Origin of the sequence: Endozoicomonas sp. ALC013 (assembly GCF_049310205.1) — a bacterium.
GTDB lineage: Bacteria > Pseudomonadota > Gammaproteobacteria > Pseudomonadales > Endozoicomonadaceae > Endozoicomonas.
This window is the reverse complement of sequence record NZ_JBLYNS010000007.1, coordinates 1-91,342: the sequence shown is the minus strand read 5'-3', so window position 1 is coordinate 91,342 and position 91,342 is coordinate 1. Positions and strand designations below refer to the sequence as shown.

Genomic DNA, 91,342 nt, shown 5'->3' with positions numbered 1-91,342 from the left:
CAAGCTGGCGCAGAGCAAACTCTGTACTAACCTCAATGTATCTGAAGACCTGCAAAACGGATTTAGTGAATGTTTCATCTATTTTTACGGTTCGCAAGAGTATTGGGATAAGTAATATGCAGACGACAAATTTCACACAAACAGAATGCAGTAAACCCTGGTCGATAAGAAATACTGATTACAGCGACACGGGATGTTTACTGGGCTGTGCTGCGGGTTGTTTCCTGGGGCATTCTGTAGTCGTTTATAGCGGTGCTGGATTTCTTCTTGGCGCAGCCATTAATACGCTCTGCCAAAACGATTATAACGATAAACATTGTAAAGATCTTAAAATTATACTCTCTGGATCAGAAGAGCCTGTCAGCAAAAAATCCAACAGTATTCCTGTTACTGACCAACCGAAGCATTGAACAAAACCGGGGCGCAATTCCACTCACTTTGGGATAGGAGCAATTACCGCATAGGGCAGTCTATTCTCGACGCCTTAATGAATCAGGGCTTTTAATGGCTGCCAGATTTTTGTGGTTGCCATCCCTTGAATTCTGGTGAACAACCTTCTTTGCCCGGTGCAAAACGGGCAGGCTTGTGCCTGACTTAGGGATTTGAACAACAATCGTCTTATTCCAGGTTTTGTTTTATGGAATTTTCTCTGCTGATTTTTGTCCTACCCACAATTGAGTCATAAAGCAGGCAAAGCAATGAACGCGGCAGGTTTCGCATTTAATTGTCCTATTTGTTTCTACGACGGCTATATCGGAGGCCAAACTGGTGGGAATTCACTGGTCAAAACCTCTTGCCCGGCATCCCACGTTTTCCACCTGAAGTGCATCACCGAATGGCTTGAAAGTAATCAGCAGAAGATAAAAAGACTTGATCAACGCCAATGCAGTCAATGCATGCAACCGGCACTGCCACTGCTTCTTTTGGACAGGAGTAACGTCATTGACAACGAATCAGCTTATTGTGAGTCCGTAATGTTTAATGCCTGCCGTACCGGAGAGCTGGCAACACTGAAGATGTTGCTGCGCGAAGACGAGACCCTGGCAAACCGGACTTACCGTTCGGTGCTCACCGGTCATTCTGAACACCTGTTAGTTGTCGCCATCAATTACGGCCATTATCATTGTGCCCGGGCTCTGATCGACTGCGGTGCCGATGTCAATGCCGCTGGTCACGATGCTGAGACGCCCCTGTGTATCGCCATCCGGAAGAGCTGCTCCGAGGTTGTCGACATGTTGATCAGGGCCGGTGCCGATGTCAATGCCGCTGGTCACAATGGTGAGACGCCCCTGCGTATCGCCATCCGGAAGGGCCGCTCCGAGGTCGTCGACATGCTGATCAGGGCCGGTGCGAATATCAATAACGTACTTCGCACCGCTGTCCGGGAGGGCAATGTTCGACTCCTTCGATACCTGATCAGCACCCACCCCAGCCAACCAGCCCTTAATACCGCCCTGCGCGATGCTGCCGAACGGGGGCAGGCGCTGTGCCTTTTCATCCTGATCTTTGCGGGAGCGAACGACCTTAACGGTGCCCTTTACGCTGCCGCCGAGCGGGGGCATACACAGTGCATTGATATTCTGATCACAGAGGGAGCAAACGACCTTAACGGTGCACTGTACATTGCTGTTCTGACGGAAAACATCGCGGGCCAGGTTGTTCTGACCCAACAAGGAGCAAATATTGCTACCGTACTGCACACTGCTGCCAGACAAGGTTCCTGGGAATTTTTCAATCTCCTGAGCGACCCGACACACATCAATGACACCGATGCAGAAGGTCAAACGCCGTTGCATATCACCGTTGCCAACGGGCATTGCAAATGCGTGGAAAAGCTGCTTGAAACCAGGGGAGTGAATATCAATAGCACTGATAGCCTCGGCTATACGGCTCTTCACCTGGCTGCCCGCAATGGCAACACAGAGATCGTTAACATCTTGCTGGCCGCTTACGGCATCAATACCAATGCCAGGAATAAAGATGGCTGGACGGCTCTTCATTTAGCGGCCCGCCGAGGCCACACCGAGACTGTCAAGGCGTTACTGGCGGCTCGCGATATCAAGGTTAATCGGAAAGATCACGATGGCTGGACGGCTCTCCACATGGCGGCCTGGAATGGCCAAACAGAGACCGTCATGGCGTTACTGGCAGCTGACGTTATCCAGATTAATGAGAAAGATCACGATGGCTGGACGGCTCTCCACCTCGCGGCCAGATACAATCATCCAGAGTCCATCAAAGCGTTACTGCTGGCTCCGAGTATCCACGTCAATGCAACAAATACCAATGGCTGGACAGCTCTCCACCTCGCTGCCAGATACGGCTGTCCAAAGTCCATCGAAGCGTTAATGACCGCTTTCGGCATCCGGGTCAACGAGATGGATAAAAATGGCGATACGGCCCTGAGCCTGGCTACAAGGTTTGGTCACACCGCCAGTAAGGAACTTCTTGTTGAAAATGGGGCAATTAATCCACCGTTCTGCCATCTACTATGAGCCATAAAATTCGGGATCATTCATTAAACGGCTAAAACAGCTTAATCAAAAACGCCTCGTTCAAAATACTGTTTTAAGGAATTTTCTCTACCGATGTTTGTCCTAACCACAACCCTTATCACACAGTAAGCTTCAGCCATGCACAGCGTCAGCGGCAACACCACAGATTTTTCCTTTAATTGCTCGAACTGTATAGGCGACGACAGCAATATCGGAGGACAATATGGCGGACATTTACTGGTCAAAGCCTCTTGCCCGGAGTCTCACGTTTTCCACCTGGAATGCATCACCCAATGGCTGGACAGTGATCAGCAGAAAGTAAAAAGGCTTGATGAACGCCAATGCAGTCAATGCATGCAACCGGCGCTGCCATTGGTTCCTCTGGACGGTAGCCAAGTCCCTGGTGACGAATCGCCCTATTGTGAATCCCCGATGCTTAATGCCTGTCGTACCGGGAATCTGGAAACGCTGAAAATACTGCTGGCCGAAGATGAGACTTTGGCAAACCGGACTTACCGTTCAGCACTCACCGGTCATCCTGAACACCCGATAGCTGTCGCCATCAATTACGGCCATACAGATTGCGTCCGGGTCCTGGTCGACTGCCATGCTGATGTCAATGCCGTTGGTCACGATGGTGAGACACCTCTGCAAAATACCACTACCCGGCAGCGCCAGACCATTGACTTGCAAATGCTGCTGACCGGGGTCGGCGTGAATATCGATAACGTACTGCACACCGCTGTCCGGGAGGGCAATGCCGAACTCCTTGAATACCTGAACAGCACCCAACCCAGCCAGCGTGCCCTTGATAACGCCTTGAATGAAGCCGCTGGGCAGGGGCAAACGCAGTGCCTTGAGCCCCTGATCAACATGGGAGCAAACGACCTTAACGGTGCCCTGAGCGAAGCCGCCGAGCAAGGAAAAACCCAGTGCCTTACCACCTTGATCAACATGGGAGCAAACGACCTTGACGGCGCATTGCGCGAAGCCTCCAGATGGGGGAAAACGCAATGCCTTGAACTATTGATTAGCAAGGGCGCGAAAGATCTTTACGGAGCCTTGTATATTGCTGTCCTGACGAAAAATGTAGAGATACAGTGCATTCTGATGAGAAAAGGAACGGGTCTTAATACCTTATGGAGCACTGATAACAAAGAGAATCCTATGACAAGTTTCATTCGCAGGATCATCATCAGTTACCTCAATACCACCGATGAAGCAGACATAAAACCACTGCATTGCGCCGCTGCCAGGGGCTATACCAAAGGCCTTAAAACGCTGATTGAAACCAGGGGAGTGGATGTTAATGCCACTGATTACCATGACCATACGGCTCTTCGCATCGCTGCCTGCTGCGGCCACACAGAGACCGTCAAGGCATTACTGGACATTCCCGGGATCCAGGTCAATGTTGAGAATACTTCCGGCGAAACGGCTCTCCACTTTGCTGCCTGGAGTGGCCACACAAAAACCGTCAAGGCATTACTGGCCGCTGACGGCATCAAAGTCAATCTGCGGAATTGCATTGGCTGGACGGCTCTACATTTTGCCGCCAAATTCGCCAGTCCAGAAACCATCAAGGCGTTACTGGAAGCTGACGGCATCAATGTCAATGAGAAGGATGACGGAAACTGGACGGCTCTCCACGTAGCTGCCGCATACGGCAATGCAGAGAACGTCAAGATGTTACTGGCTGCTGGCGGCATCAGGATCAATGAGAAGGATGACGAAGGCTGGACGGCTCTCCATTTAGCGGTCTACGACGATGAAACAGAAGTCGTCAGGAGGTTACTGGAAGCTGACGGCATCAAGGTCAATGAGAAGACTAACGATGGCTGGACGCCTCTGCACCAGGCTATCAGATACGCCAGTGCAGAAACCGTCAAGGTGTTACTGGCTGCTAACGACAGCGGGATCAATGAGAAGAATAACAAAGGCTGGACGGCTCTCCACCTGGCTGTTGGATTCGCCAGTGTAGACATCATCAAAATGGTACTGGCAGCTGACGGCATCAAGGTCAATGAGAAGAAAAACGATGGCTGGACGGCTCTCCACTTAGCTGTCTATCGAGGTGACACAGAGATTGTCAGGTTGTTACTGGATGCTGACGGCATCGAGGTCAATGCGAAGACCAACAAAGGCTGGACTGCTCTGCATCAGGCTGCCAACAGTGGCAACACAGAGATCGTCAAGATGTTACTGGCTGCTCCAGGTATACAGATCAATGAGCAAAATAACACAGGCTCGACGGCTCTCACCCTGGCTACCAATTACGGCTACACCGCTTGTGCAAAACTCCTTGCTGAAAGCGGGGCAGTAGATAATCCATCGCCCTGCCCGCAACAGTGAGCAATGAAATGGTGGAACTCCGTTATTGAACATTTAGCGCCCTTTTTCAGTTCTATAAACACAGGCTTCACGGTAAGGAAGCAGTCATGAATATCCCGCAAAGTAATCATATTACCAATTACCTGTTTAGCACTGATCATAATGTTGTTTTTCAGGAAAGCACCGGAAACGCACTGCCGCCTAATTTAAAACATGAAATGCTGAAAATTTACCAGCAAAGCCCTACCCGCTTCAGTGAAGATAATCACAGCATTCCCATTAATCAGAGGAATATTGAACTGATCCATGTATTGCCAATTCTGGCTCAAACCGATTACTTTCTTGAGAAACTAAATAGCCATGCCCTGGAGTTCTGTAAAAACATTAACAAAATTCATTCAATAGATATACAAATGTCCCTCTGGGATACAGGCCCCTTCAAAACATTATCAGATATCGGGAAGTTCATGGAATCCATTATTGCCAGGCACAATGATAGACGTGATATAACTCATAATGAAAAAATAGCATTCAGATTTCTGTTAACCGGTTTATTAAAAATGGATCATGATTTGGATGTTTACAATTCAACCCACATATTGAATATATTATCGAAATATTTTCACCCCGACAAAAGTATCAGACATTGTGAACTCTTCTCATGTATCTTAAGCAAAGGACCACGACTTGCCATGGTGATATATGATGTGTGGAGCTTAAATAATACACCGAAACTCTCACTTCTAAAAAATGAGGTTTTTGGTATGTCTGTTTACCGGTTAATTACATTAATTTCCAGGCTAAATGAAAGCAAACATGAAATCCCAGGAGTTGCACAGCGATGCCAGCTTCGTAAAAAGATACAATTAAGGTTAGAAACACTTCAAAGCATTAGCCTGAAAGAAAACCTGTTAAAGACACTTATCAAATACAATGAACAAGCACTACTGGAAGCATTGACGAATCGTGCAGACTTCAATATCAATGAACTGCGTATTAGTGGAGAAACACCACTGATTTATTCCATTAAACAAAGAAGTCAATGGATTATCGACTTTTTAATAAAAAAGCAAGATGTCAATGCGCTTGGTCTGGAAAATAAAACACCCCTTCAAATAGCCATTGATTGCTACAGCAAATATCTTGATGAGAATGAATCCGGTGATTATTGCAACCCCTACAAACCAGTCATTGAATCTTTATTAAATTGTCCTCAACTCGACGTTAATGCTCAGGACTCACTGGGCATGACCGCTTTATGCCATATTGCCATGCTACCAAAAGCCGATTCAACATACTTTTCGTTTGTCGAGAAACTGATTTCCAGGGGTGCCAATATAGAAAAAGCTGTTTATGGCTATGGAACAGTGATTAGTTTATTAGGGCAAAATAGAACCTGACCAACGGTTAAAGATTACTAGTGATATCGCCAACCTGTCAGTATGGCAAACCAGAATAAAGAATCCAGATGAACCAGAGGGAGGGGCGCGCTGTTCGCACCAAGGTTTGGCGATTTCGCTCCTGATGAACGCCATATACCCTTACGGGTAAGGTTGTTGGGAGTCGGCGTCAGGTTCATCTTGATAAAGTCTTTATGCGTATAATCGGGGTAGACTGACCTGGGGAAGCGCTTTTTCCTGATGTCCTGCACATAGCGGACGTCAGGGTCACACCAGTAACCACACTCAAGTGCTGCCCTTCTCAGTGTTTCTGCCGGTAGTTTCTGGTGAATTATCTCCTTCATTGCTTCCGGTTGCATGCCAAAAGCGGTGCCGAGTAAGTCTGCGGCAATTGCAACCAACTCCCCGGCCAACTGATTCATCTGCTCTGAATTGGTGTAATCCAGTTGGCCAGTGTCGTGGCGAACTCTCAGCCAGTTGATCGCCAGCCCGTAAAAAGTTTTCCCGAGTTCAGAGATTCTGAGCAGTTGCTGACTCTCGGCACTGGTTACATCAACGTGACACCTGGTAACGAAGAGGTCGATGGTGTGTTCATTAAAGGAACGTATATCAGCCCAGTCTCTCATTCCTACGGGGGCTGGTGCGATATTTGGATAATCCTGATGCCACTCGCCCATGTTGCCGGGACAGCGCTGCTTGCTAAAAAAAGGGGTCGGTGACCAGGCTCTGCCTTCAACCGTGTCATGAAACATGGATAATGCATCCGGTGCCTGCAAGTTTTGCCGCCACAGGCGGCCGGCATCTCTGGCAAACAGTCCGAGCCCAGCGAGTGATGCCTCAACACCGAGGCCAGCAACACCTTCAGTCTCGTAGGGATAATGGTGATAGAGCGCGCTGTTTTCTTCGTCATCAAATACCTGGAGAAAAGCGGAGTTGTCGGGTTCAAACGCAATCATTGCCTGGGTTGACTCAGGAACACCGGCCCGCTGCAACTTACTCAGGGCATCGGTCAGGCGAAAGATTCCCATGGGTTTAAGCAGTGCACTTTCCAGTCCCAGCTCCGCTTTATGCCGGCGAAAAAACTCAAGGTGTGGTTGCTCTCGAATAAAATCTCCCCAGGGCTCTCTGCCACCGGGCAACTGTTTCAGGAACTTATAACGCCGATAACCGTTTGGCGTTGCTGCACAGGGAAAAGCCAGGCTGCGCCCGTAAACCGTTATGTGGCTATTGGCAAAGAACGGTTTTTCCCAGGGTTCAGGAAGCCTGGGAATGTTTTTTTCCGTATGCCTGGCAGCAAAATTTTCAACTACACGCAAAAAGCCGACGCTGCAAGCCACCCTGGGCGCTGGGATACTGTCAGCCCCGAGTGCAAGACCAATGAGATGCCAGGGATAGTAAGACTCCTCAGGTGTATCGGCACTGCCCCGTTTAATAAACATTGACTTCCTGTCGGCCCGTGTTCTGGTCAGATACTCAAGGAGACAGTACTGCATGTCCGGTATCATAACTCTGATCACTTGAGCAAGATATTCAATCGGTAGCTCTGAGTCCTGTACAAGCATTGTTAATTCCAGCTCAGCTTGCAAATTCCAAAAAATATCGGTGTTACTTGCCAAAAAGCTGATAACACGCTGAAAAAAATCGTTCGTTGATTCCAGAGTGTGGTGGAAATTTGCCTTCTCGCATCTCTCGGGCAAAGGCGAACCAATGGGAAAGGCTGTCGGAGTGAATGTCAGGGATGGTCGTTGGTAGTAGAGGTGCTTAAAAAGGTACAGATACTCACTGAACCAGGCGACACTCATTGGGTGACCAAATGCAATCAGGCTTTGTATGCAGTCAATAAGGCTCTCCCCGGAGGTTAGCTTTAGCAGGCTATTGCGCCGACTTCTGACAAGGTTCTGGTCCGGTGAGATCAGTGGTAAGTCAGATACCTGATACGGGTGGTGATGATACAATCGCATCAAGGGAGTAGCACCACTGTCGTCCTTCATATTCGCCAGATCTCTGGCGGGCAGCAACTGGAACAGGTCATCATAGGCGACCACATAACGGTTGAGAAAGGTAAAGTGTACTCCTTCACAATAGTCAGGCAGTGCTGTAGCCAGAACGTGCAGTATGTTTGCTCCCTGATTAAATCTCTGATTGAGAATGGCCTGCCAGGAGTCTGCCAACGTCTCCTTCAGCAGACCGAACATCTGCTTCTGACCCAGAATAAAGGTGCACAAAAATAATCGTTCTCGCTGTGCGGCGTCCATCATGTGGTGCAATTCTTCTTTGATCAGCGGTTGATATCGTGAAGCGTTAACCTCAAGCTGATAAAGATTTGCTATAAAACGTTCTGAGTTGAGATCCGTTATGATGGATTGACTGATATCCTGTTCAGTCCGGGAGTCGCTCAATGTGTTACCCAACACCGCAAAAATTCCGGTTATCAGATAGTGTGCAGCACATTGGGAAAATAGCAGATTGGGATTTTTGCTTAATGGAAAATAGCTATTATAGAATTCCGGGTTGTTGTTAAAACTGTGAACGGCCTCCTTGATCTCAGCGTGAGTTAAATATTTTTCCACCGTTTGCGTACTGGTAGAATCAGCCATGTACATCATTCTTACGGCATTTATGTCCAGAAACGCCATCACAGCCTCATCGTCACTGTTGTCCAGCACCTGCCTCAGTAACAATGGAGGAACCCTTGGGTCGAATTTATAGAACCCGAGCTCTTTCACCACACCCACACCCTCATCAGCCAGTACTTGCAACACCGATAGATTGCCAGGATAGACACAATCATGAATCAGACTTCTGACAACTTCTTGCAAGACCGGCCGCGAGGATTCAGAATTTTCAACGCGTGACAGCTCCTTTTGAAGCCGATCCATCTTTTTCTTAAAATTGGACCTTAAAGGCGTATCCAGCCTGGCCACGGCATTTTGAATGATCGCCAGGCGGTTTTGCTGGTCAGGATCAGCTGTGTGGATACGACGTTTTTTCAAAGGAGGCTCAAGCTGGTGATCAAGACCAGCTTGCTCGATTTTCTTTTTTTGCAATGGTTGTTGAGAGCGCAGCTTCCTATTAGATACGTCTCTAACCTGCCTTGTCTGGATTTGGTCCTGCCTGGCCGGACCTGGATTTACCTGAAGATCTACTCTCTCTGGCTTGACGTTACGACTGGAAACAGGCTTTTTGGATAATTTATTCCATGCTAATGAGCCCACATAAAACGTTGTCTTGACCGGGGTAGCAATGGCATAGAGAGTGTTCCAGAATGCCCAGGAAAAAAAACCACCATTTTTGACGTTTTCCAGATTAAAGCCGGGAGGAGGATAAAAAGGGGGCAATGGAGATTCAATTCCATTCATAGGGCGGATCCGTACTTTATCGTTTAAATAAAGTACTGACAAAAAAATTATGGTTTAGTTTCATTTCTTAACCCGGATATTAATTAATCCCCCCAAAACAGAGGCACTTGGTTTCCAGGTACTCTTCCAGACCTTCCTGTCCACCTTCCCGACCAAACCCAGACTGTTTAACTCCACCGAAAGGTGCCAGCTCTGTGGAAATAATGCCTTCATTGATGCCCACCGTGCCATATTCCAAAGCCTCAGCCATTGATTCAGCCAGGGGTTTGCCCTGCTCAAGGGTCATCAACCGGGCAAGGTCAGCCTGATTTCCCATCAGTTCTTGATCCCTTCAATAGTAAACCAAACGTGCCTTTGAAGCAGTGACAAATACCGTGTTTTAATTGTTTACCATCAATGAAGTTTGAATGTCTTCTAAAAAGCTCCTCAGCATATCGACAACATTTTGCTGCAACGGAAATTTCTCCATCTTGCCTATACGTTCAACCATCCTTTCAATGGTACCGGGCAAACCGGAATTATCGGTTTTGACAAAGCGTAAGGAAGTGATCAAATCATCAAGAAAAGAAGGATCGGTGTGTTTACACCTTTTTACAGCATCGACCTGATCCAAAATGTGATAGTGAAACATCTTAATGTCCAGATAAGCATTATATTTGCTGTTCAGCTCACTTGCCCAGGGAATATCTTTGTTCTCAATCGCTTTTTTCAGGAGTATATCGATGGCCTTTTGGCTCGTACAACCGCTGCTTGCCAGCCGTTGTTTACAGGCATTTTTGGCCATACGATAAATGTAGTAAAAACGCGGATCAAGCTTGCTTGCCAGCTTTTCCAGAAGCCTGCTATTCGCCGTGTCAGAGTCATCACTGGCAAACAAAGGGAAGATCAGTTCAAGCAGAAAAAACTGGCGTTCATCAAGTGCTCTGTCTATCACCACTTCGAGCTTCCCGGAATCTATCGTTGCCTGGTAATTGGTCTTCAACTGGCCTGCCCACTCTAAACCGTGAGAACCTAGGGTACTGACGGCTTTCGTCATTGCGGCATTGACGGCAGTTTGATCCCTGACACCGTGACTCAGCAGCGTGTTGATAAATCTCATATAATTGTCAAAAAAATTGCCATAGCTCCGATCAAAAAGCTTCGGAGAGTAATCCTGTGGCTGCATCGCAACGGTTTTTAAAACTTCACGCAGGATCTCTTTGCAAGACTTGTTATCTTTATCGTATAAACTCAAGATACGTTGCAACTGATAGTTTTTTTTGGCCTCATAAGTTTTAAACAGTTGTTCCTTTAATTGCACACCATTAAGAGAGATGCCATATTGCTCTTTCATGGCTTGTGCATAATCGAACCTGCCTATTGAAACAAAGAAGTCAAACGCCTCTTTCTGCACGTTTTCACTGAGTATTTTTGATTCAGCCAGTCGGTTGACCACATCCCCCGGACACCCTTTTTTCTTCAATACTTCCTGCAAAAAATCAGAAACCAGCCTTTCAGAGGCATCATCATGGGTCATTAAATCCAGCGCCATCCGAATTTTATTTTCAGCAGAGGGTATTACAAACGCATGGAAAGTTTGTGGCAGTATCTGCCATAAAACGTCCTTAAATTGAGCGGCACTGAGTGTGATTCCATATCGGCTTTTCAGTTGCCACATTGCGGGAAAGTTATTTCTTCTTACCGCCTCGTCCATAAGCACCCTCACGGCATCCAGGGTCAGGGGGGCAGTATTCACAGGTGTTTCCAGGAACGATGGTTTTGGGTCGTTGGTTTCGGCTTTTTCACTATCCAGAGGAAAACCACGATCCAGCCTGTTTTTCGCCTGATTACCCTCAGATATTACCGTTTTACAGGCAGGACAAGTAGGAACGGACGGCAGGCTCGGGTCTCGATCAGACAGATCCCGGCAATGACTATCCCAGTTGTCAGCACATTCCCCGTGCATCAGGTGCTTACATCCCGATAATATAAATACATATTTATTTCGCCAAGAGTGACTGGGTACTTCATCGGGATACAGGTAATCAGTAATGGAGTTCAGACAAACTGAACACTCGTGTTTTCTAGCATGGCATATCGAGAGATATGAAACTGACATAATCTACACCCTCAGTTTTTGAAGCCAGTTTTCTATGCTGTTGACAAGAATGCATTCAAAAGTCTAAAAGGTATTTTCCTCAAAATAAATATTAGTTTTCTATTACATGGGACTTAAGTATGGCAGGAACAGCTCATGATTCCTGCCATTTTAAACCATTACATATCAAAATTTAACCCGGGAGGTTGTCCGAGAATTTTATCAGCTCATTGACGACACGTTGCTGCAAGGGAAAACTCTCCATTGTACATATTTGGTCAACAGCCGCTTGAATGGCATTGGGCAAACCGGGATTATCATGCTCGATTAATTTTAAGGGGGCGAACAAATCGGCAAGATAATCAGGTTGGGTGTGTCCTCTTCTTTTTACATATTCGGCCTCTTTCAGAATATGATTTTTAAGTGTCTCAGGGTCCAGATAGGCATTATATTTTCTGTTCAGCTCCTCAGCCCAGTAAAAATCATTGTTCTCAACAGCTCTTTTAATGAGTGTGTTGACAGCTTTCAGACTCCAACAATCGAACTTTTCCAGTTGTTTTTTCAAGGTTTCTTTTGCATCACGATAATCACCAAAATACTGATCGGGTTTGCTTGCCAGCCTTTCCAGAGACCCGATAATCGCCTCCTCGGCATCTTTACCATTGGCAAAAAAAGGGGTTATCAGTTCAAGCAGGAAAAGTTTGTTCAGATCTACTGCCTTATCCATCGCCACTCTGAGCTTCGCAGGATCCATCTTTGCCTGGTAGCTGGTCTTCAATTCGTAAGCCCATTTCAAGCCTTTGTGAGCAAGAGTACTGACGGCTTTTGCCATTGCGGCATCAACAGCCATTTGTTCCTTGACACCATGGCTCAGCAGCGCGTTGATAAACTTCATATAATTGTCAAAAAAATTGCTACGATTCTGACCAAGAAGCTCCGGAGAGTAATCCTGCGGCTGCGTCGCAACGGTTTTTAAAATTTCACGCAGGGTCACTATGCAATACTCGTTATCTTTATCGTATAGGCTCAAGATACGTTCCAGATCGCAGGTACTTTTTCCTGATTCATAAGCTTTAACCAGTTCGTCCTCCAATTTCGAACTATTAATAGAGACACTATATTGTTCTTTAATGGCTTTTGCATCATGAAATCTGCCTCTTGAAATAAAGTAATTCAGAGTCTCTTTTAGTGCATTTTCACTAAGCATTTTTGAGCCTACCAGCAGGTTGACCGTCGTCTCCGACTGGCCTTTTTTCTGTAACACTTCCTTCAGAAAATCACAAACAACCCATTTAGAGGCATCATCATGGGTCATTAAATCCAGCGCCATTCGAATTTTATTATGGGCAGAGGGTGCTACATACCAATGGAAAGATGGTGGTAGTGATTGCCACAAAAGCTCTTTTAATTGAGCTGCACTGAGTGTGATCCCGTATCGGCTTTTCAGTTGCCACATTGCGGAAAAGTTGTTTGCACTTAACGCCTTGTCCATAGAAGGCCTCACGGCATCCAAACTCTGGGGGGTTATTTGCACAGGTGTTTCCAGAAACGAAGGTTTTGGATCCTGAGTTTCGGCTTTATCACAGTAGTGGTCCAAGCAAAGAAGACTATAGACCATCCTGTTCTCCGGCTCCTTCCTAACTTCCGTTTTACAGGTAGGACAACAAGTTACTAACGGAAGGCTCGGGTCACGTTTTGACAGATCCTTGCAGTGCTCTTGCCAATTCTGAAAACAATCCATGTGCATCAGGTGTTTGCATTTAGCTAAGATAAACACGTCTTTTTCTTGCCAGGAGTGAATGTTTTTTGGTTCAACAGGCAAACTGTAAGGTATAACAGTGCTCAGACAAACTGTACAATTGTGTTTATCGGCTTGACATATCGAGTGATATGAAACTGACATAATCTACATCCTCAATACAAGCAGTTAGATTTTAATGTTGTTGACAAGCTATTCCGGATTGATACTGTCGTCTACATTAAGAACAGTGAGGTAAGCAATAAAGTTCCATTTATATCCAGTCCATTCATCACCCGGAACTTAGCCTGATTAAAATACTTAGTCATTGTTCTTAATGATGCTTAAGAATAGTTGAAAATGAGATTATGTGTTTTTTTTGACCTGTCAGAAAGCTTGTACGACTTTGTCCCCCCAGTTTTAAAACCTTTCGCTCTTTATGTTTATCCAGTTCTGCGAAATTGTTATAGGAATGTAGGTACCAGTTGTGCAGCTGGCACATGCTTTCATTTGGTTAACTACTTAGCCACAGCGGATTTTTTCAGCGGTAAACATACAGAGAATACCGAGCTGATATAAGTCTTCCTGATTTTGTGGTGCGACGAATACCCTTTGATCATCCATAACAACTTTATCAATCACCGGTTGTTCATCATTCTCTGGTAATCGGTCCCTGCCATTTATCAAACACCGGTAGTGACGTGTTCTTACATCTCTGTCCTCAACATAAAACACTTTGGCCACAATCCTGTAGCTTTGGATAACGTCTTCTGGCGGAAGAGAGGCGTCAGGGCTGGCTTTTCTGCAGGTTAACTGAAAATCCTGAGTGACATCATGGGCTAATTTTTCAGCAAATTTTGCCCGGTCACATGGATCGGAGAGCATCTTTAGCTGAACAGTGATCACCTCCGGAACATCTTCCACCAATAGTACCTGCCGCTCTTGAAGAACATCCCACAGGAGGTCTCCTGTGCCCGTTTCTTTTGCCCTGGAAAGAGGATCCGGGAGGTTATTGATTGCATGCCTGAAATTATTACAATTTATGGTTATTTTCTGGTGCTCATTGTCAGGTATACCTTTCAGGGAAAGCGCATCATCCAGAAGCATTTGAATGGATAAATCATCTCTTTCAGCCTGCTCAGGAGAAACCGAGACGGAATAAATCAACGTGTCCGGTTGAACTATATCTTCTATCTGAGAGACTCCGGAGGTGTTCACGGGAGTTGTCCGTGGGTCATCAGTGATCATTAATATATCGGAGTCCCTCATAATCTGCCGTTCAGTTAAAACCCTGAATGCACATTTTTTCAGCTGCTCTGCGGGGATAACCAATTTTAACAGTGGTGCTAAAAACTCAGCTGAATCCTGGGGTGGTAATTTGTTCAGGGGTAAAACCGGTAGTTCATTATTCTGGTCAAGTTCTTGAGAGAACAAACTCTCTGTGTTTTTTTTGTTTTCTGCCTGCAGCAGGAGTCGGGTAGTTATATACTCTGCATAATTTTCATGGAAATTTTCAAAGCCCATGAAAATATTATCAGAAGCACAAGCAGAGCATAACGTTAACAACAGCTCATAGGTTTTTTGCATTTTCGAGTACTGTTTTTTTAAATGCTGGTTTTCCAAAGTGACCAGACACTTTCTGAGCGCATTAGTTAACAGCTGTTTTTTTACTTTTATGTCTGACGCCTTTTTGATCAATGTCAGGCATAATTCAGGAGTGAGTTTTTTCAGTGGAATTGCTTTTTTTCCCGGACCCGGGGATATATACCCTTCATTTTGATCTAGCGCAGTATCGCGGGCACCCTCAGCCGCCTGTGGATGTAAGGGAGCTGCAAGTAAATAAATATAGCGTGAAACCAGAATTTGCCAGATCGAAACGGCGGCAAAGCAGGTGTTACCAAAGTTTGAAAATCCTTCCATAGAGTTGACTGACGAGAGGAGTGCGCCCAGCGGACGATGAGTGAACAACTTAAGAAGCCGTTGTTGTTCTTTTCTCCCGGCCATTTCCTGTATGGCTTGTGCATCAAAGCCAAGGACTGTTTCTATCGCCTTTACTTCGTTTTTCAGTGACCATAAAACAGGAAGGTATGCTAACGTTGCTGAGGTTGGAGCGAGTAGCCTGGTCAGGGCTTTGGGAATAACATCATAGTGATACCAAGGTATGGCGCTGTATTGCGAAGGATGAGTCAAGGTTCTTTTCATGTATGTGCCAGGATCTAAAATCTGAAAGAACGATTCTTCACCAAACCTTTGGTAATATTTCTTTAACATCTGCTGTATCCCATTATTCAAACTTTCCAGATGCTCAGGATTTACGTCTGGCATTAATCCTTTATAGCGATGAAGTGTCTTTAACGTTGTGTAGATTATCTCCTGGATAATGGAGCGCAATGCTCTGGGGCAATAATTCCAGTATTTTTGGGGGTTTTCATCAATTGCCTGAATTTTCACACTCATATAATTAAGCCACTCTTCATCTTCTTCCCCTTGACCCAGGTCAGCGCAGCATCTGATCAATGAATGTGTAAATTTTTCCCATACGCCTTCTCCTTTTATGATTGCCTCAAGGCTATTTATTATTTTCAGGCTGCCGATTTCCAGTTCCTTTTCAGGCTGTGATTTTTTGTCTTTGGTTATTTGGGATTTCCCTGTTGTTCCGGGCTGATCATTAAGCGTTACTGGTTCAATAGATATATCTACAGGAAGGGGGGATATATCTTTCTGCTGAGGTCGTGATGACGGTATTCGTACCCCACATACCATTTGGTTACTGGTTGAGCGCTGGCAAAGTCTTGCATGAAGAGTATCTTTTATCTCTTTTAGATTGAGCAGGCTGCTTGTTTTTCTTACGCAACATTCTTCATTACTCCGCTTCAATGCCCGCTTCGGATAGAATGCAGTGGTCGTTTTATCGTCAGACTGTTGTTCAGGTAGCAGGGGTTCATGTGAACCGGAGGCAGCGTAAGTGCATTCAGGTGAAATTTGGGGATCCATATGACGGTTCTTTGTTCGAGTTAGACCCTCTTAGTGTAGTTCTGTAATTAAGCTCTATAGATATAACAGCTTGTTGTAAGTAATGTGAAATTTATTGGCAGGAAACAGCGGATGGGAAATGCGGCAGTGTGATTACTGCCTATCCTTTGGTTTTTAAAATAGCCGTCTGGATAACCGCTATTTCAGGGCCTGTTGACGTTTCGTTGCGTGCTCAGCGTATCAGGGCGCTCCTATGACGAGGCGCAGCATTGGAGGAAGGCTGGTTGCCTTTCAAAATGCTGCAACGAAGTCATAGGGGCACCCTGATACGCCCGAAGGGTGGCTCAGAAAGGCGCCATCTGCTTTGTCAGACTTGCTTGGCGTAGAATAACTACGCTCTGCACAAGTCTTTCGCGCAGATGACGCCTTTCTGAGCCAGACTGCGCGTCCCGCTGAGCACGCAACGAAACGTCAACAGGCCCTTACCATTAAGGACAGGCACTTTCAGACTCAATCGGATTTTTAACCGGACAAAATGACTATCAGACAATTATTTCTCAACGAAAGCCCTCTCAATCACATAATCAGCCACATCTCCGGTATGCGCCGATGCAGTAAAGCCGAGGTTATCGAGAATATCACAGGTATCATTGAGCATGGCCTGACTGCCACAGATCATGGCTTTATCGGTTTGTGGGTTCAGTGGTGGCAGGTCCAGGTCATTGCACAACCGACCACTGGTAATCAGATCTGTCAGTCGACCGGTATTTCTGAACAGCTCACGGGTAACGGTTGGGTAGTAGACCAGCTTCTGACGAATCTCTTCTCCCAGGTATTCATGGTGAGGCAATTCATCCAGCAGGTAGTCATGATAAGCCAGTTCACTGACGTAACGAACACCATGAACAAGTATGACCTTCTCAAACCGCTCATAGGTTTCAGGGTCTTTGATAATGCTCATAAACGGCGCAAGACCTGTACCGGTGGCAAACAGGAACAGATTCTGGGCCGGCTTCAAATCACCCACCACCAGGGTGCCCACCGGCTTGCGACTGACCAGCACGGAATCCCCCGGCTGTAAATGCTGAAGTCTGGAAGTCAGAGGCCCATCAGGCACCTTGATACTGAGGAACTCCAGGTGCTCCTCATAGTTGGCACTGGCGATACTGTATGCCCGCATCAACGGCTTCCCATCCACTTCAAGGCCCAGCATGACAAAATGACCATTATGAAATTTGAGCGATGAGTCACGGGTGGTGGTGAAGCTGAACAAAGTATCATTCCAATGCTTCACGGTTAACACGGTTTCTTGATAAAATGCTGACATACTTTGCTTCTTTTTCGTTGTTTGCGTCCTTACCAAAGATGACTTCGGAATCCATATCCGACGGTGGAGCAAGGTCCTTCTTATCAGCGACCTTAAAAACCAGAGGTAACTTTAGCAAAATTCGGGAAAAAATGCTGGCCTCATTCTCTGCCAACAGGAAATGAGTCTGAATGAATCACAAACAAAAAAAGGAGACCCACAAAAGCAGGTCTCCCTCATACAAACCGGTATAAAAACTTAAGCCAGAGCAGCTTTCGCCTTTTCCACCAGCTGGCCAAAAATCGCCTTGTCGTGAACGGCCAGATCAGCCAGAACCTTACGGTCGATTTCGATAGCCGCTTTCTTCATACCTGCGATGAAACGGCTGTAAGACAGGCCATTCATGCGAGCGCCGGCATTGATACGGGCAATCCACAGAGCGCGGAACTGACGCTTACGCTGACGACGGTCGCGGTAAGCATACTGACCAGCTTTGGTAACTGCCTGCTTGGCTACGCGGAATACACGTGAACGTGCACCGTAATAACCTTTAGCCTGCTTCAGAACTTTCTTGTGACGACGGCGCGCAATGACGCCACGCTTAACACGTGCCATGAATTATCTCTCCTGTAAAATGATCAAAAAAGCGATTAGTCGCGCAGCATACGCTTAACGAGACCCTGATCGGCCGGAGATACCAGTGAGGTACCACGCAGCTGACGCTTACGCTTGGTGGTCATCTTGGTCAGGATGTGACTCTTGAAGGCACCTTTACGCTTGTAACCGGAAGCGGTTTTCTTGAAACGCTTCGCGGCTCCACTGTTGGTTTTCATCTTTGGCATGAAAAACACTCCGCATTCGCGACCACTGATCTGCGAAACCAGCGTCGGGACAATTAAAAATACTGCCGCCAAAAGCCGAAGCCATCAACCGGCACGAAGCACTAAAAAAAACGGCCAGACCCGATACCCTCAACGGACACCAAACCCAAACGCCGTTTTTTTAATTACTTCTTCTTTTTAGGGGCAATCACCATGATCAGTTGACGGCCTTCCATTTTCGGATGCTGTTCAACGGTTCCGATTTCTTCCAGGTCTTTTTCAACCCGTTTCATCAGTTCCATGCCCAGCTCCTGGTGAGCCATCTCACGACCACGAAAACGAAGGGAGACCTTCGCCTTGTTGCCCTCAGTAAGGAAACGTATCAGGTTGCGCAGTTTTACCTGATAATCCCCTTCTTCGGTACCCGGGCGAAACTTGATTTCTTTCACCTGGATCAAAGTCTGCTTTTTCTTGGCCGCCGCCTTCTGCTTTTTCGATTCGTACTGGTGCTTACCATAATCCAGGATCTTACAGACCGGTGGCTCACTGGTCGCATTGATCTCAACCAGATCCAGCCCCGCTTCCACAGCCATGCTTAACGCATCTTGTATATCAACTACACCGACCTGTTCTCCGTCGGCCCCAATGAGGCGGACCTCTTTTGCACGGATATTTTCATTAATCGGAGCCTTTACTGGGCGACGATCACGGAAGCTGTTGCGTCTGATGGTTGTATCTCCTGTGTAAGCAACATAGTAAGTCCCGCAAAGCCTCTTGGACTAAAGAGTTGCCAGACCATCAGGCAACCCGGGACAGTTTTCTCGAAGTGCATCGGAAAGCGGCACAGCCTCAGGCAGTGCGACCACGCTTGAGGACATCTGCCTGCAGGCGTTCCTGGAACGCTTCGATGGACATTACGCCCAGATCCTCACCGGTGCGGGTACGGACCGCCACGGTATTGTCTTCCATTTCCTTATCACCGATCACCAGCAGATAAGGAACCTTCATTAAAGTATGCTCGCGGATTTTAAAGCCGATTTTCTCGTTTCTCAAGTCCGCTTTTGCCCTGATGCCCTGTTCCGAGAGGTTTTTTTCCAATTTTCTGGCGTAATCGGCCTGACGATCAGTGATATTGAGGATAGCAGCCTGCATGGGAGCCAACCAAACCGGCATGGCACCTTCATAATGCTCGATCAGAATACCGATAAAGCGCTCGAAGGATCCCAGGGTTGCGCGGTGCAGCATAACCGGCGTCTTGCGCTCTCCGTGTTCGTCCACATATTCCGCACCCAGTCGACCCGGCATGGAGAAATCCACCTGAATGGTGCCACATTGCCACACCCGGCCAATACAGTCTTTCAGGGAAAATTCGATCTTCGGTCCGTAGAAAGCACCTTCACCGGGCAGTTCATCCCATGGCAGCTGCTGGGCATCCAGGGCTTCAGCCAGGGCTTTTTCGGCTTTATCCCAGATTTCGTCGGAACCTACGCGCTTTTCAGGGCGGGTAGACAGCTTGTAAATCAGGTTTTCACGGGCAAAACCGAAGTCGTCGTAAACACTGTGCAGGAAGTCGATGAACTCACAGACTTCTGACTGAATCTGGTCTTCCGTGGCAAAAATATGGGCATCGTCCTGGACAAAGCCACGCACCCGCATCAGGCCGTGCAGGGAACCGGAAGGTTCGTTACGGTGGCAGGAACCAAATTCAGCCAGTCGCAGCGGCAGGTCACGGTAGCTCTTCAGGCCCTGGTTAAAGACCTGCACGTGGCAGGGACAGTTCATGGGCTTAATGGCCATGTCCTTGTTTTCAGAGCTGGTGGTAAACATGCCATCGGCGTATTTATCCCAGTGACCGGACTTCTCCCACAGGCTGCGGTCCACCAGCTGGGGGGTTTTGATCTCTTCATAACCGGCCAGGCGCTGTTTGTTGCGCATGTACTGTTCCAGTTCCTGGTAGATCACCCAGCCGTTAGGGTGCCAGAACACCATTCCCGGCGCTTCTTCCTGCATGTGGAACAGGTCGAGCTTCTTGGCCAGTTTGCGGTGGTCGCGTTTTTCCGCTTCTTCCAGACGGTGCAGGTAGGCCTTCAGGGCTTTCTTGTCTTCCCAGGCAGTACCGTAGACGCGGGTCAGCATTTCATTATTGGAATCACCGCGCCAGTAGGCACCGGCCACCCGCATCAGTTTGAACGCTTTCAACTTACCGGTGGAAGGCACGTGTGGGCCACGGCAGAGGTCCATCCACTCACCCTGGCGGTAGACAGAGATCTCTTCGCTGGTGGGCAGGTCGTTGATAATCTCAACCTTGTACTCTTCGCCCATGGCTTTAAAGGCGCTGATGGCTTCTTCACGGCTCATCACCACACGCTCGATAGAGAGATCCTGTTTGGCCAGCTCTTCCATGCGTTTTTCAATTTTGGACAAATCATCCATATTGAAAGCGCGCTCGTAGGAGAAGTCGTAGTAGAAGCCGTTTTCAATCACTGGCCCAATGGTCACCTGGGCACCAGGAAACAGGTCCTGCACGGCCATAGCCAGCAGGTGCGCGGTAGAGTGACGAATAACATCCACACCCTCTTGGTCACGGGTGGTAATGATGGATAAATCAGAATCTTCGGCAATTTTGGCGCTGGCATCCACCAGTTCACCATTGACGCGGCCGGCGAGGGTCGCCTTGGCCAGCCCCGGACCGATGTCCTGGGCGACTTCCATTACGGATACTGCTTCAGCAAACTCACGTTTGCTGCCATCGGGAAGCGTAATAACAGGCATGAAGGAGTCCTTACATTGTAATCACTATACAGTGGCAACCGGTACCGGAGGCTGCTTGTTCTATTGCTCGTACCAACCCATACGCAGGGCTGAGAGCCAAAAACCAGTGGCAATCCATACCAGGGATTGCATGAATTTTCTCAACGTTCATCAGGAACTGTTGGTTGATAAAACCGGGGGAGAAAATTGCAGGTCTAACGCTATATCATCGTAGTGAATACACGAATATGTCAATAAAAGATCTTCAAAACGCATTTACACTTCAGAAGACTTTATTCTCAACTGACCGATACGTTCTAATAAGTTGCCCCATTTCGTCAAATCCGTTTCATTAACATCAAATTGTGCTGCTTCCCTGCTCAGGCGCTCACGCAGCTGAGTATAAACGCTCTTCTGATAAGTGATGGCTGCTTCTGTGCTGGCACTGGACCCGGAGCGAGGACCATAAAAGCCGAGTTTCTTCATAAGTTCAGAGCGGGCAGTCATGACCCTGGCAACCACCCTTCTGATGGAGAGCAAGTCATCCTGCTGATCAAAAAGGCTATTCAGATCACTCTCCATAATATGCAAGATAAAATCCCCCGTATCCCGCAACTGCAAGACAGAGCAATCATTCATCAACTCTACCGCCTTTTCATACATCTCCACAGTCGACCTGAGTGCCTTAAGTAATGAATTCATCTCATCTTGTGATGGCAAGCTCATGGCTAATGATAAAAGTGACGCTTCTTTTGGTATTTTATATTCGTTTTCTGACAGCCAGTTTTTTGCATCGCCAGATTTTTTCACCACGTCATCGGGAATATGTTGTGCAATAAGATCCAGTAGATGTTTAACCGGAGTGACTTTTGCTGTGACCGTGACCACCCGGGCAAGCAACTCGTGATACGGTTCCAGCAAAGCATTGCCACAGTCTGCCCATACACAGGCCCGATCAATCTTATCTTTACAGGCTTTCAGTGCAGACGCCCTGCTGGCTTCAGCCTCAGCAAGCTGGCCATCTTTATACAGCGATACGGCAACGGCCAATGCCTGTTCCCATGGACTGAGTTCCAACTTGATAGCATCGACTGCCGTCTCCCTGATGGGCGCGGTCACCAGACAATAACGCTGTTTCTCATTTTGCTCCTCATTTTGTTCCTCTGCTTGCTCAATGTCCCGGCCAGGCTTTTCTGGCGGATGGCTCTCTTTTTGCTGCATTCTCATCCGCGCTTCAAGTTGCTTGCTGCGTATATCCTCCTGCGCCTTACGTTTAGCAAGGACTAACTCACGACATGCCTTCTTGAATGCCAGCTCATCGTCGCCCAATATTTTCTCAGCGGAACGAACAGCCATGGCGATGCGGTCTTGCTTCCCGGGTGCCGGTGAGAACCACGATAGGCTCCGGCTATCTTCACCTTTTTTCTGGAGTGCATGTAATCCATCCCTCAAATCCATCACTGCCCGGGCAACTGTGAGACGGTTTACCCGCAAAGCCCCCGGAAAATCCATCAATTGGTGCAAATAACCAAAGGTTTCCTGTATCTGTATTGCCAGGTTATTAACTTCCTGCCAATTCAAGCCTGGCAGGGGCAAATCAAGTGGTAGTCGGTGAAGCGAGCTAATAATTGATGCAGAAATATCGTAGCAGCCATGATGATTAGAGGCAGACATAATGGTGGCAAGAGTACTGACTAACCGCTGCTGAAGGGTTACCGGAAGGGCTATTTTTTCCAATTCAACTGAGGTCAATACCACCAGACAAGTCTGCGGCAACAACTTCAGGATCGGTGAACCGTTACCCGCCTCATAGTGCGCAATGATTCTGCTGTCATGCTCAATCATGTCTGTTAATTTGAACAGAAGTGCACTCATTTGATTTTTTTCTTTGGGCATATAGACCAGATATTTAAGCATTAATGCCGCAATAATCGCCCTGACTTCATTTTGGCTCGCCACAGAACACTCACTCTGTTTCAGGGAGTCACCTAATTCATGAACTATCTTTTCAATAATGCCAGCCAGCCCTTCATAGCTGTAGTTAAAGCCCTCTTCAGGTTGTTTGACGTAGTAGCATTGGGCTCTGCCAAGGAAAGGACTGCGCCTGAAAGGGTGGCGCACTAATTCAGCGCTTTTCTCAGTACTGATAAGGTTGTTTAACCCGCTAATCACCCCATCAGGTATAGACAACTTCTCCAACCGTGCCCTCTGTTCGTCAGCGACAACGTTAGTGACTTTGGTTAAAGCCTGAATCGCTGCGGCAAATCCATAACGATCACTTCCTCTGGCACGCAGCCCCTTTGCACTGCCTTTTTTCCGGGCATTTTTTGTTCGTTCAGGCGCATTAACTCCCCGTCGTTGCCTTCTTCCCCTGCTTTTGCTGTCACCGTTGCTTTCATTATTTGCTTCAGACTGTTCAACTTTCGAGCCCTGGTGTGCAATTCCGGTTCCCGCCGATTCAAAGGATGACAGTATGTCTGCAATCAGGGAAAAGCCAAGGTCCTGAATGGCATCGGTATCTTTTATTAGACTGCTACCGTTGTTCAACACCAAATGTGCAGGACCTGATCGAAGTGCGACAGGTGTTACGGTTTCACCTGTAGAAGACGGTGCCAGATTACCAGTCTGATCTTCAACGACTCCCTGTTCACCGGGCTGCATTACCGATGTTATAGTCGACGCCTCAAGATCAACTGGTACGTTTATCTCAAATGGTTGTGAAAAAGACTCTGTTGGAACATGCGGAGTACCAGGACAGTATTCGAGTTGCCAGGCAGTTGCTACTGGTGAATAAACAGGTTGAGCCATACTGGCTGTGCAATAGTCATAAAAAACCGCTGGATGCAGATAAACCGGCTGTTGTGAGTAGATCCATTGCTGAATTTCAGGACAAAGGCACCACGCTTCCTCATCGGTTATTGCCTGGGTTTGGAATTCGGTCTCAATAATATTGTACGCATAGGGATTATTAACCAAACCAGCAAACTGTTGATTCAGCCATACGCCCCAGGCTTCAGTGGATATTCTGAGTGTTACAGGCTTTCCCTCAGAGGGTTGATAGGTGTAATCTCCAATATTCAGGTTTACGGGGGCGTCAAGCGTTAATAACCTGATTGAAAAGAACTCTTCGCCATTGAACAGATAATGAAACTTCTCTTCCTGAAGCATCCCTGCGCCAGAAAAAGAAGAAACACGAGCGTCTTCGTTTTTCTCTTTATGCAAAAAGCGCCCCATTAACCTGGTTAAATCCTTGCATTGCCCGGGGCTTACTACGACATCCATCTGCCAGCTACTGAGAAAGTCTTCCCCCCTGAGAGCTGGCACCGGAGCTACTGAAGCCTGCATTTCTGAAACCATGGGCTGGCGAAACGCCCTGACAAATACGCCCGTTACTGCCGGCAAACCGGATATATCTTTACTGACAATGGATAAAAAACCGATAGCCTGATTAATCAGCGCTGCGCGTAAGTTGCCAATGTCATGATCAGGGGGAGTAATAACACTCTGAATTTTATCAGCAGGCGTTAAAGCCTTAACCTGCCTGTCATGCAGAGTTCCGGAATCATCCATTGCACCCGAATTACTGGCACCACCCACGATATTGACGCCCAATGTCTCATGAGTATCTTCCGGCAGGGTTTGTGGGCCAGCAGAGTAGCTGTCAACGGGGTGATTATTAGAGGGTTCCATCCGATTACACCTCCTGAATCATGAACTGATTACAGTTTGAGTCCCATAAGGCGGGTTTAGTTCCTTTTTGTATCTGAAGATAAAAAAATCAGTAAAACTAACGTTCTTGTTAGTGACTGAACTGATCTCTGTTCTATATTCCAAAACTTCTCAGCAAAGGCCTTATAAAATACTCAAGCACACTTTTGTTCCCCGTCACAATATCGGTTACCCCTGTCATGCCAGGAATCAACAGCAAGGAGCTATTATCACCCGACAGCACTATTCGAACCCGGTAATACGGCAGCCCTTTTTCATCCTCCAGCGTGTCAACACTGATCGTATCCACAGTTCCTTTCAAACTTCCGAATGTGGCAAATTCATAAGCCGTTAACTTAATCAGAGCCATTTGCCCTGACTGCAGGAAGGCAATATCCGCCGGTTGAATGCGGGCTTCAAAAATAAGAGGGTCTTCTGCCGGTACAATCTCAACGACAGTGCTTCCTGGTTGAATAACACTGCCTTCTGTATGTACCTTTACCGTTTTGACTAACCCATCCACTGGTGCATACAACGCCGCCTTGCGAACCCGATCTTCCAGGCCTGCCTGCCCCTCCAGTAGTTTGCCGGAACGATCCCGTGTATCCTGCAGCTCTTTTTGTAAGTCTGCCCGGTAACGAATCACCAGATCATTACGACGCCCGATGGCCTCCTCCAATGCAGACTCAAGACGAGCAACCGTCAACCGGGCATTGGTCAGATCCCCCTGAAGTTCATTTGCCCTTCGCTCAAGGTTAATAATCTCTACGCGGGTAATAACGCCATCATCCGTGAGCGGTTTCTTCAGTAATAACTCCTCATTGGCAAGCTGCAAGCTTCTGGTCAGCGTTTTTACTTTTTCCTTTAGCTCATTCAGTTCATGCTGTTTCTGAATCACTTGCTGGTCGAGAATAGTAACCTGACTGTTCAGTGCCGCCATTCGTTCATTCATCAGTGCTTTTTGTTGCAGTGCCTGTTCAGGAAAATGTTTTTGAAAGTGTTCCGGGAAGTTGATGTCACGTTGTTCATCAGACCATAAACCACTTAGCATCCCAGCCAGTGCCGCTAATTCTGATTCCAGCCTGGCCACAGAGCCCTGCAGGCTTTCCAGCTCAGATTCATTCACCCGAAAGGAAGATTGATAGCGCGTTTCATCAATCTGCAAGAGCAAATCCCCGGCATGAACAAACTCACCTTCCCTGACATGGACAGATTTCAGGGTGCCACCATCCAGACTCTGAACCTCCTGAACTCGACTGGAAGGAATAACTCGCCCATAGCCTGTGACGGTCTCATCCATCATAGCCAGACAACTCCAGGCAATTAATGAAGCAACAAAAAAAACCATCACCCAGATAAACCAGCGTGAAGTGACAGTAATGTCCATCAGCTGAGCCTGCTGCCGGTTACTGGCGGTTAACCGCAACCATTCCGACCATGATTTTGCTTTCATGCCTGAGGTTCTCTGATTTGAACAGGCTGATCAGATACCAGTTTGCCGCCGTCCAACATAATGACACGATCAACAACAGACAACAGGCTGCTTCTATGGGTGATGATAATCAGAGTTACATTTTTCGTTAAGCCCTTGAGTGTCTTCTGAACCCGGGCATCCATCAGGCTATCCATATGAGCAGAAGGCTCATCAAGAATCAGGATATCCGGTTTGGACAGCATGGCACGGGCCAATGCAACGGCTCGCCGTTGACCACCAGAGAGTTGTCGTCCACCTTCGCCCACGGGGTATTCCAGGGCAGCCAAAGAGTCGCCGGTGAAGAGTGTCACACCGCAGCCTCTCGCGGTGGTCAGCAGATCTTCCCCGGAGAAACTGGAAGCCCCCATTGTGATGTTATCCATCACTGAACCATGAAATATCCAGGGATCCTGGGCCAGAAAGCCTATTTTCGCCCTCAGGGTTGCCGGATGAATATCCCCCTGGGCAATACTGTCCAGAAATACCTGTCCATGGTCGGGTTGATAGAGTGCCGCCAGAATACGGGCAAGCGTTGATTTGCCCGAGCCAGAGCGCCCTACTACAGCCACTTTCTCACCACTGTTGATGGACACGGATACATTAGAAAGCGCAGGAATAACACTGTCAGGGTAAGAAAACGACAACTGTTTTAACTTGAGATTCCCATGAAATTTTTTAACCCGGCGATGGGCCATTTGCGTACTCTGCTCGTCAGGTGCTCGCATCAACTGGTTTATCACCATAAAAGCACTGCGAGCCTGGTAATATCGTGTACCCAACAGGGCCAGTTGCATAAAAGGCGTTATCGCCCTGCCAGAAAGCATCATAACGGCTATCAATGCGCCCATATTCATTGTGCCAGAGCTGATGAAGATCACGCCGAAATAAACAATTGCAACTGTTGCCAATTGCTGCAGCCAGGTTGCCAGCGCAGTAACATTGCCGGTCATTGCCCGGGTTTTAAGCCCCCAGGTTGCCATATGCCCGGTTGCCTGCTCCCAGCGTTGCTGAAAACGACTCTGTGCACCGGCAAGCCGCAAGCTTTCAAGGCCGTTAATACTTTCCACAAGATCCCCATGCTTTCGTGCCGAAAGTCGTTCACTCTCTTCGATACTCTGACGGAGCCGGGGTTGAACTGCTGCACTGACAAACGACATAACAACAATAACCAGCAGGGGAATCCACACCAGCTGACCACCCATAAGCCCGACAACCAACAGAAACAGGATGGCAAATGGTAAGTCGACCATGGCTGTTAGCGTAGTGGAGGTGATAAACTCCCGAATAGCCTCAAAGTCCTGAATTTGCCGTGCAAATGAGCCTGTGGCCGCAGGAATAAACGACATTCGGATTCCCATAATTTTGGCAAACAGCTGACTGGATATCAGCAGGTCGGATTTTTTCGCAGCTATATCAATAAACCGGGTGCGCAGCTGTCGGCAGATCAATTCGAAAGAGATAACAACCACCACACCGATGGTCAGTGTATTCAGCGTGGTCAGTGCCATACCGGGAATCACCCGGTCATAGATCAGACGAACAAAGAGTGGCACCGCAAGGGCAAAAACATTGATCAGCAGAGACGCTAACAACACTTCCCGATAAATACGACGACATTCCAGTAACGAACCCCAGAACCAGTGATCTCGCCAGTCCGGTGGATAGTCCGGATCACGATCATCCTCAAACCTGGCGCGACTGAAAAAAACAATGCGGTTGTCAATACTCTGGAGAAAGTCGTCAGGATGCAGACGCTCAGCGGTCATCCCAAGTTTCGGTTGACGGAACTCAACATACTCTTTGGTAATCTGCACCACAACGATGGGTGACTGTGCCAACCAGACAATACAGGGAAGGCACGAAGGTGGACAGTTTTCTTCCAGTGATCCATGGGATACCAGCGACCTGGTAAACAACGTAAGCCCTGCATTCACGGCAGCCCGCTCCAGATATTCTTCTGGAAACTTATCTGGTTGAACGGGCAACCCCGTCAGTACACTTTCTGCAATGACCCTGATCCCATGAAACCTGGCAATCCAGATCAAGCTGGTCAGTAAAGGGCTTTGCGCCATTGCAACTCCATCCAGAGACAGGTTCAGCATTATGCAAAACAGAGCCTAGGGTAGAAATGCCTCCCCCGCCATTCTCAGCCAGGCACAACAAAAAATCATCTATTCTTACTCAGAGTTTTTATCCTTGGTTCTTGTCAGTTGTTAATTGTCAGGTAGCTCACCTTGTTTGCCTGAACCTCACTGCCCCCGATACGGGAAAGATCATCCCCGGAACATTTTCAACATGGTTATGAGTATGAAGCGTCCTGCCGGTATTCATCATCTTCGCTTCTGGCTGCCTGTGCTGATGGTTGCTGCTAACATCCCGTCAGCAAGTGGGCAAAGTTTGGCAGAAGCCGTCTCTACTGCACTGATGACGAGCCCGGAGCTGCATCTGGCCATGCAAAAAGTGCAGACCCGCGTTCATGAGCAAAGCATTGCCAAATCAGGATTCCTGCCAACATTGCATGTACAGGGAGGCTCCGGCTATGAATGGACCTCCAACCCGGCAACCCGTGCCGGTGGGCCTGACAGTGATGACCGACTTCATAGGTATGAGTCTTCCATTGCGCTTCGCCAGGTGCTTTTTGCCGGTTTTTCCACAATACACGACAGTAATAGATCTGAAGCCAGCACACGCTCTGCACAGTACCGACTGATAACCACCGCTTCCGAGATGGCACTCAAAGTCACTCAGACCTATCTGACTGTGATCATGATGGAAAGGGCATTGGCCATGTCCGAGCAAAACCTGAAGATTCACCAGGATATCTACTACAACATTTTCAAACGTTCTGAGTCCGGTGTGCAGAGCACTGCAGACCTCAGTCTTGTCAGTGGCCGACTGGCGAGGGCTCAGTCCAATACCATTGCTGCTGACAACAATTTGCAGGATGCCCGTTGCCAGTTTGCCCGGCTGGTGGGAGTCCCAACCAGCACTCTTCACGAACCTGTGCCTGATTTTGAACGACTGCCAGATACTATGAAGCAGGCAGTACTACTGGCTGGCAAAAACTATCCATTACTCAAATCAGCGCTTCAGGACAATAACGCTGCAGAGAGTGAGTACATGGCCAGCAAGGGACGCTTCTACCCGGAAATCTCCTTTGAGGCAACCCGGTCATGGCACTACAACACGAATGGCGTGATCGGGCGTGATGATGATTACAGCCTGATGTTCCATGCCCGCTACAACCTGTTTAATGGTGGTGCTGATTCCGGGCGTATCAAGGCATCCCTCAGCCGCTGGAATGAAGCGAAAGATATATACCACCAGGCATTGCTGGATACCCAGCAAGAAGCCCGTCTCGCATGGGAAGCCCATACTCAGCTGAACAGACAAATTCCGCAATTACAGAAACACGTCGCCTACAGCCAGGATATGGTATCTGCCTACCGGAGACAATTTGCTTTTGGAGAACGGTCGTTACTGGATGTATTGAACGCAGAGAATGAAAGCCTTGAAGCAGAACTGGCATGGAACCGGGCATGGGCTGCACAGCTCGATGCCTTCTACCGGCTGCTTCATATTACCGGCCGACTGCTTGAGTCGCTGAAACTGACGCTTCCGCCGGACTGGGCTCCTGGTAATGGTGCCACACCATGAATAAACTCGTTTTGCTGCGTAATGATGGCAGGATCATTAGCGTTGTCGGCCATGCCTGGAAGCTGTTGTCAGGCCAACGTCGTCAGTTGCTGGCAGAAGGAGAACCGCTGACTGCTGGCGAGCTGATTGAGCTTGAAGGCAACGCAGATATCCTGATTCATCCTATAGCAGCCGGTGCTTTATCCGTCAGTGAGCTAAACAACGCCAATGATTATCTGTTGTCAGACACGCCATCAATCACGTTGGCTGGCGATAACAGAAGGGACGCAAACGAAAAGACCGCTGATGAAGGACTGATGACTCCCACCATCATTCCCCTGTATACGCCGACAATCACACCCTATGCAGGCATTGGAACGGGGCCGGATCATCTGCCGGAGATCACGGAAACGTTGCATGAGGGCGACAGTGACCAGACCACTATGGATAGCCTGGCACTGATTACCATTGATACACCAATCACCCCGGATAATATCGTCAACGACCGGGAGTCCCGGGCGCTGACCATCGCTGGCCGGGTGGTGAATGTCGAACCCCTGCGCCCGGTTACCTTGACCCTGACGGATAAGGTCGGCCATCAATTGCAGCTGAAAACAACGGTGAACAGCCATGGCAGCAGCTGGCAAATTGAAGCACCGGATCTTACCGGGAGCGGGTTATTCAATGGCCCTATTACCATAACAGCAGAAACCAGCGATCTGGCTGGTAATATTGCCAGAGACAGCACGACGTTTCTGCTGGATACCGTCACCGAAATCACCCTTGAGCTAGCTCCTCAGAGTGACTCCTGTTACGGCAAGGCAGCCGATACGCACGACAATCCCACCAGTGAAAACACACCGGTGATGACCGGCACCGGTGAAGTCAACGGTACGATAACACTGTTCGCTGATGGCCAGCCACTGAAGAGTGGCATTCCGGTTGCCAGTAACGAAACCTGGTCTGCACAAATTACCCATCCATTGTCTGATGGTTCCCATACAGTGACAGCGCAAATTACCGATATGGCCGGTAATACCGCCACTGCTGAGTTGCTACTGTCCATTGATACCGAAGCAGGTATCTGGATCAACGATATCGACACCTACGGCATCTATTCCTTTAATACACCCATAACCGGTGAGACCACAGGTATTGACAATGGACAGCCGGTTACTGTTTTTTTTGGCCCCGGCTTATTTCAAAACAGGGTAACGACCGAAGTCCCGAGCAAGGTTCCGGTAGAGGATAACCACTGGAGCCATCCCCCTTTTATGGAGCCTATTACCGGAGGAAGCAATTACCAGGTTCTGGCATCCGTTGCAGACTGTACCTGCACCATCGCCACCGATCATCTGATGCCCCTCGGTAACCCTTCGGACATCAACATTCAGGAAAGCGTTGATCTGGGAGCTAGCAAGGACATAGATCCCATTTCAGCCAGCGGCACAGTACTCTCTATCGAGCCCGGTTACCTTACCGATCTACCCGACAATATCAGCATTATTGACAACGGCTCCAGCTTTCCGGTCAGCTGGCAGATCACCGGCCACAAAACGTTGACTGCCGTCTACCATGATGGGACATCAACCCAGACAGCCCTCACGTTTACCCTGCCGGACTCAGGCACAGGCCTGGCCACTTTACAGGTTGACCGTCCCTTTTTTCATCCGGGAGACAGAGACGAACTCAGCTTTACCCTGCCGTATCAGAAAAGCCTTTACTCTCCAGCCAATCAAAAAACCCACTACTCCAAAGCGGGATTTGTCGTCACCATCACGGATGATGTGCCAACCCTGGTGGATCATACGCCAGTTCTTGTACAGGAAGGGACTACGGCGCGGTGGAGAGAGAATAACGGCAAATTATTTACCCCTGTCCAAGCCGGTAGCGATGGCGGCTTACTGAGCGCCATTAACGGCACTCCGCTTACCAGTAGCCATAAACTCAGCGATGACATAGCAGACTTTTACCCATTCCCCGGTCAATACGGCACCCTGTATGTCCATCCCGATGGGGCCTGGAAATATACTGCTGCCCCTGACCAGGTTCATACCACCGACAATACACTGACTGAGACGTTTACCTTTACCGTTACCGATTCGGATGGGGACAGCGACAGTGCCACCATCTGCTTTACGGTTCTGGATGGCACAGCACTGAGCTTTTCAAACGACACGGTCAGTACCATGCCCATCGACCAGGAGTGTGACCAGCCCGGCCCCATTCCGGATTACGGGCAAATTACCGTTCTGAAAGGTTCCGACCCCCTGCCACCGGACCAGTTGCAGTTTGATATTAATGGGACCGCAGAGCAGCTGAACAACCCCCAGGCCAGTCGGTTGCCCAAAAGCGATGGAGAAAGTCTGGATCTTGATAACCTGTATCCCGGACCGGGAAACCAGAGTCTGGTGCTATCGACCCTGTCCGGCAAACCTGTGCTCAGCATTCATCTGGCCAATATCACCACCGATAACTCAGGCAACCTGTCTGCCCACCTGGTGGTACAACAGCTGGCCAACCTGGATCCCACCGCACCTGAGCCTGCGATGATTCCCGTGGTACTTACTGCCAGCGACCATGACCTCAACACCATCACTCATAACATAACGCTGGCGGTGATGGATGGTGGCGTTACCCTGGCCGATGATTATATTGAGGTTACTGAAGGTCAAACGGTGACCGGCAATCTGCTGGGCAATGATGTTCATTGCCTTGACGCTCTGACCGTCACCAAGGTCTCCCTTGACCGGTTTTATCTGGATGAAAACACCATAACAGAAACCTGGCAGGTGTTTGATTTTCAAACCGACACCCGTATTGAAACCCGTTACGGCACACTCACCGTACAGCCGGATGGCCATTACACCTGCACGGCCCGGGACTCTCTGTATCATCCTGGCCAGCAACCCTTGTCTCAGGAGTTTACCTACACCGTCACCGACAGTAGTGGTGACAGGGCTCAGGCAGCTGTTTTTGTCACCATTAAAGATGGTGCAGCCGCCAAGGGAAATGAGCAGGCCAACCTGACCTTTACCGAAAACAACCTGGCCACTCCTCCCCATTATCCAGAGTATTACGCTGGCCCCATTGCCACCCTGAGTGGCGATGGCTCTGATGCCATCGCCCCCGGGAGTCTGAGATTCACTGCGGATCCTGATAACCTGAACGGTATCCTGACCTCACTGGGTGCTACGGTCAGCTTCACATCAGCTGGTAACCAGCTTCGGGGCAGTGTTATCGAGAATGGCCAGAGCATGGATATTCTTACTCTGTCACTGTCAGCTATTAACAATAACGGCAAAGATCTGAATGTCCGGGTTATTGGTGAGCTGGATCGCCCCCTGGATCACCTGGCCGGTACCGTGGGCAATAATTCAGTGATGGTGGATGACCAACGGATCATCCTTACCCTGCCCTTTACCTTTGACGATATTGACGGCACACCGGCAGTTACAGAGAGTACGGTTACGGCGACCTTTGTTGACGGTGTATTCCCGGTATTAAGCAATCCCTCAAAGATCAACATCGATGAAGTAAACCTGCCGGTTACCGCCACCGGGACGATTAAAGCCACCCCGAAATCCGACCATATCGTGCCAGAGAGCTGGCAATTTTCAACCAGCCAGCCCGGACTGGATGGACTGTTCGCCAGCAACCAGCCACTGAACTGGAGCGTTCAGGGGCCAACCCTTTCCCTGCACTGGCCTGCCCAGCCGGAATCCCCGGTACTCACCGTGACGCTGGATGATCCCCCCCTCCCCGCACTGTCGGCCACACTGCACTACACGGTAAAGCTCTCCCATCCCATGAATCAGGATAAGGGCCGCTGGCCTTTATCCATCGCGGTGGCCATTACGGATTCAGACGGTGATACCACGGAAAAACGGATTCCGGTTCAGATCAATGATATCAGTAACAATCTTGAACTGAAGCTGGCGATAAGTGACCTGGAAATGACCGAGCCCCTGTATCAAAAGACATCGGTCAGCGAACGGGTCGACGTCGACATTCGTGCCGATACCGACGCCGTGACCAAAGTCTGGTTTCTGCCCCCTGTCGTCGACAGCAGCGGCTTTGCCCTTGATGACCGGGGCAACCGGTTGACAGCCGATGGCCTCCCCATCAAATACTTCGCCCAATCCACCGCCATCCGCTACCCTGCAACCTGGGAAGCCTGGTCCATTCAGGATGGCAAACAAAAGGATCATATTTTCAGTCTGACCACGATACAGAATGATGGATCGGTGATTTATGTACCCTCAGGCACCTCAGTAACCGCCACCATTGGCATCACCTGGTATCACCACCTTGATCACCTGACGCCGACCGGCCTGAATACCCCGTCGCTGCCCGTCAGCTACACCCTGCAAGCTATAGATGCCGATGGTTCTAAAACCAGTGACGTCCTGACCCTGTCACTGCGGGACGGTGAATACCCAACTCCCGGCAAGATCACCCAGCCACCGGCGACCACGGATATTAACAAAGGCAACGATACTTCCGTGACCGGCACCCTCAACTATACCCCGGGTTCCGACCGTCCCGTCCCCGTGTTTGATCGATCCACCATTGAGCAGGAGGTGGCCGGGTTAAGCTCCGATGGTAATCCACTGACCGGTATTGCCGTGTCTGGTCCGGACCACTCAGTACTGACCATCAGCCGGGACAATGACCATCTGCCGGTTTTCCGGTTTTCCGTGAGTGATCCACAACCGACCTCTGCCACCCTGCAATTTGAACAGCTGGACAACCTTGATCACCCAATGTCGTCTTTCAGCCAGAACGAGTCGATCACCCTGACCATACCGGTATTGATGAGTGACAGTGACAACAGCCTGAACACCACACCCACGAATTTTCTCTATACCGTGATGGATACCGTACCGGTGGCCAACGGCGACTATTACCGGAGAAATAACCAGCCCATTGGGGCAGAAGGCCAGACCTTCAAAGGCAACCTGCTTAACAACGACACTCTGAATGCCGATGCCGATAATGCCAGTCTCACCGCCATCAGCTACCAGAATATGGTCCATCCAGTCAGCCCAACCGGCACAACTGCCATTACCACGGATGCAGGCATACTGACCGTCCGGAGCGATGGCGAATGGCAACTCCCTGCCAATCCTCATTTTGATCACAGTGCGGGACAGAACTTCACTCTGAAGATGGTTAACTCCATTATGGATGGCGATGGTGATCACAGCAGGGCACCTTTCCAGATCACTATTGCTGACCAGCCTGCAACGTTCACCAGCGTTATCACTACCGAAGGCCCTGAAGACACGAACACCCCTGTCACCCTCTCCTTTTCCATTGATCTTGGTGACCCGGACCGGGAGGAAACCCTGACCAGCCTGTCGTTCAGCACCAGCGATCTTCAGGGAGGCATGCTGACCTGGAATGGCAATCCCCTCAGCGCCACCGGAGACACCGTACAGATCCCCGTTGCCGCCATGAGCCGGAGCATGGTCTCCGGCAGCGTCATCCTGAGCGCTGACAATCTTGGCTATCTGCCCCCAGCCGATGCGTCGGACTTTACCCTCCACAACCACCAGGTCACGCTCAACCTGAATGCCACCATCAGCAACAATCCGGGGCCGGTTCAAAGCCTGAGTACTCCGTTGGTTATTCATATTAAAGGCATAGCTGATCCCCCCATCTGGCCCAAACCGATACCCGTGGTCACCGGCGAAGAGAATCAATACATTCCCCTTGGCAACAGCATAAAAGCCGGGCTTATGGATAAGGATGGATCAGAAGCCCTCTCATACGCGATAACGCAATTACCAGGTAGCATGAAACTGTTGTGTCATGGACGGGAAATTAATGCCGGGACCACGCTTACGACAGAGCAGTTTGGGCAGCTGATTGTTCAGTCTGATGAACATTGGAGTGGCAGACTGGAAATAAAGGTGGATGCCATCGCAACCGAACAAGGTTATTTTGCGGTTGAAACCGCACGATCACCGGCAACAATCACTGTCAATGTTCAACCTGTGGCAGACCCTCCCACACTGGTGGTTATGCCTGCGGGTGCGGACCCTGACACCGTTAAGATAACGGGAAATGAAGATGAGCGCATTGCCATTGGCAGCCACATCAAGGCAGCCCTGGTGGATACGGACGGGTCTGAAAGCCTCTTCCTGACAGTCACACCATTGGTTAAGCCCGGAGAAGCTACAGGCCGTCTGTGGATTCAGCAGGGAAGCGCCTGGACAGAAATAAAACACGGCCCAACGAATCATTTTGAAGTCACTGGTCCGGATATTGACCATCTCTATTATCAACCGGGAAAAGATCGAAGTTCGGCAAACTTTGACGATGTTCGTTTGCAGATAAACGCCATCAGTCGTGAGTCTACTCAGGATGGGCTCACACCGGTGGCTGGCAAAGAAGAAGCCATATCACCGGACCGGTTTATGCAAATAAGCATCAAAGGGGTTCCAGATTCGCCGGAAGTGACCCCGAATGATACCTGGACCGTGAATCCGTATAAAGCCAATGAGTTGACAGGCCGTGGCCAAGAAGACCAAAGACTTCCACTGACGTTTGATCTTCACTCATCGGATGTTGATGGCTCCGAAAGCCTGAACTCAGTCGCTACGCTGGAAGACAGCCGGTTTCGTCTGGAAGATAACCATGGGCGACAGCCGCCCATCGCTTATATCGTTAATGGCAAACCGTTTTTCCAAATAACGCCAGCTGATCTTAGCTCCGGCAAATACCGGTTGAAACCACCCCCGGACTATGCTGGTGAGGCACTGGTACCCATGAAGGTTCTGGTGACAGAACTGGACGGAGCCCATGCCATTTTTGACTACCAGCTGCGAGCTATCTTTGCCCCGGTGGTGGATACCCGGGATCAAGCCATCGCCCCCATCCGGGGTAAAGAAGTTGAACTGGACAGAGCCGGTAAATTTCTTTCGGGTGGAGCACCACTGGCCCTTACCGGGTTCACCCCGGGCGACCGTGATGGCAGCGAAGCCATTAGCGATATCACCGGATTCAATTTGCCCGATGGTTTCCAACTGATGGTAAAAGGCACATTGCTGGCCAACCAGTGCGGGTCCCTGGTTGATCACCTGGGCGGTCTGGATGCACTGAAAAAGATGCTTGCTGCAGGCGATATCCGCATTGTACCGATCCATTCAGATGGAACGATTGATCATGATTACCCAACTCCCACCCGTCAGAGCACCGACTTCAGCTTTACCGTGGAAATCTCGGATCAGCAAAATGGTTTAACGGCGAAAAAAGAGGTAACCGTCAGTGGGCATATTGACTGGCAGGGCGAAGTTGATGGTGAACAGCCTCCAGCCACACCGTTCAACCCTGATGAAAACACCAAAGTCGTTCATGATAACCCCGGGCCTTTTACAGGAAATGATGTTCCATTGAGGGCATTACAACTTGTTGCCACCGATAAAGATGGCAGTGAGCGGATAAAAGACGACAAGCGACCTCAATATGAAATCGAGGTTTATGACCCTGCCGGAAACAAGATGACAGGAGGCTGGCATCTGCAAACCTCTGGAGGACAGGATCTGATCTTTGATAACGATAAATGGCTGATTCAAAGTGGTGAACTTGATGGTGTCTCGGTCCATTTTACCGAGAAGGGCACGTACTTTATCCATACGAAAGTCATTGTTGAAGACGTTGGGGATGAGGAAGCGCGCTATGCCCGGATGCAGGTCATTGTCAAAGAGGAAGCGCTCCATGACCGGGTGCAGGTCATTGTCGAAGGGAATACCGGAGACCCGGGTCAACCGATACCTCCGGAGAACCTGTTTGTCTGCTCAGAACCGGTAGCGGGTAAAGAGGATTACTACGTCACCATTCCAGACCATTGCATCAACCTCGACCAGACTCACACCTCTGCAAAGGAAGAAGCCACATTCCGTATAACGGTGGCGGATCTTCACGGGTGGAGCCTTAAAGGTTTCACAACGGTGTGCTGGAATAACGATGGTGAGGTCACCGAGTACATCACCAGGCCGGAAGACGTCGGAAACCTTCAATTTCACCCACCCAGGGACTTTTCCGGAGAGGACAGTATCGACTATCACATATTGAAGAGAAATACTGATTCCGACCAGACCAGCAAAACGGACTTCAAGATCCCATTCAAGGTTCTGCCGGTGGTGGGAAACTCACAGGATGAACCACCGGAAGATTCGGTATCTGACTTGAAAGCCTGGACAGAACCGGCAGCGGAGGCCGATGAGTGGAAGGATACGGATCACCCCGAACCCATGCACCTGCAGTTAAGAACCACCGATATTGATGGTTCGGAAACCATCGAAAAAGTTGTCTTTAAACCACCGGACCATATCGTTATCCATGGTGATGGGCTGCAACCGGACAACTCAGTAGCTCGACAAATATCCGAAACAGAAACGCAGTTTAAGCAGCGGATAGCAAGCTTCACCTTCACTCCCGGACCGGGACTGCCGGCGGGAACCTACACCATGCCGATTGCTGTAGAAGTACTGGATACTGCTCCGGGAACCGGAGATACCGACAGCAAAGTATTTAGCAGAGTGATTGAGCTGATGGTCAAACCGGTCAATCACTGTGCCACCCTTACTGCACCCAATCAGGAAGGCCATGAAGACTCAGATATCCCTATTAAAGGGCTGATTGCTGCCCTGAACGATAATGATGGCTCTGAAGTCATCTCTGTTGTGCTCTCTGGCCTGCCTGATGGCAAGGTGGTCAAGGACAGTTTCGGCAACCCCCTGCCCTTTAACGGGAGCGGGAAGTGGCAGATTCCAGCACACTTAATGGATAACAACGGCCATGTACAGCCACTGTTCCTGAGGCCGGTGAAAGACTTCAGCGGTGTCGTGCAACTGACCCTGAAAAGTCACAGCCACGAACAGAGCCTGAGTACGGTTTGCAGTGACGAGCAGGCATTTCAGATTACGGTACAACCTGTGGGTGACCCCATCACACTGGATCACATTCCCGGGGCAATGACGGGGGATGAAAACACTCCCATCGTCTTTCGTCTGAATGCCAAAACCACAGACAGCCATTCAGACAAACATGACCATCCGGAAGAACTTCAGGCCACATTGACGATTTTACCGGGCAGCACCCCCACGCTGATGCCTCCTGAGCCAGAGGCCATCAAACCCAGCCTTACCATTGCTGGCCAAACGACAGCCGTATTCTCAGCCAATGGCTCAGGCGGTTATACCGCAACCATCGCAACAGCGGATGCCACATTACCCGTGCTGGAATTTAATCCGGGCGATGGTCATGGAACACTGCAGATGTCGTTAGCCGTCCGGTCTGTTGATAAAACCGATGGACTGACAACGGCCTATGGCCCTGAAGTCGTGATGGGCAGCACTATTACCATTGCGCCAAAGTCCGATAAGCCCTCACTGCAGATTGATCGCAAAAGCATCATTACCACCGTAGAAACACCAGCGCCTGTTTTTATCCGGGCTTCAGTGATCAATCCGGCTGCGACGGTCAGCAATCTGGTCGGCACTGAGCTCTATACCCTTGTTCAGGGACTGCCAGGCAGTGCATCGCTGGTTAACCATGCCGGAACACCAACCGGCACGCCTTCCTCCAGCCCAGCAGGTATTGCACTGGTCAGCAGTGCGCTGCCAAACCTGTACCTTAAAGATCATCAAACCGGAAGTTATACCCTGAATGTTGAGGCCATCTCCGATGTTGGTGATGGGAATAACCAGAGCAGTGATGTCATTGCCCTGAACATTGTGGTGGTTGAAAAAAGTAAAGACATCAGCGGCACCCCAAACAGCGATATTATCATTTCCGATGGCACAACGCCGAAGATCTCCGCTGGTAATGGAGATGATCTCATTGCCGGGGGTAACGGTGGAAACCAGATACTTCCCGGGTCAGGAAACAATACAGTTTGGGGGGGAGCGTACTCAGGCTCAGGCGATGGTCGCCGTGATACGTTCCTCTTTGAGGCTGGCGATACAGGCACAACCGCTATCCGGGACTTCGAGCCCGGCGTGGACGTTATTGATTTGAGCCAGCTGCTGAACCTTGACGAGGTGTGGTCCGGTAGTGATCTGGCGAACCAGGTCACCATTGATGAAATGGATGGGAAAGCGCGGATCACTGCACTATCCGAGGTGATTACCCTGGATACCATACCGCTGGAAACGCTGTTGCCAGGGGGAAACACCATGGATACTGCAGAACGTTTAAGCTCGCTGGTTGAACAGGGTCACCTGATTGTCTCCCATCAGTTTGGTCACCAGGGAAAAGATACCCTGTATGCACCACCAGCCGCTGAATTAAAGGGCGATGGCATTGTAAATGCCGGTGCCGGAGATGATCACCTGTATGCCAACAATGAGGGCAGCAAACTGAGAGGCGGGTCTGGCAACGATATTCTGGAGCTGAGCCGAACCAGCCATGCAATAGACAGGCTCTACTGGCGGAAAGAAGACGCTGGCAGTGAAGCTGCACCCGCTTATGACCGGGTATTCAACTTTCACAGTGCAGAAGATGTTATCGATATCTCAGGCTTCCTGCCTGCAGAAGCCAGCGCCCAGCCTTATGATTACATGGCGCTGAACACCAACGGCAGCAGCACCAACCTGAACCTTGCCAGTACCAGCGCCCACCACTGGACCAATACCATTGAGCTTGCAAATGTCGACTGGTTACAGGGCAGCAGTTCGGAAGATGCGCTGAAATACCAGCTGGAACAAGGTTACCTGATCACCGGGTTTCCTATCTAGCTTTCGCTCAAGCGCTGTGGTGACGTTCCAGTAGGGGCTAATAACAGTGTCGAGTAATCTATGATTATCGTAGGTTTTTAGTAACGGTAGTTACGGTTACTCCTGCACCTGTTCACACTTGCCAAATCACTGCTACGGATACGAAACTATGCAGTTTTGATCAGCCACAGCAGCCCTCAATGACGACATCCGCAAATCAAGAAAGAGCCAACACTGAAGACTTCCTGTCTATTTTTCTTCAGGACATTCCGTTGATGGATGTTCGTGCCCCGGTGGAGTTCGCCAAGGGCAGCTTCCCTTTGGCGATCAATATCCCCATTCTGGATGACCACCAACGGGAACTGATTGGTACCTGTTATAAAGAAGAAGGACCTGAGGCGGCTGTTAACCTGGGCTACAGACTGGCTACTGATGATATTCGGGCTCAGCGACTCGAAGCCTGGCAATCACTTATCAGGCAACAGCCAAAAGGGTACCTGTTCTGCTTTCGTGGTGGACAACGCTCCCATATTACCCAGCAGTGGCTGAAGGAATCTGGCTACCCTTATCCACTAATCAAAGGTGGCTATAAAGCCCTGAGACGTTTTCTGATCGATGAACTGGAACGCTCCATTGATGAAATTCCATTCATTATCCTCAGTGGCAAAACCGGTACCGGCAAAACCTGGCTGATTCAACAACTGCCTTACAGCATTGACCTGGAAGGCCTCGCCAACCACAGAGGCTCCAGCTTTGGCCGCCGATACGGTGGACAGCCGGGCCAGATCGATTTCGAAAATCGCCTGTCCATCGCGCTGCTGAAGCACCGTCACAGGCACCCCGGAATGCCGGTACTGCTGGAAGATGAAAGTAAACTGATTGGCCGCTGCAGCCTGCCCCAGACGATGCGGGACAAAATGCAGCAATCCCCGTTAATTTTGCTTGAAGAGACCCTGGAAGAGCGGGTCAGGATTGGTCTTAAGGAGTATGTGACCGACAATCTTGCCGAGTTTATTGCCGCTTATGGTGATCCACAGGGTTTTGAGCAATTTGTCGAAGGCCTCTCTGGTAGCCTTTACCGTATTCGCCGCCGACTGGGTGGAGAACGCTATCAGCAGTTAACCAATATTCTGGAAAACGCCATCGCGCAACATAGATCGGGCGGGGGAATAGCAGGCTACAGCCCTCTGATCAGTGATCTGCTCAGCAATTATTACGACCCCATGTACGACTATCAGCTGGAGCAGAAGGAGGGTAAAGTGATCTTTCGGGGAGATCGTGAGGCTATTGAAAGTTACTACAACACATCATTGATAAACTGATTCGGGCCATCATTGGCAGCTGCAAGGCCCTGTTGATTAAAGGGCCTTGTCTGAAATTGCCCTATCAAGAATTACCGGTCGAGCATTCTGGAAATCCCGGCAAAGTCATTGATAACAATATCATCCTGACTCTACTATGTTATTTTTTATATGACTAAGCAGTAGACAAAAGTTTTAGGCGTTTGTTCCAAATTTTATTCCAAAAGCCAATTAAAAAACTGAATATTGATAAGATACCCAGAAAATAAACACTGGAAAACAAACACTGGATAGCGCAATGAACATCGATTTCGACAAAGTGGTGGATCGAACCAACACCTCCAGCCTTAAATGGGAGCGCTTCAGCCCTGACGTTCTCCCCATGTGGGTAGCGGATATGGATTTCCAGTCAGCGCCTGAAATCATCGAAGCACTGCACCAGCGCATCGACCATGGGGTTTTTGGTTACACCGAGCCAGACAGCGAACTGGAACAACTTGTCGTTGAGCGCTGCCGCCATCTCTACCACTGGGATATTGAGCCAGAATGGATTGTCTGGATGCCGGGCCTGGTTTCTGCCCTGAATGTCTGTGTTCGTGCTTATGCCAACCAAAGCGAAGGCGTCATTTCCCCCGTTCCTGTCTACTATCCCTTTCTTATGGCACCCAAACTGGCCGGACGTGAGTTAATCGGTGTGGAATGGGTTAAACAAAACGGCCAATGGGTGCTCGATCTCCACAGCCTGGAGCAGAAAATCACCCCGAGCTGCAAACTACTGATGCTCTGCAACCCGCAAAACCCGAACGGTCGGGTATTTACCCGGGCAGAACTGGAGAAGCTTGAGCAACTCTGTAAAAAACATGGCCTTGTGGTCTGCTCCGATGAAGTGCATTGCGACCTGATTCTTGATCGCCGTGCGGAACATATTCCCTATGCGGCCATCAGCGAATTTGCCCGAGACAATTCAGTCACCCTGATGTCACCGTCGAAAACCTTCAATCTGGCCGGCTTTGGCTGTGCATTCGCGATTATTCCCAATCATCAGTTACGTCATCAGTTCAACCAGGTTCGCACCGGTATTGTGCCGTCAGTGGACAGTGCCCTGATTGGCTACACTGCTGCGAAAGCGGCCTATCGTCATGGTGAACCCTGGCGTCAGTCATTGCTGGATTACCTCCGTGGTAACCACGACTACCTGCTGGAAGCCATCAATAACATTCCCGGCCTTGCCATGGAACCACTGCAGGCCACCTATCTGGCCTGGATTGATGTCAGCGGACTGGGGCTGGAAGATCCTCACCAGTTCTTTGCAAAGGCCGGTGTTGGCCTGTCCCCCGGAAAGCAATTTGGCGATGAAAACTACCTGAGGCTGAACTTTGGTTGCAGCCGTTCTGTTCTGGAAGAAGGCGTGGCACGAATAGCCAGGGCCGTTGCACAAATGCAGTCAATGGTTTAAAGACTTTCACCACAGAGACACAAAGAAATGATTTATTCTCGAACTCTGTGCCTCTGTGGTCACAAAACCTAATTGCTTATAACAGCACCTGCGGCCATTATATCCAGCCCAACAACTTGTCAGACTCACCGTGAAAGAGACCAACCACTCATTTCAGTTTGCACAGATAGGTGTTATCCACTCCTGCTACCGCCAGAAATTTGGAATCCCCCGTCAGCCCGGCATTGTCACCGCCGCTGAAGCCACACTGGAGCTTTTTCCCCCGTACAACCAGGAAAACCTGGTACGAGGTCTGGATGGGTTTTCACATATCTGGGTACATTTTATCTTCCACAAAACCATGGATGAGGGCTGGCGTCCAACCATTCGCCCACCAAGACTGGGAGGTCGACAGCGCATGGGGGTATTTGCTACCCGTTCCACACACCGGCCAAACCCTATGGGTATGTCCGTGGTTGAACTGCGCGGCATTGAGTCCGGCAATGGCAAGCTGACCTTGAAGCTGGGGGCGGTGGACCTTCTTGATGGTACTCCCGTTATCGATATCAAACCTTACCTGCCCTATGCCGACGCACTGCCTGATGCCAAGGGTGGCTTTGCGCCCCTGCCAATGGCGATGGCAGAAGTGAAGTTCACCGATCAGGCCATGCACCAATGCCTGCGTTATCAACAGCGAACCGGCAGGCAGCTGATTCTGCTGATCGAACAGGTACTTGGCCAGGACCCGAGACCCGCCTACCTGAGGGAATCCTCCGGACGACGCCATGGCACCGCACTATGGGACCTGAATGTGGTCTGGGAGTACACCAACCAGCACTTTCTGGTTAAAGAGCTGGAACCTCTGAAGCTTGACGTGAAAACAGTGGAAGGTAATAGGTAATGATTATTCCCTATGACATGATTGAGCCCGAGACGCTTAACAGTCTGATCGAAGAGTTTGTCAGCCGTGAAGGGACGGATAATGGCTATGACGACGCGCTTGCAAAGCGAGTAGCGCAGGTATTATCCCGCTTGAAATCCGGCGACATGGTGATCGTATTTGACCAGGAAAGCCAGACACCGAATATTCTGCACAAGGACGTTGCCAGGCAAATCCTGAGTGAGCAGGACGTGTGATCATCCTTTTTCCATAAGGCTGTCCAGGAAAATAGAACCACTTTTCTGGACAGATCCCCCAGACAAAGTCACCCGGGCGGGCAATATGTGAAACGTTGTCGTTTACTTGATACAGAGTGTGTCCTACCCGTTGTCAACGACGTCTATCTGTCTGAAAAATCTCATGGCTGGCTATGTCGGCCGTGCTAATTTGTATGAAAACTTCGAGTGCCAATGTCAAATGTAACTGAGACAGGGCCTTCTTCAGTTCTGAGGACATTAGCTGGATCAACATTAAAAAAATTCTGTGCCGACCCATCAGCAACAGGACCACATAAATAGGTGGTTCCGGGCTTTCTCTGCACTTCTTCCTGCCAATAGCCAGCATGATTTTCAGCAGCACGGATTTCTTCTGGAAAAAATATCGCAGCCATGGCTCGCCGAGTGGGGTTCAGTAAAAAGGTCACATCGGGAGGTTCCATATGCCAGGCTACATAACCCCTTCCATCATCAGGAACATGAACAAGGCATAAACTACCATCCATGTCTACAGCTTGAATATTCCTGTTGATGGTAACCCATTCATAATCACCAGTTTCCAGCTTTAGAATGCCATTCCCACCACCTTCAGACTCATCATCAGAAGACTCAATGGAATATGCTGCTAACGGTTTAGCTGCAGCACCATGGTTCTCTGGGTTATCAAGGCCAACGGTTTTAGCTGTGCCAACATTTTCAGGGGTAACAGCATTGGTCTCCTGGGAAATTTCCGGTAGATCCGGTGTCGAAGGGGCTGGTAAGGAAGAAGAAGGAATCATAAGTATTACCTTTATTGAATACCTGTTCTCTTGAACAGACAAAATAAAGCTTGAAAGGTTCCAAAAATATAATTCAATAAATCAATCAACCCACGGTGAACGGACAATCCAACGATTCAATACCCCTGACCAATGATCAGTTAACGTCAGCCCGGATATTTCATAAGCTGCCCCGAATCTCGAACGACCACATGGGTGTGAAAGGCAGGGCGACGCAGGATGCCAAAGCCTGGCACACCATTTCAATGAGTTTGAGGTGTATAATCCCCGTTCACCCTGAGCGTCCTTCGGCTCCGCTCAGGATGCACGGACGAAGGGTGTTTGGCACAGTCTTTATTCAGGGCATGGTGTTTACGCCCTTCGACTCCGCTCAGGACGAACGGAATTTGGGCATCATTGATAGAAGGAACCCATCAAACTCATCGAAATGATGCACACTATATCCACTACAGGCTACAGCGGCGCAACTGCTCACCATAGTTACTGGCCCTGCGCCTTACTTTGCTGGCGGTGCTTAACAACCATTTCTTTTTCTTATGGGTTCCCTTGCGGTAACCGTTCCAGCCTTCATGGTAATTCAGGTACTGCTGATCGGCGGCCCACAGTGAAGTGCCATTCAGCTTGCGGGACTTGTGGGTATACCAGCCAATAAAGTCAATCGCGTCGCCAAAGTCTTCGCGGCTGGCAAAGAAACCTCCGGCTTCGCTGACATATTGCTCCCAGGTGCCATCCTGCGCCTGCGGGTAGCCATAAGCGGAAGAGTTACGGGGTAATGGAATGAAAAGGAACCATGGCCGTGGCGGCTGGGCATCGTGCCGGTAAGATGATTCCTGATACATAATGGCCATCATGATCTGGATAGGGGTGCCCCAGCGCTGATTGGCTTTTTTTGCATCTTTATACCAGCCGCGTTTTTCCTTGAAGACACTGCAAAGGTTGTGGGGCTTCTCGGGTGGTGCCTTACTGGCACAGCCTGCCAGCACGGCAGACAGGATCAAAATAAACAGCTTTCGACTCAGGTTTGACATTCAGCCGCCATCCTCCAATGTTCAACCACAGAGACCACCAGGAGCACTGAGAAAAGAGAACCTTTAGCTTGCTTCATCAGCTCAGATTTCCAGGAGTGTTTATAATCTCTGTGGTTCAGCTCGAATCAATTTGCCTCAGGCACTACTCACCCCAGGCCTGCCTCATCTGCATAAAGTCATCCTCAGTGACGACACGCACTCCCAGCTTCTCTGCCTTGGCCAGTTTTGAACCGGCCTTGTCACCGGCCAGCAAGGCTGATGTTTTTGCTGAAACTGAGCCAGTCACCCTGGCTCCCAGTTTTTGCAGGATGGCCTTAGCTTCGTCGCGGGTCATTGTGTTTAACGTGCCGGTTAACACCCAGGTTTCACCTGCAAGGGGTTGATCGCCCCCTTCTACAACCGGCGATTCCGTTTCCCATGCAACACCTTTCGCCAGAAGTGCATCAATCACTTCGCGGTTGTGTTCCTGACGGAAAAACTTCTCAATATGACCAGCAACCACAGGGCCAACATCATCCACGGTTTGCAAGTCTTCCACCGAAGCGGCCATCAATTTATGCAAATCGCGGTAGTGACCTGCCAGCCCCTGTGCGGTTGCCTCACCCACTTCGCGAATGCCCAGTGAGTAGATAAAACGGGGAAGCGTGGTTTTTCTGGACTGATCAAGGGCATTAATCAAGTTCTCAGCCGACTTTTTCCCCATACGTTCAAGGCCGGAAATCTCCAGGGCATTAAGACTGAACAGGTCTGCCACCGTTGCGATCAATTGACGATCGACCAGCTGCTCAACCAGTTTATCCCCAAGACCATCAATATCCATTGCCTTGCGGGAGGCAAAGTGCTTAATAGCCTCTTTGCGCTGGGCTGAACAGAACAGTCCGCCAGAGCAGCGCAGGATGGCTTCTTCACGTTCCAGCTCAGAGTCGCATACCGGGCAGCGATCGGGAAAGATGATATCCCGAACATCATCAGGACGCATGGAGTGGATAACCCGGTTCACCTTGGGAATAACATCACCTGCCCGGAGGATAACGACACTGTCGCCTATTTTGATATCCAGCCGTGCAATTTCATCCATGTTGTGCAAGGTCGCATTACTGACCGTCACCCCTCCCACAAACACCGGCTGCAAACGGGCAACCGGAGTGATAGCACCGGTTCTGCCAACCTGAAACTCCACATCCTTAAGAGTCGTGATCGCTTCCTGTGCCGGAAATTTACGGGCGATGGCCCAGCGCGGTGCCCGGGCAACAAACCCCAGAGCCTGCTGCCGGGCAATGGCATTCACTTTATAAACAATACCGTCAATCTCGTAAGGCAGCCCCTGGCGTTTCTCAGCCATGGCTTGATAGTAGTCTTCACAGGCCTGGACACCTTTGACCACCTGCAGTTCGGGGCTGACTCGCATCCCCCATTTTTTCAGACAGGCAAGTATCTCACTGTGCGTGTCTGGCAGTACTCCGCCATCGACAACGCCAACACTGTAGCAATAGATCGTCAATGGTCGTTTAGCCGTTATCCGCGAATCCAGCTGGCGCAAACTGCCAGCCGCTGCATTTCTCGGGTTAACAAAGGTCTTCTCACCTTTGGCACTGGCCCGCCGGTTTAACTGTTCAAAACCAGCCTTTGGCATATACACTTCGCCCCGGACTTCAAGGCGTCGAGGCCAGCCATCGCCCATCAACTTAAGCGGGATTGATTCAATAGTACGAATGTTCTGGGTAATGTCTTCTCCGGTAGAGCCATCGCCACGGGTAGCTGCCCTGACCAGAAGACCATCCTCGTATAACAGGCTGACAGCAATACCATCCAGCTTGGGTTCGCAGGCGTATTCAATGTCTTCAGTGATGCCCAGCCGCTCTTTAACCCGGCGATTAAAGTCCGCCTGGTCTTCTTCGTCAAAAGCATTGTCCAGAGAGAGCATGGCCAGTTCATGGCGAATCTGACCAAACGCTTTCAGAGGCGTGCCGCCGACCCGCCGGGTGGGAGAACCTTCAGTTATCAGCTGTGGGTATGCAGCTTCAAGGGATTTCAGGCGGATAAACAGCTTATCGTATTCACTGTCGGGAATTTCCGGCTCATCCAGGACATAGTAACGATGGTTGTGCTCGCTGATTTGCTGACGCAGCTGAAGTATCTCTTGCTCTGCAAGCTCAAGGGAAGGAACCGATGGGATATCTGAAGAAGTCATGCTCATGGAATTATCAAAGGCCAGCGGGTTCTCTGCCTGAGAACCCGCTGAAGAAAACATTAGATAGCAATGGCCGGGCCAGCAGGAATATCAATGCACCGGCTGTTTCGCCAGCTGCTTGCGCTCATATTCACGAATACGCTGACGACAGTGTTCAAGGGTCTGCTGAGTCATCACGCTGAACTGTTCATCTTTCAGCTCACCGCCCAGATCGAGGGCAAGACGACGGGCCGTCTCTTCCATCAGGGCAAAGGCCTGCATGGGTTTTTCCGGCCCCGGCAGACTCATAAACAGACTCAAAGCCGGTGTTTCAGTGGCTTCCAGATTATCAATGGTAAAGGTACCCGGCTTTACGCCGTTGGCCATGCTGAACAGAATTTTTCCGGTATCATCGGCATTGGTATATCGATGGAAGATCGACATATCACCAAAACGCATGCCGGATGCCAGCATGGACTGCATCAGCTGGTCACCGGCAAAAACACCGCCGCCTTTGGCCAGCACATTGATCACAATCACTTCACTGGCGGGCGGGCGCTCTTGTAGTTTCTCTGCCTTCTCACGCCCCCCCAGGTTGAGTTCTTTCTGTGGGTTGGAGCTCTCTCTGGCCGAAACGTCACGTTCCTGAATCGGTGCCTTGCCCTGACTGGTTGCCGCTCTTGGCTGACCTACGAACTCCTCCGGCTCAGCACCCAATCTGGACGTTTCACGGGAGCGAACAGACCGGTCAGCGCCTGCTGCCCGTGAAAGACCTCCATGTAAATGATCCTCAGCAGACGACGGGCGTTTACTTCTTGAGGGTTGCTGTGACTCGTCCAGATTCATCAGCACCGGAACAGGCTCATCCAGATCAAGCGCTCTTTGAACTCTCGCTTTTTCCCCGGCGTCGCTTTGCTCTGCATGCCGCTCAGCTTCTTCCGGGTGACGATGGCGCTGTCTCAAGGATTCAGGGTACACGGGCGGTTCTTCAATACCCTCTTCCGGGTAGCCATCGAAATAGTCGCCCCCCGAAAACCCGGGCTCAACACGGGGTCTGGCAGGCTCTTTTTTGGCAAACCCTTCTTTCAGAAAGCTCTCTTTCAGAGTGCTTTCTTTATGCGCACTGGGCCGGGCACCGCCATTAGGCAGTTCACTGGAAAAATCATCGTCATAGCCTTTGACTTCCTCCAGACCAAAGCTGATTTCCGATGACCTTTTTCTGGCCAATCGCATCCTGCGATAACCGTCGGCCAATACGCCGGCGATTACCAGTATTCCTATGAGTATCAGCCAATCTCGCAAACTCATGTCCTTGCTGCCCTGTAGACCTTGAAACAACGCCCGAATTGCAGTCTGCCTCCCTGTGATAACACTTGACGACAATGAAAAACAGGCCACCGTCATTTATCACATCTGCATTAATTACTGCTGCAATCGACCAACGTTGCAATATTACAATAAAAAAATAACAAATTAAGCCATGAACGTTTACTTTACGTGCTTTATAAACTGCGTAATGTCAATGTCATAGTTTATTTATCCAACTCTTAAGCATACCGGATAGTTACAACTCAGCCATCGCCGCCGCCTGCTCAATATCCACCGATACCGGTCTGGATACACCCGGCTCATGCATGGTGACACCCACCAGCTGACTGGCAGCCTGCATGGCGATTTTGTTGTGAGTGATGTAAACAAACTGCACTTTATCACTCATCTCAGAGACCATTTTGGCATACCGCCCAACGTTGGCATCGTCCAGAGGGGCGTCCACCTCATCCAGCATACAGAAAGGCGACGGATTCAACTGGAAGATGGCAAATACCAGGGCAATAGCCGTCAGCGCCTTTTCACCACCGGAAAGCAGGTGGATCGTACTGTTTTTCTTGCCGGGGGGCTGAGCCATTATAGCCACTCCGGTATCCAGCAGGTCTTCTCCGGTTAAGGCCAGATAGGCCTGCCCACCGCCGAATACCCGGGGGAACAACTCCTGGAGACCGGCATTGACCTTGTCGAACGTCATTTTGAACCGTTGACGGGTCTCCTTGTCGATCTTGCGAATGGCATTCTCCAGGGTATTCAGGGCTGACTCCAGGTCATCGTTCTGGGCATCCAGATACTGTTTGCGCTCTGACTGGGTTTCGTACTCCTCAATAGCCGCCAGGTTAATCGCGCCCAAACGCTCAATGCGTGCGGCAATCCGTTCCAGCTCCTGCTCCCACTGCCGTTCAGATGCGTCATCCGGAAGGTTCTCAAGTACCGTTGCCAGATCAAACTGATCCTCTTTCAGCTGTTCAGCCAGTGTCGTTCGACGAACCTGCATGCCCTGCCAGTCCATCCTCAGTTTTTCCAACTGTTCGCGAATTTTCTGCGCCTGCTGCTCAGCACTGTGGCGAACCTTCTCGCCAGCACGGATCCGCTGTTCCACTTCTTCAAGTGCCATCCGGGCCTGCTGCATCGTCTCTTCCTGCTCAAGACGTCTGGCCAGCATCTCCTCCAGCTGTTCCCGCAGATCCCCCTCTGGTGAGTTGGATTCAGACATGGACTCCCGGAGAAACTCCCGTCGCTCCCGGAGCTTGGTAGACTGCTGACTCAAACGCTCAATGGCTGCTTTCAGAGAGCCTATCTGGGTATTGATGGATTGCTGGCGAAGGGCAAGTTGATGGGCTCGCTCCTGATCAAAACGGGCCTGATGACGTACTTCTTCGAGACGGGCCTGAAGCTTCTCACGCTGCTCCTGCATCGCTTCCCGACGACCAATGTCTTCTTCCATGTGGTCCAGTGCTTCCTGCAGGCGCATGCGGGACTCGCCAATCACCTCCTGCTCCAGCCCATACTGCTCCCTGACTTCCTGCAGTTCCTGCTCAAGCCGTCGACGGCGCTCGGAAAACTGTTCTAACCGGACCTTTCGGGCACCAAGATCTGCCCGCACCTCGCCCTGGTTCCGGTTGAGTTCGGACAGCTGCTTTTGCAGCTGCTCTCGCTGAGTCTCATGCTGTTCGAGTTTTGACCTTGCGCCTTCCAGCTGCTCTTTCAATAGCAGACTGCTTTCTTCCAGCGTCGTGAGCTTATCACCCAGGGCGTCCATCTCTTTCTGGCGTTCCAGCACACCGGCGTTATTATCGACACCCCGGTTGACCCGCAGCCAGCCGGAAGAGAGCCAAATGCCATCCGGTGTAATGATCGATTCGCCAGCCTGGAGTTTTGCTCGCAGGGAAAGGGCCGTTTCCAGTGAATCTGCGGCATAGATTCGAGCCAATAAGGGCAGAGCTTCCTGACCGCTGATCACTTTGTCGGCCAGCAGTGGCAACTCACTTAATGAAGGGGTATGTTGCTGGCCTGCACCAGCCTCCAGCAGCACCAGCGATCCCTGCTCTAACGCACCCAGCGCATCAGCGACAGGATCAAGGCTATCCAGACACACGGCCTGCAGGCTATCGCCCAGAACGGTTTCAACCGAACGTTCCCAGCCCGTATCGACCTGAAGCTTATCCATCAGACGGGTATGGTTATTGAGCTGGTGTTGCTCAAGCCACTCAATGGTGCCCGTATCCTGATGCAGTGATGCCTGGTGCAAAGCCTCCAAAGAAGCATGACGACCTCGCACCATGCTGAGTTCATCCCGGTTGCTTTCCAGATCCGCCGTCAGGTTCTGCACCTGATCACGCTGTTGTTCAACTGCGTCAACACACTCTTCGATGCGCAGTTCAACGGTTTCTGCGGTCAACTCCAGTTCGGTCAGTTTTTCCGACAGGAGCGTCATCTCCTCCTGGTCTTCAGTCCCCCCAAGCGCGGCGGACTCTTCTTTCAGGCGACCTTCCCGCTCCTGCAAACGCCCCATCACCTGTTCGGCATGATGGATGCGGGACTGCTCAACTTCAGCGGTCCGTTTTGGTTCATGGGATCGCTGATTGAAATGATCCCACTCCTGCTGCCACCGCTGCATGGCCTCTTCTGCCCGGGTCAGGACATCACCAGAGTCCGCCTCCTGATCCTGCAGCATGGCCAGCTCCGGTTCCAGCTCGATCAGTTCTTCCTGGAAAGACTCCAGTTGTTGCTGATCATCCGCCAGCTGTTCACGGGCCTCTTCCCAGCTGTGCTCCACCTGTTCAAGGTCGCGACTCAACTCTTTGGAACGTTCTTCCCGGTGCTGCAGGGTCTGTTCAATACGGGTGACTTCATTGCCCGTGCCGTAATAGCTGGATTGCGCTTCATGAAAACGGTCACTCAGCTCCATCTGCTGAACGCGATCATCTTCCATGGCGGCATCCGCTGAACGCTGTTGGCTGATTGCCGCTTCCAGCTGAACCTCGAACTCACGGATGGCCTGTTCCTGGGACTGGGCTCCGGTATTGATGGTCTGCCATTTCAAGGCTTGCAGCTGGGCCTTTTTCAGCCGTTCCTCGGCTTTGTACTCTTTGTACTTTTCCGCCGCCTGAGCCTGCCGTTGCAGATGGCCAAGCTGACGCCCCAGCTCTTCCCGCAGGTCGGTCAGTCGTTCAAGGTTTTCATTGGTTCGGCGGATGCGGTTTTCCGTCTCACGACGGCGCTCCTTGTAGCGGGAGATACCGGCCGCTTCTTCGATAAATACCCGAAGCTCTTCCGGTTTGGATTCAATCAGATTGGAGATAATGCCCTGACTGATAATGGCGTAACTTCTGGGTCCAAGACCGGTGCCAAGGAAGATATCCATAATATCTTTACGGCGACACTTACTGCCGTTGAGAAAATAGGTGTTCTTGGCATCGGAGTTAACCGTTCGCTTGACCGAGATTTCCCGGTAAGCGGCAAACTCTCCGGTGACCCGCCCTTCGTTATTATCAAAGATCAGCTCCACAGACGCCTGATTGGCAGGCTTGCGGCTGTTGGACCCTTTAAAGATAACGTCGGTCATGGACTCGCCACGCAAATGCTTGGCGGACGATTCCCCCATGACCCAGCGAACCGCATCAATAATATTCGATTTGCCACAACCGTTGGGGCCTACCACCCCACACATATTGGAGGGAAAGTGCACCGTTGTGGGATCCACAAACGATTTGAATCCGGCCAGTTTGATGGACTTTAAACGCATCGTTTCCTTTAGCTCTTCACTGTCGGGGCCCGGCTCGGTATACGTATGAGCCTGAATACTGACCAATAGTTCACGCTATGGGGCTTTATGCTCCGGCAAAACCACCATTCATAGCATGTTGCTTTGGGCTCCGGTTCCTTGTCATAGCGAATCGTTTGTTTGAAAGAGTTGCTACTTCTTTCAATCCAGATCTTACACATTAACACAGTCAATAGAAAAGTCGCCCTTTCCGAAATGAAAAAGGCGACTTCCAGTATTTTTGATAATTGCAGACTGTTTTGTGGTTCTTTAGTTCAAATGCTTAACCCGCTGGCGTAAATGTCAGCCTGACAGGCTCAGTTGCTGTGGTTTTCACCCCTTTTGCCTGCACCTGATAATCAGGGGACATTACATTGCCAGTGAGGCTGATCCGTGCGGTGATATCAAGACTCTCGATGGATGACAGCAGCTGTCCGCCCATCATCATGGCGCTGTTATCATCAAGCAAGACTTCCCTGGGGAGATCTCCAACACTCAGAGGCACAGCCACCAGCGGAGGCTGTTTGGCATCACCCGCTGGCCGGGCAAAGACCACCACCCGCGCATCATCTGGCAACTCACCCAGCTCAGGGGCCAGATCGATCATGACCCGAAGGGCAACCACGGTATCACCGAGCATTGAACGCGCCTGATTAATACCCGCACTCAATGACTGCCGGGCTGCGGGATCCACTTCATGGGTCAACGCCAGCTGCCAGGCGGCAATGGCGTCCTGATAGTTCCCCCTGGTAAAGGCATCAATCCCCTTCAATCCCAGTGCCGTGGTATTCTGGCTATCTTTCAGCAGTGTCTGCAGATAGAGTTCGCGAATTTCAGGTGTTACCACATTATTACTGCTTAAAAACAGCACCTGCGCCAATTCCGCAGTGACCTGGGGATGGCCATTACTGATACTGGCAAGGTGCCGGTAGGTTTTAACTGCTTCCTCCAGCTTGCCTGTTCTCAGGTAATGGCTGCCCAGCATGAACAGCGCCTGATTATTCTCAGGCCGCTTGGCCACCCACTCTTTAAGTACCGTTTCCACCTGCCCACCATTGAGGTTGCCATTGTTCATGGCGTTGACCACAGCAATCTCAGTGGTGGCACCCAGCTTAAAATAGAGGAGCACGGTGGACACAGGTACTATCAGAGCAATCAGCAGTGCAAACCCCGGCTTCTTCAACAGAGAGCATGGGCTTGCTGGCTGCCCATCACCCAACTCATCTGCCAGTTTCTGCCTTAACTCCAGTTTCAACCTTTCCGCTTCTCCCGCTGACACCAGCCCCTGTTGCAGCTGCCAGTCCAGATCGGCCATCTGGTCACGGAAACTGGCAACGTTTACAGACTCTTCAGACTCATCCTCACCGGGTGCTGAAACGACTGGCTTTACCAATGGCCAGACCGAAACCAGTACGGCAATGGCAATCAGCAAGGCGGCTACCAACCAGAACTCCATCATTACTCTTTACCGTCCGTTTTATTATCTTCTGATGAGTGTGTGGTCAAATAGTCTGTCAGAAATCTGTTCAGCTTTTTGTCCAGTAACTCTTTATCTGCGTTATGTTCATCGGGAGCCGCTGATGCCGATTCCGAAGCAGTCGCCTTATGGTTGCGAACCACCACAATAAGTACTATCAAACCCGCCAATAGCAGAAGCAGAGGCCCAAGCCAGAGCACCAGATTGACACCAGCAAGACGGGGTTTGTAAAGCACAAAGTCTCCGTAGCGGGCCAGCATAAACTCGATAACTGCCTGGTTATCTGCGCCTTCATTTAACAGTCGGTGCACTTCCCGCCGAAGATCCTGGGCAATGGGCGCATTAGAATCGCCTATGGACTGGTTTTGACACTTTGGACAACGCAGCTCATTGGTCAGCTCGAAAAAACGCTGCTCCAGTTCCGGTGTCGAAAACTCATAGGAGTCGATCACACCATAGGCTGCACCCATAAACAGTACGGTCAATAGCAGAACGATCAATCGGGAGGTTATGCGCTGTATCATTTGGCCTCCCCTTCACGGTTATTTGCCTGTGCCAGTAGCATTTGTTTTTGCAAGTGCCTGAACCTGGGCTCAAGGTCATTCTTCCAGACATTGGCATCAACAATGCCGACATGCTTATAACGGATGACGCCCTGATGATCGATCAAATAGGTTTCCGGTGCCCCGTAAACACCCAGATCAATGCCCAGTGAACCACTTTTATCATTGATGCTGAAACGATAAGGGTCGTGCAGCGTCTTCAACCACTTTCTGGCTTCAGGCTGATCATCCTTGTAGTTCACACCGTAAATGGGTACGCCTTTATTGGCCAGATCCACCAGATAGGGGTGCTCGACACGACAGGCAGGACACCAGGTAGCCCAGACATTGATCAGGGCGACTTCACCCAGCAGGCTCTCTCTGGTCACAGTCCTGTCTGGATTTTTCACCGTTGGCAGTTCGAATGTTGGCAAAGGCTGATCCAGCAGGGCAGAGGGCAGCTCGCCCGGGTTCTCCCGGAACAGTGCCACATAAAACATCAGGCAAAGACCGAGAAAAATCGCCAGTGGTAAAAACAGTTGCAATCGCCGCTTCATGCGCTGGCTACTCCCTCATTACCCAGTGGTCTCAATGCATTCACTTTCTGACGAACTTTCATTCTGTAGCGCGGGTCTGAGATCGCCAGCACACCACCCAGTCCCATAAACAGGGAACCCAGCCAGATCCAGCGGACAAAGGGCTTGATATGAAGTCGCAATGCCCAGCTGCCGTCATCCCCCAATGGTTCACCCAGGGCAACGTAAATATCGCGGGTTAATCCGGGGTCGATAGAAGCCTCGCTCATAGGCATTTGCTGTGCGGTATAGACTCGCTTCTCAGGATGCAACACCGCTATTTGACGACCATTTTTGTAGACTGTGACAGATCCATAGTTAGAGGTGAAGTTAGGGCCGGGCTGTAAACTGACACCATCAAAACGGAACTGATACCCACCAAGCGTTACCCGGTCACCGGGAGCCATGCGTAAATCACGCTGGCTGCTGTAGCCACTGGTGATGGCCACACCAACAATGGTGACTGCCAGCCCCAGATGCGCCAGATGCATTCCGTAATACGCTGGTTTTAACCGTTTTAGCGCATCAATCAGCCCCGCTTTTGCCCGGGTGTTTCGGGTTTTATTCAGAATATCCCGGACCATGGTCAGCACGATCCACAGCACCAGGGCCATGGCCAGCACTTCACTGATCAGGAAATTTTTGGCCAAAGCGTCACCGTAGAACAGGCTGAACCCTAAACCACCCAGAATGGATACCAGAAAAATCCATCGAGTCTGGCTGATCAGCCATTTGACCGAACCGTTCTTCCAGTTGAGCAGAACCCCAAACCCCAGGGCAAACGCCAGCAACATGGCCATTGGCACAAAGACAAAATTGAAGTAAGGAGGCCCTACCGAAATCATGCCCATATCGAGGGATTCCAGCAGCAGCGGGAATAATGTTCCAAGCAGCACGGTGGCGGCACTGGCGGTCAGCAAAATATTATTGACCAGCAGCAGCGTTTCCCTGGATGCCATGGAAAAACTGATACGACTGCGTACCTCAGGTGCCCTGAGGGCAAACAGCGTCAGTGATGCACCGACGACAATCATCAGATAAAAGAGGATAAAAACGCCTCGCTCCGGATCATTGGCAAAGGCGTGGACCGAGGTAAGCACGCCGGAGCGAACCAGGAACGTGCCCAACAAACTTAATGAGAAGGTAAAAATGGCCAGCAGTAACGTCCAGCTCTTAAACAGACCACGTTTTTCTGTCACTGCCAGGGAGTGCATCAGTGCCGTTCCCACCAGCCAGGGCATCAGAGAAGCATTTTCCACCGGATCCCAGAACCACCAGCCACCCCAGCCAAGCTCATAATAGGCCCACCAGCTTCCCAGAGAAATCCCCAGGGTCAGGAACACCCAGGCCACGGTTGTCCATGGTCTTGCCCATCGGGCCCAGGCGGTATCCAGCTGACCTCCCAGCAGAGCAGCAATGGCAAAGGCAAAGGCAACGGCAAAACCCACGTAACCCATGTACAGCATGGGAGGGTGAACGATAAGGCCAAAGTCCTGAAGCAGAGGGTTCAGGTCAGCACCATCTTCCGGGGGAAAAGGCAGAATCCGGTTAAACGGGTTGGACGTCAGCAAGGTAAACAGCAAAAAGCCAACGGTAATCATCCCCATGACCGAGAGCACCCGGGCGGACAACTCAGGGGGCAGGCGGTCGCTCTTGACAGCCACCATCGCCATCCAGCCAACCAGAATCAGCACCCACATCAGCAGCGACCCTTCGTGTCCGCCCCAGGTGGCACTGACTTTATACTGTACCGGCAACAGGCTGTTTGAATGCCTGGCGACATAATCCACCGAAAAGTCGTCGGTAACAAATGCCCAGACCAGACACAAGAACGAAAAGCCCACAAAGGCAAACAGTCCCCAGGACAGGGAACGAGCCTGATTCATCAACCGGAGATTACCGGTGTAACTGCCCACCAGCGGAAAAATGCTGAGTAACAGACTCAGGCACAGGGCAATAATCAGAGCCAGCAGGCCAGCTTCAGCTACCATCTTGCAGACTCCTCAGCTCACTTTGAGCAGTGGTTTGTACCGTCGGCCTGGTGTAACCGGGATGTGCCTCATCAATGGCTTTCTGAACTTCCGGCGGCATATAGTTTTCATCATGTTTGGCCAGGACTTCCGTTGCCGCGAAAACACCGTCATCGCCAAGCGTTCCCAGGGCAACTACACCAGAGCCTTCAACAAACAGGTCGGGCAGAATACCTTCATAGTGCACCGTTACCTCTCCGGCACCATCCGTGATGCGAAAACTGACTTTCAGGCTTTCGGTATCACGCTCAACGGAACCCGGAACAACCAGGCCACCACCGCGCATCCGCTGACCTAACGGAGCTTCACCGGCAGCCATCTGAGCGGGTGAAAAGTAGTGATTAATGTTCTCGCGCAGCGCAAACAACATCAGAGCCACTGCCACCCCAACGCCTGCCAGCAGCAGTAATACGAGTATTAATCTCTGTTTGCGAACTGCATTCATTGAGCACTCCTCTCTACAGACTCAGAGCCTTCTTCCTGTCGCCCGGGGCGATGTTTTGGTTGTGTGTTTTCAGGGTTGGCAGAGCGATTCTCATTGTTATCACCTCTACCTGTAGTGACCTCATTCACGATCACTTTTCTTTGCACCAATTGCTCTTGTCTTCTCACTTGTGCAGCTAACTGTGCGAGTATCCGCCGCCTTGCCATAAACGGTGCAATCAGATTGTAACCAATCACGGCCAAAGCCATCGCATAGGCACTCCAGACGTAGAGACCGTGCCCCTCCATGACCAGAAAACCGCTCCAACTGTCAAAATACATAGACATCAACTCACCAGCTCTTTAACCCAGCGGGTCTTTCTTTCACGACTGATAATTTCTATACGTAGACGAAGCACCGTGACCATCGTAAAAAACAGATAAAATCCGAGAATGGCCAATAACAGGGGCCATAGCATTTCCGGGGCCATGGAAGGTTTTTCAGTCAGTTTCAATGTGGCACCCTGATGAAGGGTATTCCACCAATCCACCGAAAACTTGATGATCGGGATGTTGACCACCCCCACCAGGCTGAGAATGGCGCAGGCTTTTGCGGCGGCCTCTGTGGTGTGGATGGCACCGCGCAGGGCAATAATACCGATATAGAGAAAGAGCAGAATCAGCATGGAGGTCAGGCGGGCATCCCATACCCACCAGGTCCCCCAGGTCGGTTGTCCCCAGATGGCACCGGTAACCAGAGAGAGTATGCAGAAAGAAGCCCCGACAGGTGCCATGACTTTCAACGCCATATCCGCCAGCTTGATTCGCCAGATCAGGGTTACAGCAGCGGCGGTTGCCATCATCATATAGATCGACTGGGCAAGAAACGAAGCAGGCACATGAATAAAGATGATGCGGTAACTGTTGCCCTGCAGGTAATCCGGAGGGGTAAACGCCAGCCCCCAGACCAGCGCCACCAATATCAGCACCAGGGAGGACACCTGAAGCCAGGGCAACCACTTACCGCTGATATCATAAAACCACTTGGGAGAACCCAACTTATGAAAAAACGTCCAGTTCATACTCTTGTTCTACTTACTGAGGCCGCCACCAATGCGGCCTGATTTTGCAGGGATTCTCTGCAGGCAGAGAGTGCTGGAAATCTCTTCACTTTTCAAGAAATTGCCTGAATAAAGACACGTCTCTTTACCGTATACTGAAACATATTCATTACTCATTAATTACCCTTAATGCCCCGGCAATCGCCAGTGGTGCCAGACATATCCCAAGTATCAGGAACACAGACAACCAGAGAATATGACCTGTATACGGCATGTTTTGCATTGCAGCACTAACGGCCCCTGTGGCAAAAATCAGTACCGGTATGTAAAGCGGTAACGAAAGCAGGGTCAGCAACACGCCTCCGCGTTGTACTTTTACCGTTAAGGCAGCACCGATGGCTCCTGCCAGACTGAGTACTGGTGTTCCCAATAACAGCGTCATCATAAGAGGAGAAAAAGCTTCTGATGGCAGATGCAACATAATGGCCAGCAATGGTGCCATTAGTGTTAAACAAAAACCGCTGGTTAACCAGTGACTGAACACCTTGGCCAATACCAGTAAGGGCAGCGGGTGTGGCGACATCAGTAATTGGTCCAAAGCCCCGTCGTCCTGGTCGCTTTTAAACAATGAGTCCAGCGACAGCAAAACAGCCAGCAGAGCACCAATCCAGATAATGCCTGCTGCCAGTTCTGACAACACCTCCCGATCCGGCGCAATCCCAAGGGGAAACAAAGTAGCCACCATCAGAAAGAACGCCATGGGATTAATGGCCTGACCGGGTGACCGGAACGTGAGCGTCAGGTCCCGGCGAATCAGGGCCAGGCAGGCTGAGAACCCCCGCATGGATGGCTGGTCAACCCTGGACATCTTGCCCCCTCTCACCATCAGCACTCCTTTCTTCGCCAAAGTGCTCCACATTCAACTTACGCAGATTTCCCTGACGATCATTCAATGGTTGATGGCTGGTAACCAGCACCATACCTCCCTGATGGGTGTGCTCATCAAAAAGTCTCTTCAGCCAGGAAACACCTTCAATATCAATCGCGGTGAATGGTTCATCGAGAATCCAGAGCCGTGCCGGGCTGGCAATCAACCCGGCAAACGCCACCCGCCTTAACTGCCCAGCGGATAGATGGCTACAGGGAATATCTTCATAACCGGCAAGCTGGACCCGATCAAGGGCAGCGAGCAATACTTCCCGATTGATGATGGTATTGGCCAGCCTGGCTCGCCAGACAAGGTTTTCAAGAGGCGTCAGATCCAGTTTCAGTCCTGGTTTGTGGCCAAGAAAAAAACAGTCAAGACGAAAATCAGCATACACTGTCGATAAAGGCTGGTCGTTCCAGAAAATATCGCCACTCAAACTGGATGAAAAGCCAGCAATGATGCGAAGCAGCGATGTTTTACCAGCACCGTTTCGCCCCTCAATCTGGAGTATTTCTCCACTACCAAGCTGAAAGGACAGGTTACTGAACAGCAGCCTGTCGTCCCGCTCACAGCTCAACTGAACCACATTAAGCAAAGCGAACTCCTGAATCCAAAAGCGTGTATCGCCGAGACCCTGATTCGCAAAGCAGCACAGCCATGAGCAATGAAAAGCCCTGCTTTCCAAGATGTCCCTATATAGCGTTGGTTGGCGATTATATCAGGAAATTTTACTGACTGCGGAGGTAAATAGTGTTCATTAACAGTATTGAAGAAGCCTTGGAAGGGCTCAGGGCATACCGATCTTCACTCCCAATAGAGAAAGTGAAGATAAAAGGCATTTGGAAACGGGTACAGAAGGAAAGGAAAGTATTTGCAAGGATCAAGGCGTTGTTACTGCGCCATAACCCCTGTGGTGTAGGACTCACCCACAACATCAGACTTCAATGTCACCGGATAATCCAAGGCTAACCAGGAATAGTAACCGTCCCTGAGGAAGAACACCCGTTCATAACCCCATAATGCGGCCAGATAACTGCCAATAGCCCCTCTCATATGGTATGTGCTGTTTCCGTAGATCACGATAGGAGTCTCTTTTTCCAGAACCCCCGGCACCAGCAGCTGACGAAACCCACCCCTTAGATCAAGACTGTGAGATCCGTCTACGTGTCCATATTGCCACTGTTGATAGGGACGCACATCGATAAAGAGTGCGCCAATATCATGAAGGCGTTTTGCCTGGTGGGTATTGATGGTAATCACACCATTAATTTCTTCTGGTGCCTCTTCCTGAGCCGGAAGAATAAAGGAGAGTGCCGACAACAGAATGGCGGCCGAGATAGAAGTCCATTTCATATTATGCAGGTCCGTTATTAAACAACTTAATAAAAGAAGTATATGGAGCTAAGACCCACTCACTTGGAACAATAAGAAACTAAAAATAGAATGTTCAAAGCTATGCAGCATATAACCGGCATATATTTCTGAAAATAGATCAACTCAACTGAACGCTGTCAAAATCAAAAAAGAAAACGCCCCGATTCCCGACGCTTGACCATATTTTGTCACTGCCCTGTAAAAACGGTGTGGCTGAGACGTTAACTCAGCCAGTTTTGCAACCGTGACCTTAAACGCAGTGCAGCCTGAGAATGAATTTGGCTGACTCTTGATTCACTGACCCCTAATACTTTACCGATCTCTTTCAGATTCATCTCTTCATCGTAATAAAGCATCAATACCAGCTTTTCTCTTTCAGGCAGTTTATCAATAGCTTCAATCAGTGCTGTTTTAAATTTTTCTTCCTGAATATCTGCTGAAGGGCCCCTGTCTCCTGAGCGAGCCTGCATTCTTGATTCTTCACTGTCAAATAACTCTTCATAACTAAAAAGACGACACCCTCTTAAATCACTCAGAATGGTGTAATACTCATCAATTTTCACATCAAGTTCTTTGGCAACTTCAGAATCCCGGGCATCTCTTCCCAGTTTCGCTTCAACAACCTGAACCGCTTCAGTAATACGACGACTGTTGCGATATACTGATCTTGGTCCCCAGTCCCCTTTTCGAATTTCATCCAGCATTGCGCCACGAATTCGAATACCGGCAAACGTTTCAAAACTGGCACCTTTGGATGCATCATATTTTGAAGCTGCTTCAAGCAACCCAATCATTCCTGACTGGACCAGATCATCAATCTGAACACTGGCGGGCATTCTTGCGGCGAGATGATTGGCAATTCTTTTTACCAATGAGCGATGTTTTATCACCATCTCTTCCATGTTCAGTGTCGTTTTTTGTGCCGACTTGGTTTGCACGTCCTGTGCTGTCTCTGTCATGATTAGATCCTCTCCTTGATCCTACCAGGCAAAAAGAATTCTATACGACCTTTTGGCTCAGGCACCGGTAATTTTGCTAGCTGATGTCCAATTCTGTGAAACGCTCTTGCAGCCCGACAATCGTTACTGACAGTCAACAGTGCCGACTGCTGTAATACCGCTTCACTTACAGCCTTATCATGTGGAATTGCACCCAGAAAGCTTAAAACTATCTGTTTGTCGTCTTTCAGATACTCCTGTAATTTCTCAAACTGTTTAGCACCGCCTCTTCTGCTGCTCACCTGATTAACAACAATATAAAACTGGTGAACATTGAAAACCCGGTACAGAAGCCTTATCTGTCGAACAGCATCAATAACAGACACGTCTTCCTGACTGACGACAACGACCACCTCTGTTGCCGCCTGAATGAGAGTTACATTATCCGGGGCCAGGCCCGGAGCCGTATCAATAATCAAAGTATCCAGATCTGACGCAAGATCATCCATGTCCTGAATCAACTCTACTGCCTGAATAATTTGAATACTGTCTTTCCAGTCTCCCTGAGCAGCCGGTGTAAATACCCTTACACCCGATGGACCATCCAACAGTCCTTTCTGCTGATGGCCCGAGCTCTCAGTAACGAACTCACCTTCAGCAGGCGATGAAAAAATAAAATCAGACGACAATTGTTCTTTTAAACCTTCTTCGTTCATCCCGAGGGTGAACTCAACATCTGGTACAGAAAGATTACCATCCATCAAAACGACACGCTGACCCAGCTTTGCCATCGCCAGGGCAAGGTTTATTGCAACTACGGTTTTACCAACACCTCCTTTACATCCTGAAACCGCAATCACTCTTTTCTTTGCTTGCGCCATCGTTCTCACTTTAATTTTTCAATTGCTCAGAAAATGCATATAGAAAAACGACAAAATATACATATCAATGAACATGCCAACTTTGATATGAAAAATAAAAACAGCTACCAAACCCCAAAAAAATACATAAAGAAAAATAAAAAAACACAACCACCTGTTTTTTCACAACTTTCTAAAACAACACCGATTTCATTTCGCTATTTTTTTGACATAGATTAATTTTCGGTTGCTTTGAAAATATCTTGAACACTTTTTTGAACTTTCTAAAAAGATAGTTATTTGACAGTGTCACTTTATAGTGACGCAAAAATGGCAGCATTTGACCGACAAAACAGGGAAGAAAAAAACCAGATCGTGACATAATGTCGATTAGCGCATTCATTAAATATGCAAATAAAGGATTACCTGCAAACCAATCAGCAACAATTATCGAACAGTGGATCAGCAAGAAGAAGGGAGTCGAAGCACAACAGAACAATACAGAAACAAAAACCGGAACGCATTGATTAACGCAGTAAATCTGAGAATGAATCTGTTAGCAAAAAAAATGGCTACAAAAATGTAGCCATTTTTTCTGCATCACTGAATATCAGGTTTTCACAGAATCCTCATATCTCTGCAAACCATACTTGCGCATTTTTTCCACCAGGGTCGTTCGCCGTATCTGCAACTTGTCTGCTGCCCTGGCAACAACACTATTGCAGTCACTCAGCGCCTGCTGAATCAAACTCTTTTCCAGTCGGGTCAGATATTCCTTAAGGTTCAACCCTCCTACCGGCAGTACTGCAAGGTCTTCCGAAGTAGCAGCTCCGGCGGGCTGGATACTGTCTGGAAATAAATCCGCCACACCATCATCTTCCTGGCTGATCAAATCGAGATGACAAAAACTTTCTGGCAGATCCTGAACCCCGATAACCCCATAGGGATACATAATCGCCAGGCGCTCCAGAAGATTAGCCATTTCCCGGACGTTACCCGGCCAGTCATGCCGACAAAGCGATAATATTGCTGCGGAACTGAGTCGAATTGATCCCCTGGCCTGCTTTTCCATATTATGGGTCAGCTCATTAATCATCAGCGGAATATCTTCAGGCCGCTCTTTCAGCGAAGGCATCTCAATGGGAAATACATTCAAACGGTAATAAAGATCTTCTCTGAAGCTTCCCTCAGTGATCATACTTTCAAGATTCTTATGGGTTGCAGCAATAATTCGAACATCCACCTCAATAGGCTCTGTTCCACCAACCCGTTCGAAGGTTCTCTCCTGCAGAACCCTGAGCAACTTGACCTGCATATGCAGAGGCATATCGCCTATCTCGTCAAGAAACAGTGTTCCACCCTGGGCCAGCTCGAACCGTCCCTTGCGACTGGTCACAGCTCCGGTGAAAGCCCCCTTTTCATGGCCAAAGAGCTCACTTTCTAACAGATCTGTGGGGATAGCACCGCAATTGACCGGAACAAATGGCGCACTTCTGCGGTAGGAATGCTCATGAAGATTGCGGGCAACCACTTCTTTGCCCGTGCCGGACTCACCGGTGATCAAAACATTGACGTCCCGATCCGCCACCTGGGCCATGGCGGCCCGAACTTTACGAATACGCTCGCTCTTGCCAACCAGCCCACGGAACAGTTGTACCTGCTGGTTGTAGCCAGTCTGGTGTGCCTGACGCCACTGCTCACGGTAGACCTGACCATAATGCAAACTGGATAAAAGTTGCGGCTTGCTGCATGGCCAGTCAACCCGTGCGATGATTTGCCTGGCCAGTGCTAACGACAGATTGTCTGGCAGTGACTCCGCAATCCGGATAACCGGAACGCCACCGCACCAGCCCTGAACTCGGGAGAGCATTCCCTGCAGGGAGCTTTCTGCCTGTAAAAAATCACCTAGAAATAAGGCACTGAAGGTTTCCGGGGGATAAGCACTAACGGCATCTTCCCAGTAGGCTGCACCAATAGCCACTGTGTGATAGCCCATAAACTGCAAAATAGTGCTGAAGTCATGCCGACGCTGCTCCGCGTCTTCAATGATGAGTACCTGCTCAGCTGTTTCCATAAGACGACGATCCTTGTCATCCGATTAATTTTTACAGCGTAGATACAAATTTTCGAAATTAAATTACAGCTTATTATTTCAGTAAATAACCAAAAAGTGAGTTCGTCAAATTTTTGTTTGTTTTTATTTCAAAAAAACATAAAAGAAAATTATTTAAACCATATCCTTTATGCATGAGAGCCTCTTCTATAGATAGTTAGAAGCTAGATAGTTAGAAGCCCCCGAACCAGCTTAAATCCCGCTGGCTTTCAGATACGCCTCCACATTCTGTCGCAAATGGGCAGGATTGATGGTGCCAACAATAGCTGAAGAAACCGCCGGGTGTGAAAACACCAGTTTCATACTTTCCAGAACGGGGTCCTGTCCTGACAGGCAGGCATGACCACTGGCCAGGGCCTTCTTGATAAAGATGCCTTTGCCATGTGCCACTGCATAGTCCAACACCGGCTTTTCGCCCTGTTCGTTCAGGTTATAGGTCACCATGGCAACGTCGGCATGTTTCAGCGCCAGGATGCCACCGGCAACCGTTTTAGTGGACATACCCGAAGCGAGGATTTTCCCCTCTTTTTTCAGATCAGCCAGCACTTCCAGGCAACCTGTCTGCTCAATGATATTGACATCATCACCATTGGAATGGACCAGCAGCAATTCAATCACATCGGTATTCAGGCGCTGCAAGCTTCGCTCCACACTGAAACGGATATGCTGCTCCGAAAAATCAAAACAGGACTCTCCCCGACCATTTTCAACAGTGACAAACTCTTCACCAACCTTACTGCAGATGACCCACTGTTCACGCAGCCCTTTATGTTTGGCAAACAACTGACCAAGGCGTTCCTCGCTGGTGCCATAGGCCGGAGCCGTATCCAGCAGGTTCATACCCAGGGTATGGGCCAGTGTAAGCAGATCCAGCATTTCACGGTCATCAGGAATCGTAAACTGTTCCGGGTACTTCACGCCCTGATCCCGGCCAAACTTAACGGTGCCGAAACCCAGTGGCGACACTTCAAGATCAGTACCGGCGATCTGCTTGTTAACAAGACACTGACTCATGATGTCTTCCCTTGCACAAAATGCCCCTGCCAGAAGTTTGGACAGATCTCAGGCCGGGAAAATCCTTCAGGCATAACGAAACTGTTATCAGTCGCTGGACGAATATTATCCTCCTGCAGCAAACGAACCACTTCATCAGAGAGATTAGGAGCCAGTGCCAGCTTAGTCGGCCAGGTGACAATACCGTTGGCCACCGGCTGACAGAATGCCGCATCTGGACGAAGCAGGCGGCTCTGTTTTGGCTCAGCACGATTGACCCGCAAGGTGTCCCACTCAGCCTGACTCAGGTCTACCCAGGGCAACAGCGCTTTCAGCTCTTTTTTCGCCGTGGCAATCAATTCCTCAGCAGACTGTTTGACACCGTCTTCCGCAATGCCTCCGCCGAGATACCAGACCCACTTGCCATCGGCATCCGGATGGCTGGTAATGGTCATTCTCGGCAGTGGTGTTGTGCCAAGACAATGGGCGTAGATAGGTTCAGGATGGGAATGACGAACCATGACCATCTGCAAGGGACGTACCTGCATTTTTGGATGACTGACACCCCAGGTATTCAATAGCGCCTCAGCGCCTTCACCCGCGGCCAGCACAAACCGTTTGGCTTGCAACATGGTTGTCTGACCATCGCTATCTGCCAAGGCAACAGCATCAATCTCACCGTTGGCATTGGTTAACAACCGGGCATTACCCTGCTCGCTCCAGTCTACTTTCAGCGTTTTATCTTCCAGGCCACTGACCAGGGCCCGGGTAACGGTAGCGATATCCAGAACGATTTCATTGAGCTGATATACCTTTCCGCGAAAACCATCATGCTTGAAAATGGCCGGAAACTGCTCACTGGTTAGAGCATCAACCCGTCCACGAAGCGCTTTGCTGGCAAAAAAAGAGGTCAGTCGTGAGCCAATATCACCTGGCGACCAGAGATAGTGGTATTCAGACAATATGCGGGCCGAACGGAGATCAGGATCCACCTCCCCACCCTTGCCAGCCAAGGCATTACGCCAGCGCTCCGGCATACCGGCAATGGCCTGGGAAGCATTGGTTAACTGACCAGTTAACGTGTATTTTGTACCGCCATGAACAATGCCCTGGGATTTTATGGTCTGACCACCGCCCAGAGCGTTCTGCTCCAGCAACAAGGTTCGATAGCCCAGAGTATTCAGGGTGCGAAATAACCAGAGACCGGCGATACCACCGCCAATCACCACCACATCGGCTTCTACAGATTGAGACATAAGAGAGTTCAACTATTTGGGATGACCTGCAATGGAGGACTTTATAACATAGCTCACATTATGGATAGTCAGGCAGGAAAATACTTTGATCGAAAGTTCTTATTCATGACCAGTGCCTGATGAACGGAATCGTACTCAAGAACTTTCTATTAATTCCAGGGTCAATAGATTTAGTTTCAACGTTTATCAGGATGTATCCATGCCCTCTATTCATTCAACTCATTCAACGCCCTTTATCGCCCCCCCCCCTCAAATTACATCCGCAGCAAGGGCGCAACAACCAGTATCGTCCTCCCATACTGATCAACCATTTGCAGTAGCCATGGATATACCACAGCCCCCCCATGAGACAACCCCTGATATTGATTATGGTCATATTATTCAGCAAATTATCAGCACATCAAACCTGTCAGGAACCTGGTCACATCAAAGCATTGAACATCTCACTCAATGTTTTGATTTAAAGATCCAGGCCAAAGTTATTACCCTTCTTGAAGACGCATCAGCATTCAGGCAGCTTCAACCATTGCGACAGCAAATTGCCGGGCATCTGGAGTACCTTCGGAATTTTTTCCATGAACATGGCGGGGATGCCAATAGTATTGAAACAGCCATTGCCAACCATGCTGATCAACTGGCGGAGAAAAAAGCTGCCATTGAGAAAAGAAAGCTGATCAGTCACTGGCTTCATTGGGACCAACACGAAGTCGATCAGTTAGCCGCAAGCACTCTGGCAGACACCTATCGGGAGTGCAAAAGTGATAAGCACCTGGGCGATAGCGTCAGGGCCAGGCTCTCTCATCTAATAGAACTTGCTGAAGTACAACCGGAGTTCAGGGAGATGTATACGGTAGACATTGGCTACCAACAGACTCCCTATGAAACCGAGGGGCATTTCCTGATCAAAATCCCCGATGGCAATCATGCACTTGGCTATAGCTTTTTCGACCTGCTCTTCAGCCAGAACCTACTGCATGATATGGAAGCAAATTATGATGGAGAAACCGGATTTTCATTAACTAAAGATCAAATGATCAAACTAAGTGAGCACCTGGAAGAATTAAACAAATGGTATGACGACTTTTTATGTATTGTGGGTGATTTGCTGGGGGTGGATGACAGGATTTCAGAGGATAGCGCTGATCATTTTGTCAGCATCGGAAAAAAATCAATGGCCGAAATTCTCAGAAATCCAATACGTATGACGACAGCGTGTCAACGTTTGATTAGCCCTTTACCACAGGCGCAACCCTGTCTGCTGTTCAATACCCTTTCCATTAATCTTGAGAATCATGATGACAGGGACTTCCTGAAGGACAAGTTTGAATCAATTTACGCAGAACTTGCGATGTATGGTGCTAACGGAGAACCCAAGCAGTTTCTGCGCGGAACCTACAGCACCAATCTGAATGTTGCACAGTTACGTCTCATTTGTCCGCACCTCAATAAATTATTAAAGCTTCAACAATTGCTGAAAGAGGTGACAAGTACCAAAAGCCTGCGCACTGCCATTGACGTATTGAAGGAACTGGGAATAAGCGAACTGGACTCCATAAAAAGTTATAAATCCGCTTTACTCTATGAGATTTACCAACAAATAAAAGGCACCAACAGCCATCCCGCATTACTTTCAATTCAAAACCACTTGACGAATATCCAACACATTTCAGGGATTGAGGAGAAATCGCTGAAACTTTGTCATGACCTTTTACGGCATCACGCAGTGTGCTATTTCAGGAAACCGGCGGATCAACCGGTCATTGACGAGGAGCAACTCTTCGCCATCTATGGCGATAGCGAGAGGGATGTCATGTACGCGGGGAGGCAGCTGCACAGGAATATCCAGGCTCTGTGCCAGACACTCCGGGATTGCCATGCGTATCAGCAATACAAAGCCAGCAACCCCGGTATTGATGGGGCGTTAGCCGCATTGGAAAGAAACTTTATCCAGCGGCTTAATCGCTATTCAGGCATGAGGGATCATGGCTACAGCGGTCGCGGGATGGTTGACGAGTCTGTTGAGTATTTTGAAATGTTTGTCAGCCAGTTATTCTATGCAGAAGTTTATAACCTGACAGACAACTCAATCAGCCATGCCTTGAATAATCTTGTCGCTATAGTTGGCAATGATTTAGAAGGCTGCAACGAAGGTTTTTCAGGCCGGATACAATCGCTGTTACTTCCGTTGATTTCTGGCAGTAACAGCCACATAAAGGATTGTATTCAGCAATTTTTGCAAGACAGCGTTACAGCATCTCTTGCCAGTGCCATCGGACACAGTAGTGAATCCTCCATGGCGGCTCGCTGTCAGGAACAAGTCAATCACTTTACAGGGCTGTCCATCGTCTCCGGGTCGGCTCAGGCTGATGCCTATGAAAACCTCACGCCTGAAAGCCAGCAAACCATTAGCCATCTTTTGCACTCCCACTACACCCCCGTTTCGCTTTACCAACATGTTTATCGTTTTGTATCCGATGAGTTCTGGCGTCTTAATCACGAGAGAAATGATGATGACATTTATCAACTGATGCACTTGCTCGGTTTTGGGGCTGATCAATCATCAGGTGCTGATAATGAGACATACCGAGATCAGATTGATCGACAATACCGGGTAAGGGGTAATGCACTCAATCGCTGGCAATACGCACTCTTTCAGCAGGATCTGCCCAGGCACCTTGTTGGCTATCTGGTTAAAGAGCAATTCATCGACGCTAAAGGTCCGAATGAGAACGATGGCTTATATATCCACCGGGAAGCTTCACAAGGCAGTGATAAAATCATGCAGCCACGTCGCCCGCCTGCAACCGTCGGCACGCAGGAGACCAATCAATTGGAAGCTGACCGTAGATTTGGTTTTCAGCCAGAAAGCAGAATGGCTCAGACTGGATACAGAGTGGAAACATCATAGGATAGAAAGATGATAGCGGCCGCAACAGGTACCCCCTATGTTTACACTGCGCTGACAGAGACGGAAAATCGTTCACTCCCCGGCAATAGTGCGTTATCCGAACGGAACTGCTTATCTCTTGTTGATCAGTTTTTTCAGACTGAAATCCAATCCTGCCGGGAAAAAATGGATAGAAGTCCACTCTGGGATACTTTCAAAGCACTGCCAGATACCTTCCTGGCGTATATATACGCCGAAAAAACCCGGTTGGCGATGGCAGAAGAGAGCCGGCACGTTGTTAATGAAAATCAACAGATCGTTGCCGGGTTTCATCATGGGTATGAAGCCAGCGATGATCAATATCACCCTGGCACTTTCCAGCCGTTTATGATGAAAGGCTACTGGATTCCCTGTTCTGAAGGAAAACTGTTTCAGCTCCGCCAAGGCCATTGTTCAATCACGCGCACGGTCGAAGGTCAGGACCAAATCCTGTATCTGGTACATCCAAAATCCGCAACACTGTTTGCCCCCCTGATATCAAAATATCAGCATACACAGGTTGATGTTCCCGCTTTAGCATTGAGCTCATTCAGAACCTTGTTGATCGCCTTGCCCGCTGGCGGCACAACAGAATTTGCCATGGTCAAAGTCAGCCTGAATGAGGAAATAGGGGGGGTTCGCAGGTTGCTTTATCAAAAAGAGTGTGCAGCCAGCGTAGCGAATTCGTCGGTATTAAAAATTAAACAAACAGAGAAGTTTACGTGTCTGGAAGAAAATTTGTCTTTCGTTCCTGATGCCCACCTGATTGACCCGAAAGAAGAAGCCGTACAGCTATCCGGTGCCGGTATGATCCATAGACCTGTTCCGGAATTATTCACGACTCAAGGCCACTACATTATTCCACTATATGCACTGTTTGGCATAAACAACTGGCCTTTGCTCAATGCCCTGATTGAACAAAGTCAAACAACACCTACTCAGTTTATTACCGGTGCATTACTCAGGCCCATTGCGGAAGAAATGGTTGATCACATTTACAGGCAGCGCTTCTATCTTGAGTTCCATGGCCAGAACGTATTGTTGAAGCTGACCATGGATCACAACGATTTACCCGCTATTGATTTTATCTACCGTGACATGGGCGGCGTTAACTGCCGTCTGGGTGACGTCCAGCTACACCAGCTGCCGGAGCATCTCCGTGGTCATGCCCAGTACTGGGAACCAAACTTTATTCCTGATGCCGCCGTCATAATGGAGGGAATCGCTAAAAAAGTACTGTTCAACCTGACGAAAGTCTTTTTTAAATCAGAACCCACCACCAGGGACCCGGAATTTTGTTGTTGGCGTGCAAAAATGACTGTCTATGGCTACCAGGATAACTGGACACTGCCAGGAGCCGACGGGCGCACAGATAACCATCGAACGCGCCACACCCCAAAGACTTTTTACCGCTATGGGTATTTTGAAAAAATATTTGCCCGGGAATTGCTTGAAGTGATGACCCGCCACGGTATTTTCCTGAACATCAAAAGAAGCTGCCCTGACTATGACTACTCATTTTTTATGGATAAAATAGGCAATATCGATTCCTGTAATACACCCTGCGTAGAGTTTGAATGGTTTTCTGAACTGGTGAAAATGACACTTCCTCACTATTTCCAGCATCAGGATGCATACTCCCGAAGAAAGAATATCAGTGTGGTAAGACCATAGGAGGCTCCTGATACTACTATGCCTGTAACCTCTAAAAGCAATTTCTGCACCTCCTGGAGTGGCGGTAAAGATGCCTGTTTTGCGCTCTGGCAATCCACCCAAAAAGGGCTGACCCCAACCTGCCTGCTGACCATGCTCAACGGTGATAAAGACCAGACCAGTTAACAATATCTGTCGCCTGATGTGAAGTCAGCGCAATAAAGCCTGGTACAACTTTTTCGCGGTGACAATCCGGGTCTGCTCTACCGTCTCTCCCAAAAGCAGGATAATGGATGCCCTGGCCTCCTGAAGCGCTGTCATTGCCTCATGCAATGAGGTTTCCGGTGCCAGATTAATGGTTTTTCTCATAAGCTCTCCCACTGAGATATCTGCCTCTTCATTAACCAGACAACGGGCGATATGCCGATAGAGAACAATACCTGTCGGCTTGCCATCGTTCAGGACCACATAACGCTTACAGGGATACGAGCGAATCGTCGTTTCGACAGAAGCGACGGTTGCCTCGGATAACAGACAGACAGCGGGTATTGAGCGCTCAACAAGCTCAGTCAGCTGGCGCTGATGGGAAGTTAGTACAGCATCGGCCAGTTTTCGCTGACGTTTACCAATCACTCCACGCTTATTGTAATGCTTGATAATACTCCGGAGTTCATCACTGCTTCTGTCTTCTTCAACGGGCTTGGGTAAAAGACGGGTCCAGACCAGGGCTAACAGCAAGACAGGTCTGGTCACTGAATACATAAGATGGATAAAGGGTGAATATCTGGCAACGACCCTATCAGCAATCTGCACTGCCAGCAGCTTGGGCAGAACCTTGGCAAATACCAGCATAAAATAAGCGAGCAGTGCCGTAAAAATAACCATCCAGAGATCGTTAAATTCCCTGGCAGCCAGCGCTCCAAGGAAAGTACTGCCAGAAATACTGATCAGCGTGCTTAACAAAACGATCGCTGACAGGTGCTCTCGCTTTTTCTGAAAGACTTGCTGGATAGCCTTTTTATTGTCGGGCCTTTTGTACAGGATCGTGACCAGCCTTAACTCATCCACCGCCACCAATGATGATTCAAGAAGGGATAGAAAAGCAGTAACAGCGACAATCAGGCATGCAAAAAGAACGACCAGGAGCATCCATACCTCCGGAAAAACAGCAATTAGACAGCAGGCAGTTTAATTGGGGGACCAGTAGCTGGGCAAGCCCGCCCGCCTGTAAAAAGCCTGTAATGTATTGTTTTCGACCACGTTTCTTCTTTATTAATGTCAGCTCTATGCTTATTCAGTGCAACTGAAGCACCGGGCAAAGAGCACCTGATTTGCCAGGAGTGTGGATAACGGTGTACTTATTTTATTCAAAACAAAATTCGAATATAATTCGACTTGTATTCATATAACCCTGCTTTTTAACTCCTGCTCTCCACCACGGTGTATTTTCCATGCCAGCAACCGACAAACGGACACAGAGAGAGATAACTATTATTCAGTCCACCCTGACCATTCTTAAGGAAAAGGGCTTTATGGACCTGAAAATGTCTGAAGTTGCCAAACAAGCCCAGTTTTCAATGGGAACCGTATATTCACACTTCTCCAGCAAGGAAGATCTGTTGCTGGGTTGCGCCATCACTATCTCCAGCACGATGGCGACGGTATTCCATAAAGTGCTCAACAGCCCGGTACCCGCCATGGAACGTCTGCTGACGCTTAATATTGCCATCTGGTTGTCTTATGCCAGACAGCCCCATCACTACTTTCTACGACAACTGGCAATGACCCCGGATATCTGGCAACGGGCATCAACAGGACGGGCACAGGCACTGGACGACATCTACCATAAGATGAGCCAGATGGTTAAAGCACAGATTATTGAGTTAATGGCGGACAACCCGGCAATCACTGACCAGAATCGCGAGAGTGCACTGGCTGATATTTTGATGGGCATCTGGAGTCTGGGCGAAGGTCTGTTCCAGATCAGCATGTCCGGGTTTGGCCTGAAACAACCCTCCGTGCAGAAAGACAAAGGCTTCAGCCTGCTTACTTCCAACCTGGCCAAATACCTGCAGGGCTGGGGATGGAGAGCACCGTTTTCACCATCCATGATTGACAACTGCAAGCTTCAGGCTGAGCAGGTTGTTGCTACCTGTATAAGTAGTTAACCAGCCAGAATTTATCGATTCCAGGAACGCGGTACACATCAAGCATGTCTACCAGATACTTCTACCCAACTGTTTTGGAGCTACCTCAGAATGCATCTCACCCCTTCATCCCGATCATCCATCGCCGTGATGGTGTTAATGACGTTCACCCTGCTGACCGGTTGCGATCAGGAGCAAACCGGTCATAAAGAAGTCATCCGCCCAGTAAAACTCTTTCAGGTAAAAGATCCCCAGCAGCAGCAGTTACGTTATTTTCCAGGCAAGGTAACAGCCACCGAAGAAGCCGAAATATCCTTTCGTATACCCGGACAGATCGACAAGATCGAGGTCAAACAGGGCGATGATATTACTGAAGGACAGGTGCTGGCTTATCTGGATGACCGGGATATCCGCAATGAGCTTCAGGATCGTCAGGCGAATTATGAACTTGCCAAGGCCGAGTTTGAACGCGCCAGCTCCCTGTTAGAAAAGAGAGTGATTTCACAATCGAGCTACGATACGGCCAGTGCCAGACTGAAATCTGCAGAAGCAGCGCTGAAATTAAGCCGGGACAAACTGGCGTATACGACACTGACAGCACCTTTCAGTGGCCGGGTTGCCCAGACTCTGGCCGAAGCGCACCAGCAGGTTCAGGCCCAGCAGCCGGTCCTTATCCTGCAAAGCAGTGACCGGCTCGATATCAGCATCCAGGTACCTGAAAGTATCGTTTCCCATGTCAATGCCAATGCGGTCAACAATGGCTATCAGCCCATCGCTACCTTCCCGGGGGCTCCTGGCAAGGAGTTTCCGGTCAACTATAAAGAACATGCGACACGGGTAACTCCGGGTACCCAGAGTTATGAAGTCATTTTCACCCGGATGGCACCCACCAATATGAACATTCTTCCCGGTATGACCGCCACGGTCATTATTGACCTGGCCCGGGTCATCGATACCCGGGGGCAACCAGGATACGTTCTGGTCCCCATTTCAGCCGTATCCAAAACTGACACTGACAATAAGACGGTGGTCTGGCGTTTTGATCAGGATACCAGTCAGGTTGCCCCTGTCGAAGTGACCACAGGACGTATTACCGAAGCGGGAATTCAGGTTCTGTCAGGCCTCAATACCGGTGACCAGATCGTTACCGCAGGTCTCAGTCAGCTATACGATGGCATGACCGTCAAACCGCTGCACAAGGAACGGGGACTATAAGCCATGAATATTGCCGAATATTCCATATCCCACCGGGTGATCAGCTGGATGTTTGTGGTTATCCTGCTGGTGGGTGGTGCAATGTCGTTTTTTGGGCTGGGTCAGCTGGAGTTCCCTGAGTTCACCATCAAACAGGCCATGGTCATTACCCACTATCCGGGAGCTTCCCCGGAACAGGTGGAAGAAGAAGTGACACTGCCATTGGAAGAAGCCATTCAGCAGATGGAGTATGTCAAACATATCGACTCCATCAGCAGCAATGGCCGTTCCCAGATTATGGTGGAGATGAAAGAACAATACGACAAAGATCAACTGCCCCAGATCTGGGATGAAATGCGCCGTAAGGTCAATGACACCCAGAGTAGTCTGCCGCCCGGCGTCTACGCCTCGGTTGTGGTGGACGACTATAGCGATGTCTATGGCATGCTGTTCAACATTACCGGAGAAGGTTATACCTCCAGGGACCTGGAAAACTACGCCGATTACCTGAAACGTGAGCTGGTGCTGGTTGAAGGGGTCAAGAAAGTCTCCATCGCCGGTGCCCGTCAGGAGCAGGTGGTGGTTGAGATGTCCCAGGCCAAACTGGCTAACCTGGGTATCGATCCAGCCTGGATATTCGCCCTGATCCAGAATCAGAATGTGGTCTCCAATGCCGGTAATATGCTGGTTGAAGGGCGTTCCATACGCATTCATCCCACCGGTGAGTTCAATGACATTCATGAACTGGAACAGCTGATCATCAGCCCGCCGGGGAGCACACAGCTGGTTCGACTCGGCGATATCGCCACCGTTCGTCGAGACTTCGATGAAACACCGGACACACTCTATTCCTCCAATGGCCGCCAGGCTCTGTCACTGGGTATTTCCTTCGCTTCCGGTGTTAACGTGGTGGATATAGGCGACGCTATTCGTCAGCGCATTGATGAGCTTCAGTCCGGGCAACCGGTTGGCATTGAGCTCACCAAAGTATACGACCAACCGGCAACGGTTTCGGAATCCGTCAATGGTTTCCTGATCAACCTGCTGGAATCCATTGCCATTGTTATTGTCGTACTGCTGCTGGCCATGGGCGTACGTGCAGGCCTGTTGATGGGCGCTGTTCTGCTGTTGACCATCCTCGGAACGTTCATTGTTATGAAGGTGATCGGCATTGAGCTCCAGCTGATTTCCCTGGGTGCCCTGATCATTGCCCTGGGGATGCTGGTGGATAACGCCATTGTCGTCACAGAAGGGATTCAGGTCGGTATTCAACGGGGACTCACCCGGTTGCAGGCCGCCAAACAGGTTGTCAGCCAGAACCAGTGGCCCTTGCTGGGTGCCACCGTCATTGCCATTATGGCATTCGCACCTATCGGCCTTTCTGATGATGCCACCGGTGAATTCTGTCTGTCGTTGTTCCAGGTGCTGTTGATCTCCCTGCTCCTGAGCTGGATCACAGCCATCACCCTGACCCCTTTCTTCTGCAACATTCTGTTCAAGAAGGACGAGCTGGCTGCCCGACAGGCGGCGGGTGAATCCATAGATCCTTACCAGGGAGCGCTGTTCACCCTGTATAAACAGTTGCTCGGGTTCTCTCTGGTCCACCGCCCCATCACCATCAGCTTGACGGTTCTGGCGCTGGTGCTGGCGATGATGGGGTTTGGTTCGGTGAAAAATGTCTTTTTCCCGCCATCCAACACGCCGATGTTCTTTGTGGATTTCTGGATGCCGGAGGGCAGTGATGTCCGTGCTACCGAAACAAGGGTGGCAGAGCTTGAGCAACTACTGCTGACCCTCCCCGGCGTAAAAAATGTCACAACGGTGATTGGCCAGGGCGCACAGCGTTTTATTCTTCCTTATATGCCGGAAAAGCAATACAGCAGTTTCGGCCAGCTGATTATCGAGACAGATAATCTGGAAGCCATCACACCGCTGATCCCGACATTGGAAATCCGCCTGACCGAAGACTTCGGTGATGTGGAATATCGGATCAAATACTTACAGAATGGCCCTTCCCCCGCCGCAGAAATTGAAGCCCGTTTCTATGGCGAGGACCCGGAAGTATTACGGTCTCTCGCGGTACAGGCCATCAATGTACTGCGTAACGAACCGATGGCCACGCATATACGACACGGATGGCGTAACCAGGTCAGCCTGATTCGCCCTCACCTGGATGAAGCCAGTGCCCGCCGCAGCGGTATCTCCAAACAGGCGTTGGACGACGCTCTGCTGGTGAACTTCAGCGGCCGTCAGGTTGGCCTCTATCGTGAAGGCAGCCAGTTAATGCCGTTGATTGTCCGCTCTCCGGAATCCGAACGCCTGAATGCCGATAGCATTACCGATCTGCAGGTTTGGAGTGCTGACTATAACAGTTATGTGCCCATCACCCAGGCCATTTCCAGTTTTGATACTGAGTGGGAAAACCCGCTGATCATCCGCCGGGACCGTAAACGCATGATGTCCGTGATGGCTGACCCACAGTTGCTGGGTGATGAAACCGCCGACAGCGTGTTGCGCAAGGTGCGTGCAAACATCGAAGCCATTCCACTACCCGATGGTTACCAGCTGGAATGGGGTGGTGCTCATGAACTGTCTTCTAATGCACAGAGTGCGGTGTTTGCCTCAATACCGCTGGGCTATCTGGGGATGTTTCTGATTACTGTATTCCTGTTTAACACCATACGACAGCCTATAGCTATCTGGTGTACGGTTCCCCTGGCACTGATTGGTGTTGTGGCCGGGCTGCTGGCGCTGAATGCACCGTTCAGTTTTATGGCGCTGCTGGGCCTGCTGAGTCTGTCGGGCATGATCATCAAGAACGGTATCGTTCTGGTGGAACAGATCAAACTGGAGCTGGAAGAAGGCCGGGAAGAACATGAGGCCATATTCCACGCCTCGGTCAGCCGCCTGCGGCCCGTCTGTATGGCCGCCCTGACCACCATGCTGGGCATGATTCCACTGTTGTTTGATGCCTTTTTCAAATCCATGGCCGTGACCATTATCTTCGGTCTGGGCTTTGCTACGGTACTGACACTGATCGTGCTACCGGTGATCTATTCCCTGCTGTACAAGGTTAGCTTTAAAGGGTTCAACTACCGGAATATTGCCTACTGATCCATAGCGATGTCGGCTTCTGACTGAAGCCGACTGATGCCACATTTTATTGTTGTTCTTTTCTGGATGGCGGCTTCAGGTTATAGCTCAAACTCTGGTATTCAGGTTCTACAATGCCGAGTCGGCGATTGATCACCACCGTTAAACGGAAGAACAGATTACAGAGCATATTGCCAAACCGATGTAACTCATCCGGCACCTTAATGCCATGGGCGTCTACCTTGACCAGCGCCCTGACTGCCTTTTTGGAGAGCGAACGACAGCTGTGTAGTAATTGCACGGGACGACCGCCCCTGGGAAGGACAAAACCGTGCAGCAGGCCTTCTATCTCTTGCTGGTAGTGATCAAAGTAACCTGCCAGCCACTGTATCTGCTGTTCAAAAATCGCCTGCTTGCCACGGACTGAACCATTCATATGGAAAATTCTGGGTTGCAGTTGATCCAGGAAATCATAGATATCGACAAACCGCTGATCGCCTTCCAGCTCGCTGATAACACCACCGAGCGTTGCACACAGTTCGTCGGTGATAATTTCATAATCACACAGGGGGGAGTCTTCGTAGATAAATGGGTAGCAGAGTTCGCGGATATCGCCGGAGTATTTTAAAGTCATATTAGAGCCTATCGATTGCAGAACCAGCCTTCTGCACCTCCGTGGGAATGCATTCTAGCAGACACTACAGAGCTCATTGATAGTAAAGGTATGATTCCCGCGCAGAGCGCGGGAACGAGAAATAGCGTGGGAACAAGAAGTTTATAGCTCGGGTGACCAGATAAGAGTAGCGAATACACCTCCAGGCTCATCTATATAGCCGTTGGTAGTTGTATAATCCTTATCAAGCAGGTTGACAACTTTAAGCTGTGTTTTCAACTCAGGAGTGACAGCCAGATACGCTCTTAAATCAAACGTACCAAACCCAGGCATTTCAAGCGTATTAGCTGCATTATCCCATGTTTTTCCCTGAGCCCTGAGGGTTCCTCCGATCGCCCATTTGCCAAAATTTCTGTCAACATTCATGGTAAAAAGCTGCTTGGCCCGACGATGCAGCGTTTTGCCAGCATTCGCTCCTGACCGATTTTCCGGATCAACAAAACTCAGGTTGGTATTTAGGTCCCAGTCGAAAATCCGTGAGGTTACCACAAACTCAACTCCACGCATCCTGGCTTTAGCAATATTTTCTGTACGACGCGTATCAGAATTATAATCGAGCATATTATCCATATCATTCTGATACATGCTGACCGACCACTGAGTATTATGACTCCAGACACCCCGTAATTCTAATTCAGTATTTCTGGCTTCTTCTGGCTTCAAATCTGGATTCGGACCATATGGAGAATACAGGTCAACGAATGGAGGAGCTCTGAATGCTGTTCCATAAGAGGCGATCAGACGAGTGTCAGCAGGCAAATCAAAGCCCCAGGACACACTGCCCGTTGTGTTATTGCCATACACTTCATTCTTGTCAAAACGTCCACCTACCTGTAGATCGCTACCAGAAAAAGACGACTGATTAAGAGCAAAAACCCCAACATTATAACGTTCATCAACAGCATAGTTATTACTGGTGGTTACTTTATCGTTTGAATAGTCAACACCCGCAATCAGCAATTGCTCATCAGACCAGGCAATATCATTCTGCCAGCTCAGGGAAAGAATTTCGCCTTCCGCATAGCTCGGGCGAGCTCCTACATCTTTTCGATCATCCTGAACGTAACCCGCATCAATTTTAGTATTCCACAGTTCATTGACCGGCAAGGATGCGTAAACATTGAACGTCGTTTGTTCAAAAAATGAAATTGGATACTCTGGCGCATTGCTACCAAAACTATTATCGTATTCAGCCTTGCCTTCGGAGTGAGAGATATTGACCCCTGCATCAATACCATTTTCAAAGCGATGAGACAAACTGCCCGAAATGGACTTATTACGAAACGCATCATCATCCCAGTCCGAACCAAGCTGATTCGTCGTGCGATCATAGCCTTGAGTTTCAAAAAGACGAGCACCCAAATTGAACTGCGTTCTGCCAACTGAGCCATTAAAATTCAAGCCATATTCACCGGTATTTCGGCTACCACCACCAGCCTTAACCGTCAATTGAGGTTCTTTTCCGCCTTTTCGAGTGATGATATTGATAACACCCCCCACCGCATCAGCACCATACAGTGTTGAACGCGGTCCACGGACAATTTCTATTCTTTCGATTTGATCTGGATCTAAATACTGCAAAGGAGCCTCACCGGCGTAAGCTCCATTCATACGATGACCATCGACGAGAATCAGTGTCTGCTGTGTTTTTGTGCCTCGCAAATAAACTCCCGTCTTACTGCCAACACCACCTGTATAGGCGATTTGAACACCAGGTGCCTGTGTCAAAAGTTCTGTAACGGAAATAGCCTGACTCCGCTCAATCTGCTCCCGATTAATCACCGTCACTGGAGCCAACGTCTCATCCACTGTTTGAGCGGTCCTTGCCGCAGTAACAACGACCTCCCCAAGCTTATAAACCTCTTCTGCAGCCACAGCAGAACTCATCACAGACATTGCCACAGCAACCGAAAGCCCGGTTCGTGCAAAAACAGAACGATGATTAAACGACATTTTGTTTACATCCTTAAAGTAAGCGAATTGTCTTAAAAATGGACAGAACTCTGCCTTTTCAGAGCGGGCTCTCTTGATGAATTGGTATCTGGCCAGCCACACGCTCTGTGTGGCTGGCCTTTGAGCGCACCGCTTGTAACTGGTGGCAGATCATCTCTGCCCCGTCCAGAATCCTGGGCGTTGGTCTGGCAATCAGATCACTGGGTACCGAAAACAGTTGTTGCTGCTGCACCGCCTGCAGGTTTTGCCACTGGCTCCAGTAGCCCAGCAACTCTTTGCGGGTTTTTGGGGTATCGCCTTGCGGATCAGAACCAATAATGACCTGTGGATCACGGGTAATCAGGGATTCGATACCGATTTTGGGAATACGTTCGGAGACATCACCATAGATATTCCGGCCACCACACAACGAAATAACATCATCAATCACCAGGCCATTACCCACCGTCATCAGTGGGGATCGCCAGATTTCAAAGAACACCGATACCGGCTCACGCCGGGCATACTGACTCTGCAGTGTGTGCAAACGCGCGGTAAAGTCACCAACAACCTGTTCGGCTGTTTTTTCGGTCCCGGCCACCTGCCCGAGACTTCGGAGGGCCTGCTTAATGCCGGTAAAATCCACCACATCGATATGAAAGGTGCTGATGCCCAGGGACTCCAGCTGCTCAATCACCTTTTGGGAATTACCGGCAGTCCAGACCACCACCAGATCGGGCTTCATGGCCACAATGGCTTCCACACTCACATTGGGGTAGCCACCCACATTGGGCAGCTGTTTGACCGCTTCAGGGAAGTCGCTGTGCTGATCAACCGCAATAACACGATCACCGGCACCGGCAGCAAATAACAATTCAGTAGAACCCGGAGACAGACTGATGATTCTGGGCGAACGGGTATCCAGACAGACAGCGCGGTCGCTCATATCGGTCACACAATACTGACTGTCAGACTCGCTGGCCCGGGCAATACTGCAAGCCAACGCAACGGCATTGGCCAATACCATCGCCAGCACCAGCATTAACCGGGGCAGCCTGTTCTTCAGTGTCTTGCAGGGTGCTAAAGGTGTTTTCATGATCTCCCTGAGTCACAATCAATACTCAGGGCGGCACAAGCGGTCACCGGGCTTATCAAAAAAGCCCAGTGTAAAGGAGATGTGTTCCCAGCCGCCAGGTTACCCGCCCGGTTTGCGCCTGCATGTACAGACTTCTTGGGCTTTGCAAAGGCAGGTCTCCTGACTCTGGCATCATCGTTCCCGGCAGCCTTCCCGGTTGAACCAGTGGCATAAATCGCGGAGAACTCTTCCATTACAGTTGCGGGTACAGTCGGGGTTTTTCACCCCGTTCCCTCTTTTGACCGGTTCAGCAATAGCCGACATGCGCGGTCAAAAGTGTCGTGATTCATACCAATCACTGACGAACCCCTTACAAAGTTGCGCAATATTACCCAAACCGTTGACTTAAATCACTAGGGGTTTGTGGATTTTTTGCCGTTTATCTTGCTACTGGTACATCATTTCGATGAGTTTGATGTGTACAATCTCCGTTCACCCTGAGCGAAGTCGAAGGGTGATTGGCACAGTCTTTATTCAGGGTATGGTGTTTACGCCCTTCTTCCGTGCATCCTGAGCCGAGCCGAAGGGCGATCAGGACGAACGAAATTTGGGCATCATTGATAGAAGAAACCCATCAAATACATCGAAACCGTTTACCATCAGCCTGTTTTGCTTTTCTCGGATGCCTGCCAGAGGACCTCCCCCTCATCCTGTCGGGCACAATGACGGCCAAGGACGTACATAAGATCGGACAAACGATTCACAAATTTCAGTAATGGTTCGTTGATCTTTTCACCACTTTCCTGAAGCGCTTCGTTTAACTCGATAATATGCCGCTCCGCCCGGCGGGATACGGTTCGGGCCATATGGCAATGGCAGGCAGACTGACCACCACCGGGCAGGGTGAAGTTTGTCAGAGGCGGCAATGGTTCATTGAGTTCGTCAATCAGAGCCTCAATCGCCCTGGTATGGGCTTCCTGAATCAGCTGATAGCCCGGCATGGCCAGCTCACCCCCCACATCAAACATCCGGTGCTGGATATCCTGAATCTGTTGCAACTGGTTTTCAGTGACTTCATTGCCCTGCTTCAGGGAGTGGATCAACAGGCCAAGCCAGCTGTTGGCTTCATCCACGGAACCAATGGCGTGGAGCCGGGGGTGTGACTTTGGCAGCTGCTGACCATCGCCAATGCGGGTCATGCCCTGGTCGCCAGTTCGAGTGTAGATACGGGTTAGCCGGTAGCCTTTTTTTTCAGTCATAGCTCAGGTTCTTCCAGTCAATTTTTGCACCACAAAGCATTGTTAGTGTTTTTCTGCACTCAGTGGCTTTGTGGTTCAGCCTCACACAGTGCAAAGATTTTACTCATATCAAGATGCTCTTCGATAGCATCCGCCATTCGGTTAATGCCCTCTTCCCGCAACAGGTGATAATCAATCCTTGAAGCTTCCTGCAAACCGGCCCAGGTCAAAATGGCGGTGCAGGCATCGGGCTGTTCAAACACGCCATGGAGATAGGTGGCAAATATCTGACCATCGTCAGACATCACCCCATCCACCTTCTGATCCAGCTGGATTAACGGTTTTTCCAGGGCCGTGCCGGTGGTCACCCCGGCATGAATTTCATAGCCGGTGACGGGCACAGGTTCCTGGCCCGGCAACTGCATAGTGCCACTGACCCGGGTGAGTGTCTTCTGACGAACCATGGTGGTTTCCAGATCCAGAAGACCCAACGCTTGTGAGCTGCCGGCGGCACCTTCAATGCCTTCCGGATCATACACTGCCTTACCGAGCATCTGGTAACCGCCACAGATCCCCATCAATTTGCCACCGTAGCGCAGGTGCCTGAGGATATCCTGATCCCAGCCGTTGTCTTTGAGAAACGCAAGATCGGTTCGGGTATTTTTGGTCCCCGGAATAATGACCAGATCACACGCCGGAATGGACTGCCCTTTTCCAACAAAGTGAATATCCACTTCAGGGTGCAGGCGCAGAGGGTCGAAGTCGGTGTGATTGCTGGTGCGGGTCAGAATCGGCACAGCTACCTTCAACAGGGTTTTCCGGTCTGCAAGCTGTTGCTGGGCAATCACCGCATCTTCTGCCTCCAGATGTAACCCATGAAGGTAAGGCAAAACGCCCAGTACTGGTTTGCCGGTCTTCTCTTCAAGCCAACGGAGTCCGGGCTCAAGCAGTTTTACGTCACCCCGAAAACGGTTGATCACAAACCCTTTTACCCGCGCCTGTTCGGACTCCGAGAGCAGCGCCAGGGTACCGTACAGATGGGCGAAAACCCCGCCCTTATCGATATCCGCAATGATAATCACCGGACAGTCCGCTTGTTCCGCAAAGCCCATATTGGCGACATCGCCTTCGCGCAGATTAATCTCTGCCGGGCTACCGGCTCCCTCCACCAGCACGGTTTGATATTGGCTCTGCAAACGGTGCCAGGAACGCAAAATGGCGGCCATGACTTCCGGTTTACAGGCATGATACTCAGCCGCATTCATTTCCCCCACGGCTTTTCCATTAACGATCACCTGGGCACCGATATCACTGTTTGGTTTCAGCAAGACCGGGTTCATGTCCGTATGAGGTTCAAGCCCTGCCGCAGCCGCCTGAAGCGCCTGGGCCCGGCCAATCTCACCACCATCCCCGGTGACAGCGCTGTTCAGTGCCATATTCTGGGGCTTGAAAGGTGCTACCAAAATACCATGACGCCGGAATACCCGGCAAAGTCCTGCGACCAGGGCACTTTTCCCAGCGTCACTGGTTGTACCCTGTACCATCAAAGTGTGTATTGGGTTGCTGCCCATAGCGGGAATTCCAGCCTGTCAGAAAGGCATGGATTATAAGGGCAGAAAAACTCAAGGGTAAAAAATATTTAATAGAAGAACTTTTAATAGAATAAAGAGTCTAATCGAGCGTACCTGACGCAACCCCGGGTTAACGATTCTATGGAGACCAGTGCAGCGGCCAAATTGTCAGCTCCACAACAATGTACAGGTTCTGCCATAGATTCTGAACCAGTCAGCACTGAAAAAGATCAGGTTCCGCCAGGCAGGTCCGGCAACTTCCGAGGGAGAGTGTCCCGCACTCTTTCCATGTTACTGCCTAATACAGAAAGGCCTGAAGCAGATACCAGACGGCACAGCGGTTGTTTTTCGTCGGTGTTTAACAGAGCGGTGACCCGAAACAGTCTCGTCCAAACCCGGATGAGTCCCGATAGCCCACCGGGAAATAAATCTGGCAACGAAACAACCGCAACAAATGACATTAACTCCAACTTCATTCAGATATGGTCTCCGGTGAAAAAAACCATGATAACTATTCCATCTTATGATTCTGATCAGAAAGCCTACTCCCTGGCAATGAAAGCGTACATTCTGGATATTAAACAGCTGTATGATCTTTCCAAAGGTAAATCTGTCGAGGGAATTGATACCTCCAGAATTGATCTCAGTGATATTAAGGGTAAAAAGTCATGGGATCTTCAAAGTGCCCAAAGAATGAGAGAAGAATGGGCATTTGAATTGACAGGACATATATCCTCCGAGCATGCGTCATGACTTAAATGCTGTCTTTACCCGGTTTCCCGTCCGTTTCTTCTCCCAACTCTCAGGAAGGCTGGCAGGAATTTTGTTAATATTCAGCCCCAAAAAATTTTCAACCTGTGGTTTCTTATGAGTCGTATTTTTTATTCTCTGCTGTTATATCTGATATCCCCCCTGGCAATGGTCCGCCTCTACTTGCGTTCAAAAAAAGCACCAGAGTACTGGCAGAGAAAGAGAGAACGATTTGGCTTCTTCAGTCTTCCCGCCTCCGATAAACCCATTATCTGGGTACACTCGGTATCCATGGGAGAAACCATTGCCAGCGGCCCGTTGGTAAAGCAATTACAGAAGAATTACCCAACCCATCGAGTGTTAATTACCACCATGACCCCCACTGGCTCGGCCCAGGTTGGCAAAATTCATGGCGACAGCGTGGACCATGTCTATGCCTGCTATGACCTTCCCTGTGCTGTCAGGCGATTTCTGGACAAGGTAAAGCCAGTCATGGCCATCGTCATTGATACCGAGCTATGGCCCAACACCATTGCCGCCTGCCACAAACGTTCGATTCCCGTACTGGTGACCAATGCCCGACTCTCCGAACGCTCGGCAAGAGGGTATGCACGCTTCGGCTTTCTCACCCGTCCCATGCTCAAACAGATCAATATGGTTGCTGCCCAGAACCAGGAGACGGGTCGTCGATTCCTGGAGCTTGGCCTGCCCGGGCAACAGCTCAACGTTACCGGCAGTATCAAGTTTGATCTGGATGTTGCTCAGGAAATCATAACCTCAGGTCAGGCACTTCGGCAGAAGTGGCAGCAGGGTATGGGCAGTGACATTCGTATTCTGGTGGCCGCCAGTACCCATGACGGCGAGGATCAGCAGGTACTTGATGCGTTTAAAATCATTCTGGCAGCATCACCGGAAGTACGACTACTGTTGGTGCCCAGGCACCCTGAGCGGTTTGACCGTGTCCACCAGCTGATCCTGGACAACCAGCTCCCTGTGGTCCGCCATAGCCAGGGAACCCAGCCTTCTGATAAGACCAGGGTTATTCTCGGGGACACCATGGGCGAAATGATGAAGCTGTTCTCCGCCTCTGATATAGCCTTTGTGGGTGGCAGTCTGGTACCAACGGGCGGACATAATCTGCTGGAACCGGCGGCATTAAACCTGCCGGTGTTGTCCGGGCCTCATGTGTTTAATTTTGAAGAGATCAGCGAATCTCTGATTCAGGCGGGAGGTTTGAGCATTGTTAACGATAGCGAAGCGCTCGCCCGGAGCGCCATCAGCCTGGTGCAGGATAAAGAGGAGTATAAAAGCATGAGCCATCATGCCGGAGAGTTTGTCCGTAACAACCGGGGAGCACTGCAAAAGACATTGATGCTGGTTGATCAGCTTATGCCGTCCGGCAAGTAAACATTGTTACAGTCCGGGGCGTAAGTTGGTGCTGGAAGATTTGGTGGCCAGCATTGAATCCACCGCAGGATCAATATTCAAACGACTGCCGTCTACAAAATAGTAATCGTTACCGGATTGCAGCCCCTGGATGGACAATTTGCCAAGAATCCGATTCATAACCCTTTGCTGTTCTTCCAGGTCTTCATAGGCAAAGGTCTTCAGAAAGGCCTCTGCCAGAGAACACCCTTCATCCACATAAGATTTCATACGGGTTTCGCAGTTCCTGATATGCTCATCCATGACATTATCGTCCATAGCCGGGTATCTACTCATTATAGAAGAGTGGATTCAGTATCTGCGGCTATTTGACTCCAAATAAAAATGGCTCCACTTACGAGCCATTTTTACGGAAACGCCATGATGATCAGTAATTAACCACCGCACTGATCCGGAACAGACAGCTCGTCACTGGCATCCGTCATCCACTGGTTCAACTCTTCGAGATCGGTCGGGCTGAGAGTTCCCACAGCCTGTTTGAGCTTCAGTGTATTGACGATAAAGTCATAACGGGTGTTCAGATAGTTACTGATGGAAGAGTAGAGTTGCTGCTGAGCGTCCAGAACATCAGTGATGTTGCGAGTACCCACTTCATAACCACTCTGAGTCGCTTTCAGGGCACTTTCTGACGAGATAATCACCTGACAGCTGGCATGAACCCGGTCCACATCGGAGGTAGCGGTTCTCAGCAGGTTACGGGTATTGGCATTGGTACCCCTGAGCTGCTGATCGTAATTTTTCTGGGCTTCTTCCAGTTGATAGCCTGCCTGACGGGAAGCAGAGCTGGTAGCGCCACCAGCGAAGATCGGTAGATCGAACTGAACGCCAACAATGGTGTCAGTACGATCGCCAGAAAGAGTACCGTTTCCAGAGGCCTGACTGGAATTGTTGGAGCTGTAGTTATAGCTGGCAAACGCATTAACTGTTGGAGCATGACCAGACTTGCTGGCTTTTACTTTGGACTCAGAAGCCGTTAACCCTTCCCGGGCCGCTTTCAACCCCAGGTTATTGGCCAGTGCCATGCTTACCCACTCTTCAGGATTGTTTGGCATTGGCGCAACCACTGGCATTGCCTTCTCCAGCTGGGCAATATCGGTAACATCCTGGTTTACAATGGTCCGCAGCCCTTCGTAGCTTACAGAGACTTGGTTCTCAGCCTGAATGCGGGCTACGCGGGCATTGTCATAAGCTGCACGGGCCACCAGCACGTCTGTTTCTGCAATCAGCCCCACATTGTAACGTTCACGAGCCTGATCCAGTTGCTGCTTTAATGCTCTTTCCTGGGCTTTCGCGGTCATCAGGCTGTCTTCCGACCGGAGCACATTGAAATAGGACTCTGCCACACGCAGGATCAATTGTTGCCGGGCATTGGCAAATACGGCAGTGGCCTGATCCCCGACAGACTTGGCCTGCTCATAATTGAACCAGCTGTTCATATTGAACAGTGGTTGAGTTAATGTCGCGCCCCACCCATGAGAGTTATAGTTTTCATCAGTATCTGAACCATTCGTCAACTCAGAAGATGTCTTGTTATATTGCGTTTTAGCAGACAGCCCCAGGGTGGGCAGCAATGCAGAACGGCCCTGGTTAACCGTCTCCTGAACCGCTTTCATGGAGGCCTCGGCCGCCGCCAGCTGGGCATCATTCTTCAGCGCCATATTGTATACATCGAGCAGATTGTACTGAGTTGGTGCAGCCTGCACGTTTAATACTGCACCCGCCAGGGCGGCAAGCAGAAATCCTCTACGACTATTTCGTGACATAATCTTGTGATCCTTGGAAAGTTCGCCAGTCATTCTTCACCGGTTAACGGTAGCCTGACTGGTTCCTGGTTGGGGATAAAATCGCTGTAGCAAACTCAGATCGAGGAAATCTACACTAATTTGCACAAAAAATGCAGTAGTATGACGAATTCCTCTATGGATATTGCTTCTTCAGGGTGAAGGCAGGAGGACGCTATAGCTATAATAGGTGCTATGAAAAGACATTCGCTGAAACCCAACTACCGTGTCAACCTGATCCGCCTGCAACAGGTTTGTGAAAGTAACTACCTGCGTCTTATGCGTCTGCTGCCTGAGTTATCAGATCAGGAGCATTTTCGCCTGCCGGTTAAGCACAAAAACAGTTTGGCAAGCGGCGTGGAATGGCTGGTCATTGACGTTTTGGAACGGTCACCATTTACCACTTTGTTAATGTTGCAGATGGAAGCTGACTGGGGACAATTATTCAATATGCCAAAAGCCGAAGTGCGCCTTTATCACGACGTTAAGATGGCCGAAATTGTCTCCCGAAAAACCAGCCAGATAATACAGCCACGGTACGATTATCCCAATAGTAAAATGCATCAGCCTGATGAAAAAGAGCAGCATAATCAGTTTCTGGCTCAATGGCTTGATTACGCTTTACCTGCCTGTCGAACTTATACAGAAAAGACAGGATAACGAAGACACTGATACAAACAACCGATGAATACCGCCAGAATTCGAGTCCTGCAGATTACCGACCCTCACCTCTTTGCTGATTCCGGCTCGACACTGATGGGAGTGAATACCTCGGCGACCCTGGATGAGGTGCTGGCAAAAATACAGAAAGACTACCGGGAACCTGATTGCCTTCTGGTCACCGGAGACCTGAGCCAGGATGACAGTGCCGCCTCCTATCATCACCTGAAAGAAAAACTGTTAAAAATCAATGCGCCCAGCTACTGGTTGCCGGGCAATCATGATCAGCCCCATCTTATGGCGGCGATAAACCCATCGGCGCTGCAAAAGCAGATTATTCTGGGTAACTGGCAAATAGTCCTGCTGAACACTCAGGTCGAAGGCAAAACACACGGCTATCTCAGGGAAACTGAGCTGGAACAGCTGGCTACCTGTTTGCAGCAGGAGCCGGACAAACATACGCTTCTGGCTCTTCATCATCACCCGGCTCCCATCAATAGCCGGTGGATGGATCAGATCATGCTGCAAAACCCGGAGGAGCTGGCCAGGGTCATCACTGGTCACAACACGGTCCGGGGCATCATTCACGGCCATGTGCACCAGGCCAGAACCTATCAATTCTGCGATCTTCCCGTTATGGCAAGCCCTTCGACCTGTGTTCAGTTTGCGCCTGAGTCAGATGATTTTCAGGCGGATACCAGGCAGCCGGGCTTTCGTGTGGTTGATCTGTTGCCAGACGGTCAGATAGAAAGCATCGTTGTAAGAGTGGGTGATAAACCAATGAACGTTGACCTGAGATCAAACGGTTACTGACAGACCATCAACAATCGATTGCCAATTTTCCGCTCAATACGAAGCACTGCCACTGTCAGCAGTA

60 protein-coding genes, 1 pseudogene and 1 riboswitch are annotated in these 91,342 nt (G+C 49.8%); of the genes and pseudogenes, 20 read left to right on the top strand and 41 right to left on the bottom strand.

The window, feature by feature from the left end:
• The 4 genes from ACO6V1_RS03115 to ACO6V1_RS03100 all read left to right on the top strand — a co-directional run.
• On the top strand, nt 1-410 hold a 410-nt coding region (locus ACO6V1_RS03115; RefSeq protein ID WP_422465765.1), incomplete at its 5' end, for a hypothetical protein.
• Nucleotides 411-698: 288 nt separating this feature from the next.
• A complete protein-coding gene (locus ACO6V1_RS03110; RefSeq protein WP_422450511.1) occupies nt 699-2,495 on the top strand; it encodes an ankyrin repeat domain-containing protein in 1,797 nt (598 codons plus the stop codon).
• 138 nt (nt 2,496-2,633) lie between these two features.
• A complete protein-coding gene (locus ACO6V1_RS03105; protein WP_422465763.1) occupies nt 2,634-4,847 on the top strand; it encodes an ankyrin repeat domain-containing protein in 2,214 nt (737 codons plus the stop codon).
• An 86-nt stretch (nt 4,848-4,933) separates the two neighbouring features.
• A complete protein-coding gene (locus ACO6V1_RS03100; protein WP_422450509.1) occupies nt 4,934-6,226 on the top strand; it encodes a hypothetical protein in 1,293 nt (430 codons plus the stop codon).
• A 17-nt stretch (nt 6,227-6,243) separates the two neighbouring features.
• Here ACO6V1_RS03100 and ACO6V1_RS03095 read toward each other — a convergent pair whose 3' ends face one another.
• The 13 genes and pseudogenes from ACO6V1_RS03095 to ACO6V1_RS03035 all read right to left on the bottom strand — a co-directional run bounded on the left by ACO6V1_RS03095 (nt 6,244) and on the right by ACO6V1_RS03035 (nt 28,505).
• The gene (locus ACO6V1_RS03095) at nt 6,244-9,585 is read right to left on the bottom strand and encodes a hypothetical protein (protein WP_422465761.1); all 3,342 of its coding nucleotides are present in this window, start codon (nt 9,583-9,585) and stop codon (nt 6,244-6,246) included.
• Nucleotides 9,586-9,664: 79 nt separating this feature from the next.
• A pseudogene (locus tag ACO6V1_RS03090) lies at nt 9,665-9,835 on the bottom strand (aldehyde dehydrogenase family protein); the annotation flags it as partial.
• 129 nt (nt 9,836-9,964) lie between these two features.
• Nucleotides 9,965-11,278 (bottom strand): hypothetical protein, encoded by a 1,314-nt coding sequence (locus ACO6V1_RS03085; RefSeq protein ID WP_422465759.1) that lies wholly within the window; start codon nt 11,276-11,278, stop codon nt 9,965-9,967.
• Between the two features lie 577 nt (nt 11,279-11,855).
• A complete protein-coding gene (locus ACO6V1_RS03080; RefSeq protein ID WP_422465757.1) occupies nt 11,856-13,280 on the bottom strand; it encodes a hypothetical protein in 1,425 nt (474 codons plus the stop codon).
• Between the two features lie 642 nt (nt 13,281-13,922).
• Nucleotides 13,923-16,394 (bottom strand): hypothetical protein, encoded by a 2,472-nt coding sequence (locus ACO6V1_RS03075; RefSeq protein ID WP_422465756.1) that lies wholly within the window; start codon nt 16,392-16,394, stop codon nt 13,923-13,925.
• 529 nt (nt 16,395-16,923) lie between these two features.
• Nucleotides 16,924-17,700 carry a ferredoxin--NADP reductase gene (locus ACO6V1_RS03070; RefSeq protein ID WP_422450504.1) on the bottom strand — a complete coding sequence of 259 codons (777 nt, stop codon included), beginning with the start codon at nt 17,698-17,700 and terminating at the stop codon, nt 16,924-16,926.
• Between the two features lie 237 nt (nt 17,701-17,937).
• The gene (gene rplT, locus ACO6V1_RS03065) at nt 17,938-18,294 is read right to left on the bottom strand and encodes a 50S ribosomal protein L20 (RefSeq protein WP_066018014.1); all 357 of its coding nucleotides are present in this window, start codon (nt 18,292-18,294) and stop codon (nt 17,938-17,940) included.
• A gap of 35 nt (nt 18,295-18,329) precedes the next feature.
• On the bottom strand, nt 18,330-18,521 hold the full coding sequence (rpmI, locus tag ACO6V1_RS03060; RefSeq protein ID WP_066018013.1) for a 50S ribosomal protein L35: 192 nt from the start codon (nt 18,519-18,521) through the stop codon (nt 18,330-18,332).
• Nucleotides 18,522-18,685: 164 nt separating this feature from the next.
• On the bottom strand, nt 18,686-19,228 hold the full coding sequence (gene infC / locus ACO6V1_RS03055) for a translation initiation factor IF-3 (protein WP_101744900.1): 543 nt from the start codon (nt 19,226-19,228) through the stop codon (nt 18,686-18,688).
• A 121-nt stretch (nt 19,229-19,349) separates the two neighbouring features.
• Entirely contained in the window at nt 19,350-21,272 is a 1,923-nt protein-coding gene (gene thrS / locus ACO6V1_RS03050; protein ID WP_422465754.1) for a threonine--tRNA ligase, read from the bottom strand.
• Between the two features lie 255 nt (nt 21,273-21,527).
• Nucleotides 21,528-24,941, bottom strand: coding sequence for a hypothetical protein (locus tag ACO6V1_RS03045; protein ID WP_422465752.1), 3,414 nt, complete (start codon nt 24,939-24,941; stop codon nt 21,528-21,530).
• 133 nt (nt 24,942-25,074) lie between these two features.
• Nucleotides 25,075-26,412, bottom strand: a complete 1,338-nt coding sequence (locus ACO6V1_RS03040) for an HlyD family type I secretion periplasmic adaptor subunit (protein ID WP_422465750.1) — start codon at nt 26,410-26,412, stop codon at nt 25,075-25,077.
• Nucleotides 26,409-28,505 carry a type I secretion system permease/ATPase gene (locus tag ACO6V1_RS03035; protein ID WP_422465748.1) on the bottom strand — a complete coding sequence of 699 codons (2,097 nt, stop codon included), beginning with the start codon at nt 28,503-28,505 and terminating at the stop codon, nt 26,409-26,411. The genes ACO6V1_RS03040 and ACO6V1_RS03035 overlap by 4 nt, the downstream gene beginning before the upstream one ends.
• 235 nt (nt 28,506-28,740) lie before the next feature.
• On the opposite strand from ACO6V1_RS03035, the gene ACO6V1_RS03030 reads away from it, so the two are divergent.
• The 6 genes from ACO6V1_RS03030 (at nt 28,741) to ACO6V1_RS03005 (ending at nt 44,669) form a co-directional block, all read left to right on the top strand.
• Complete coding sequence (locus ACO6V1_RS03030) at nt 28,741-30,090, top strand: TolC family outer membrane protein (RefSeq protein WP_422465746.1); 1,350 nt, start codon at nt 28,741-28,743, stop codon at nt 30,088-30,090.
• The gene (locus ACO6V1_RS03025; RefSeq protein WP_422465744.1) at nt 30,087-40,817 is read left to right on the top strand and encodes an Ig-like domain-containing protein; all 10,731 of its coding nucleotides are present in this window, start codon (nt 30,087-30,089) and stop codon (nt 40,815-40,817) included. The genes ACO6V1_RS03030 and ACO6V1_RS03025 overlap by 4 nt, the downstream gene beginning before the upstream one ends.
• A gap of 179 nt (nt 40,818-40,996) precedes the next feature.
• Complete coding sequence (gene mnmH, locus ACO6V1_RS03020; protein ID WP_422450497.1) at nt 40,997-42,118, top strand: tRNA 2-selenouridine(34) synthase MnmH; 1,122 nt, start codon at nt 40,997-40,999, stop codon at nt 42,116-42,118.
• A 277-nt stretch (nt 42,119-42,395) separates the two neighbouring features.
• Entirely contained in the window at nt 42,396-43,553 is a 1,158-nt protein-coding gene (locus ACO6V1_RS03015) for a MalY/PatB family protein (RefSeq protein WP_422465743.1), read from the top strand.
• Between the two features lie 130 nt (nt 43,554-43,683).
• Nucleotides 43,684-44,433: a tRNA (N6-threonylcarbamoyladenosine(37)-N6)-methyltransferase TrmO gene (gene tsaA / locus ACO6V1_RS03010; protein WP_422465741.1), complete on the top strand. Its 750-nt coding sequence runs from the start codon at nt 43,684-43,686 to the stop codon at nt 44,431-44,433.
• Entirely contained in the window at nt 44,433-44,669 is a 237-nt protein-coding gene (locus ACO6V1_RS03005; RefSeq protein ID WP_422465739.1) for a YheU family protein, read from the top strand. Before tsaA ends, ACO6V1_RS03005 begins: the two co-directional genes overlap by 1 nt.
• A 185-nt stretch (nt 44,670-44,854) precedes the next feature.
• Here the strand turns inward: ACO6V1_RS03005 and ACO6V1_RS03000 are convergent, their stop codons facing one another.
• The 20 genes from ACO6V1_RS03000 to ACO6V1_RS02905 all read right to left on the bottom strand — a co-directional run bounded on the left by ACO6V1_RS03000 (nt 44,855) and on the right by ACO6V1_RS02905 (nt 68,326).
• A complete protein-coding gene (locus ACO6V1_RS03000; protein WP_422465737.1) occupies nt 44,855-45,466 on the bottom strand; it encodes a hypothetical protein in 612 nt (203 codons plus the stop codon).
• Nucleotides 45,467-45,912: 446 nt separating this feature from the next.
• The gene (locus tag ACO6V1_RS02995; protein ID WP_422465735.1) at nt 45,913-46,494 is read right to left on the bottom strand and encodes a hypothetical protein; all 582 of its coding nucleotides are present in this window, start codon (nt 46,492-46,494) and stop codon (nt 45,913-45,915) included.
• Nucleotides 46,495-46,636: 142 nt separating this feature from the next.
• Nucleotides 46,637-48,691, bottom strand: a complete 2,055-nt coding sequence (ligA, locus tag ACO6V1_RS02990; protein WP_422465769.1) for an NAD-dependent DNA ligase LigA — start codon at nt 48,689-48,691, stop codon at nt 46,637-46,639.
• Between the two features lie 84 nt (nt 48,692-48,775).
• Nucleotides 48,776-49,972 carry a cell division protein ZipA gene (gene zipA, locus ACO6V1_RS02985; RefSeq protein ID WP_422465733.1) on the bottom strand — a complete coding sequence of 399 codons (1,197 nt, stop codon included), beginning with the start codon at nt 49,970-49,972 and terminating at the stop codon, nt 48,776-48,778.
• Nucleotides 49,973-50,228: 256 nt separating this feature from the next.
• Nucleotides 50,229-53,738 carry a chromosome segregation protein SMC gene (gene smc / locus ACO6V1_RS02980; protein ID WP_422465731.1) on the bottom strand — a complete coding sequence of 1,170 codons (3,510 nt, stop codon included), beginning with the start codon at nt 53,736-53,738 and terminating at the stop codon, nt 50,229-50,231.
• Nucleotides 53,739-54,039: 301 nt separating this feature from the next.
• Nucleotides 54,040-55,215 (bottom strand): c-type cytochrome biogenesis protein CcmI, encoded by a 1,176-nt coding sequence (gene ccmI / locus ACO6V1_RS02975; protein WP_422450489.1) that lies wholly within the window; start codon nt 55,213-55,215, stop codon nt 54,040-54,042.
• Nucleotides 55,215-55,757, bottom strand: a complete 543-nt coding sequence (locus tag ACO6V1_RS02970; RefSeq protein WP_422450488.1) for a cytochrome c-type biogenesis protein — start codon at nt 55,755-55,757, stop codon at nt 55,215-55,217. The genes ccmI and ACO6V1_RS02970 overlap by 1 nt, the downstream gene beginning before the upstream one ends.
• Nucleotides 55,754-56,332, bottom strand: a complete 579-nt coding sequence (locus ACO6V1_RS02965) for a DsbE family thiol:disulfide interchange protein (RefSeq protein ID WP_422450487.1) — start codon at nt 56,330-56,332, stop codon at nt 55,754-55,756. Before ACO6V1_RS02965 ends, ACO6V1_RS02970 begins: the two co-directional genes overlap by 4 nt.
• Nucleotides 56,329-58,341 (bottom strand): heme lyase CcmF/NrfE family subunit, encoded by a 2,013-nt coding sequence (locus ACO6V1_RS02960; RefSeq protein ID WP_422450486.1) that lies wholly within the window; start codon nt 58,339-58,341, stop codon nt 56,329-56,331. The genes ACO6V1_RS02965 and ACO6V1_RS02960 overlap by 4 nt, the downstream gene beginning before the upstream one ends.
• Complete coding sequence (ccmE, locus tag ACO6V1_RS02955; RefSeq protein ID WP_422450485.1) at nt 58,331-58,825, bottom strand: cytochrome c maturation protein CcmE; 495 nt, start codon at nt 58,823-58,825, stop codon at nt 58,331-58,333. Before ccmE ends, ACO6V1_RS02960 begins: the two co-directional genes overlap by 11 nt.
• A complete protein-coding gene (ccmD, locus tag ACO6V1_RS02950) occupies nt 58,822-59,151 on the bottom strand; it encodes a heme exporter protein CcmD (RefSeq protein WP_422450484.1) in 330 nt (109 codons plus the stop codon). Before ccmD ends, ccmE begins: the two co-directional genes overlap by 4 nt.
• Entirely contained in the window at nt 59,151-59,885 is a 735-nt protein-coding gene (locus ACO6V1_RS02945; protein WP_269675175.1) for a heme ABC transporter permease, read from the bottom strand. Before ACO6V1_RS02945 ends, ccmD begins: the two co-directional genes overlap by 1 nt.
• Nucleotides 59,886-60,033: 148 nt before the next feature.
• A complete protein-coding gene (ccmB, locus tag ACO6V1_RS02940; RefSeq protein WP_420810347.1) occupies nt 60,034-60,750 on the bottom strand; it encodes a heme exporter protein CcmB in 717 nt (238 codons plus the stop codon).
• Entirely contained in the window at nt 60,719-61,378 is a 660-nt protein-coding gene (gene ccmA / locus ACO6V1_RS02935; RefSeq protein ID WP_422465767.1) for a cytochrome c biogenesis heme-transporting ATPase CcmA, read from the bottom strand. The genes ccmB and ccmA overlap by 32 nt, the downstream gene beginning before the upstream one ends.
• A gap of 305 nt (nt 61,379-61,683) precedes the next feature.
• Nucleotides 61,684-62,145, bottom strand: a complete 462-nt coding sequence (locus ACO6V1_RS02930; protein WP_101745914.1) for a rhodanese-like domain-containing protein — start codon at nt 62,143-62,145, stop codon at nt 61,684-61,686.
• Between the two features lie 242 nt (nt 62,146-62,387).
• Entirely contained in the window at nt 62,388-63,068 is a 681-nt protein-coding gene (locus tag ACO6V1_RS02925; RefSeq protein ID WP_420810348.1) for an RNA polymerase sigma factor FliA, read from the bottom strand.
• A 59-nt stretch (nt 63,069-63,127) separates the two neighbouring features.
• Nucleotides 63,128-63,985 carry a P-loop NTPase gene (locus ACO6V1_RS02920; protein ID WP_422465728.1) on the bottom strand — a complete coding sequence of 286 codons (858 nt, stop codon included), beginning with the start codon at nt 63,983-63,985 and terminating at the stop codon, nt 63,128-63,130.
• A gap of 589 nt (nt 63,986-64,574) precedes the next feature.
• Nucleotides 64,575-66,038 carry a sigma-54 dependent transcriptional regulator gene (locus ACO6V1_RS02915; protein WP_269675179.1) on the bottom strand — a complete coding sequence of 488 codons (1,464 nt, stop codon included), beginning with the start codon at nt 66,036-66,038 and terminating at the stop codon, nt 64,575-64,577.
• A gap of 231 nt (nt 66,039-66,269) precedes the next feature.
• On the bottom strand, nt 66,270-67,091 hold the full coding sequence (locus ACO6V1_RS02910) for an aldo/keto reductase (RefSeq protein ID WP_422465725.1): 822 nt from the start codon (nt 67,089-67,091) through the stop codon (nt 66,270-66,272).
• Entirely contained in the window at nt 67,088-68,326 is a 1,239-nt protein-coding gene (locus tag ACO6V1_RS02905) for an NAD(P)/FAD-dependent oxidoreductase (RefSeq protein WP_422465723.1), read from the bottom strand. The genes ACO6V1_RS02910 and ACO6V1_RS02905 overlap by 4 nt, the downstream gene beginning before the upstream one ends.
• 199 nt (nt 68,327-68,525) lie before the next feature.
• Here ACO6V1_RS02905 and ACO6V1_RS02900 point away from each other — a divergent pair, with 199 nt between their 5' ends.
• From ACO6V1_RS02900 to ACO6V1_RS02890, 3 genes are all read left to right on the top strand, one after another.
• A complete protein-coding gene (locus ACO6V1_RS02900) occupies nt 68,526-71,234 on the top strand; it encodes a hypothetical protein (protein ID WP_422465721.1) in 2,709 nt (902 codons plus the stop codon).
• 165 nt (nt 71,235-71,399) lie between these two features.
• Nucleotides 71,400-72,926: an IucA/IucC family protein gene (locus ACO6V1_RS02895; RefSeq protein WP_422465719.1), complete on the top strand. Its 1,527-nt coding sequence runs from the start codon at nt 71,400-71,402 to the stop codon at nt 72,924-72,926.
• A gap of 18 nt (nt 72,927-72,944) precedes the next feature.
• The gene (locus ACO6V1_RS02890) at nt 72,945-73,091 is read left to right on the top strand and encodes a hypothetical protein (protein ID WP_422450474.1); all 147 of its coding nucleotides are present in this window, start codon (nt 72,945-72,947) and stop codon (nt 73,089-73,091) included.
• A gap of 24 nt (nt 73,092-73,115) precedes the next feature.
• On the opposite strand, the gene ACO6V1_RS02885 is transcribed toward ACO6V1_RS02890, so the two are convergent.
• A complete protein-coding gene (locus tag ACO6V1_RS02885) occupies nt 73,116-74,054 on the bottom strand; it encodes a CNNM domain-containing protein (protein WP_422450473.1) in 939 nt (312 codons plus the stop codon).
• A gap of 302 nt (nt 74,055-74,356) precedes the next feature.
• Between ACO6V1_RS02885 and ACO6V1_RS02880 the strand changes: the two genes are divergently transcribed.
• From ACO6V1_RS02880 to ACO6V1_RS02870, 3 genes are all read left to right on the top strand, one after another.
• Nucleotides 74,357-75,073, top strand: coding sequence for a TetR/AcrR family transcriptional regulator (locus tag ACO6V1_RS02880; RefSeq protein ID WP_422450472.1), 717 nt, complete (start codon nt 74,357-74,359; stop codon nt 75,071-75,073).
• 90 nt (nt 75,074-75,163) lie between these two features.
• Complete coding sequence (locus ACO6V1_RS02875) at nt 75,164-76,267, top strand: efflux RND transporter periplasmic adaptor subunit (RefSeq protein ID WP_422450471.1); 1,104 nt, start codon at nt 75,164-75,166, stop codon at nt 76,265-76,267.
• Between the two features lie 3 nt (nt 76,268-76,270).
• On the top strand, nt 76,271-79,360 hold the full coding sequence (locus ACO6V1_RS02870) for an efflux RND transporter permease subunit (protein WP_422465717.1): 3,090 nt from the start codon (nt 76,271-76,273) through the stop codon (nt 79,358-79,360).
• 46 nt (nt 79,361-79,406) lie between these two features.
• Here the strand turns inward: ACO6V1_RS02870 and ACO6V1_RS02865 are convergent, their stop codons facing one another.
• The 5 genes from ACO6V1_RS02865 to ACO6V1_RS02845 all read right to left on the bottom strand — a co-directional run bounded on the left by ACO6V1_RS02865 (nt 79,407) and on the right by ACO6V1_RS02845 (nt 85,828).
• Nucleotides 79,407-79,973, bottom strand: coding sequence for a cobalamin adenosyltransferase (locus ACO6V1_RS02865; protein WP_422450469.1), 567 nt, complete (start codon nt 79,971-79,973; stop codon nt 79,407-79,409).
• A gap of 141 nt (nt 79,974-80,114) precedes the next feature.
• Entirely contained in the window at nt 80,115-82,067 is a 1,953-nt protein-coding gene (locus ACO6V1_RS02860) for a TonB-dependent receptor domain-containing protein (protein WP_422465715.1), read from the bottom strand.
• Nucleotides 82,024-83,040, bottom strand: coding sequence for a cobalamin-binding protein (locus tag ACO6V1_RS02855; RefSeq protein ID WP_422465713.1), 1,017 nt, complete (start codon nt 83,038-83,040; stop codon nt 82,024-82,026). The genes ACO6V1_RS02860 and ACO6V1_RS02855 overlap by 44 nt, the downstream gene beginning before the upstream one ends.
• Nucleotides 83,041-83,172: 132 nt before the next feature.
• Nucleotides 83,173-83,360: riboswitch (cobalamin riboswitch) on the bottom strand.
• Between the two features lie 318 nt (nt 83,361-83,678).
• On the bottom strand, nt 83,679-84,278 hold the full coding sequence (locus tag ACO6V1_RS02850; protein WP_422450466.1) for a cob(I)yrinic acid a,c-diamide adenosyltransferase: 600 nt from the start codon (nt 84,276-84,278) through the stop codon (nt 83,679-83,681).
• 59 nt (nt 84,279-84,337) lie between these two features.
• Nucleotides 84,338-85,828, bottom strand: a complete 1,491-nt coding sequence (locus tag ACO6V1_RS02845; protein WP_422450465.1) for a cobyric acid synthase — start codon at nt 85,826-85,828, stop codon at nt 84,338-84,340.
• 504 nt (nt 85,829-86,332) lie between these two features.
• On the opposite strand from ACO6V1_RS02845, the gene ACO6V1_RS02840 reads away from it, so the two are divergent.
• Nucleotides 86,333-86,581, top strand: coding sequence for a hypothetical protein (locus ACO6V1_RS02840; RefSeq protein ID WP_422450464.1), 249 nt, complete (start codon nt 86,333-86,335; stop codon nt 86,579-86,581).
• A gap of 114 nt (nt 86,582-86,695) precedes the next feature.
• Nucleotides 86,696-87,985 carry a lipid IV(A) 3-deoxy-D-manno-octulosonic acid transferase gene (gene waaA, locus ACO6V1_RS02835; RefSeq protein WP_422450463.1) on the top strand — a complete coding sequence of 430 codons (1,290 nt, stop codon included), beginning with the start codon at nt 86,696-86,698 and terminating at the stop codon, nt 87,983-87,985.
• Between the two features lie 6 nt (nt 87,986-87,991).
• Here the strand turns inward: waaA and ACO6V1_RS02830 are convergent, their stop codons facing one another.
• Together ACO6V1_RS02830 and ACO6V1_RS02825 are read right to left on the bottom strand one after the other, a co-directional pair.
• Nucleotides 87,992-88,282 carry a hypothetical protein gene (locus ACO6V1_RS02830; RefSeq protein WP_422450462.1) on the bottom strand — a complete coding sequence of 97 codons (291 nt, stop codon included), beginning with the start codon at nt 88,280-88,282 and terminating at the stop codon, nt 87,992-87,994.
• A gap of 116 nt (nt 88,283-88,398) precedes the next feature.
• Nucleotides 88,399-89,787 carry a TolC family outer membrane protein gene (locus ACO6V1_RS02825; protein ID WP_422465711.1) on the bottom strand — a complete coding sequence of 463 codons (1,389 nt, stop codon included), beginning with the start codon at nt 89,785-89,787 and terminating at the stop codon, nt 88,399-88,401.
• Between the two features lie 213 nt (nt 89,788-90,000).
• On the opposite strand from ACO6V1_RS02825, the gene ACO6V1_RS02820 reads away from it, so the two are divergent.
• Both ACO6V1_RS02820 and cpdA read left to right on the top strand, forming a co-directional pair.
• Nucleotides 90,001-90,465: a DUF1249 domain-containing protein gene (locus ACO6V1_RS02820; protein WP_422450460.1), complete on the top strand. Its 465-nt coding sequence runs from the start codon at nt 90,001-90,003 to the stop codon at nt 90,463-90,465.
• A 24-nt stretch (nt 90,466-90,489) separates the two neighbouring features.
• Nucleotides 90,490-91,278 (top strand): 3',5'-cyclic-AMP phosphodiesterase, encoded by a 789-nt coding sequence (gene cpdA, locus ACO6V1_RS02815; RefSeq protein WP_422450459.1) that lies wholly within the window; start codon nt 90,490-90,492, stop codon nt 91,276-91,278.
• The last annotated feature ends 64 nt before the right edge of the window (nt 91,279-91,342 follow it).

Bases quoted from the DNA above. Each gene is read 5' to 3' on its own strand.
- ACO6V1_RS03110 (WP_422450511.1), top strand. From the start codon at position 699: ATGAACGCGGCAGGTTTCGCATTTAATTGTCCTATTTGTTTCTACGAC.
- ACO6V1_RS03105 (WP_422465763.1), top strand. From the start codon at position 2,634: ATGCACAGCGTCAGCGGCAACACCACAGATTTTTCCTTTAATTGCTCG.
- ACO6V1_RS03100 (WP_422450509.1), top strand. From the start codon at position 4,934: ATGAATATCCCGCAAAGTAATCATATTACCAATTACCTGTTTAGCACT.
- ACO6V1_RS03095 (WP_422465761.1), bottom strand. From the start codon at position 9,585: ATGAATGGAATTGAATCTCCATTGCCCCCTTTTTATCCTCCTCCCGGC.
- ACO6V1_RS03085 (WP_422465759.1), bottom strand. From the start codon at position 11,278: ATGGACGAGGCGGTAAGAAGAAATAACTTTCCCGCAATGTGGCAACTG.
- ACO6V1_RS03080 (WP_422465757.1), bottom strand. From the start codon at position 13,280: ATGGTCTATAGTCTTCTTTGCTTGGACCACTACTGTGATAAAGCCGAA.
- ACO6V1_RS03075 (WP_422465756.1), bottom strand. From the start codon at position 16,394: ATGGATCCCCAAATTTCACCTGAATGCACTTACGCTGCCTCCGGTTCA.
- ACO6V1_RS03070 (WP_422450504.1), bottom strand. From the start codon at position 17,700: ATGTCAGCATTTTATCAAGAAACCGTGTTAACCGTGAAGCATTGGAAT.
- rplT (WP_066018014.1), bottom strand. From the start codon at position 18,294: ATGGCACGTGTTAAGCGTGGCGTCATTGCGCGCCGTCGTCACAAGAAA.
- rpmI (WP_066018013.1), bottom strand. From the start codon at position 18,521: ATGCCAAAGATGAAAACCAACAGTGGAGCCGCGAAGCGTTTCAAGAAA.
- thrS (WP_422465754.1), bottom strand. From the start codon at position 21,272: ATGCCTGTTATTACGCTTCCCGATGGCAGCAAACGTGAGTTTGCTGAA.
- ACO6V1_RS03045 (WP_422465752.1), bottom strand. From the start codon at position 24,941: ATGGAACCCTCTAATAATCACCCCGTTGACAGCTACTCTGCTGGCCCA.
- ACO6V1_RS03040 (WP_422465750.1), bottom strand. From the start codon at position 26,412: ATGAAAGCAAAATCATGGTCGGAATGGTTGCGGTTAACCGCCAGTAAC.
- ACO6V1_RS03035 (WP_422465748.1), bottom strand. From the start codon at position 28,505: ATGGCGCAAAGCCCTTTACTGACCAGCTTGATCTGGATTGCCAGGTTT.
- ACO6V1_RS03030 (WP_422465746.1), top strand. From the start codon at position 28,741: ATGAAGCGTCCTGCCGGTATTCATCATCTTCGCTTCTGGCTGCCTGTG.
- ACO6V1_RS03025 (WP_422465744.1), top strand. From the start codon at position 30,087: ATGAATAAACTCGTTTTGCTGCGTAATGATGGCAGGATCATTAGCGTT.
- mnmH (WP_422450497.1), top strand. From the start codon at position 40,997: ATGACGACATCCGCAAATCAAGAAAGAGCCAACACTGAAGACTTCCTG.
- ACO6V1_RS03015 (WP_422465743.1), top strand. From the start codon at position 42,396: ATGAACATCGATTTCGACAAAGTGGTGGATCGAACCAACACCTCCAGC.
- ACO6V1_RS03005 (WP_422465739.1), top strand. From the start codon at position 44,433: ATGATTATTCCCTATGACATGATTGAGCCCGAGACGCTTAACAGTCTG.
- ACO6V1_RS03000 (WP_422465737.1), bottom strand. From the start codon at position 45,466: ATGATTCCTTCTTCTTCCTTACCAGCCCCTTCGACACCGGATCTACCG.
- ACO6V1_RS02995 (WP_422465735.1), bottom strand. From the start codon at position 46,494: ATGTCAAACCTGAGTCGAAAGCTGTTTATTTTGATCCTGTCTGCCGTG.
- ligA (WP_422465769.1), bottom strand. From the start codon at position 48,691: ATGAGCATGACTTCTTCAGATATCCCATCGGTTCCTTCCCTTGAGCTT.
- zipA (WP_422465733.1), bottom strand. From the start codon at position 49,972: ATGAGTTTGCGAGATTGGCTGATACTCATAGGAATACTGGTAATCGCC.
- smc (WP_422465731.1), bottom strand. From the start codon at position 53,738: ATGCGTTTAAAGTCCATCAAACTGGCCGGATTCAAATCGTTTGTGGAT.
- ccmI (WP_422450489.1), bottom strand. From the start codon at position 55,215: ATGATGGAGTTCTGGTTGGTAGCCGCCTTGCTGATTGCCATTGCCGTA.
- ACO6V1_RS02970 (WP_422450488.1), bottom strand. From the start codon at position 55,757: ATGATACAGCGCATAACCTCCCGATTGATCGTTCTGCTATTGACCGTA.
- ACO6V1_RS02965 (WP_422450487.1), bottom strand. From the start codon at position 56,332: ATGAAGCGGCGATTGCAACTGTTTTTACCACTGGCGATTTTTCTCGGT.
- ACO6V1_RS02960 (WP_422450486.1), bottom strand. From the start codon at position 58,341: ATGGTAGCTGAAGCTGGCCTGCTGGCTCTGATTATTGCCCTGTGCCTG.
- ccmE (WP_422450485.1), bottom strand. From the start codon at position 58,825: ATGAATGCAGTTCGCAAACAGAGATTAATACTCGTATTACTGCTGCTG.
- ccmD (WP_422450484.1), bottom strand. From the start codon at position 59,151: ATGTCTATGTATTTTGACAGTTGGAGCGGTTTTCTGGTCATGGAGGGG.
- ACO6V1_RS02945 (WP_269675175.1), bottom strand. From the start codon at position 59,885: ATGAACTGGACGTTTTTTCATAAGTTGGGTTCTCCCAAGTGGTTTTAT.
- ccmB (WP_420810347.1), bottom strand. From the start codon at position 60,750: ATGGTGAGAGGGGGCAAGATGTCCAGGGTTGACCAGCCATCCATGCGG.
- ACO6V1_RS02930 (WP_101745914.1), bottom strand. From the start codon at position 62,145: ATGAAATGGACTTCTATCTCGGCCGCCATTCTGTTGTCGGCACTCTCC.
- ACO6V1_RS02925 (WP_420810348.1), bottom strand. From the start codon at position 63,068: ATGGAAGAGATGGTGATAAAACATCGCTCATTGGTAAAAAGAATTGCC.
- ACO6V1_RS02920 (WP_422465728.1), bottom strand. From the start codon at position 63,985: ATGGCGCAAGCAAAGAAAAGAGTGATTGCGGTTTCAGGATGTAAAGGA.
- ACO6V1_RS02915 (WP_269675179.1), bottom strand. From the start codon at position 66,038: ATGGAAACAGCTGAGCAGGTACTCATCATTGAAGACGCGGAGCAGCGT.
- ACO6V1_RS02910 (WP_422465725.1), bottom strand. From the start codon at position 67,091: ATGAGTCAGTGTCTTGTTAACAAGCAGATCGCCGGTACTGATCTTGAA.
- ACO6V1_RS02905 (WP_422465723.1), bottom strand. From the start codon at position 68,326: ATGTCTCAATCTGTAGAAGCCGATGTGGTGGTGATTGGCGGTGGTATC.
- ACO6V1_RS02900 (WP_422465721.1), top strand. From the start codon at position 68,526: ATGCCCTCTATTCATTCAACTCATTCAACGCCCTTTATCGCCCCCCCC.
- ACO6V1_RS02895 (WP_422465719.1), top strand. From the start codon at position 71,400: ATGGATAGAAGTCCACTCTGGGATACTTTCAAAGCACTGCCAGATACC.
- ACO6V1_RS02890 (WP_422450474.1), top strand. From the start codon at position 72,945: ATGCCTGTAACCTCTAAAAGCAATTTCTGCACCTCCTGGAGTGGCGGT.
- ACO6V1_RS02885 (WP_422450473.1), bottom strand. From the start codon at position 74,054: ATGCTCCTGGTCGTTCTTTTTGCATGCCTGATTGTCGCTGTTACTGCT.
- ACO6V1_RS02880 (WP_422450472.1), top strand. From the start codon at position 74,357: ATGCCAGCAACCGACAAACGGACACAGAGAGAGATAACTATTATTCAG.
- ACO6V1_RS02875 (WP_422450471.1), top strand. From the start codon at position 75,164: ATGCATCTCACCCCTTCATCCCGATCATCCATCGCCGTGATGGTGTTA.
- ACO6V1_RS02870 (WP_422465717.1), top strand. From the start codon at position 76,271: ATGAATATTGCCGAATATTCCATATCCCACCGGGTGATCAGCTGGATG.
- ACO6V1_RS02865 (WP_422450469.1), bottom strand. From the start codon at position 79,973: ATGACTTTAAAATACTCCGGCGATATCCGCGAACTCTGCTACCCATTT.
- ACO6V1_RS02855 (WP_422465713.1), bottom strand. From the start codon at position 83,040: ATGAAAACACCTTTAGCACCCTGCAAGACACTGAAGAACAGGCTGCCC.
- ACO6V1_RS02850 (WP_422450466.1), bottom strand. From the start codon at position 84,278: ATGACTGAAAAAAAAGGCTACCGGCTAACCCGTATCTACACTCGAACT.
- ACO6V1_RS02845 (WP_422450465.1), bottom strand. From the start codon at position 85,828: ATGGGCAGCAACCCAATACACACTTTGATGGTACAGGGTACAACCAGT.
- ACO6V1_RS02840 (WP_422450464.1), top strand. From the start codon at position 86,333: ATGATAACTATTCCATCTTATGATTCTGATCAGAAAGCCTACTCCCTG.
- waaA (WP_422450463.1), top strand. From the start codon at position 86,696: ATGAGTCGTATTTTTTATTCTCTGCTGTTATATCTGATATCCCCCCTG.
- ACO6V1_RS02830 (WP_422450462.1), bottom strand. From the start codon at position 88,282: ATGGACGATAATGTCATGGATGAGCATATCAGGAACTGCGAAACCCGT.
- ACO6V1_RS02825 (WP_422465711.1), bottom strand. From the start codon at position 89,787: ATGTCACGAAATAGTCGTAGAGGATTTCTGCTTGCCGCCCTGGCGGGT.
- ACO6V1_RS02820 (WP_422450460.1), top strand. From the start codon at position 90,001: ATGAAAAGACATTCGCTGAAACCCAACTACCGTGTCAACCTGATCCGC.
- cpdA (WP_422450459.1), top strand. From the start codon at position 90,490: ATGAATACCGCCAGAATTCGAGTCCTGCAGATTACCGACCCTCACCTC.